Below are 115,343 nucleotides of genomic sequence, written 5' to 3'. Positions count from 1 at the left end.
ATGACCGTTACAGGTATGTAGCCAGTCCGCAAATCTCTAAATCGATCTCCTTTTTTGACAATCAGTGCGGATAAGTAAAGAATAATGGAGATTTTCGCGAGTTCCGTTGGCTGAAAGCCAACACTACCAAATCTGAGCCAACTTTTTGCGCCGTTAAGTGAGCCTGTAAAAAGAACGATGATGAGCAGTAATATAGTTATGAAAAATAAAGGCACAAAGAGCTTTTTATATTTTTCCATTTTAATATTCATAGCTACCAACATAATAAATAGTCCAAGTACAGCAAATGCAGACTGACGCTTTACAAAATATAAAGAGTCAAAATTATATTCTTTATTCAGCAGAGCTACGCTGGAGCTGGAGCTAAATACCATGATTACACCGAATCCAACCAGCAACAAAGTGAGGATCAGCAATTGGAAATCCGGTGTCCCTCTTCTTCGAGTCTCCGGCTTCGTATTTCTCATATCAGCTTCCCCCGGTATTCGCCGCAAGGAATATTCCTCGCAGACGTTTATCATTTTATCGTTTATCCATTTTATCATAGTATGTTTGATAGGCTTCTGCAACCATCTGGGGCAACAGATATCACAACAATTCCATATCTGCTACAATAGATAAAAATAAAGATTTGAGAGAAACGGCGCATATATGGTAAAGCTGCATGATTGATCGGGAATTTATCGACGTGTTAAAAAGGAGAGGTGGAGCATAATGACACAGCAGGGGATGGACCAGACTTGGTTCGATCAATTACAAAATAATATGGTGGAGTGGCGTAGACACTTACATAAGAATCCCGAAATTTCTTTTCAGGAAAGCAAAACAGCCGCTTTTGTAGCGGATAAGCTAGAGAGCTGGGGAGTAGAGGTTCGCCGACAGGTAGGAGGACACGGTGTTGTAGGCACGATTCGTGGTGCCAAACCTGGACCTGTGGTTATGTTGCGTGCTGATATGGACGCTCTTCCGATTCAGGATGAAAAGGAATGTGAATATCGCTCCAGCGTGGATGGGGCCATGCATGCTTGCGGACATGACGGACATACGTCTGTTTTGCTTGGGACAGCATACTATTACAGTCTGAACCGCGATGAGCTGGAAGGAGAAATCCGGTTTTTGTTCCAACCTGCGGAGGAATTGCTGCCTGGGGGTGCAGTCCATGTAATCAAGGATGGTGTACTGGAAGGTGTGGATGTTATTTATGGCATTCATTTATGGACACCCTTTCCGGTTGGGACCGCTGCGAGTTGTGCAGGACCGTTGATGGCGGCGGCCGACGATTTTTATATTGAAATTACAGGTAAGGGTGGGCATGGTGGTATGCCCCAGTCCACTAATGATAGTGTGGTGGCAGGTTCAGCTCTCGTGATGCAACTGCAAAGTATCGTAAGCCGTTCAGTCGACCCTTTACGGCCTGCTGTGTTGACGGTGGGAACCATCCAAGGGGGCTTTGCGCAAAATGTAATTGCGGAAACTTGTCGCTTGAGTGGAACAGTTCGTACGTTTGATGAGCAGACTCGGACAGTCATGAAGGCGCGGCTGCATCAGGTAACTGAGCTCACGGCAGCAACATATGGTACCACAGCACAGATTCGTTATATTATGGGATACCCGCCGGTTGTCAATGATGCCCAGGAAGCTTCTCGCTTTTTTAAAGAAGCAAAGTCTGTGTTCGGCGAAGGGAATGTCCAGGAAGCGTCAAAACTGATGCCTGCCGAGGATTTTGCGTATTATTTGGAACGTGTACCAGGTTGTTTTATGTTCGTGGGGGCAGGTAATCCCGCTAAAGGTGCAATTTATCCGCATCACCATCCAAAATTTGATTTTGATGAGGATGCCATGATCAACGCAGTTCGTCTGTTTATTGCCATGTCTACCGGGTATGCTGCTGATCGAAAAGAAGAGGCAGTTAACGGCTAATACAAGTAAAATTGGGAACGGCCCAATCTGGAGTATGAGCTGAATGAAATGGGGTACCCTACTCTTGAAAAGGAGGGATACCCATGAAAAAGGTTCAGGAAGTTATGACTAAAAAATGTGTAACAGTTACCCCGCAGGACAATATTTACGAAGTAGCGGTCAAAATGAAAGACAATGATACCGGCTTTATCCCGGTTGTGGAAAGCGAAGGCAGTGACAAGTTGATCGGTGTGGTAACAGACCGTGACCTTGTTATTCGCGGCTATGCGGCTAAAAACTCTGGTTCTGGTTCGGTGGATACAGTAATGACAACAGGTATTCGTACAGCTAGTGCAGACATGTCAGTGGACCAAGCAGCTGAATTGATGGCAGAGCAGCAAATTCGTCGCTTGCCTGTTACTGAAGGAGATCGCCTGATCGGGATTGTTTCGATCGGGGATTTGGCTGTTCGTAATATTTTTGCAGACAATGCTGGAGAGGCGCTTAGCCAAATTTCCGAGCAGGTTCACTAGAAAAGTAAAAGCGGTTTGGGATGGCCTTTATCCCGAGCTTTTGAACAGGAGTTCAACCCAAGTATGGGTTGAACTCCTTGCTATTCCGGTTGATCTGCGAATAAACGGATAAGCTATTTAGTATAGAACTTTGAGTGTCAGGAGGTAGTCATGAATCCAGATCATCCTTGTATTGTACAACGTGATTTTACTGTGTTGCTGGAAATGGGTCTGCCTAATTCCGAATGGGCTCGCTCACAGTTGCAGATTTATGCGGAGTTGGTAAAAAGCCCATCCGCTTTTCATACATATCGCATCACTCCGTTGTCGCTCTGGAACGCAGCCGCGCTCGGGTGGAGTGCTGAGGACATTCAAAATAGTTTGCATTCTATGTCCCGTTGGGATATTCCGCGTGATTTGTTGAAGGATATTGAACAGCTTGTTTCTAGGTATGGGACATTGACGCTGTCACGCGCGAGTGAAAAAGAAGAACAAAATTACGGCACACATACGATTGACACGTACCGTGATGAGCATAAGTCAAACCGAGGTACAAAGACGGGAAAAGCCACCAACACCTACACCATAGGTGATCACTTGATCTTGGCAGCAGAGAATCCAACCCTACTGGATGAGCTATTAAACAAGAAAGAGCTACAACAGCTTGGTTTGCTTCGCATCAATGAGACAAGCGCCTCCGTACCGTCCGAAAACCGCGGCTTGCTCAAACAGGAATTAACTCGCTTGGGATATCCCGTTGTAGATACGGCGGGTTATCTTGAGGGGAGTCTGCTTCGTTTTACTTTAGGAAAGGGGCAAACGGAGTTGCAGCTTCGTGATTATCAGGTGAAAGCTGCTGATGCATTTGAAGGCGCAGACGGCTTAGGGGGGAGTGGTGTACTGGTGCTCCCATGCGGAGCTGGAAAAACGGTGATCGGTATGGCAGTGATGAATCGATTTCAGTGCGAAGTGCTTATTTTAACTTCTAATACTATTTCCGTGCGGCAATGGATTGAAGAATTAAAGCAAAAGACGAATATTCCGGCCGATTCTATCGGGGAATACAGTGGTCAGAAAAAGGAGGTGCGACCGATTACGGTGGCAACCTACCAGATTTTGACACATCGTCGCACCAAAGACGGAGAGTTTGAACATATGAAGCTGCTGAGTGAGCGGAAGTGGGGACTCATCATTTACGATGAGGTCCATTTGCTGCCTGCGCCAGTATTTCGGGCGACAGCTGACATTCAGGCTACCCGCCGTTTGGGACTAACAGCTACGCTGGTTCGAGAGGACGGGTGTGAGCGGGATGTGTTCTCTTTAATTGGACCTAAACGGTACGATATGCCGTGGAAGGAACTGGAGCGACAGGGCTGGATCGCTCAGGTTGAGTGTGTAGAGCTGCGTTTGCCCATGACCACTGAACTTCTAGAGCGAAGTATGCGCGCTGAAGGCAGACAGCAATACCGAATTGCAGCGGAAAATCCGGCTAAGCTGGAGGCTGTACGCAGTCTGCTGCAGCAACACAAGGGAATACCAACACTAATTATTGGTCAATATTTAGACCAGTTACGTAAATTGGCTCAGGAACTGGACGTCCCACTGATCACTGGTTCCATGACTCAAAGCGAACGGGTACGTTGGTTCGATGCGTTTCGCAAGGGTAATATTCAAACCTTATTAGTGTCCAAGGTAGCAAACTTTGCAGTCGATTTGCCGGATGCAGCAGTAGCGATAGAGGTGTCGGGCAGTTTTGGCTCCCGTCAGGAAGAGGCGCAGCGACTTGGCCGCATTTTACGACCAAAGGCAGGCGAGAATAAAGCTTATTTTTATGCATTAGTGACGGAGAACAGTAAAGAGACGGATTTTGCAGCACGTCGTCAGCTGTTTCTGATTGAACAGGGCTATGAATATGCGATTCGCAGGTTTGATGGGATGATGGCTGGCAGAAGCCAGAAGGATGAGATAGAAGATGACGGAAAGAAAAAGGAGGCCTAATCAAGGATGGACATAACGAGTACGCAAGCCAACTGGAATGAGCTTTCAGCGGATGAGCTGCTGGTGCTTAGACGATGCTTTATCCGGTATGCGGCACAGCCTATGAAGGAAGAGGAGCCTATGCAGCTTACCCGAGGTACCTTGAGTGGAGTCGAAACAAGACTGGCACTGCATGGGCTTCGCACTCGGGGGTGGCTGGAGGCAGTCACCAAATCGTGGGGTGAACGGATTATATATATTCCGGTTGATCGGCTACCTGCTCTGTACGATATGTTGTTACAGCAAACTCCGATCAACAAGATACATACAGATCATCCATTAACGGTACATGAAGCAATGACAGGATTGGAGTCAGAGTTGCTGCATGTGTTGTCACATATAGCTATACAGGGAGTTCCTTTGACGGCCAAAGGAACCTTACATAAGCGGTCATTGCAAAAATTAAGTGAACTGACACCCTTTCACTCGGAGGATCTGGAGGGACTTGGGTTGCATTATGCGCATGCTGAGCTGTATCCCGTACAAACGGTGGTCATGATCGATTTACTACTCAGCTTGGGGCTATTAGTAAAAGAAACGGTATCTCTTCGCATTCAGGAAGCGGAACTGGCGACATGGATTCGGTTGTCTGCTGGACAAATGCGCAAGCATATTTTTGCCACCTTGATGGAAAGGTACGGCAAGGCTGAAGCGTCCATGCAGCATTTCCGCTATTTGCTGTGTGCCGTCTCGCAGCATGTAGGAACAGATAGATGGATATCTATTCAATGTTTGCTGCAATGGATGCACCAGGTAGGTTTAATCTCGCTGGATAGTTCAAGTGGAAAAGATTTTATGAACAGTACCCTTATAGACATTGTTCCTGTAATCACAAATCTCGAAGTGCTTGCGGATGAAAGAAGATCTGATGTTAATTTCAGTGAACCTTTTATGAGAGAGATCAAAGGTTGGTTGATGGCTCTAGCTGCTTTTGGAATGGGGGATTGGGGGCAGACCGCATCAGGCGAACTGTGTTATCGCTGGAATGTATCTGTGACAGATCTGCTCCATCTCCATGATGACGAGGAAACATGCCAAGAACAAGGTGCCTTTTATGTGCAGCCTGATTTCGAAATATTAGTTCCGCCAGATGTCGCATATGATGTGCGCTGGCGATTGGAGTGCTGCTGTGAACGAGTGACAGGAGACCGGATGGTAGTATATCGAATCACCAGAGAGAGTATTACAGAGGCAATCGATCTCGGCATGGAGGCCAAAGCAATTCCTGCTCTTTTGGACAAGTACAGCCGGACAGGTGTGCCTGAACATGTACGGCTGGCGGTAGAGCAGTGGGCAGGCGATGTCGGACGAACGGCCTTTGCCACGGTAACCCTTTTGCGATGCGGTACTCGGGACGATGCGGACATGGTTGCACGTCATCCTGCACTTGAAGGATTACTGGAGCGACTCGGTGATAAAGACTTTATTATTCCGGCACGCTCTACTAACAAAATACGAAAAGCGCTCGCTGCAATAGGATTAAGTCCGCGGCTTGAGCCGGAAAGTGTGGATGAACCAGCTCATCATTATCCACTGTTGACGGAGACGGAGAACCTAGATGCAGGTCGCTTCCTATTTTCGCAAGAGGGAAGAGCAGGTCTGGTTTATACCGGGCGCACGTTGCATTTTTATGAACAAGAGCACACGCTGCCTGATCCGTCTGACTATTTTCCAGAAAAATCTGCAGTACCGTCTTCATGGATAAAAGAATGGAGGAGTTACCATGCTTCCACTTCCAGGCAGTTGATTGAGCAAGCGATCCGTTGGCAGGCGGCGGTGGGACTGCGAATGGATGGGAAAGAGGTTAAATGGATACCCGAATCGGTGCTTTCCGGCGATCCCTGGAGTGTCACAGGCTGGTACGCCTCAGAATCGGCTGAGGAAACACCTTCTCGTGTGACTTTGCGGCCAAGTGATTGGTCTGATATGAGGCTGTTGGTTCCTTTTACATCGTAGTGTCAGGAAGTGCATGAAACTCCTTCTTCTCAAAAGAAGGATGTGGTATGATAAATGAGTCTACTTATATTGGGTAGAACTTTATATAAAGCGAGATGACATTCATGAGCGTAGCCGAGTTAAACACGGTCAATATGGCAGAAGTGCTTATTAACGCCTATGAATTGGGCGATATGGTCAACCGGTCCTTCGAGGTATCGGATTATTTATATTGGAAGCAGCGTGTGGAAGCGGACCCGTCTATTCAGGCGTGTGTACGCAAGCTGGATGCCAAAAAGGAGCTTTTCGCTGAAACAGAGCGTTTTGGGCATTTTCATCCAAACTACCATGAAGCGAAGGACGCAGTGCAGGCGGTTGAACTGGAACTGGAACAATTTGAGGCGGTTAGGGAGTTCAAGCGGGCAGAAAAGGCGCTGGATGATATGCTTCATGCCATGTCTGAAACGATTGCATATTCTGTGTCCGAGACCATTAAGGTGCCGAGCAACGATCCGAATGTGAAAAAGGGCGGATGCGGCAGCGGAGGGAAATGCTCCTGCGGATAGGCCATAGGAATGATACGGAGAGGAGATGAAGCGAATGTTTGCCGAGCGGACAGGGTACATCATTTGGGTAAGCGATATCAAGGCTGCCCGCAATCTGGAGAAATACGGAAATGTCCACTATATTTCAAAGCGTATGCAATATGTAGTTATATATATGAATGCGGATCGAGCAGAGGACACCGTTAAAAATATTCGCAGACTTTCCTATGTACGTAAGGTTGAGCGCTCTTTCCGAAACGAAATTAGGACGGAGTACAACGACGATAAGGAAAAGATGAAGGAATATGAAATATAAGCTTTAATTGTCTATACATCGTAATTTTCTCAAAAAAGGTCAGCCTACGGGCTGGCTTTTTTTGTGAAGTCAGGACTTTTGCATACCGATCTTAATGCTATTAGACCTAAAAAATCTTTTAAAAACACCCATATACTTCAATTTTGTAACTTGTAGTCCCGGGTCTGTTGAGGTAACATATGAATATATTGGTAGATATAAAGACCTATCTGGTGGGGAGAGTGATCCCGTGCGTGACAAGGCAATGCAGCGATGGAGTACATACGAACCGTTCTACGTGGAGATGGGCGATAAGAAAGTCGCCGATATCGTGATTACCAATCATGCGAAAACACGTTATTTAGATCGGGTAGAGCAGAAACAGTCCGAGACGAATCATATCGCCGCCTGGCTTTGGGAGTGCCTAAAGCAAAACAGGATGGAGTCCTATTATCATAATGAAGAGGATGTATATTTAATTGATGGTGATCTGGTCGTTGTCGCCGAATTTGGTGAATTGCCAGGTGAGATGGACATAGCAGGAAATCCGCTTCATAAGATGATTATCATTACCTTTTTGGGCCGGATGTCGGAGACGATCGAATTAAGGGACTTGAAGTCCTACTATTCGTGGCTGCGCCATTCGCGGCGCATGACACTGATGAAAAGTACTCGTAAGCAAAAATAAACGGTGATTTGGCGAGCGGTTCCATTAGAAAGCCTGCTCATTGACACCGTCGAACTTGAATAGAAGTATGCAGTTATCAGCTGCATGCTTTTTTGTTTTGCAAAGCATATAACTCCCCAATTCGGTAAGTTTACTCGGAAATTGTTCGCCAGACGTTTTTCTTATGTTAAGATAAAGAGATCAGAGGGGAGAGGGCTGTCTGTATGAACTTTCATCAGCTGCACATTTTTTATACCGTAGCGGAGCGCGGAAGCTTTTCGGCGGCGGCGCAAGCGCTGCATATGACGCAACCGGCGGTAACGATGCAAATTCAGTCTTTGGAAGATTATTTTGGCACGAAGCTACTGCACCGATCGACTAAAAAAATTGAACTTTCAGAGGCAGGAGCGACATTACTGCCTTTTGCGAAAAAAAGTATGGAACTGATCAGGGAAGCTGACGAGGCGATGTCTGCTTTTACTCACATGCTGGAGGGAAGATTGCATATAGGCGCCAGCCTAACGATTGGTGAGTATATTGTACCAAGAATGCTGGGACCGTTTGGTCAAGAGTACCCTCACATACGCATGGCCATGAATGTAATGAATACGACTCAAATTATGGATGATATACTAAAGCATCAATTGAATTTAGGGCTGATTGAGGCCCCAGTTCAACACCCGGATATTGTGGTGGAAACTGTGATGCAGGACGAACTGAAGCTGATAGTTCCTTCGGGACATGTGCTGGCTAAGGCTAAAAAAGTAGTGCTAGAAGATGTATTCAAGCATCCTTTTGTAGCCAGAGAAAAGGGTTCTGGTACACGACAAGTCATAGAAGACGGGCTGAAAAGTCGTGGTGCAGATGCTTCTCGACTGGATATCGTAATGGAGATGGGCAGCACTGGAGCAGTCAAATCAGCGGTAGAAGCAGGGCTGGGGATTACGATGCTGTCACCTTCTTCCGTCAAACATGAGGTTGCACTTGGATTGTTGAAAATTGTAAACCTATCAGATATTACCTTCAAACGAGAATTTTATGCAATTCATCTGAAATCAGCGTTGTTGCCGATTCCAGTAGTTACTTTTCTATCTTACTTGCGTCGTCATGACCAGGAAATGGACGTATTTGCGGAATCACAGGACAAGCTTGTGGAGATGAAAGAGGAGGAGAATTTGTGAAATGAAGGAACCGATGAATTCACAACGATATGATCTGCATACACATACTCAAGCATCTGATGGTATGCAATCACCTGCGGATAATGTACGCTGGGCAAAGGAAAAAGGTCTGGCTGGTGTGGCTATCACAGATCATGATACGGTGGCCGGTCTGGAGGAAGCATTGGAGGAGGGAAGACGCATAGGCATGACTGTGGTGCCGGGTGTGGAAATCAGCACACGTGCTGGCGGCAAAGATATTCATATATTAGGTTATTTTATGGATTACCGTAATAAAGTATTTTTGGAGCGGTTGGAAAAACTGAGACAGGCGCGGGATACTCGTAATGATTTGATTTTGAGCCGCTTGCGTAGCTTGGGCGTGGAAATCACGCTCGATGAGGTGTTGGCTACGATGGGCAGACCGCTGGGGCCGGATGAAAGCATTGGACGTCCACATATGGCCGATACGCTGGTGCAAAAGGGTTACGCGAAGGATATGCGGGATGCATTTGACCGTTACTTGGCAGAAGGTGCACCCGGATATGTGTCTGTACCTCGTGTAGAGCCTGCGGAGGCTATAAGCTGGATTCGTGAAGCAGGAGGGGTGCCTGTAGTGGCCCACCCCGGCTTGTATGGAAATGATGAACTGGTGCGTTCCATAATAGAGGCGGCGAAGCCTGCAGGGTTGGAGGTGCGACATTCGGATCATGATGCTGAGGCCGAGAGCCGATATACTGCCATGGCGGCGCATTACGGGCTTATCGCAACGGGCGGATCGGATTTTCACGGTGCACGTCAAGGTGTGATTTTCCACGGTGATCTGGGTAGCCGCAGTGTGGATGGTCAGGTTGTAGAGGAACTGAGAAAGGCTGCTGTTGCACAAAAGTAAATGAGAGAAAGCCCCTTGCCTACCGCATGGAACACAAGAAGTGTACGTGCATCGGGCAAAGGGCTTTTTTTGTGGATTTTATATGTTGGTGGGAGCTAGCCGTTTTTGATACGATTCGGCAGCTTTTTGACCAGTTCCTCATCAGGTGTGATATAGAGCGTACGCTGATGATCGTAGATGACAAAGCCGGGCTTCGCTCCGCTGGGCTTGCGTACATGCCGAATCAAGGTGGCGTCTACAGGTACGCTGCTGGACTGCTTGGCTTGACTAAAATAGGCAGCCAGTTGAGCTGCTTCCTCCAACGTCGCATCTCCGAATTTCTCGGCACGAATAACGACGTGTGACCCTGGAATATCTTTGGTATGCAGCCACGTGTCATTAGGTCCGGCCAGTCGATTGGTCACATATTCATTCTGTAAGTTGTTTTTGCCGACCAGCAGCTCGATCCCTTCAGATGATGTATATACATGCAAGGTTGGACGGTCATTTTTCTTCTTTTTCTTTCCTTTTTTAACTCGATCTCTGAGATAACCTTGCTGAACCAGCTCGTCACGAATCTCTTCAATATCGTTGATAGAGGCATGGGCTAGCTGCTGAAGAAGATTGTCCATATAGCGAATTTCTTCGTGCGTCTTCTCTAATTGTTCGTCAATAACAGCCAAACTGTTTTTATATTTGTTGTACTTTTTAAAATAACGCTGTGCGTTATCTGAAGGGTTGAGTAGCGGGTCCAATGGAATGGTGATCGCACGCTGTTCCTCGTCATAAAAGTTGGTGAGTGTTACTTCCTTGTCCCCCTTTTTTACCTCATGCAGTGAAGCGAACAGCAGTTCTCCGTAAATCCGAAATTGATCGGCATCTTCCGCTTCGGCCAAATCCTGATGAAGATGGTCGAGTTTTTTTACGTTTTTACTCCGCTCGTTTTGCAGAAACCGCAGCAGGTCGCTAACCTTTTGCTTAACCGTGTCCCGTTCTGCCTTTTCACCGAAAAAATCCTCCATACACTCGCTGATGGTCGTGTATTCCTTACGCTCTCCTTGGATCAACGTCAGTGGAATGGCTGAAAATATTACTTTATCTTGTGCGTTCAGTCCAGATACTGGCTGAAAACGATGATTCCGCACGTCATCCATCATGACACTGAATGTATTCCACAGTCGACGATCCTTGTCACCAGCTGCTTCTTCATTAGACGCTCGGATCAGTATCTCTTCAGCAATAAGCGGACTAAGTCCGGTAAACGTGTTCACGAGCCAGCGTTTGGGGGCTTCCTCGGCCTCAAGGGCTGCTTGATACGAGGAAATGAAGGCTGCTTCTTCGACTTCTAGCGGATTCAACTTATTTTGTTCAGGAGGCTCCGTGTATTGAAAGCCTGGCATAACGACCCGATAGCTGCTGATTGAGGGTGTAACATGATGAATGCCATCCAGCATCATGCCTGTTTCCGGGTCAAGCAAAATAATGTTGCTATGTCTACCCATCACTTCAATAATAATCCGCTTTAATGAAATATCCCCCAGCTCATCACGCTGACGTATATCCATATGAATAATGCGCTCCATGCCCACCTGTGTGATGTTCTCAATAATGCCTCCTTCACAATGTTTGCGAAGAAGCATACAAAACATGGGTGCTTCTGTCGGATTGAGAAAGCTCTGCTCTGTAAAATGTACACGCGGGAATGTCGGATTAGCCGACAGCAATAGCTTTACACTCCCGCCTTGTGCCCGCAGGTTCAGCACGATATCGCGCTCGTTTGGCTGATGTATTTTATTAATGCGCCCGCCCCGGATCGCTTGCAGTTCGTGTACGATAGCGCGGGTTACGATTCCGTCCAATGCCATAATGTATGTTCTCCTTTGAAGCAAATGTATTTTCGCCTTCCTTCTATGATACATAACTTTGGGACAAAACTTAAGCGGCTTTGTGATATTTCAAGTCCTGTCCGAATAGATTGAATCAAGAAAGTCTGTCCAGCATATCAGCAATTGCGGCAAAAAATATAATAACGGGCAGCCATCCTACACACAACCGACGGAAACGGACTATCTGACCGGGAGGGAATTGGGGAGAATGGAACAAGCACACTGGCACCAATTAAGCAATGAACAGCTTTCAACTAGTCTGGAAGTCGACCCGAAGCAGGGTCTTTCGGAGGAACAGATTGCGGAACGAAGAGAAAGGACGGGATGGAATGAGCTGAGCGAGGGCAAGCGTGTTTCGGCATTTTTGCTGCTGCTCAACCAGTTCAAGGATTTTATGATGCTTGTATTGATGGGAGCGACCCTGATATCTGGCCTGCTCGGCGAGTATTTGGACGCAATTACCATTATTGCTATCGTTGTATTAAATGGAATTCTCGGCTTTGTGCAGGAATTCAGAGCTGAACGTTCATTGCGGGCGTTAAGACAGCTTTCGGCTCCAACCGCCAAGGTGCTGCGAGGCGGCAAACGAATACAAGTTCAGGCCAGAGAGTTGGTCGTGGGTGATATCGTGCTGCTGGAAAGTGGTGATCGTATCCCCGCTGATGTAAGGTGGCTGAGTACAAACGGCTGTGATGTGGAGGAGTCTGCCCTGACAGGTGAATCGGTTCCAGTGAGTAAACATTCCCGTCCTATTCATGCCGCCGAAGTACCTCTTGGGGACCAAAAGAACATCGGTTTTATGGGCACCATGATGACCAGAGGCACGGCACAAGGCGTGGTTATTCGCACAGGCATGAGTACTGAAATGGGGAAGATCGCAGACTTGATCGAAAATACGGAGTCGCAGGAGACACCGTTGCAGCACAGACTGGAACAATTGGGCAAAATTTTAATCATCGTGGCGTTGGCGCTAACCGTGCTCGTGGTCGTAGCGGGCATTTTGCATGGTCAGCCAGCCATGAACATGTTTTTGGCCGGCGTGAGCTTGGCTGTGGCGGCTATACCGGAAGGGTTGCCCGCGATTGTAACCATTGCACTCGCTTTGGGTGTACAGCGTATGATCAAACGCAAGGCCATTGTGCGCAAGCTGCCTTCCGTAGAGACGCTCGGCTGCGCGTCTGTCATTTGCTCCGACAAAACGGGCACACTGACCCAAAATAAAATGACAGTCACTAAGCTATGGCTGGATGGTCGATTCTGGGGAGTTACGGGGGAAGGATATGACCCGCATGGTCATATCATGGACAGGGATCTTCCTGCCGACCTTAAAAACGGACAATCCTTGCGTAGATTGCTGCAAGCCAGTGTACTTTGTAACAATGCGGAAATTGTTCAAGCCGACATGGATGAGCTGCGTTCGAAAAAGAAAACTAAAGAGCCGACACCTGCCGCTGTGTGGGAGCTGAAAGGTGATCCGACAGAAGGAGCGCTGGTCACATTAGCTGCCAAGGGCGGAGTCACGCGACAAGGGCTGTATGAACTGTACACACGGGAGCGAGAATTTCCGTTTGACTCGGATCGGAAACGGATGTCAGTACTCGTACGGCACCGGGGGGGACATATCGTATTTGCCAAAGGAGCGCCAGACGTCCTGCTGGGTCAGTGCTCTTACATTTTATGGGAGGGGAATGTCGTTCCGTTAACAGGTACGCTACGCCAAAAGGTATTGGCAGCCAACGAAGGTATGGCATCAGAGGCACTGCGTGTACTTGGTGTTGCTTACCGTGATGTTCGCTCGCATGAGCGTGTCTCTACGGTTGAGGAAGCTGAAACACAACTGATTTTTATCGGCCTGACCGGCATGATTGATCCGCCACGCCGCGAGGTTCGCGAGGCCATTGGCAAGTGCCGGCGTGCTGGCATTCGCACCGTGATGATTACGGGCGACCATGGTACAACTGCGGAGGCCATTGCACAGCAGCTGGGCATTCTCCAACGCGGCTCACATGTGTTGACGGGACAGCAACTGTCTCTCATGGATGATACGGCGTTGGATAATGCCGTTGATTCCGTCTCCGTGTATGCGCGGGTGTCACCGGAACATAAGCTGAGAATCGTCAAGTCGCTGCAAAGACGCGGACATGTCGTAGCTATGACCGGAGATGGCGTCAATGACGCACCTGCGATCAAGGCGTCGGATATCGGTATTGCAATGGGCATTACAGGCACAGACGTGACCAAAGAGGCGGCCGCGCTTGTGCTGAGTGACGATAATTTCTCAACGATTGTAGCGGCCATTGAGGAAGGACGAAATATTTACGAGAATATTCGTAAATTCATTCGTTATCTACTCGCCTCCAATGTTGGTGAAATTTTGACGATGTTCTTTGCCATGATGGCGGGGCTGCCGCTGCCTTTGCTACCCATTCAGATTTTGTGGGTAAATCTGGTGACTGACGGTTTGCCGGCCATGGCTCTGGGGGTGGATCAGCCGGAAAAGGATCTTATGGAGCATAAGCCTCGCGGCGCAAAGGAAAATATTTTTGCCCGTCGACTGGGCTGGAAAATCATTAGCCGGGGTCTGTTGATTGGCTTATGTACGCTTGCGGCCTTCTGGTTGACATTACGGATTGCTCCGGATGATGCAGGGCAATTGCTCAAAGCACAGTCTGTTGCTTTTGCTACGTTAGTGCTGGCCCAGTTAATTCATGTATTTGACTGCCGCAGTTCCCGTTCTGTTTTCCATCGTAATCCGTTTCAAAATAGTTATCTCGTGCTCGCCGTGCTGTCCTCCATTGTACTGATGCTGGTTGTAATGTATGTGCCGGTGCTGCAGCCTGTTTTCAAAACGGTACCACTTGGTTTGCGTGAATGGGCACTATCTATTGTCGCAGCTGGAATTCCAACATTCCTGATGGGAGCGGGAAGTGTATGGGGTGGTCGACGTAACCGGCGCCGCGGCGGAAATACACACTTTTCAGCGGGACGGACGAAGTTTTCAGCCTAGCATTCGAGTCACGTATCACATTGCTTTCCCCCTCTTGCCCTGTATGATATTATGGGATCAAAGCTTCGAAGTGGAGCATGAGATCAGCAGCAACAGCGGGGGGAAGCTATGGAATTCACTAAAATGAACGGTCTGGGTAATGATTTTATCGTTTGGTACGGGCATCAGGAATTGCCGTCTGACGCCGCGGAATTAGCTGTTCGGCTATGTGATCGACATTTTGGTATTGGCGCCGATGGGTTGGTATATATATTGCCATCTAACAAGGCAGATTTTCGCATGCGCATCATTAACTCGGACGGCTCGGAGGCCGAGCAATGCGGTAACGCTATTCGTTGTGCTGCCAAATACGTGTATGACAATAAGCACATCAACCGTGAACAGATTACAATCGAGACACTGGGGGCAGGTGTGCAGCAGGTTGAATTGACTGTAGAAAACGGAACTGTACGTATGGTGAAGGTAGATATGGGAGAGCCGATTCTGGAAGGATTGAAAATTCCAACTACACTGGATCTGACTAGCGTCATTAATGAGCCCATTGAAGCTGGAGGAAGTGGCTTTCGCTTTACGGCTGTATCTATGGGAAATCCGCACTGTGTCATTTATGTTGAGGATGCGCCTAGCTTTGAACTGGAGGCCTGGGGACCAAAGCTGGAGTGTCATCCGTTATTCCCTAAAAAAACTAATGTTGAGTTCGCCACAGTACGAAGCCGGAACCATATAGATATGAGGGTATGGGAAAGGGGAGCTGGACCTACGCTAGCTTGTGGAACCGGAGCCTGTGCTACGCTTGTTGCTTCTGTACTGAATGGATACAGTGACCGCCGCGCTATCGTAAGCCTGAAGGGCGGCGATCTGGATATCGAATGGAGCGTGGATGATAATCACATTTATATGACAGGTCCGGCTGAGGTTGTGTTCGAAGGTCGTATATAGAAGTGAGGGGGAAGGAGACCTTAGTGGGTCTTCTTTTTTTGAGCTTTTATGGTGCTGTTGACTAGGAATATGGTGAACAAAGCGAGATTCTGTCTTTTTTTGATGTCTGAACAATGTATAATATAGAAAATGAGAAAACGAGAAGGAGGCCGTTCATAGTGCGGAAATTTCATTGGATTTCAGCGATTGCAGTCCTCATACTTGTAGCCACCGCGCTTCCGGTTCAAGCGGCGACTTTTCCTGCGACCACGGAAACGACGGACAAGCAGGTGGGCTCGTTAACTCCGACAGTCGTAAGCCGTTTAGAAAAAGCAGTACAAGAACTTATCGGTTCCAAAACTGCATTTCAATTTGACGATGTGACGGATATGGGAAAAACCTGGATTGTCGAGGGTGAATTGGAGGACGGGACAGCTACGCTGCAGACAGAATATAATAAAGAGAAAAACAGAGTAGATTCTACAACTATACGCTATAAAATAGGTAGTTTGGGGAAGGCGATGAACGCTCCACTTAAGGAAAAAGTGCTAAACAGCGCCAAAGCGTTTGACAGCAAGCGTCCCTTACAATTCGAAGCATTCTGGCGGGTCAAATCTCCTTATCAATCCAATAAGCCATCAAATTACTGGGTATTCTGGGGAACTGGAGAAAAAGCTTCCTCATTGTATGTCGATGTGGATCAGGGCAATAGTATTACCATTAATGCGGACTATGCGCTGAAGCAGGTGGACCCTGTGATACTGAATCGTGCAATGAATACATTTAAGCGGGTGAGTGGACAGCGAATTACAGTGCAGCATGCCTCACGGTATAAGGATGAGAAGAATGGGCGTTCTTATTGGTCGTTTGAGGATGCAAGCGAGGCCAGTGAGGTTAAGATTGGTGCAGTAACAGGTAAAGTGCTATCCGTATCCACATCTGGAATGGACTGGAATGATGACGCGGACTTCAAAAAGTCTTTTGCAAACCCCAAATATACCGCCGCAGAAGCTTTAAAGCTGGTCAAGCCCAAGGCTCAGTTGTTGTTTAATATCAATTTGGATGGCTACAAAGTAAAAGTCCAAGGAAATCAATATACGTTTTTCAGACAGCAAAAGGGGACGGATTCTATTGTGGCTAAAATGAATAAAAAAGGGACCTTCTACGAGCTCTCTCTCCATTCATCTGATGGGAAAATGCTATGAAAATGTAGTGAAAATAGAAAATGACAAATCAAGTTGCTTCACACCTGATCTATATTGTCGGGACGTGAGGCGGCTTTTTTTGTTTTTGGCTTATGTTTGTAGTCTCTTTATGTTACATTAGTATGAAAATAAAGAGCGGGGTGGAGCAGAGGACATGAAACCGGATTTGCGTACTGTGCTGAATCGTGAAATTATTGTCGGAGACGGCGCTATGGGGACTTTTTTATACCAGCTAGGATTTCCAGTAAATACATCTTACGAAGAACTGAACATTACTTCACCTGATGTCATATCAGACGTGCATGGTCAGTATTTAAATGCAGGCTCACGATTGCTAGAGACGAATACGTTCTCTGCAAATGATTATAAGTTGGCCCGCTTTGGACTGGAATCCAAGGTAGAAGAGATTAATCGTGCCGGTGTGAGAATTGCCAAGGCTGCGGCCGGACCTGAACATTATGTAGTAGGTGCGGTTGGTTCCATCTGTGGAGGCAAACGTCTTAATATATCCAAGCTGGAGCTGTCAAGAAACTACGAGCAGCAGATTGATGCCCTTCTGTCCGAAGGGGTTGACGGCATTTTATGCGAAACGTTTTACTCATTAGACGAAATGCGCATTGCGCTTCACAGTGTACGTAAATACAGTGATATTCCGGTAATTTGTCAATTTGCCGTCGATCAGGTTGGTCGTACTCAAGATGGTTTTTTAGTGGCAGAAGCTTTTTCAACTCTACGTAATGAAGGAGCTGACATTCTCGGGTTTAACTGTCACTCCGGTCCGCAGGGAATTATGAGTGTAATGGAGCAACTAGATGGTCCCTTGTCTGTACCGTTGTCTGTATATCCGAATGCGGGATTAGCAGATTATGTGGATGGTCACTATGTATATGGCGCATCACCTGAATATTTCGGAGAATGCGCCACATCCTTTGCAGATCTCGGCACGAGGCTGATTGGTGGCTGCTGCGGAACTACACCGGACCATATTGCTGCTATTTCCAAAGCTTTAAATAATGTGCAACCGCCCCCGTTGGCTTCAATAGAAGTTTTGTCGACAGAGTCCATTCATGTGGTGGAGCAGACAGCAAATGAAGGGGGACGGGGAAATGGCAGACATGCCAGCGAACCCAACATTGTGGATCTGGTGAAGGAACGACATACGGTCATTGTAGAGCTGGATCCTCCGCGAGATCTGGACATTACCCGGTTTATGCAAGGTGCGCATGCCTTGAAGAAAGCTGGGGCCGATGCGCTTACACTTGCTGACAATTCGCTGGCAGTCACTCGTATGAGCAACATGGCGCTTGGGCATCTGGTTAGTATTGAAACAGGCTTGCGTCCATTAATTCATATCGCATGTCGTGACCGTAATTTGATTGGTACTCAATCCCACATGATGGGCTTTGACGCATTGGGTATTGATCATGTACTGGCGGTTACTGGAGATCCAGCGCGGTTCGGTGATTTACCAGGTGCCAGTTCGGTGTATGACATGACATCTTTTGAAATCATACGCATGATCAAGCAACTAAATGATGGTGTCGCATTTTCCGGTAAGCCGCTGAAGCAGAAAGCTAATTTTGTGGTGGGGGCTGCTTTTAATCCGAATGTTAAGCACTTGGGTAAAGCTGTACAGCGGCTGGAGAAGAAAATTGCTTCCGGGGCTGATTATATTATGACTCAGCCTGTTTACGATCCCGAGCTGATTACAGCCATCGCACAAGAGACGCGGCATTTGGAGGTACCGATTTTTATCGGTATTATGCCGCTGGCTAGTGGCCGCAATGCAGAATACCTGCATAATGAAGTGCCCGGTATTCAGTTATCCGATGAGGTGCGTGCACGTATGTCGGGGCTGGAGGGCCCGGAAGGACGAGCAATGGGCGTGTCCATTGCCAAGGAGTTGCTTGATACGGCCATGGAACATTTTAATGGAATCTATTTGATGACTCCTTTTATGTTCTATGAAATGACGGCTGAGCTGACTTCATATGTGTGGCAAAAATCAGGCCGAGCACTGGCCCCCTTGTTTCGACTATAATAATCAATTACAATAGTATAATGGATGTGATGCCGATGTCATTGAGTATGACCGGATACGGTCAGGCTATCCTTCATTATGAGGGGTATAAAGTGCGCTTGGAATTGAAATCGGTCAATCACCGCTACTGCGAAGTGATGATGAGAATTCCACGCGAATGGACTCGTTATGAAGATGGCTTGAGAAGAACGGTTCAACAGCAGATTAAACGCGGTCGTATCGATGTATTCATCCACAGGGAACGTGATGAAGAACAGATACCCGCCGCACGGTTGAATGACACTGTGGTGCAGGCTTACCTGCGTGCAGCGGAGCAGCTGGCGGATCGTTATGGCGTGAAAGGAACGCTAGGTATAAGTGATATCCTCGCTTTGCCGGATGTTCTGGGTGAGCCTGGAGAGGCTCGCAATGGAGACGAAGAGGACTGGGAAGAGCAGCTACAGCGAGCTTTGAACGAGGCTTTGCAAGGCTTGCTGGAGATGAGAAGGCGAGAAGGCGGGCATTTGGCGCAGGATGTGAAATCCCGTATTTTACGTCTGGAATCCCTTCATCAGGAAATGACGGTGTTGGCTCCTCATGTTGTGAGCGACTACCGTAACAGGCTGAAGCATAGGCTTAAAGAGCTTCAGGACGGTTCATTTACGCTTGATGAACATAAGTTCGGAATGGAGATTGCGTTATTCGCAGATCGCAGCAATATTGATGAGGAGCTTACCCGGCTTCAAAGTCATTTTGGACAGTGCAAAAGGTTGCTGCTGTCGGACGAGCCGGCCGGTCGCAAATTAGATTTTTTAATCCAGGAAATGAACAGGGAAGTCAACACGATCGGCTCCAAGGCTAATCATCTCACATTGGTTAATTTGGTCGTCGAGATGAAAGCAGAGCTTGAAAAAATTCGTGAGCAGGCTGCAAATATTGAGTAGCTACCTGGTAGCGGCACGGCTGCAATAGTCAATGTATAGGGGGAAAGACCTGAATATGGCAATCAAATTGATCAATATTGGCTTCGGCAATATCGTGTCGGCCAACCGAATAATCTCCATCGTCAGTCCGGAGTCTGCTCCGATCAAGCGGATTATACAGGAAGCTAGGGACCGTCATATGTTAATTGATGCTACCTATGGCCGCCGGACACGGGCTGTTATTATTACAGACAGTGATCATGTAATCCTGTCTGCGGTGCAGCCGGAGACGGTCGCTCATCGCCTATCCACTAAAGATGATGACAATGACGAATAAAAATGGAGTGTACTATGGCTAAGGGATTATTATTTGTAATATCCGGACCTTCGGGTGTCGGTAAAGGGACGGTAGGCAATGCATTGCGTGAAAAGCTACCTGAGATAACGTATTCCGTATCTGCTACGACTCGAACACCTCGTTCGGGCGAACAGGATGGAGTGACCTATTTTTTCAAAACACGTGAAGAATTTTTAGGCATGATTGAACGAGATGAATTGCTGGAGTATGCAGAGTATGTAGGTAACTACTATGGCACTCCACGTGATTTTGTAGACCAGACGCTTGCCCAGGGCAAAGATATCTTTTTGGAAATAGAAGTTCAGGGCGCGCTTAAGGTTAAAGAAAAATTCCCTGAAGGTATTTTCATATTCCTGCTTCCGCCTTCACTGGATGAATTAAAGGATAGAATTCGTGGACGTGGCACAGAAACTCAAGCTACCATTGATCATCGTATGTCGGTAGCTGTGGACGAAATGAATCTGTTGCGGCACTATGATTATGCGGTTGTCAATGATGAGATTGATTTCGCTTGTAAACGAATAGAATCCATTATTATCGCCGAACATTGTAAGGTTCGACCTTAAGCGAGGGCTTTACATATGTCAGGCGTATTTAAAGAGAAATAATACTGTATAAGCTGAGCTTGAAGGTGTACACTGGAGTTCAGCTTATACAGCTTAAAACTACATGAAGAGGTGTCTATTCGTGCTGTATCCTTCCATTGATGAAATGATGAAAAAGGTAGATAGTAAATATTCGCTGGTTGTAGCGGCATCACGCCGTGCTAGACAGTTGCGTGAGGGCGAAAAGACGAGTTTGAAAAGTCCTAAATCTCACAAACAGGTTGGAGTAGCTCTGGAAGAGATCTATGCAGATCATCTTTTACTTGAAAGCGGCGAAGAAGAATAAGAATTATAGACAATCATTATAGCCAGGCGCAATGCCAATTCCTTTGACAACCGCAAGGTTGTTATTTTTTTCGGTCAGGGGGAGTTAACGATGTTGAAGGGGAAAGTTATTATTCTTGGTATAACAGGCGGGATTGCTGCCTATAAAGGGGCGGCGCTGTGCAGTAAGTTGACGCAAAAGGGAGCCGATGTTCATGTGATTATGACGGCTTCTGCCAAGGAGTTTATTACCGAACTTACGCTGCAATCACTCTCTCGCAATCCGGTATACAGTGATACATTTGATGAAAGAGAGCCGTCCATCGTATCTCATATTCATCTGGCGGATGCGGCTGATTTGGTGCTGGTTGCTCCGGCAACGGCGAATATCATCGGAAAAATGGCACATGGTCTTGCTGATGATATGCTATCCACAACATTGCTGGCTACGACAGCACCTATTATGGTGGCCCCTGCGATGAACGTACATATGTACACTCATCCGGCCGTCATGCAAAATATGGAGACGCTCGTATCACGTGGCGTGAAGATGATTGAACCTGGAGAAGGATTACTGGCTTGCGGATACGTTGGCAAAGGACGTTTGGAAGAGCCGGAAACTATTGTGGAGACGATCGAACGCTTTTTTGATCAGCAAGCTCAGGAACCTGAAGCTACAATCAAGTCTGAACCACGGTGGTTTGGAAGCGAATCTACGGAGAACTCTGTATCTGAGCCACTTGTAAATAAGAACGAATTGGCGCTTTCAGGAAAAAAAGTCATTGTTACAGCTGGGGGCACGATTGAGCGAATTGATCCTGTCCGTTATATTACGAATGATTCATCCGGTAAAATGGGCTTTGCCATTGCGAAAGTGGCTCAGGAGATGGGTGCAGAGGTGCATTTGATTGCTGCCAATACCAGCGCGGAGCCACCTTCAGATATTTCGCTTGAACGAGTGCAGTCAGCTGAAGACATGTACCAGGCTGTGTTAAAGCAATGGGAAACGAGTGATATGGTCGTTATGGCTGCTGCCGTTGCAGATTATCGACCACGTGAGGTGGCACAGACCAAGATCAAGAAAAAAGATAGTGTTCTCACACTGGAGTTAGTGAAGAATGTCGATATTCTCGAATCACTCGGACGCAGCAAGAAGGGGCAATTTTTAATTGGCTTTGCAGCAGAAACGGGAAATTTAGAGACGTATGCAATAGATAAATTAGAACGTAAAAACTGTGATTTGCTTGCGGCTAACGATGTAACTGTAGAGGGTGCTGGTTTTGGTGTGGATACGAATGCTGTTCAAATATATGACCGAAGCGGGATGTTAGAGCAGATCCCTGTACAGTCAAAGGAAGAAGTTGCGCGTAAATTGCTTACTCTGGCCGCGGAACGCATGGGTGGGGTGCTGCATTAATGGAAACGGGCAATTTAGTTGCCAAGGTTATTGTCGATGTACCTGCCAAAGATACAGATCGTACCTTCGATTATCTAATACCGGATTCCATGAGGCCTTGGATTGAGCCAGGTAGTCGGGTAGCTGTGCCGTTTGGAAAACGGACGGTGCAGGCTTTTGTTATCTCGGTAGTTCCAGCTGAGGAACCGCCAAAATACAGGATGAGGGCGATTCAGGAGCTGCTGGATTTAGTACCGCCCTTATCTCCAGATCTGGTCGAACTGGGCAAATGGATGAGTGAACGTTATGCTTGCAACCAAATTATGGCACTGCAAGTGATGATTCCTACCGCGCTCAAGGGCAAGGCGGAACGTTATATCTCAATTGCCGAACAGCATAAGTGGACGAACCCACAGCGGACTACGTTGTCTAATCAGGAGGATGAGATCGAATGGACTCTTCTGACCGACGATGGCATGAGTGACCCGGTGGAGCGCCAGATTGTCAGCTTTATTCAGAATAAGGAGCAAGTCCCGCTGCAGCAACTCAGTAGACGTTTTCCCGCGGAGGCAGAGGTTATTAAATCGCTGTTACGCCGCGGAGTGCTTCAGGAAAGCCAGATTATTAAAGACAAGCTTAGCAAAAAGACGATGAAAGCTGTTGATCTGGCTATCAGCATAGATGAGGCATCCATGGCGTTGGAGCAATTTTCTGCCAAGGCACAGCGTCAGCGGGAGGTACTTGCTTTTTTACTGGAACGTAGCGAGTTTCTACCTCTGCCGCTGAAGGAAGTAATGGCCTCGCTAGGTGTTTCGGTTGCCACGGTTAAGGCACTGGAAGATAAGGGCTATGTATTACAGGAAGACGTTGAAGTCTTCCGCGATCCCTATCGGGGCAGACACTTCAAGCCTACAGATCCTCTCCCGCTTACGGCAGAACAGCAGTCTGTGTATGAACGGGTTGTTCGTCAGCTGGACATGCGTGAGCAAGGAGCTTATTTGCTGCATGGAGTCACAGGGAGCGGCAAGACGGAAATCTATCTTCAAACCATTCAGCGCTGTATCGAGCAGAATCGCCAGGCTATTGTGCTTGTACCTGAAATTTCGTTAACCCCACAAATGGTTGAACGTTTCAAAGGCCGTTTTGGCGACCAGGTGGCCGTGATGCACAGTAGGTTGTCGGGGGGAGAACGGTACGATGAGTGGCGAAAAATACGCGAAGGTCGTGTGAAAGTCGCCATCGGCGCTCGTTCGGCGGTATTTGCTCCTTTTCGTGAGCTGGGGCTCATTATTATGGATGAGGAGCACGAAACGTCCTATAAACAGGAAGAGACCCCGAAATACCATGCGCGTGATGTAGCTATTCGCAGAGCACACCAGCACGGAGCTGTCGTTATTCTCGGTTCAGCTACACCATCATTGGAAAGCTATTATGCCGCTCGGTCCCAAAGCAATGACGAGTTTGCACCGTTGCTGCTTGAAATGCCAACCCGCGCATTGGGGAACACGTTACCCGAAGTCCATATCATGGACATGCGTGAGGAACTGCGGGCTGGCAACCGCTCCATGTTCAGCCGCGCACTGCATAATGGAATCGCAGAGCGATTAGAGCGTAAGGAGCAGACGGTATTACTATTGAATCGACGTGGTCACTCCACGTTCGTCATGTGCCGGAGTTGTGGCTATGTAGCGGGGTGTCCGGATTGCGATATTTCGCTTACCTATCATCAGCGGTCGAACAATTTACGCTGTCATTATTGCGGTTATTCCGAGCATGTCCCTCAGACTTGTCCGGAATGCGGAAGTGAGCATATTCGCTACTTCGGTACAGGCACTCAGCGAGTGGAAGAAGAGTTGGCTAAGCTATTCCCTGGTATACGAGTTGTCCGAATGGATGTCGATACAACGACTGAAAAAAATGCTCATGAAAAGTTGCTCAAGCAGTTTCGTGATAAAAAAGCAGATGTTCTGCTGGGTACTCAAATGGTAGCCAAGGGGCTAGACTTTCCCGATGTCACGCTGGTAGGTGTCATTACTGCGGATTCTGCTCTTAATTTACCGGACTTTCGGGCTGCGGAAAAGACATTCCAGCTTTTAACACAAGTAGCTGGGCGTGCTGGAAGGCATCAATTGCCGGGGGAAGTATTCGTACAATCCTACACTCCAGAGCATTATTCGGTGGTCCACGCCAGCCGTCATGATTATGCTTCTTTTGTGAGGGAAGAGTTGAAACACCGCCGCAATTTGCATTATCCGCCATATTGCCGACTTATTTTGGTAACCTTCTCTCATGAACAGCTTCCTGTACTGGTTCGATTGGCTGAAAATTACTCAGCGACACTACAAGGACGAGCCAGACAACGAGGCTGGTTCGGGAATATGGACCGGCTTACATCGGATGTGCTGGACATTTTGGGGCCTGTAGCTTCGCCCATTTCGAGGATCAAGAATAGATACCGATTTCAATGTATGATAAAATGGCGTGGAAATATCGACGCCATTGGTTTGGCTCAGCAAGTAGCTGATGAAATGGCTGAATCTGCACAGGCACAAAAGTTGCTGATTAGTCTGGATGTTGATCCGCAAATGCTTATGTAGAGTATAAATACTAAAGTTATTAGTACCGCTGATGCGGACAAATCGTCCGTACATAGGATAATGTAGCAATCGCGTTTGTGATGAATACAGTTAAGCCTAAATGAAGGAAAAGAGGAAGGTGTTCTGTTGTCATGTCAATTAGAATTATAGTGCTGGAACCGGATGACGTATTGCATAAAGTTGCAAAGGAAGTTACTAAAATTACGCCTAATGTGCAAAAGCTGCTGGACGATATGGCAGATACGATGTATGAAGCGGAAGGAGTAGGTCTTGCTGCTCCGCAGGTAGGTATTCTGAAACGGCTCATCGTCGTAGATGCTGGAGATGAGCATGGCTTGATTAAAATGATCAATCCGGAAATTGTGGCCGAAGAAGGAGAGCAATTGGGGCCTGAAGGCTGTCTGAGTATTCCGGGGTTGAACGGGGATGTACGCCGTGCCGAGAAGGTTACAGTCAAAGGACTGGATCGCGAGGGCAAGGCTATTACCGTTACAGCGACAGGGTTGCTTTCTCGTGCTTTTCAGCATGAAATCGACCATTTGAATGGAGTATTGTTCACGGATATTGCAGAAAAAGTATATGAGGTTGCTCTGGAACAACCAGGACCGAACCGTCAAACAGGGGAGTGAGGTTCGATGAGTCAAGATATTCGTATTATCTTTATGGGAACACCCGAATTTGCAGTGCCGTCGCTGAACATGTTGCTGGACAACGGATATAACGTGGTCGGTGTAATTACTCAGCCAGATAAGCCCCAGGGACGGAAAAAAATATTGACGCCTACACCAGTCAAGGAAGCAGCTGAGAAGCGCGGATTGCCTGTGCTGCAACCAACCCGCCTGCGGCAGCCGGAAGCGGTGGCTCAGGTGGCGGAGTTGCGTCCCGACCTAATCGTAACCGCGGCTTATGGGCAGATTTTGCCTAAGTCTGTGTTAGACCTGCCTCGTTTCGGCTGTCTAAATGTGCATGGTTCGCTACTTCCCCGTTATCGGGGAGGGGCACCGATCCAGCGCGCAATTATTAACGGTGAAACGGTGACGGGCGTGACGCTAATGTATATGGCCGAAGGGCTGGATACCGGCGACATGATATCACGGGTTGAGGTTGCTATAGAGCCGGAGGATACGTCGGGCACCATTTTTGAGAAGCTGAGCGTAGCCGGAGCTAGACTTTTGCAGGACGAACTGCCCAAGTTGCTGGCAGGGCAATCAGACCGGACGCCGCAAAATGAGGACGAGGCGACCTATGCCCCGAACCTGACCCGTGATGATGAGCGCATTACGTGGAGTGATAATGCGCAGCAAATATACAACCGGATTCGCGGCCTGGTTCCTTTCTCTGGCGCGTTTACACTCTGGGAGAACAATGTTTTTAAAATATGGGCTGCGGAGCAGCCTTCCATAAATAATGAAGCAAGTGGCTCAAATGCTCCAGCACCCGGGACGGTTCTTCAATTGACCGCTCGTGGTATTGAAGTGCAGACAGGTGAAGGTACCCTCTGGCTGACTCAGGTTCAACCAGCAGGTAAGAAGGTTATGGAAGCTGGAACCTTTGCACGCGGCGGACAGATGAAGCCTGGCATGGTGCTCGGGTGAGCGGGGGACACTCCCGTCAGGGAGATCAACGCAAGGGTGTAGGGTCCAGACCCGGCAAGACTCGCAAACAGACGGCACGGGAAGTTGCACTTGATGTGTTGATCGGTGTGGAGCAAGAGGGCGCGTATAGCAATCTTGAGCTCAATCGCCGGCTTCAGCAGGCAGGCTTATCTGCAAGTGACGCAGGTTTGACGACAGAACTTGTATACGGTACAGTCGCACGCCGAAACACACTGGATTATTTTCTGAATAAATTTGTCCAAAAAGGAACGGCCAAGCTTCAGCCATGGGTACGTTCATTGCTGCGGATGAGCGTATATCAGTTGGTATATCTGGATCGAGTTCCAGATCATGCAGTTGTTAGCGAAGCAGTGACCATTGCCAAGCGGCGCGGACATCAGGGGATATCCGGTATGGTCAATGGCGTGCTTCGCAGCATGCTGCGTGAGCCGGACAAGCTACGTATTCCTGACGGATTGTCAGCAGAGGAACGGATTTCGTTGGAACATTCCCATCCGCAGTGGCTAGTTAAGCGCTGGATCAAGCAATACGGTGCAGAGACAGCTGAGGCTATATGCAGGGCTAATAACGAGCCCCCTGCGGTCAGCGTACGAGTGAATACGACGATGATCAGTCGTGACCAGCTGCTGGACGAGATGGTTGGAAAAGGGGTTGATGCCGTTCCTTCGTCCGTTAGCCCCTATGGGATTGTTGTTCGTAGCGGCGGAAATATGGCGCTTACCTCTTGGTATACGGATGGATTATTATCTATACAGGATGAAAGCTCCATGCTTGTTGCCGAAGCGGTCGCTCCTGAGCCCGGCATGACAGTGCTGGATTGCTGCGCGGCTCCAGGCGGCAAAACATCTCATATGGCTGAACTGATGAAGGATCGCGGCCGGATCGTTGCGAACGATCTGCATGCCCACAAGCATCAATTAATCCGTGAGCAAGCGAATCGGCTTGGTCTGGATGCCGTAGAGACGGTTACCGGCGATGCTTTGGATCTAAAAAAACGATATGCTCCGGCTTCTTTTGATCGTATTTTGCTGGATGCGCCGTGCTCCGGCTTTGGAGTGATTCGCCGTAAACCCGATCTGCGTTGGAGCAAAACTGCAGAGGATGTGCGCGACATTACTCAACTGCAGCATGAGTTGCTGGATAGCGTGGCCGGACTGTTGAAGCCGGGTGGTATTCTGGTATACAGCACTTGTACGATTGAGCCTGACGAAAATGAAGGGCAATTGGCTCGGTTTTTAAGCGAACATCCAGAGTATGAGTTGGCAAAGGATCATTCTTTTCCAGACATGAATCACGAGAAGGACAATATGCAGAAAGGCTCGGTACAGCTGTTACCGCAGGATTTCCATAGTGACGGATTTTATATCGCACGTCTACGCCGGGTAAAGTAGCTCGAAAGAGAATTTAAGGTAGCTGCCCACCAGTATTTCCACAATCCGCCGGATACCTCCGGCGGTTTTTTGCATGAAGACGAAAAATTTTTACCCCCTCGGGGATTTGTGCTAAAATAGGAAGAATGAAAAATACGATCTGCGATCAAACAGAACTTAACAAAGAAGGAACGGGTGCAAATATTGATGAAACCTTTTATATATGATTTAACACTGGAAGAGCTTCAGGACTGGGCCAAAAATAATGGCGAGCCTGCCTTTCGGGGAGGACAAATTTTTGACTGGCTGTATGTAAAGCGGGTCAATAACTTTAGTGAGATGACGAATTTGTCCAAGGCGCTGCGAGAGAAGCTGGAGGAGCAATTCAGTTTTGTGACATTGCACGAAATTACAAAGCTGGAATCGAAAGATGGTACTGTTAAATTTCTGTTTGGTTTACACGATGACCATGCGATTGAGACGGTTATCATGAGACACAATTACGGAAACAGTATTTGTGTAACGACTCAAGTGGGCTGCCGGATTGGCTGCACTTTTTGTGCCTCGACGCTGGGAGGTCTCAAACGAAATCTGACGGCTGGCGAAATTACGGCACAGGTGGTGCAGGCTCAGAAAATTTTGGATAAAACGAATGAACGAGTGAGCAGCATTGTGATTATGGGCTCAGGCGAACCTTTTGAGAATTATGACGCGACGATGAAATTTTTGCGGACAATGATTCATGAGAAGGGCCTGAATATTGGTCAACGTCATATTACGGTGTCAACCAGTGGCATTGTACCGAATATTTATAAATTTGCTGACGAGGATACACAGATTAATCTGGCCATATCCATTCATGCGCCTAATGATGCGCTCCGTTCGAAGCTGATGCCCGTCAATCGGCGTTATCCTTTTAAGGATGTTATGGATTCTCTTCGTTATTATCTTGCTAAGACAGGACGGAGAATTTCGTTTGAATATGCCTTGATCGGTGGGGTAAACGACCAGGCGGAACATGCTGAAGAGCTTGCGGATGTGTTGAAGGACATGCTGTGTCACGTCAATTTAATTCCAGTCAACCATGTGCCTGAGCGTAAATATGTACGCACATCGCGCAGCGATATTTTTAATTTTCAACGTATTCTTGCCGAAAAAGGCGTCAATGTGACGATCCGGCGTGAACAGGGTCACGATATTGCCGCTGCCTGCGGTCAGTTGCGTGCAAAGCATATGGAGTTGGGGTGAAACCATTTGATCAAAACAGTTCATGTCAGCCATGTCGGACGCGTGCGTTCGGTAAATGAGGATTCTGCCTGGATCAGGCACTTGGAGCAAGGTTATATTCTGGGAATTGTTGCCGATGGTATGGGGGGGCATTTGGCTGGTGATACGGCCAGCCGCCTTGCGGTAGAGACACTTGCCGCTGATTTGGCGACGCTGGAGAGCGGATTATCCGCACATTCTTTGACGGCGGCGCTCAGCGACGCTATTTTGCATGCCAATGAAGTCATCTTCCAAACGGCTGCGCGCGATGACCAATATCATAATATGGGGACGACAGTTGTTGCTGTTTTGCTCAACAATGCATCTGGAATTATCGGGCATATTGGTGACAGTCGCGCTTATGTTATATCCAAAGGAACGGTGCGTCAGCTTACAGAAGACCATACATTAGTTAATGAGTTGTTCAAGAACGGACAGATCAGTAAGGAAGAGCGGGAAAACCATCCCCGTCGCAATGTGCTGACACGGGCATTGGGCACTGATTCCGAGGTGAAGGTGGACATTGACACCGTTACGCTGGACAAAGGCGACGTGCTATTACTATGCAGCGACGGATTAAGCAATTTGGTAACAGAGGAACAGATCAGTAAGGTAGTAGGTGCCGCGGAAAATCCTTTGGAGGAACGTGCGGATCGTCTGCTGCATCTGGCGTTGCTTGCTGGTGGAGACGATAACATTACTGTGGCTTTGTTTGAGTTGCCCGACAACACGGTTTCATTGAATGAAAAGGGGTGTGAAGCATGATCGGGCACCTGCTTGGGGGAAGATACGAAATTATTGAGCGCATCGGCGGCGGTGGTATGGCGCTGGTGTATAAGGCTCAAGACATTTTGCTGAATCGCAACGTTGCGGTTAAGGTGTTGCGTCAGCAATTTGTTCATGATGAGGAATTTATTCGCCGGTTTCGGCGCGAGGCACAGTCAGCAGCTTCGCTTTCTCATTCGAACGTGGTCAGTATTTATGATGTCGGCCAAGAAGATGAAATCCATTATATTGTAATGGAGTGCGTCGAAGGCAAAAATTTGAATGAGATTATTAAAGAACGTGCACCATTGCAAGTGGATGAAGCGGTGCGGATTGCTTCCCAGATTTGTGATGCGCTGGAACATGCTCACCAAAACCAGATTATTCACCGGGACATTAAGCCACATAATATCTTAATTGGACGTAATGGACGGGTTAAGGTTACCGACTTTGGGATTGCTCGAGCTGTTACGTCAACGACCATTACCCAGACAGGTTCTGTTGTGGGTTCTGTTCATTATTTTTCACCTGAGCATGCAAAGGGTGTCGTTACTGGCGAAAAATCGGACTTATATTCTTTAGGTATTGTCTTATATCAAATGCTGACAGCACAGCTGCCTTTTCTGGGAGAAAGCCCAATTAGTGTTGCACTTAAGCATTTACAAGAGGAATTTGAGGAACCACGTAAAATTAACCCGTTGATTCCGCAAAGTGTGGAAAATGTTATTTTAAAATCAATGCGCAAAAATCCGGAGGAACGTTACCAATCGGCAGACGAAATGCTAAGAGATTTGGAAACCTGTCTGCTACCCGGACGGCGTAATGAATCCAAGCTGGAGTTTGCACATTTGGATGATGAGGATCAAACGCGAGTGATCCCGGCAATTAAGCCTCAACAATTAGGTGTGTCTTCCAGTGGTGACGATGTGCCTGTCCAAACACGGGAGCCTGAACAGCTTTCGGGCAAGCAATCGTCCAAGAAAAGTAGAAAAAAAGCGATCTTCTGGGTAACACTAGTGTTAGTGCTGCTTTTGTGCATGGGCGGCGTGGTGTATTATGTGCAAAGTGCACTTGTCGTGCCTGAGGTGAAAGTACCAAGTGTACTGACACAAACAGAAGACCAAGCGAAGCTCATTCTAAGTAAAGCAGGCCTCGTCATTGACGAGCCAATCCAGCATGAATATAAAGAGGGGATTGCACCGGGAGTTGTTTTTTACCAAAGCTACCCTGAAGGTTCCCAAGTCAAGGAAGGCACAGAGATTAGTCTGAAGGTGGGGATTGCCAAGCCGCTCACTCCGATGCCCGATGTCAAAGGACAAAGCTACGAGAATGCTGTCAAGCTACTGACTGCCCAACAAATTAAGGAAACGCAGATTCAGCAAAATGGGCAGTTCAGTGATCAACCCGAAGGGACTGTCCTTAGCCAGACACCCGCTGCCAATGAACCATTTGATAAGGATTCGGTTCAGGTAGTGCTCACAGTCAGCAAAGGCGCTGCCACTGTTAAAATGCCGAATCTGGTGGGGATGACGCAAAGCCAAGCTGAAAATGAGGTTAAAAAAACAGGGCTGAAGGTTGGTTCGATCAAAGAGGAATCTAGCTATGAGCAGGAAAAAGGAAAAGTAACCAAACAATGGCCGTCAGAGGCGGGCAGTGAATTGCCCCCAAATACGGAAATTACGTTTTACGTAAGTACTGGTTACCCGCCAGAAGCGATTACGTTACCGTTTAATGTACCTGTGGCACCGAAGGAAGAGGGCAAGAACAGTAAAATTCGTATCACTTATACAGATGCACGTGGAGAAAATCAGGAATGGGGAAGCCGTACGATTAATACGACACAGGTGTTTACCATCAACCTACTGATGGCTCCGAACAAAGATAGTGTCGTCTCCGTATATAGAGATGGTAAGTTTGTTGATACGTATCCTGTTTCTTATATTGATGCCAAAAATGGAACGGTGACAATGCCTCAAATCGCTCCACCCGCGGGAACAACACCGACCGATACATCTGGTGGTACTTCCTCGCAGAATGGAAATGGAAACGGCGAGGAAGGAAACAGCGGGGAATCTTCTAATGATAGTGGTAATGGTGGAGGCGACTCTAATAACCAGGAGGGCACAGAAGGCAATGGTGACCCTTCTGCCTTCGCCCCAGGAACCGATTCTGCTGGAGCTGCGCGCAGTGAGTTGGCGGTTAGCAAAAAAAACAAACCTGGTCACGGTCCCCACAAAAAGAAAGACAAAGTGATCGAGGCTGTGCAGCATCAGTAAACTTACGAGAGAAAGAAGCTTAACCTGTTCCACACAATGAAACTTGAACTTTATGAAGGAGGACATCTTACACATGCCTGAAGGTCTGATCGTCAAGGCGCTCAGCGGATATTATTATGTCTCCAGCCTGGATCAGGATGGGCGTCCGGTATCCGGCGAAGCTACGGTACAATGCAGAGCACGCGGCCTGTTCAAGAAAAAAGAGATTACACCTCTTGTCGGTGATCGGGTCGTTTATGAACTGACTGAAAACGGAGAAGGTATGGTCAAGGAGATTAGAAAGCGTACGACGGAGCTGATTCGCCCTCCAGTTGCTAATACCACGCTGGCCGTGCTGCTGTTTTCCCTGCGTGAGCCGGATTTAAACCTGCCCTTACTGGACAAATTTTTAGTCCATATTGAGCACGCCGGGCTGGATACAATTATCTGTCTGACCAAGCGCGATCTGTATGAAGGCGATCCTTCAGAAGATGATACGGTGCTGATGGTTCAGGAAATGTATCGGAAGATCGGTTATGAGGTGCTGGTAACTAGTGCCCGTACGGGAGAGGGGACGGCTGAGCTTAAGAAACTGTTGGCCGATCAAATCAGCGTGTTTTCCGGTCAGTCAGGTGTAGGAAAGTCCTCCATGCTTAATGCTTTGGAGCCCGGGTTAACGCTAGAGACGAGCGCCATAAGCAATAAGCTGGGACGAGGAAGACATACAACTCGCCATGTGGAACTGATTCCTTTAGACAACGGCGGGTTTGTAGCAGATACACCAGGGTTTAGCCAACTTGATTTTTTGGAGCTTGGCGTGGATGAGTTATCGCCTTGTTTTCGAGAATTCCAACAGTATGCGGAAGGCTGCAAATTCCGAAGTTGCACGCATATTCACGAACCTGGCTGTAAAGTAAGAGAGGCTCTGGAAGAAGGACATATTTCACAGGGGAGATATGACAGTTATCTGCAATTTTATCAGGAATTAAAAGAAAAAAAGCGGAGGTATTGAGCATATGTTAAAAATAGCACCGTCGATTTTATCTGCTGATTTTGCTAGTTTGGGCAGTGAAGTAGCGGAAGCTCAAGCAGCGGGAGCAGACTGGATTCATGTGGATGTTATGGATGGTCATTTTGTACCCAATATTACATTGGGTCCCCCTATCGTTCAGGCTATTCGGCCGCATACGAATCTCCCATTGGACGTTCACCTTATGATTGAGCACCCTGAACGTTATATTGGCGATTTCGTAAAAGCAGGAGCCGATATCATCACGGTTCATGCTGAGGCCTGTGTTCATTTGCATGGTGTCATTCACTTGATCAAACAGCAAGGAGCGTTGGCGGGAGTGGCTCTCAATCCGGGGACATCACCATACGCGATCAAGGAAGTGCTGCCCAATGTGGATATGATTCTAGTGATGACGGTTAATCCTGGTTTTGGTGGTCAGTCCTTCATTCCAGAAACGTTGAATAAAATCAGACAAATCCGTGCTTGGTTGAACGAATTAGGTCGTCCAGACGTACATATCGAGGTGGACGGAGGTATTGCAGAGGAGACCGCACCAGCCGTATTTGAAGCGGGTGCCAACGTATTGGTGGCAGGTAGTGCGGTATACGGCAAAGCAGACCGCGCAGCTGCTATTACTACTATTCGGAATAGTGTTGCTCATTTGTCCCAGTGAAGCTAACTGAAGCACTATGGATGACCTTAGCGAGTATGGTGACGGGGCTGACCCTCAGTTGTTTCTCGCTAGTAAAGACGCCTTGGAACGCTATTCTTTCACTTTTGGCAGTTCTTATTGTCATGTTTTATTTTCGTAAAAATGAACGGCGTGGTTTGCGTATCGGTTTTGTAGTGTGCAGTGTACTTTATTATATTCTGTTTATTTTCATACTCTCAACATATCTCTATGTACGCGGACTTGTCTGATGGTATAGCCTGGGATGGTTGTGCATAAATATGGTTACATGAGCGGGATTCTCATGTAGCCTTTTTTTGTGGGGCAACAACCCTTGATAGGTTGCATAAACTACAGAGAACGGATGCAGGAGGATGATGGGGAGGGTGAGGCATGAAGTTTTACACAATCAAGCTGCCAAAATTTCTGGGTGGATTCGTCAAAGCCATTTTGAATACATTCCAGAAGAACTGAAATCAGTGTAATGTTAACACAGAATGTAGGATGAAGGTCAAAGGTACACAGAAGGCATGCTTCCCGGGCATAACAGAACGAGTAGCTCGGCAGTAAACGACAGGAACGCGCGGGAAGGTGCCTGATAATTTGTCCTCCTGAATCAGTGGGATAGTATTTGAGCAACCAAAAAAGCACCCGTTTAAAACGAGGTGCCTTTTGTTTATAACGATATTTTTTACGACTACACGCGAGTCACTTTACCGGCTTTCAATGCACGAGTGCTGACATAAACGCGTTTCGGTTTACCGTTAACGAGAATGCGAACTTTTTGTACGTTGACGCCCCAAGTACGGCGATTACGGTTGTTAGCGTGAGATACGTGGTTACCGCTGCCAGGCTTTTTGCCTGTTACAGAACATTTACGAGACATGATTCCACCTCCTATTCTGAAAATAACCAAACTCCATATGGAATGGGTCGCTCTTCAGGCCGACTGGGTCAGCCGGACTTTATAAGTCACTAACCTGAACAAAACAATACTTAAATATAATATCATAGTCAAAAAAGCTCCGTCAACTGATTCAAAAACTTTATTTATTTCTCTTTCGCATTATAGTACAATATGGGATAGCTATTGCTGCGGTTATTTTGTTTTTTAATGAAATGTGAATTTTTATTCCAGTCATGCCGGGCAGTTCAGAGGCGGGACCATAATCATCATTCCAGCCAATGATTTTTTGTTGGGCAGTTGACTGGTTTTTCATATTATATGAGCTGTGGAAAGAAACCAGGGGATGGTGCGGAAGCTTGCTGAGAGGGTGACATTCGTATTCGTCGTCTGGCTTTAGTATAATTCAATTGAACCTTGAACAAGGTGTTGTGAAAATGGATTGCAAAACAATTGTATTAAGCTAGGAAGGGGAATTCTCTTGAGTAATCGTTCTTTGAATGGAACAGACTTTACCGCGATGGTTTTAGCCGGGGCGGAACAATTACAGCAGCATGCGGAACATGTCAATTCACTAAATGTATTCCCGGTGCCAGACGGTGATACGGGAACGAATATGAATCTGACGATGCGCGCGGGCGTAACGGAATTGAAGAGGGGAGACTCTTCCTCTATCGGTGTCATGTCCGGCATATTATCCAAAGGCTTGCTGATGGGGGCCCGCGGCAATTCAGGGGTTATCCTGTCTCAGTTGTTCCGTGGCTTCAGCCGTTACGCTGCCCCATACGAGGAATTGAATACCCTTCAGTTCGCATCGGCATTGCAGAGCGGGGTGGATGCGGCCTACAAGGCGGTGGTTAAGCCGGTGGAGGGTACAATTCTTACCGTGGCGAAGGAAGCGGCCAGACATGCTATGTTTTTTTCGCGCCGGACGAACGACATCACAGAACTGATGGAAGAAGTGCTTGCCAAAGCAAAGGAAACGCTTGCCATGACACAGGACATGCTCCCTGTACTGAAGCAAGTAGGAGTTGTAGACTCGGGTGGGCAAGGACTTGTGTATATTTATGAAGGGTTTATGCAGCATCTGGGAAGCGGATTGGTAACCGCTCCAACTTCTAAAGGCAATAATGTACGTCCTACTTTTACTCCTTATGTGTCGGAGAGACCTACTGATGCGCGGGTTGCTCCTTCTCCAGATGCTCCTATTTCTGCGCAGGCGAAGCTCGAAACGGATAATATTGAGTTTTTGTATGATATGGAGTTTTTTATTAATCGACAATTGGGCGAAGCGCAAGGTACGAATTTTGATGAGGAAGCTTTCCGGAAAGCGTTGTCAGTAGATGGTGATTCGATTATCGTTATTTCGGACGATGATGTCATCAAGGTGCATGTGCATTCTAAGGCTCCGGGTGAAGTATTGAATCTTGCGCTGCGTTACGGAGAAATTACACAGATTCGAATTTTGAATATGCGTGAGCAGCATCGTGATTTGTTGTCTGCGGGCATGGATGGTGCTCCTGAGCCTGAGTGGTTTGCTGAAATACCAGCAGAGCCTGCACGTGAGGAGGAGCCATCTGAGCCTCCAGCTCATGAACTGGCCCCCTTTGGCTTTATAGCTGTGGCTCCTGGTGAAGGGATTGCTGATATTTTCAGAAGCTTGGGTGTTGATGTTGTCCTTTCTGGTGGTCAGACCATGAATCCAAGCACAGAGGACTTCGTTAATGCGGCCCGCTCGATTGCGGCTCAACATATTTTTATTCTGCCGAATAATTCCAATATAATCTTAGCGGCTGAACAAGCGCGTGAATTGCTAGAGGTGGAACGTTTGGTATCGGTGATTCCGAGCAAAACAATCCCACAAGGCATTGCAGCTGCATTTGCCTTCCAAGAGGAAGAAGCCTTTGAGGTAAATCAAGATAATATGCGGGATGCGGTCACTCGTGTGAAGTCTGGACAAGTGACCTATGCGGTACGGGATACGACACTTGACGATCTGCATATTACGGCGGGCCACTATATCGGTATTCAGGATTCTAAAATTGTGGCGACCGAGGAGCAATTAATGGCAACTGCTCGTCTTTTGCTGGCAAAAATGCTGGTGAATGGCGATGAAATTATTACGATTCTTACAGGATCGGACGCAAAACAAGAAGAGACAGACCAGCTTGTTGTGTGGCTTGAAGAAAATTATTCGGATGTTGAAGTGGAAGTCCATGAAGGTGGTCAGCCGATTTATCCTTATCTGTTCTCCGTGGAAACCTGATGAGGTGTAGTGCAGCCATAGTAGCCCACTACAAAAGGAGGACTGACCGATGAGCAGTACTATCATTTTGACGGATAGCACAGCTGATATTCCACAGGAATTAGTAGACCGTCTCGGTATAATTGTCGTGCCGCTGACGGTGATGTTCGGCAGCACAGCTTACCTGGACGGCCTTGAGATGTCAGCTGCGCAGTTTTACAGTGAGTTGGTACGGGCTGATGAGCTGCCTACGACGTCACAGCCATCACCCGCTCGCTTTTTGGAGACGTATAGAACGTTGTTGGAGCAATATCCCGAGAGCCAGATTGTCTCTATCCATTTATCCTCTGGTGTGAGCGGAACCTACCAATCCGCTCTGCTGGGCAAGTCCATGCTGGAGAAACATGAAGATAGAGTGACCGTTGTGGATTCCAAATCGGCCTCCTATGGCTACGGTATGCTCGTAGTTTATGCCGCAGAGCTGGCGGCTGCCGGGCAATCTCCAGCTGATATTGTTCAGGCTGTGAAACGTCTCGGGGAACGCCGTTGTTTGTATTTCCTGGTGGATACACTGCAATACTTGCAAAAAGGCGGACGAATTGGCAAGGCAGCGGCTATGGTTGGTACGCTGCTTAACATTAAGCCGATTCTTTCGATTGACAAAGAAGGCATTATTTATTCGGCTGATAAGGCGAGAGGGAATAAAAAAGCGACAGCGCGAATTATTGAACTGCTGGAGCGGGATTTAAAAGGCCATAAAATTAATATTGCTGTGGGCCATACAGCAGATCGCTCGACGGCAGAAGCGTTCGTCGCTCAGCTGGCAGAGCATTTTGAGCTGGGAGATAAAATATATACTGAACTTGGTGCCGTAATCGGAACTCATGTGGGACCAGGAACGATTGGTATTTTTGCATGGCCGGCTGGAGATGAGAGATAATATGCTGCAATTGGATCAAATACCTTTAAAACAAATACACGGCGTGAGTGCTCTCAAAGAAGGAGAGCTTCACGCTTTTGGCATTTCTAATGTACAAGACATGCTGGAATATTATCCGTTTCGGTATGAAGATTACCGACTGCGCTCGCTAAGCGAAGTGAAGGACGGAGATAAGGTTACAGTACAAGCAAAAATCATGGGCATTCCGGTGCTTCAACGTTATGGGCGCAAATCAAGGTTGACTTGTAAATTGATGGCTGAGGACTGGATGTTTACTGCAACATGGTTTAATCGGCATTTTCTGAAGGATCAGCTAACATCAGGTCGTGAAATTGTGGTGACGGGTAAATGGGATCTTAAGCGAATGCAGATGACCGTTGCAGACTCTGAGTTCCCTGATAAAGGAGTGGCCCGTTCGGGGACACTTCAACCAGTGTACTCTATAGGGGGCAAGATTACGCAGAGCTGGATGCGAAAAACAATGAATCAGACGCTTCAGCAGTTTGGCCAAATGATTCCCGAGATATTGCCGGATCAGCTGGTGCGAAAGTATAGTATGATGCCGCGTAAGCAGGCGATTGCAGGCATACACCAACCTCAGGACAATCGAGAGGGACAAGAGGCACGGCGACGGATGGTGTATGAGGAACTATTTTTATTCCAGCTGAAAATGCAGGCATTCCGGGCGTTAAATCGCGGTCGAGCTGACGGGGTGGTGCATACGGTGGATAACGCCACGATTCGTGAATTCGTGAGGGCTTTGCCCTTTGAATTAACGGATGCACAGAAGAAGGTTGAGCTTGAAATACTCCATGATCTACGCTCACCTTATTGCATGAACCGTCTACTCCAAGGGGATGTGGGATCGGGGAAAACAGTGGTTGCCGCCATCGGTTTATTTGCAACAGTACGTTCCGGTTTTCAGGGAGCACTGATGGTGCCAACCGAAATTTTGGCCGAGCAGCATATGCGGTCGCTTCACAAGCTGTTTGAACCCTTTGGAATTAGTGTTGGGTTACTGACAGGAAGTACAACGGGGAAGAAGCGTAAGGAGTTGCTTGCCGCTCTTCAGATGGGGCTGCTGGACATTGTGGTGGGCACGCATGCCCTTATTCAGGAGGATGTGTATTTCCGCCAGCTTGGACTAGTTGTAACGGATGAGCAGCATAGATTCGGTGTCAATCAGCGTAGTGTATTGCGCCGTAAGGGCTACAATCCGGATGTACTGACCATGACAGCCACACCGATCCCGCGTACGTTGGCGATTACTGCTTTTGGTGATATGGATGTTTCTACGATATCAGAGCGTCCCAAAGGACGTATTCCGATTTCTACGTATTGGGTGAAGCACGAACTGATGGATCGAGTGCTCGGTTTTATTTCCCGAGAGGTAGATCTGGGACGGCAGGCTTATCTGATTTGTCCGTTGATTGAAGAGTCGGAGAAGCTGGATGTACAGAATGCCATCGATCTGCATATTCAAATGCAGCAGGCCTTTCCACATTATCGTGTTGGGCTACTGCATGGGCGAATGACTCCTGCAGAAAAGGAAGAAGTTATGCGTTCTTTCTATGCAAACGAAGTTCAGTTACTCGTTTCAACCACGGTTGTAGAGGTGGGGGTAGATGTGCCCAATGCAACGCTAATGATTATTATGGATGCAGATCGCTTTGGGTTGTCCCAGTTACATCAGTTACGTGGACGTGTCGGACGGGGCGCACATGCCTCGTATTGTGTGCTGATCGCTGATCCTAAGTCGGAAGTAGGTCAGGAGCGGATGAAGGTTATGACCGATACAGACGACGGTTTTGAGGTTGCTAGACGCGATCTGGATTTGAGAGGGCCGGGGGACTTTTTTGGCACCAAGCAGAGCGGGTTGCCCGAGTTTCGGTTAGCAGATATGGTAGCGGATTTTGAGGTACTGGAAAAGGCACGTGAGGATGCAACGGACCTGATCAAGGACTCCTCTTTTTGGACATCTCCGCAATATGAAGCACTTCGCGGTTATTTGCAAAAAGAGCAGATTTTCCAGGGAGATCTGATCGACTGACCCACCATGAATGATGAGGGATTTTAAACGTTTTTAACAGATAGGCACAATGGACAGGCTGGCCGTCATATATTTGGGAATGACCGAATGATATGGGAGGTGTGGCGACATTGAGCTATCAGCAATATGGAATTAGTCCGCAACTGGTGGAACGGATTAAGCTGAAAATGAAAAATCGTGCGCTCAAGGAGCGGGTTAAGCAGCAGATCGAGGGTGTGACCAAGGCGGATCTGCAAAACAAAGCCAAGGTGCGTCATCTTGTGAAGTCCACTTCTGCTATTTTAAACGAGCGATTGACGGCTGCACAGGAGGAGCAACTGGTCGCCTTCGTATTGGCACAAAAAATTGATCCGTCCAATACGTTCCATCTGATCAAGCTGTGGGGAATGTTCCGTTGATTGCTGTTTGAAGGGGGGCTTTAAGGCGCTCTCCATGTATTGTGTGAAGCCCAGATAAAAAAGGATTGCCTGATGTTAGGCGATCCTTTTTTGTTTAGATTTGTATTTCATTCCCCGGGCAATAGCCTGTGGGCTTATCGTAGGATTTTATTTATCATAATTGGAATCTTGATAGATGTCATGGTCTGGCCGGCATGGTCTAGATACTCAATCATTTTGCCGCCCTCACTTTATCCGAAGGACTAGAATCCAGCTATTGTAAAGAGGGTTCAGTTTGTTCCCGTCTTGCCCGAACTTCCTGGACAATTTTACTGTTCATTGTTTCTGTCAGCTCATAATTCTTCATTGGACCTACGGCGAGGAATGTCAGAATCCCCGGTATAATTGTAAATAGTAGTGAGAGCCAAGTAAGGGTTGTATTTGTTTGGACTATATTAGGCTGATAACCCGCCAACGCCAGCGCATAACCACCCACGGCGCTGCCGATTGCAGCCGCCAATTTGGCCCGAAAAACGTTGGCAGAGAAAACCATCCCCTCTGATCTGTTTCCTGTTTTCCACTCTCCATAATCGACGCAATCTGCTAGCATTGTGGACATGACAACATAGTTCAGTCCAACGCCAAAAGAAATGATACAGCTGAGAATAAAGACAAGAATAATTGAGTTACCGCAGAAGTAGAGAGCTACCATGGATATGGAGGTGATTAGCACCCCTACTATGCTCGTGCTCTTTTTGCCGATCCACTTGGCAATGAACGGAACTGCGACGTTGCCTGCGATTTGAAAGCCCACAGTTAGCCCCATAAACAATGGAATGAATGCTTCAGCACCTAGGTTGTATTTAAAATAATACAGAGTAAATGCATTACGGATGTTGGCGGTCATTTCGATAATAAAAAACGAGATAATCAACAACCGCAATGGTCGGTTTTCCAAGAAGAATAGGCGGAGTACCCCTTTTAACGTTTGTTTTTCATGTCGAGGTACTACGTGTCTCTCTTTTACGCCAAACACCGTAAACATCATGCAGACGAAGAATAGGCCACAGAGTACAGCAACCGCTCCAGCCCACCCGTTGAAGAAATAGACGAGGGGAAGCGCTACGACATTGACGGTCCACAAGCCGGCACTTGCAACCGTACGAGGAACAGTCACGACTTTGGTTCGTTCTGCAGCATCTTTGGTTATAGCGGCGGACAGTGACCAATACGGAATATCCAATATAGAATAGCTAATGCTCCAAGCAATATAGGTAACATAGGCATAAACCAGCTTTCCGGCGGAAGAAAGGTCCGGACTGAGGAAGAGCGCCAAGGTGGTCAGTGTTACCAAGAAAGCACCGATGAACATGTAAGGCCTAAATTTCCCCCAACGCGTATTCGTGTTGTCGACTGCAATGCCAATAAAAATGTCAACTACCGCATCAATCACACGTGCCACCATCAGCAAAGTCCCTACTGCAAGCGCATTCAATCCAAAGCTGTCCGTATAGAAAAACATGAGATAAACGGCGGTTAAATTGTAAATAACATTCATCCCATAACTACTCAGTGAGTAAGAGATTAGTGTTTTTAAACTGACTTTGTCGCTATTTTTTGCAGATGCAGAAGTAATCATGTTTTAACCCCTTTCAAAAATTGACGATCATAACAGGCTGTTATGATGTATTGTCATGAAAACTTGTAAGCGTTATCTTGTGATACAGAATAACAAAAGCTGTAGCAGGAGTACATGATTTTTCTAAAGCAAAAGATAGCAAAAACAAAGATTATTACAAATATTTATAGATTAAGGTTTCATTTTAGGCCTTATGATATGCTTCTTAATTTATGCTATATTTGGTTATGAAGGCACCGCCCCTTGGTTAACTATAAAATTCTGAAGCATGGAGGTTAGGGATGGGTGACAATATGATTCAATTTGTAGATACACGTACCAGTTCAAAACATAAAAATATTACAGATTTAATTCTGTATAATTGTGGCTCGGAGCCTTGTTCTCCCAACCAGGATTTCGGGCCTATCGCCAGGGATTTCAATCTTATTCACTTTGTATTAAAGGGTAGAGGCAAGCTGATTTTAGATAAGGAAACATACAACATAGAGAAGGGACAGGCTTTTTTAATCCCTGCCAATAAGCCTGCTTATTATCAAGCTGATGAGCACGAGCCATGGGAGTATAGCTGGGTAGGGTTTATGGGGATTAAATCTGAAATGTATTTGCAAAATATCTCTCTTGTTCAGGATAATCCGTATGTGGTAAGTATCGAAGACATCACTTTTTTTCATTCGACTATTCTTGAAATGCTTCGTATAGGGAATAACACACTTTCTTCATCATTGGCTATTCAGGGCTATTTGTGCCATATTCTCGCCAAGCTGGTGCATGAAACAGGTGAAACGATGCCTGTGAAAGAAGAGCTTCCCTATTCAGTTCAAGCTATCAACTACATGGAGAAAAACTATAACGGGGGCATTCAAATCAGTGAGGTGGCAGAGTATCTCGGGCTTCACCCTAATTACTTGACCTCTGTTTTTAAGCAGGAAATAGGCGAAACACCAAAGCAGTATTTAATGAACATTCGGCTTAAAAAGGCATGCGAGCTGTTACAGGATACCAGTTACTCTATTCAAGTAATCTCCAATTCTGTCGGTTACTCGGATCAACTGACCTTTTCGCGGGCATTTAAAAATATGATGGGCATATCTCCCAGCGCTTATCGTGAGAAAATTCTTTGATTTTGCTATATATATCTTATAAAAATACTGGTGCTTGAGGTAGGGGTGTTTTGATATCGTAAAGCTGTTGGTTTTTCCTGCATGGTATTTTAAAGGATTGTACGGAAGAACTCACTTTACGAGAGGGGAACTGCATGTGGATACATTCATTGCCTTTATTCCAGCCATAGGCTGGGGATTCATGCCGATTCTAGCACAAATGACAAAAGCCAATCCTCGCGAGCAACTAACGGGGACAGTCATCGGTGCTGTATTGTTCGCATTGTGCCTGTATTCGTACTCACCTGTTAGCTTGCAAATCACCCCATTTATTGTGAGCTTTGTCTCTGGTGTGTTTTGGTCTATAGGACAGCTGCTTCAATTTCAAGCTTTCCAGAAAGTAAGCGTTTCAACGGCTATTCCTGTTATTTGCGGGCTGCAACTCATGGGAACGACGCTTTTTGCAGCACTAATCTTGGGCGAATGGACAACCGGGTACCAAATTGGTATTGGATTAGTAGCGCTTATATTTATTTTGTCTGGAATCTTGCTGACGAGTTACCAGGGGAGATCAAGTGGTTTGTCCAAGCCTATGCCCCTTCACATTTTTGTCATGTTGGTCTGTTCGGCTATAGCCTTAACGCTGTATGTTATTATTAATCAAATCTTTCATGTCTCCGGTTTGTCGGTTATCTTGCCGCAATCACTTGGCATGCTGTGTTCAGCACTTTTAATGAACTGTAAGGGTGGGCAGAAGCTCCATTTGGTCCGGGTGCTGCGCAATTTGTCTACGGGTTTGTCGTGGAGCGTGGCGAATTTGGCGCTATTTATATCGAATGGGCTTATTGGGGTCGCGGCCAGTTTCCCGATCTCTCAGGCGAGTATCGCCATCTCCTGCGTTGGCAGTATTCTGATTTTCAGGGAAAAGAAAAGTCCCCGAGAATGGCTTCGTCTACTGGCCGGTATTACGATAATAATGGTCGGAGTGGGATTGGTTAGCCTGGTCAAGCTCTAAGAATATACAGAAGTAAGAGCTGCGCGTGCAGTATGGCTGCGAGTGTTTCAGGGTATATGATTGATACTGACCGGGCTTGGGTGATTTAAGCCGAAAGCTGGGAAATTGATTGTCTTACTTGTAATGACCTCCAATCTTCCTAGATCTTTCTAGAGCCTGGCCGACATGGGTGAGGGAGGAGGCTCTTACAATCGCCGTGTTGCCGTAACGCTCCTTAATGCTGTCAGTGACTTTTTCCAGGGAGCGTGCCCGTGTCTCGTCCTCAAAAAAGGACATCTGGTACGTTTCCGCATCCATCAGACTGCTTAGGCTAACGCCCAATCGCCTTACCGGCATGCGGTCCCAAAATTTATAGAAAATTTCCTTGACGGTTTTATAAATTTTATTCGTGTTGTTAGTTGGATCAGGCAGCTTCATCTGGCGCGAAAATCCGGTCGGTGACTCAAACGGGCTGCACATGCAACTGACGGTAACGACATCCCCCATATACCCTTTGCGCCGGCTATCCCGACATACTTCCTCAGTGAGCTCGAGCAGAACGGTTTCCACTTCCGAAGACTGGAGATAGTCTCGGGGAAGGGTCATCATATGGCCGATGGATTTGGGAGGTGTCTCAAATGTTTCCGGCTTCACGGGACTGTGATCAATCCCGTTTGCGGTTCGCCATATCACCTCTGCCTGAATGCTGGACTGTTTGCCGAAATGAGACCGGAATCTATCTTGAAGTCGGGGTAAGGGAGTCCGTGCGATATCCCCAATGGTGTGCAGTCCAAGCCTCTCCAAATGCCGTTCCATACGCGAACCGATACCGAACATAAGACGTACTGGTTGAGGCCACAGCAAGGTTGCAATGTCGGATGCAGGCAGCAAGAAAATGCCGCTGTCATTTTTTTTAGCCCATATATCTGTTGCTGTTTTAGCCAGCATTTTATTAGGACCAATACCGATTCGAATCCATACTCCTGTTTGTGCCAGCACTTTCTGCTGAATTTCACTTGCAATACTCACCGGATCTCCGAACAGGGAGAGACTTCCGCTCATATCCAGAAACTGTTCATCAATGCTGAAAACCTCAACCAAATCCGTATATTCATTATAAATTTCTGTTATTTTTAATGAGACATCGATATAATGCTGCATGCGCGGGCGTACAATGATAAGGTCAGGACATTTTTTCACAGCTTCTCCCAGACGTTCTGCAGTGGATATACCAAGTTTTTTGGCCAGCGGACATGCGGCTAAAATAATGCCTGAACGAAGTTCAGGGTCACCGGCCACAACGAGCGGTTTATGTTGGTATGTGGGATTATCCGCTTTTTCGACGCTGGTATAAAAGCTTTGGCAGTCCGCTAGAAATATGGTTCTACTTCCACGCTCCTTCAAAACGTTGACCTCCTCTTCTGATATGTAACAGACCATATTCCCAAAATATTCTTGAACGTATGCTCTTATAGTAGTATTATATACAGAACAAGTGTTCCTAATACAAATGTATTTTTTGGAACATTACAGTTTACGGGAAACCTAGCATGGCGTATCATATTATCTTGAGCAAAAACAAGTGGAAATGAATGAATATTGAGGGGAGAAAACCATTTTTATGAACCCAAAACGTCGACCATCATCTCAAAAACGCAGTAGGTGGCGCATTTTTGGCAGAGTTTTGCTGATAAATATCAAGTGGTTCTCGTTTGCGGGTGTACTTGGAGTGCTGTTTGCTGGAGGTCTTATATCCGGTTATGTGGCGGCACTGGTTCATGATGAACCTGTACGATCACGTCAGTTGATATATGAAAAGGTAAATGAGAATGCTCTGACCAGCTTTGTATTTTTTAATGACCAGGTAACTCCGGTTGGAAGAATGCGCATGGAGGAGGACCGACAGCTCGTTGACCTGAAGGATGTCCCTCAGTCTATTGTGGATGCCCTCATTTCAACGGAAGACAGCCAATTTTATGAGCACCATGGTGTAGATTTCAAAGGAACAGCTCGTGCTGTCAAACAGAAGCTTTTGAATGAAAACCGCCAAACAGGCGGAAGCACATTAACACAGCAGGTAGCCCGAAGAGTCTTCCTCAGTCTGGATAAAACGGACAGCCGAAAGGTGAAGGAAATGCTGCTGGCACTACGTATGGAACGTTTTATGAGCAAAGATAAAATATTAACGGCTTATTTAAACAAAATGCCTTTTGGTAATGGTTCTGCTGGTTACAATTTGTACGGGATCAAGTCTGCTTCGTTAGGGATTTTCAATGTAAGTGACTTACATAAGCTTCATATTGCACAAGCGGCTTATTTGGCAGGTCTTCCGCAGCTGCCATCTGTTTATTCCGCTTTTGATGGTAAAGGGAATTTTGATGAAGAGGGTTTCAACAAGGCGATGGAACGCCAACGCGTCGTATTGGGAAGAATGCTGGCAACAGGCAAACTTACGATGTCCGAATATAACGAGGCGCTTCAATTTGACGTGAAGGCGACTCTTGCACCACATCGCGAAAAAAGCTATAATACATTCCCTTATTTGATGCTGGAAACAGAGCGAGAGGCTGCTCAGTTGTTGGCACTTCAGCAAAATCCGAATCTCACAGCAGCCGAGATTTCTAAGCCTGAGCATGCAGAACTTCTTCAAAATACACGTGAAGAGTTGCAGCGTTCCGGCTATCGAATTTATACAACGATAAATAAAAAAATTTATAGCAACATGCGACAGATTGCAGCCAATCCACAAAACTTTTCTCCATACAGTAAAAAGAAGGGACTAGAACAGATTGCGGCAATCATGATTGATCATAAAACGGGGGCTATTCTCGGTATGATCGAGGGTCGGGATTTTAACACCGAGCAAATGAACTATGCAACTCAAATGACACGTCAGCCCGGTTCTGCCATGAAGCCTATTGCTGCTTATTTACCTGCTTTGGAAAAGGGCTACACGCAACCGGCCGGTCTTATTGATGATTCGCAAATCATATTGAAAGATGGACGTAAAGGCTATCATATTCCTAAAAATTATAACAGAAGGTATGAGGGGCTTATGACAGCCCGTGAAGCACTCAACCGATCAATCAACATCCCTGCACTAAGGCTGTTTTTATATGAGGTTAAAATTCCAAACGCTTGGAATTTTGTGCGTTCTCTTGGGATTACGACGATTCAACCACAGGATGAACATGCTCAAACAGGGGTCCTAGGTGGACTTAGTAAGGGAGTATCTGTCAAGGAGCTGACCGCAGCATATGGGACAATTCCCAATATGGGCGTGTATAATACGCCTCACTTGATCAGCAAAATTACAGATGCCAACGGTAAGATTGTATATGAATTTAAACCGCAGACCAAGCGTGTATATTCGCAGCAAACCGCATTTTTGATGACCGATATGCTCAGAACCGTTATATCGGATCCGAGAGGAACTGGCAAACGTCTGCAAAAAGCTTTTAAAAGCTACGGTACCATTGATATCGCGGGTAAAACGGGTACGACACAGAACTTTGGTGATGTGTGGTTTATGGGATACACACCTGACGTTACGCTAGGTGTCTGGGCTGGTTATCGCCAACAGGTTAATACATTATCTCAAGAAGGTCACTCCAGAGCACAGTCGGTGTGGGCGCTGATCATGAATGAGGCGGTCAGGGATCAGCCAGGGCTTTTTAAGAATAAGCATTTTATACAGCCGGAAGGCGTTGTGAAAGTTACGGTTTCTAGTCTAACAGGTAAGCTGCCAGGTCGTTATTCCCGCCAATCGGGTCACCTCGTGACTGACTGGTTTAACCAAAAGTACGTGCCGACCGAAGTCGGAAGAGAACAGCTTCCACGTTCTGCTAGACCAGTGGCTCCGTCCAAACCAGATATCAAAAAAGAAGATGTCCCTGAGATTAAAGTACCTGCAACAGATCAAGAGGAGGTTTCACCAGAGGAGACAAATCCTGCCGTTCCTGATACGGATGCAGAGATAGAACCGCCTGATGAGAATAACAATGTGCCGTCAACAGATACTTCACAACCTTCTGTTGAAAACGAGCCGGAGGCACCTTCTGAATCAGAAAACCAGAGTACTGCTCCAAAAGCTAAGCCAGACGAGGTTATCGGTTCGGAACCAACAACTGATCAATCCAACAACTAAGCAACACGGGCGATCTAGTTTAGAATACCGTTTTCAATCCGGATTTTGTACCGATCCATTTGCCAGTCTGACATCCTTAAGGTTGTCCTGATCCCAGCAACCTGTTGTAATGATGAGTAGAGCTAGCATTTTATGCGGCTTTGCTCTTTTTTCATATTTAGATCTCTCCTTTTTGAAAATACGAGCCAAATTATTTGCTATGTAACCAATGGACTTAAAGTCTATTTTTGTTAAAGCAAGCAGCCAAGGCGAAATTATAAGGGGGCATAATCTTGGGTCAGATCAATTCCCAGGTAGTCTCCGAGTTTACGCCTAACCTCACTGCGAGCAAAGGAGGAGAGCATGAAAAATCGCCTTTGGTAACCGCGGCATACATACAAAACCTCTACGCCTTCATGATTTCGGATTTCACTGTATATTTTCACTCCCTGTCTTCTCATTTGCGCCTTTGTTTCGGCTAATTGAACAGTTATGCGCTGTTGTACTCCAGTTAGGCTACGAATATACAAATCGGGCATTTTTAGAGGGGAGGTATTCATAATACGCATGTCTCGTTCCAACACATCCAGCACAAGAGTCAGAAGTACGCACAACTTGATTAGTCCTGCGTCTTCTTCAGAAGGCAAAGGAGCTTTATGCTTGTTATCAAGTACCTTTTTGTTTGTCATAAATATCTCCTTTACTTGGAGTAAAATTACAATGTATAATAAGTATACGGAACATATGTTCTATACATACCTCATCATAGAGATTTTTCTATTGCCAAAGCAATCATCAATTACTGGAAAAGGGGTAGGGAGAGCTACTTCCATATTTGCTTGTAAGAAGATTCTTGCGTATATCTCCAATGACAGCCAAACAGAGTTTATGTTAAGCTAATGGATAAAAAACTTACATAGAAGTGGATAGCGTTTTGACAGCGGTCGCTTTTCTACTATTTAAGTAAAAAGAGTGGAGAAAGAGGGTTTACATATTGTCACGTTCGTTATATGCAGCTTTATTATTATTGAGCCTTATTTGGGGCGGTTCCTTTATGTTTATTAAGGTGTTATTGCTACATCAAGTAGGACCGTGGACTATTGTATTTCTACGATCCAGCTTTGGTCTTATTTTTATCGTCTTATTAATGCTTCTTATGCGCAGGCCGTTTAAAATCAAAAGCATTCCGTGGAAATCGGTTATTCTGGTAGCATGTGTAAATATGGTCTTACCATGGACGTTGATTGGTTTTAGTGAAACCAAAATAGCTAGCAGCATGGCTTCTGTATTAAATGCCACTACGCCGATATGGACGATGTTGGTGGGCCTTGTCTTTTTCGGAGCTATATTTCACCGTCTGCAGTGGTTAGGAATGGGTCTCGCCTTTATAGGAATTGTTATTTTATTAGGTATTAATCCGGCATCTATTATTTCTGTTGATCCTGTAGGTTTTGGATGTATGCTGCTTGCGACTCTCTGCTACGGATTTGGAACACAGCTCTCCAAACGCTTTCTCTCCAATCTTTCCATGTATCAGGCAACCTTTGCGACACTGTTTGGTGCGGCAGCAGGGGGTGGGATTATGATGGCAATTATAGAGAGACCAGATTTGTCGATCGTTTCTGTGCCAAGCGTATTGGGCTCCCTAGTAGGACTAGGAGTTTTAGGATCAGGAGTAGCATATATTTTGTTCAACTATATGATTTTGCGAGGAAGTGCGGAATTCGCTTCTTCAGTAACGTATTTTGTACCGGTGAGTGCCATCGTATGGGGCTTTTTGCTTCTGAATGAGCATATCGGCTGGAACGTGTTGACCGGTCTGGTTCTTATACTCGGGGGCGTATTTATGGCCAATCAGCGCAGAACAGCCAAATTAAGGGGTAATAACCTAAGTGGAAGCAAAACACACTCAAACCATTAAGTGCGTATTCGCTAAAACTTTGGTATAATACGTTAACTCGCACATACAATAAAGCATGCTCACACATAAAATAAAGTATGGTGCAGCAAAAAAGCAAGCTGTTTAGCAAGTGACAAGGTGTGGTATAATAAATTATAGAAATGATATGCACCACAGAAATGTCGGAATTTTATTCCACAAAAGAAAGGATCAGGATACCATGTGTCCCCGAAGGATACTTCCCCAAAGGACGATTTGGAAACGATTTGATCTGTCTTATACTTAGCTTTTCCGCGGAGTAACGTCAAGTTGCGAAAGCCAACTCTGCGGAAGAGGGGATTGTACATGCGAAGGACCAAGTCCTCCAGGCACATCTTACCAGGTTGCTTCCGTAAGAGTGGGTTCATCCACATCAAACTTACGAGAAACCGAGGGAGCCTGTATGAGGAAAACTTACGAATCTATCGTGAACAATGGAGCACTGAGACAGATTGCTGTCATGTTGCTCGGAACATGCATTTTAGCTTTTACTTACTATCACATTAATGCCCAGAATCATTTGTCAGAGGGCGGTTTTGCAGGTCTAGCTCTGCTGGGTCATTATGCGTTTGGTATATCTCCAGCATGGAGTATGCTAATGCTTGATGTCCCCGTCATATTGCTGGCATGGGTACTGAAGGGCAAAAGATTTATGATGCTAGCATTAATCGGAGCCGTCGCCTTTTCACTGTTTTATGCAGGATTTGAGAAATACTCGACTCTGGTTATAGATCTGCATGGAAATCTGCTGATAGCAGCTCTACTCTGTGGAGTGCTCACAGGTTTAGGAGCCGGAATCGTATTGCGATTCGGCGGAGCTACCGGGGGCGACGATATTTTATCTCTGCTGATCAGCGAGTGGCGCGGATGGAAAATCGGCAACGTGTTTATCGTTAGTGACATTATCGTACTAGGATTATCGCTGTTGTATCTGCCTGTGAAGGAAACAATGTTTACAATACTGGCTGTGTGGCTTGCCGGAAAAATAATTACCTGGACGACTACGTTCCAATTGCACCGACCTGTGAAAACAGTACTGCCAGCGGCTATTCCCGCTAAAAAGGTAGTTGCCAAAACAGTGCCGGTCGTCCACAGCCTTCGTCGATAAGGAAAGGGTGTTACGTCAGGAGAGAAATCTTCTTACGTAACACCCTTTCGCTGTATTCAAGCTTTGTCAGAAAAGTTTTAAATTATTTTTTCTACTGCTTCTTATCTTGTCCTACTGGATGATTATCATTCCATTCTTCAGCTTGAGCAGTGGCAATCGCAATAGAGCGCCCTTCTTCATAGCCTTCGCGGAGTAGAGCATTAGCAATATCAACGGCTTTTTCTCGCACACGAGGTTCTAGATTTTTCATGGATGGCGGGTAATCATGTTTGTTCCAAGGCATAGTTGCACGCTCCTTTATAGCAGGTGATGTATTATGTATTACCCGTTATATGCTTAGACAAACAAAATTAGAATAATGAATATATTGTAAAATATATTTTAAGAAAAAGCGTATAATGGTGTGCAGAATACCGGAAAAAGGAGTGAAGCATTTGCTTGCCTGGGGTTTCGTTTTTTTACTAACCATCATCATTCATACGACTGATAGCCTGTCCTATGCCCTTCGACTTGGTGGTTTACGAGCACGTCGGATTGGATTGGCATTAACCGTTGCCGGAATGCTGCTGTTGGTTTCACGCACATCCAATATGGCACAGGGACCTTTACTTGGAGGGATGGTCGATCAGGCTAAAACGGCGGCACAATCGGGCGGAACGGATATGAGACTGGAACTGTATATGCACGGGGTACTGCTGGCGGCGACTGTTGGAACTATGCTTGCTATATTACTGTATCCAACCGTGGTACGTATGTCAGCCAGATGGATTGTGCATTTGGAGCATACTGGATCTATTCCGGCTTTAGTGCGTCATTTAGTGAAGCAAAATCGCTGGAAGTATGCAGGCTACTACATAAAGCGTCCTACCTGGTCCATGCTTACCTCGCTGATCAGTGGAGTAATCCCCAAGCGTCTAATTATTTTGAATATAGCCGTGACCGCAATTTATACAACGGGAGTGGTATCTGCCTTATATGCGTCATTCCTGTGGCCCGCTCAAGGGACGGCAATGTCAATGTCGTCAGGCTTAATCAATGGCGTCGCAACGGTATTGTTGACCCTGTTAATTGATCCAAGATTGGCGGTGCTGTCAGAAAAAACGCTACGAGGGGAGCTGCCTTTAGTCCGGATGAACAGCGTGTATGGTTGGATGATCATCTCGCGTTTGACAGGTACTTTAGTAGCTCAGCTATTGCTGGTACCGCTAGCTATTTGGCTGGGGTGGGTGATGAGTTAGATCAATAAGGATGTGCTGACATATTCAGAAAAAAGGCTGACCCGTCATCATCTAATAAAGATAATTACAGGTCAGCCCCAATGATTTTACAGCTGCTTACTTTTCAAATAATGATTTATATGCCCCATATCCTTCACGCTCCAAGTCTTCTTGAGGCACAAAGCGGAGCGCAGCAGAATTGATACAATAACGCAGACCGTCTGGACCTGGACCATCATCAAATACGTGCCCTAAATGGGAATCTGCTTCGCGACTTCGCACCTCGGTACGGATCATAAAATGACTGAGATCGGTCTTTTCTTTGATATTGTAACTGCGCAGCGGACGGGTAAAGCTAGGCCAGCCACAGCCTGCATCATATTTGTCAAGTGAACTAAACAAAGGTTCCCCTGATACGATATCGACGTAAATGCCTTCAGCTTCATGATCCCAAAACTCATTTTGAAAAGGGCGCTCAGTTGCGTTATTTTGTGTTACTTCGTATTGAATAGGCGTCAACCGATCTTTAAGATCGGATTTATCAATCTTGGCGGACCAATTTTTCTCAATAAAATCTTCACGTCCTGAGCCTTTGCGGTAGCGTTTGTAGTGAGCGGGATTCTTTTTATGGTAGTCCTGATGGTATTCTTCTGCTTCATAAAAAGTTGCCGCAGGCAGAATAGAGGTAGCAATGGGCTTGTCAAAGCGGCCGCTTTGAGCCAGAGCTTCTTTGGAAGCCTCTGCCTTGATGCGTTGCTCTTCATTATGATAGAAAATAGCCGTTTGGTAGGATGAACCTCTATCGTGAAATTGCCCACCTTCATCCGTTGGATCAATCTGTTGCCAAAATAGCTCCAACAGTTTTTCATACGGGAACACTTGAGGGTCAAATGTAATCTGTACAGCTTCCAGATGTCCCGTTGTTTCAGAGCATACCTCTTCATAGGTAGGATTTTCAGTATGTCCCCCTGTATATCCAGATCTAACCTTCAAAATACCGGGCATTTCCTCAAAAGGGGAGACCATGCACCAGAAGCAGCCCCCCGCAAAAGTTGCCTTTTCTACCGTGTTTGGATTGTTGGTGCTCATATTTTATCACTCCAATCTGAGAATGTTTAATTACTTGTAATTTAAATAGCTTACAATTAAATTATATACGAGTTTTTTGCAAAATCCAACGAAACATCATAAAGTACTCAGTTGCGTAGCTGTAGTGTGTCCCAAAAACTGCAACGAAACATTCTATAGAAACGGTACAAACGCATTGGTGCTATGTTTTGTTGGCGCGCCGGGCTCTTTTTCGGTAAAGTACAAATCCGCCCCCTACCAGTGCAGTATATAGCAGCAAAATAAGCAAACCTGTGATTGGATGCTCTGCAAAGGTGCCTCCTGCATAAGCATACACTGCAATTGCGGGTAGCTTGCCGATCGCTGTACCTAGCATAAAGCTCCAGAACGGAAACCCTGCTACTCCGGCATATACATTGACAGCTGCCTGAGGAATGACTGGAATCAGACGAGCCAGTAGCACGGCAGTAAAAGGCTCTCTCTGCATGACCTGATTAAAGCGCTTCAGTGCGGGAACACGCTCCAAATAGGCACGTCCTTTATCACGGAACAGGGTGCATACGGCGCTGTATACGACCAATGCAGCCAAAGTAGTGCCAAGCCAGCAGATCAGAGCACCTTGCCAGGCACCTGCAGCATAAGCAATGGACGCGATAATCAGCTTGTAAGGGATAAACGGAATTAATGCGAATAAAAATGCGAGCAGTAACAAAACCGGAAAGGAGGTTTGCTTGTCTGCCCAGGCGAGCCAATCATATCTGTAGATAAACGCGATGCAGAGCAGCGAAACATAAGCCGCGGGGAGTAACCATTTTTTCATTTACATACCTCTTTCAATATCCCTGTTCGGCTTAATACTTATACAAAAAATAGGATTCACATTCCCAAAAATGTATGCTATACTGCCACTAACAGAATAGTTCCCAAAGGGGAGTAGCTCAGCGAGTAAAGTCGTCATTACGGGATTTTTAATCCCCGGCTTTATTGGCAACGTAATGTTGTAAGCGAGACCTTTGCCAGGATTTTAGGAATCCGGGTAAATGGTCTTTTTTTGATGCTCAAATTGGGTCAAGCGCCGTTTCCGGATTCCGTGAAATGGCGCTTTTTTAGTATAAAGCGTGAACTACGTACAGTACAACAAATAAATAAAGAAGGTGGGAGAAACGTATGGATTTTTTGTCAATCGAGTTTTTAACCGCATTATTGTCTATCATTATCATTGATTTGGTGCTAGCAGGTGACAATGCGATCGTAATCGGCTTGGCGGCACGGAACGTTGATAAGGCTAATCAGAAGAAGGTCATTATCTGGGGAACGGTCGGAGCAGTCATCATTCGTGTAATTGCCACCGTGCTGGTCACATACTTACTGCAAATATATGGATTGCGTTTGATTGGGGGCCTTGCCCTGATCTATATCGCTTATAAGCTGTTGGTCGAAGAGAAAAAACATGAAATTTCAGCCACAAATCAGATGTGGGCAGCGATCCGTACCATTATTATTGCGGACACGATGATGGGGCTCGATAATGTGCTTGCTGTTGCGGGAGCAGCTCATGGGAATATGTTACTTGTTATTCTTGGTCTGGCAATCTCCGTTCCAATCATGGTATGGGGAAGCACGATTATTCTGAAACTGACAGAACGTTATCCTATAGTCATTACGATTGGCGCCGCAGTATTAGCATATACCGCTGCTAAAATGGTGGTGGCCGAGCCATTGATTGCACACTGGTTCGCAAATGGAGTCGTTAAATACGGTTTTGAAGCTTTGATTGTCGTTCTGGTTGTCGTCATCGGGATGCGTGTTAAAAAAGTAAAAGGTGAGAAAACAAAAAAGGAAGCACTGCACGCATAAGCTAACTTATTTTGAATTTTGAAGTAATCTGGCTGAAGCTGGATACTCAAGTCTTGGAGACTGTTCCTCAATCCATCTGGATTGGGAACAGTCTCTTTTCTTTGCTTGTCAGCGGACTTCCATGTAAACTAGACAACAGATGAATTGAGTGATCAGAGGTGGAACGATATGGACAAGCAAATCAAGACAAGAGTAGCTATAGCAGGATTGGGTGGAATCGCACGTAAAGTGTATCTGCCGTTACTGGCTGCGCACCAGAGCGTGGACATCGTAGGTGTGATGAACCGTTCACAGGAGCCGGTCAGCACTACTTTGGAACAGTACAGGCTACCAAGAGGAACAACGGATGTCAAGGAAATGCTGGCATGGGAGCCGGAAGCTGTGTTTATACATGCGGCCACCGAAGCTCATTTTGACCTAGTCATGGCGTGTATTGAAAAAGGGATAGCGGTGTACGTGGATAAACCATTGTCCTATGATGTTCGTCAGAATCTGGAAATGACTGCTTTCGCGGAAGCACAGGCTGTACTGCTGGCGGTAGGTTTTAATCGACGTTTTGCTCCGCACTATATGGCTGCAAAAGCTTGGCTAGACGAAGTGGGAGGGATCAGTCAATGTGCGGCGATAAAACATCGAACTGGATATGATCGTAGACCAGCGGCACAGACGGTTTATGATGATTTAATTCATATGCTTGATTTGCTATTGTGGCTCGGTGGCGATGATTATGAGCTACTTCATAGTAGTCTGAATACAACGATTGACGGGTATATGGACGCTGCGTTCGGAACTGTGCGCCTGGGGAATGCTACGGGTACATACAGTATGAGCAGACAGGCAGGGGCTGATATAGAGAAGCTGGAGCTTCACGGAGCAGGACGGTCTGTTGAAGTAACGAATATGGAACAGGCTGTGTTCATGCAAAAAAATAATTTATCACGAATGCAAACATTTGGAAGCTGGGATACAATATTGGAAAGACGGGGATTCACCGGGGTGGTGAATCATTTTCTGGAGCATATTCATCGTCCGGAGGAGTGTGCTATACAAGCTGGAAAGGTTTTGGAAAGCCATATGCTGGCGGAAGAACTGATCAGTCATTTGCGTGATTAATATCGAATCATGACGATCCAGACATCAAGAATTAGGCTGAAGGAGAAATGAATCAATGGAAGAAGACAACCGCGGTAAACAGCTAGAAGAGGCCATTATTGAAAATTATAAGCAAGAAGAAGATATGATGATCCTTGTGTTTGCTCAATGGTGCATCAATAACGGCTTGGAGCCAGAGGAACTATATCGTAAAGCGTATCCACAGCAGGATAGCAACGAGCGTCTGCTACGAATACGCAAGCTAACTGTATCGCGCGAAGAAGCTGGTGATATTCCCTTGGATACGGTATTAGGAGTGCTGTCCATGTTCGGAAATGAGGATTTGGCGATGATCGTATCCGAGGCGGCCGCCGAGCTACCGTCGGAACGGAAATAAGTCCAGCTAAAATGAAGTGGCATCTGGCAAAAACATTCATGACATCGTGGAAATAAGCTGTTTTTTTAACTGATTATATTGTTGATCAGGAGGGTACGCTGACGATGGAAGATATACCTGTGCCAAGTACTTGCAAAGGTTGTGAAAGAGATATCGCTTTGTCGGAAGAGCAAATTACCAGAATTCTAAACAATATGAGACCCAAAATGGAATGTGTAAACGATGAAGTGTACGAAGCCAGACTGTTGGCCTGTGCACAATGCGATGAGTTAATGTCTGGTCACACCTGTGGCATTAGCGGAAGTATTGTCCGTATACGTGCCTTGGCAGCAACTCAAAATTGTCCCAGTTACCACGGTTCACGTTGGCAAGGACCAGCTTGAAAAAATGCAATGCCCAGATTCAGTTAAACCTGAGATTACAGGCTAAAGTAGTCATACCCTGGTCTGCCTTAATGGCAGGCCTTTTTGGTTTGCTTGGACTTTGTTGCTAGCAATTGACAAATTGTAGACAATAAAATATATTAAACACGTAAAATGTTTTTGTTTAATTGTTAATATTTATGTTAACTAAGTGATTGTTAGATGTGACAATGTGTAACATTAGGGTCCGTAAAAAAATGGTAGTGTAAACGTGATTTATACTGTCATGAAAGCGCAAACATATGCATGAATGCTCCAACAATCTTAATGTTTTAGGAGGGTTTGTTTTGAAGGGTTCTATTATTGTAAATACCGATTGTGAACAAGGCGTTATTAATAAAAATATTTATGGGCAATTTGCCGAGCATCTTGGACGATGCATTTATGAAGGCTTATGGGTGGGACAGGACTCTCCAATCCCTAACACGGACGGAATTCGAAATGATGTGGTGGAAGCGCTAAAGCAGCTGAACATTCCTGTGCTGCGCTGGCCTGGGGGCTGTTTTGCTGATGAATATCATTGGAAAGATGGTATTGGACCGAAAGCAAACCGTAAGAGAATGGTAAATACGCACTGGGGCGGTGTGGTTGAAAATAACCATTTTGGTACACATGAGTTTTTCCAGTTGTGTGAGCTATTGAATGCAGAGCCGTATATTTGTGGAAATGTAGGCAGTGGTACAGTGCAGGAAATGTCGGAGTGGGTAGAGTACATGACATTTGACGGGGAGTCTCCTATGGCTGCATGGCGTCAGGAAAACGGCCGTGAGAAACCATGGAAGCTCAAATATTTTGGAGTCGGTAATGAAAACTGGGGTTGTGGCGGTAACATGCGCCCGGAATATTATGCCGACCTGTACCGTCGCTATCAGACATATGTCCGTAACTATGGAGAGAATCGTATTTATCGAATAGCAGGCGGGGCGAATGTGGATGATTATCGTTGGACCGAAGTGCTGATGCGCGAAGCAGGGCACCTTATGGACGGTTTAAGTCTGCACAACTACACAATCCCGGGGAGCTGGGAAGGGAAACGGCACGCAGTTGGTTTTGATGAAGCTGAATGGTTTGAGACGATGAAAAAATCATTGCACATGGATGAATTGATTACTCGCCACTCTGCTATTATGGACCAATATGATCCTGACAAACGTGTTGGGTTGATCGTCGATGAGTGGGGAACTTGGTTTCTGACCGAGCCGGGTACTAATCCTGGCTTCCTGTATCAGCAAAATACGATGCGGGATGCGCTGGTAGCCGGATTACACCTGCACATATTCCATAATCATCATGATCGTGTGCAAATGACGAATATTGCTCAAATGGTCAATGTTTTGCAAGCGATGGTTCTGACAGAAGGACCAGCTATGCTATTAACGCCGACATACCATGTATTTGAAATGTTCAAAGTGCATCAGGATGCACAAGCACTGGATATTCATGCGAAGGTAGGCAATTATGAATACGACGGGGATTCCATCCCTCAAGTAAGTGTGTCCGCTTCTAAGGCGCAAGATGGATCTATTCATATAAGTTTATGTAACGTCCATCCACGCGAATCGGCAGATGTGTGCCTTGAGCTAAGAGGACTCGAAGAGGGTAAGAAAATTAATGGTACTGTCTTAGGCAGTGACGAGATGCAGGCGCATAATACATTTGACCAGCCAGAGCGTGTGAAAAAGGAAGCTTTTACATCTTATCAGCTGCAAGGTCAGCATTTGGATGTTACACTGCCACCGATGTCGGTTGTGATGCTGACAATCACTCCTTAAAAAATTAGATTGAAGCAGCACTCGTTAAATCATTTGTTAGAAAAAGAGAGCGTTCGCCTGAACGCTCTCTTTTTCTACAATTGTTCGCGGTGAATCAGTCTAAATTCCTTAGGCGACATACCGAATCGGGAACGAAATACACGGTGGAAGTATGTGTAGTTTGCAAATCCTGACGATTCTGCGGCTTGTTCCAATGACATGGGACTGAAAATGATACGCTCCCTTGCCATGTTGAGCCTGATGTCCAGTGTGTACTGCATAATGCTCGTATCGAACGTTTCCTTAAACAGGTGTACCGCTCGGGATACGCTGATTCCGACGTGTGAAGATACATCCTCCAGCTTAAAATTAGAGGATGCATTTTCTTCAATATAATTTTTTATCTGATAAGCAAGATAATTATGATGAGTAGCAATGGGCTGCTCCGATAATATACGGTCAAACTCCAAGCATAAAATGCGTATGTAATAGCTTGATATTTCCGGGTAAGGATTAGAAATACGTCGCTGCTCCAGCACTAGCTGACGAAATAAGCCAAGCAGGGCTTCTGTGAGCTGGACCTTAATTCGGTTGGGCCGTTTGTGATGATTCCACCACTCATCTACCCAGGGACCACCGAAAAAAATATGATAATCCCCACTTTCTACAACCTGCTCTCCCATGGGGTTCAGCTCACTGTGAATATCCAGTTCATAAGGCTCGGTAGGATTGAATAGCAGCAGGTCACCTGCCTCAATCCGTGTCATTTTCCCGTCAATGCGTGCTTGGCAGCGTCCATCTGTTTGCAGTCGGAATAAATAATTTTTGATTCCATCAGGCTGGTTTGAATAAAAGGGCTTACGGTGGAAGGAATAGCCTGCGGTAAGAACCTGGCAAGGCTCAACAATAGACATGATGATGACTCCTTTGGCACTTGGCTGTTTCAAATATTGACCAGATTGTTCATGTTTTAATCATATTATTCATTTTAAACGAAAGCAAAATAGAATACCATGTGAACTGTAAAGCTTACATGTTAGATGAGAAAGCACACGTTAGAGGCCAAGGAGTGTGAAGACTGTAGAGCGAATCAATCCTCGAATATCGGCTGCGGTAACATTAGCTTGGTATATCTTAAAATTCTCCAACCAAATCGCTTATTGGAATGGTGGCCTTTGCTGATCTATGAGGTGAGAGGACCAAGAAGGGCCGATGAATGGAGTGTTGAAAACGTATACAAAGCAGATGGATTGCTGCACTAGCCTGAGAGGGAGCTTGCATTTTTCTGCCGGTGCCTGGCAGCCATGCACCGCAGATGTGTGATACCGAAGGCGGGCAAGTATGTGTAATGGAACAGATAGGACAGAAATTCATCCTAACGAAGAGGTGAAGGGGATTGACTAAAGTAGGATTGCAATTATACACAGTTAGGGAAGAGCTTGAGCAGGATTTTGAAGGTACATTACGCAAGGTGGCTGAGCTGGGCTATAAAGGGGTTGAATTCCATAGCTTCTTCGGACGCAGTGCCAAGGATGTCAGAGCGCTTTTGGATGAACTGGATCTGGAGGTTGTCGGAACCCATATACAATACACTCGCTTACTGGATCATTTGGATGAAGAAATTGCATATCATAAAGAATTGGGCAACAAGTACCTAATTATTCCTTATTTAACCGAAGAAGAGCGAAAGTGGGATGGCCTTTTTGTTAATCTGAACCATATTGGTAAAAAAGTAAAAGAACATGGATTGGTACTGGCTTATCATAATCATGATTTTGAACTAACGGAGAAAATCAATGATCGACCGGTATTCGATGCTTTATATGATGCGGTTTCTGATGATTTGTTACAGGTCGAAATGGATACTTGTTGGGTATACTATGGTGGCTATGATCCAGTGGAATACATCGGACGATATCGTGGACGCCTGCCTATCATTCACTTGAAGGATATGGCACGCGACGAGCAGCAAAAAGCAGTTACTGTAGAGTTAGGCAAAGGAGAAGTGCAGCTTCAGGCCATTACAGACGCCGCTATTGAAGCAGGTGTGGATTGGGTTGTAGTGGAACAGGATTTCAGCTCCAATCCTCCAATCGAAAGCATTGAAACCAGTATGAAGTGGCTCCAACAATACGCAGCTCAAGGAGGAAATATTCATGTCTAAAACACTCAAGATCGGGATTATCGGTTGTGGGGGCATTGCCAACGGCAAACATTTGCCGAGTCTCGCCAAGCAAAAGAGAGCGGAAATCATTGCTTTTTGTGACATTATACAGGAACGTGCTGAAGAGGCTGCTGCAAAGTATGGTACTGAAGGGTCGCAAGTTTATAGCGATTACCGTCAGTTGCTAGAAAATAAAGGTATTGAAGTCGTACATGTATGTACCCCTAACGATTCGCACTCGGAAATTACGGTAGCGGCGCTTGAGGCAGGTAAGCATGTACTATGTGAAAAGCCGATGGCTAAAACTGCTGAGCAAGCACGGGAAATGCTTGATGCAGCCAACCGTACAGGCAAAAAGTTATCCATTGCTTATCAAAACCGTTATCGTGATGACAGTCTGTATCTGAAGCAATTGGTTGAGCAAGGAGAGCTTGGTGAGATTTATCTCGGCAAAGCCATTGCTCTACGCCGCCGTGCGGTTCCGACCTGGGGAGTATTTTTGGATGAAGAGAAACAGGGCGGTGGTCCGCTGATTGATATCGGCACACATGCACTCGACTTGACACTCTGGCTGATGGATAATTACAAGCCTAAAAGCGTGCTAGGCTCAACCTTCCATAAACTGGGGGATCGAAAAAATGCAGCAAACGCTTTTGGACCGTGGAATCCTGAGGAATTTAAAGTAGAAGACTCGGCTTTTGGGTTCATCACTATGCACAATGGAGCTACGATTGTATTAGAATCCAGCTGGGCATTAAATGTTGTCGAGTTTGGTGAAGCCAAGACGTTGTTATGCGGTACCGAAGGTGGAGCAGATATGCAGGATGGATTACGCATTAATGGGGAAAAGAACAGCCGCTTGTTTGATACGAAAATAGATCTGGATGCAGGAGGAGTGGCCTTTTACTCCGGTGAAACGGAAAATGAAGCAGACCGCGAAGCCCGCCTTTGGATTGAATCTATTCTGGACGACAAAGAACTCCTTGTGAAGCCGGAGCAGGCACTGGTGGTTACTGAAATTTTGGAAGCTATCTACGAATCGGCCCGCACGGGGAAAGCAGTCTACTTTGGCTAAGCCTCGTAATGATCCCAAATAGACGATCACTATAATGAAAGCAGCTTATTTCACATATGATACAGGGAGGGAATTCTTTTGAAACTTGGAGTATTTATGGTGTTGTTCGGTGGACGTTCGCTGGAGGAGGCGCTGGATTATGTGGCTTCTCAGGGATTGGATGCTGTAGAAATCGGAACAGGCGGAAATCCTGGGGATAAGCACTGTAAGCCGGATGAGTTGCTGGAGAACGATACAGCGCTTAAAAATTTTAAAAAGGCAGTAGAATCCCGGGGACTGACGATTAGCGCGCTTAGCTGTCATGGTAATCCGCTTCATCCGCAAAAGCATTTGGCACAGGCTGATCATGATGCATTTTTGAAGACCGTCCGATTGGCAGAAAAGCTGGAAGTTCCTGTCGTGAACACTTTCTCAGGCTGTCCGGGGGATCACGAGGACGCGAAGTATCCGAACTGGCCCGTGGCTCCGTGGCCTAATGATTTTCAGGAAGTGTTAAAGTGGCAATGGGAGAATAAAATTATTCCTTACTGGACTGAAATGGGTAAATTTGCAGCAGATCATCATGTTAAAATAGGACTGGAGTTACACGGAGGCTTCTCCGTTCATACACCAGCAACCTTGCTTCGTTTGCGTGAAGCGGTGGGAGAGGTCATTGGTGCTAACCTAGATCCGAGCCATATGTGGTGGCAGGGGATTGATCCCGTACAGGCGGTTCAAATTTTAGGCCGAGAGGGTGCCATTCACCATTTCCATGCCAAGGATACGACGATTGATCCGATCAATGTTAATAAATACGGACTTACCGATATGCAGGAATATACAAATATGTTAGATCGAGCATGGCAGTTCCGCACCGTGGGCTATGGGCATGATGTAAAAACCTGGGCAGATATTATCAGTGCTCTGCGTCTGGTGGGATACGATTATGTAGTGAGTATTGAGCATGAAGATGGTTTGATGTCTGTGGAAGAAGGCTTTACTAAGGCTGTTCATAATCTTCGCCAGGTCCTGATTGAGGAACCGCTGAGCGAGATGTGGTGGGTCTAACCTAATAGGGGGAACTATGGATGATTAACGTCACCATTTGGAATGAATTTCTAAATGAGAAGTTAAATGATGAAGCCAAGCGGATTTATCCTAACGGTATACACCAGGCGTTGGCTGACGGCTTAGCAGATGAGGGTTTTACCATCCGAACAGCCACCCTGCGTGATGATGCCGAGCATGGTTTGGGAGAAGAAATCCTCAATTCCACAGATGTGCTGCTGTGGTGGGGACATAAAGCCCACGATCAGGTGAGCGATGAAGTTACAGCGCGTGTTGTCAAGCGTGTGCAGGAAGGAATGGGCCTCATCGTTCTGCACTCAGGTCATTTTTCCAAGCCATTTAAAGCTTTGATGGGAACCAGTTGTGATTTAAAATGGAGAGTTGCAGGCGAGCAGGAGATTATTTGGTCGGTAAATCCATCACATCCCATTGTGGAAGGAATAAACGCCAAAATTCTCTTAGAGCAAGAAGAGATGTATGGTGAGTTCTTTGATATTCCAACGCCGGATGAACTGGTCTTTATCAGTAACTTTGAAGGCGGCGAAGTATTTAGAACGGGATGTACCTTCTACCGAGGCAGCGGTAAAATATTTTATTTCAGACCTGGGCATGAAACCTATCCGACTTATTACCAGCCTGATATTTTGAAGGTCATTGCTAACAGTATTCGTTGGGCTTCTCCGACAAGTAACAAAAAACCAGAATATGGGAGAAGTGAACCAGTAAGACCTCTAGGTGGAGTGTTGGTATAGTTAATGATCACATATTTATGACTTTCTATAAATAGGGTTTACAGGCGGAATCTCTGGGGATTCCGCTTTTTTTGTATTTAACGATTTAGACATATACCTGTCGTATTGGTTTGTTGTATAATCAGTTTTGGTCACGGCAACTTTATCAGCGCAGGTATTAAATTTAAGAAAGTGTTTTCTTTCGGGATAAAGTATGCTAAAATGATATATACTAACAAAAGGAAAGCTTTATCAAACCGAAATGCAAAAGAAGGTGAAAAATTTGGAGAGTCAACCGCAATTTACAAAAATGTGTCCGCGTTTTGAAACCGCCTTTTCATGTCTGGGTAAGCGTTGGAATGGATTGATTATTCAATCCATGATGAGCGGTCCCAAGCGGTTTAAGGATATTTCCAATCTGATTCCCACAATGAGTGACAAAATGTTATCAGAGCGGATGAAGGATCTGGAAAATGAGGGAATCCTTACACGTCATGTATACCCGGAAACTCCTGTCCGCATTGAATATGAACTAACGACCAAAGGTCGTGCGCTTCAGCCAGTTATGGAACAGATTCAATTTTGGGCTGAGGAATGGATTAGATGATCACCAAACTCATTAAGTGTTTCTCATAGCAAAACAGCCTTTTCCTAGGAAAAAGGCTGTTTTTTTATTTTTTGTGATAGATGGGCACGGCTCAATAGCTTTTGGCATGCCCTGCAACTGAGAATACTCCGGCTGTTGTACGGCGGGGGACACGGGATTGAATATCCAGCGCAGCTGAGCGAAATGTACCTAGGCACGAGTGGCAAAGTCTTCCCGCATAAATAGGAGAACGGCAGGACTCACAAGGATAATCAAGCTGACTATATGTGGAGGGAAACTTGCCTGTTCTTACCCAATCTATGAGCAAATCCATTGGGGTGCCGGTCACATCACTGAGTTGGCGGGTATGAGTAGAAGGATGCTTCCATAGATAGTTAGAACAGCGGTCAAAGAATATATTTTCTTCCTGGATACAAGTAGTGCACAGGTTTCTAAGATTTTGACGGAAAACGGAACCGCATTTTGGGCAATTGGAAGTATGTATCTCCATAGAAACCAGTCCTTTGTATCGAAAGTGTTATAACATTTTTAAATTTATTAGTTACATATTACTATGACTTTGTACCTACTTCAATCTTTATTTAAAGAATTGCTGATCTTTAAGTATATGTTGAGATTTATATTGACATTACTCTATCTTTATTTTTAACTTACGGATTACCTATGCTTGCTAGCGAACAGACAGAATATACCCATTTTTAGAGCAGTTAGGAAAAGTGTTCGCCCTAAGACAATAGTTCTCTTTACAGCTCATTGGGAGACACGAGTGTTAACGATCAGTTCAATGGATGGTGAGTACGAAGCAATTTATGACTTTGGAGGCTTTCCGCCCGAACTGTACGAAGTGAAATATCCAGCACATGGTTCTGTTGAACTAGTTGACAAACTAAAAAAAGTTATAAGAGCAAAAAGGAATCGATATACAAACGGATCGGGGGAGGGGCTGAATTATGGCTCGTGGACATTGTTGTATCGTATGTATTCTAAAGCAGACATTCCGATAGTTCTGATTTCCGTAATTCCATACCTTCGACCTAAGCACAGTTTGCCTTGGTGAAGTGCAGTTTGGATTGGGGGAACAATATATTCTGGTCATTGGCAGTAGCGTGATTGTTCATAATCTGCGTTTTGTTAAATGTGGAGTGGCAATCCTGCAAATAAAGCTAAGGTTATCCGTAGAAGCTATGAACTGGGGAATTTAAGTTATCTATGCTTGCAGTTTTTAAGGAGTGTGGGACAGAAGAAGTTCTCCTAAAAGTGGGGGAGTGGAATTAATTTAGGGAGTGTTATAAGCTAATAAAGGCTTATAACACTCCCTTTTACTAAAAAAATAATTTTATTATATCCGGCAAATCTCACGTGGGCATAATTCACAGTGGCAGACGCCTTGCAGCATTTCCAAATCCTTAACAACGATCATGCCATTATCGTACTCTACTGCATTTTTCTTACGCAGATCACTGAGCATCCGATTTACGCTTTCCCGAGTAGCACCAATCATATTAGATAAGTCAGTATGAGTAATCTTTTTATGAATTAGGATATAGTCGCCGTGAGGCTCACCATAGGTATTGCATAGTCGGATGAGTGTTGAGCATAGAGCGCCAGGCTTACCGTACATCATCAAATCGCGGAACTTGGTCTGAGTAATGCGGTGATGAGAACCCATCCATTTCATAAAGTCAATCGCAAAATCACAATGCTGACAAATAAGCAGCTCCAAATCGGTATGATCGATTACGCCAATATCACTATCCTCCAGTACCTCAGCAGAAAAGGAATGCTTGGTACCGAAAAATGGATCGGCTTGGCCCACAAGATCGCCGCTTTGATACATATATAGAATAAGTTCCTTGCCTTCATCCGTTGTTTTGGTTACCTTTACGCGTCCGCGCTTAATATAAAACAGCTTATCCGCTGTATCTCCTTCCCAGAACAAATGCGAGCTTTCTGGCATAACTCGATCTTTCATCATCACTTGCAACCGGTTGAAGCTGGCCTCCGAGAAGCAACAGGTGTTGCCGCGGGCTTCCATTACATTTGTAGGGTTTCTCATCGTCCATTTCCCCTTTGTATCCTATGTTTTTTATCTGCAACTTGATCAATTCAAATTCATTATATACCTGTGCAATGAGTTTTTGGGGCAAGAAGAGGGGGTAAAAGTGGCAGAATTCCAAACTTTGTGATTTAATTCACGTCATAAAATAAAATTTTAAATAGATTGTGAAAAAAATCACAAAATATCTTAGAAAGCTGTGTTACGATCAGTGCGTGAACAAGAGATAGTACACGAGATAACAGGAGGATGAGGGAAATGGCTGTTAAAAACGAGGTTATCCAAAAAGAGCAAAGCGCAGAGCAGTATATTCAAACGCTGATTGACCGGGCGAACCGGGCACAGCAAGCTTTCATGAGTATGAATCAGGAACAGATTGACGAAATCGTACAAGCTATGGCACTCGCAGGGATGGATAAACATATGCATCTGGCGAAGCTGGCTGTTGAAGAAACAGGACGTGGTGTGTACGAGGACAAAATCACCAAAAACATGTTTGCAACAGAATATATCTATCACAGCATCAAAAATGAGAAGACTGTTGGTGTCATTGAAGATAATGATTTCGATAGCTTCCAAAAGATTGCAGAGCCAGTCGGCATCATTATGGGGATCACTCCAGTGACAAACCCGACTTCAACTACAATGTTCAAAGCGTTAATTGCCATTAAAACACGTAACCCAATCATTTTCGGCTTCCATCCATCTGCTCAATCGTGTAGTGCTGAAGCAGCCCGTATCCTGCTTGAAGCAGCTGTTAAACATGGTGCTCCAGCTGATTGCATCCAATGGATTGAAGCACCTTCGATGGATAAAACAAATGTACTGATGAACCACCCTGATGTAGCATTGATTTTGGCAACTGGTGGATCAGGCATGGTTAAGGCAGCATATAGTTGTGGTAAACCTGCATTAGGCGTAGGTCCTGGTAACGTACCTTGCTTTATTGAAAAAACAGCCGATATCAAGCAAGCTGTGAACGATCTTATCCTTTCCAAATCTTTTGATAACGGTATGATCTGTGCTTCGGAGCAAGCTGTAATTATCGAAGAGCCAATCTTCGAGCAAGTGAAAAAATTGATGATTGCTAATGGTTGCTACTTTGTAAATAAAGAAGAAGCAGCTAAGCTCACTCAAGGAGCTATGAATGTAGAAAAATGTGCAGTGAACCCGGCCATCGTCGGACAATCTGCTGTAAAAATTGCTGAAATGAGCGGCATTACAGTCCCAGCAGGAACAAAGATTTTGGTCGCTGAAATTGAAGGGGTAGGAACCAAATACCCATTGTCTGCGGAAAAATTGAGTCCAGTATTGGCTTGCTACAAAGTAAAAAATGCAGAGCAAGGTATCCAACGTGCTGCTGAAGTCGTAGAATTCGGCGGTATGGGTCACTCGTCAGCTATCCATTCGCAAGATGAGGACGTTATTGCTCGGTTCGCAAACCGTTTGCAAACAGGACGTATCATTGTAAATGCACCTTCCACACATGGTGCAATCGGTGATATTTACAACACCAACCTTCCTTCGTTGACACTTGGTTGCGGCTCGTACGGTCGTAACTCGACTTCGTCGAACGTATCGGCAGTTAACTTGATTAATGTGAAAAGGGTGGCGAAACGGACGGTGAATATGCAATGGTTCAAAGTACCTTCCAAAATCTATTTTGAGAAAAATTCGACACAATATCTTGCTAAAATGCCTGATATCACACGTGTAGCCATTATTACTGACCCTATGATGGTGAAACTCGGATATGTGGATCGCGTTATTCATTATTTGCATCAGCGTCAAACACCAGTAGCGATTGAAGTGTTCTCTGAAGTTGAACCAGATCCATCGACAGTTACCGTAGAACGCGGTACTGAAATGATGAGACGCTTCCAACCGGATTGCATCATCGCACTGGGTGGCGGTTCGCCAATGGATGCAGCTAAAGGCATGTGGCTGTTCTATGAATATCCAGATACTGATTTCAATAACTTGAAACAAAAATTCATGGATATCCGTAAACGGATTTACAAGTACCCACGTCTGGGACAAAAAGCACAATTTGTAGCTATCCCTACAACCTCGGGTACAGGTTCGGAAGTTACATCGTTTGCAGTAATTACAGACAAAAACCTGGGTAACACCAAATACCCACTGGCTGACTATGAGTTGACTCCTGATGTGGCAATTATTGACCCTGAATTTGTATATTCGCTGCCTAAAACAGCTGTAGCGGATACTGGTATGGACGTTCTGACACATGCGATCGAGGCTTACGTGTCTGTAATGGCTAATGATTACACAGACGGTCTGGCAATTAAAGCGATTCAGCTCGTATTCCAATACTTGGAGCAATCGGCTCTGATCGGCGACAAGTTGGCTCGCGAAAAAATGCACAATGCTTCTACACTTGCAGGTATGGCGTTTGCTAATGCATTCTTGGGTATTAACCACAGTCTTGCACATAAATGGGGCGGACAATACCATACGGCTCACGGTCGCACGAATGCTATCTTGCTGCCGCACGTTATTCGCTACAATGCGAAAAAACCGACAAAATTTGCTTCGTTCCCTAAATATTCGCACTTTGTTGCAGATGAGCGTTATGCAGAAATTGCACGCATACTTGGACTGCCTGCACGTACCACTGAAGAAGGGGTTAACAGCCTGATCGATGCGATTCGTAAGTTGAACAAAACACTCGGTATCGAGGAATCGTTCCAACAACTTGGTTTCGATCCGAAAGATTTTGAATCACGTGTAGATTATCTGGCTGACCGTGCTTTTGAGGATCAATGTACAACTGCGAATCCAAAGCTGCCGCTGGTTACTGAATTGGCTGATGTATACCGCAACGCCTTCTACGGACGCTTCGACCAATAATATAATAGGTAAGAAGAGGCTTGTAACAGAGCATTTTCCCGTACAAAACCGATGCAGGCTCTCTATATAGAGAGCCTGTTGGTTTGGGAAGGGAGGTGAACGGCTAGGCTATAGATATAAGCGTGAAGCTAGGGAAAATAAAGTGATAAAAATCACTCATAATGTGATTTTTATCACATACTACACTCTATCATTATTCTACAATAAGAGTGTAAGAAAGGTCCCGACACTGAGCGTAAGGCATCGGTGAAAAGGCCGGGCTCAAGAAATAGTTTTAACGTGAAAAAAATCACAAGTCCGGAAGACCAAACAATTTGGAGGGATTTACATGTCGGTGATTGAGAGAGAATTACAAGAGCAACAATCTGGCTGGAGAGGTTTTAAAAAAGGAAAATGGACTAGAGAAGTTAACGTCAACGATTTTATTGAAACCAATATCTCACCTTATGTTGGCAATGAAGAATTTTTGGTTGGCCCTACTGCCAACACAACTGCACTGTGGGAAATTGTATCTGACCTTACTAAAAAAGAGTTGGCAAACGGCGGTGTGCTTGATGTAGACGTAAATACGCCATCCACCATTATTTCACATAAACCAGGCTACTTGGACAAGGACAAAGAACAAATTGTCGGTGTACAAACAGATGCTCCATTCAAACGTTCCTTGCAACCGTTCGGTGGAATCCGGATGATGATCGATGCTTGCAAAGCCTATGGTTTTGAAGTGCCACAAAGCATTGTAGACATTTTCACTCATATTCGTAAAACGCACAACCAAGGTGTATTTGACGCTTATACAGATGAAATGAGAGCGGCTCGTAGAGCTGGTATCATTACTGGTCTGCCAGATGCATACGGCCGTGGTCGTATCATCGGTGACTATCGTCGCGTAGCTCTGTATGGTGCAGACTTCTTGATCCAAGATAAAAAACTTCAATTGAAGAGCCTTGAAGTTGATTCCATGGAAGAAGACGTAATTCGTCTGCGTGAGGAAATTTCCGAACAAATTCGTGCTTTGAATGAATTGAAACAAATGGCTGCTGACCATGGTTTCGATATCTCCAAACCAGCTAACAATGCAAAAGAAGCTTTCCAATGGGTATATTTCGGATATCTGGCAGCGATTAAAGAACAAAATGGTGCAGCAATGTCCTTGGGACGTGTATCTTCATTCCTTGATATTTATACACAACGTGATCTTGAGGAAGGTGCACTGAACGAAGAACAAGCTCAGGAACTGGTCGACCATTTTGTTATGAAACTGCGTATTGTTAAGTTCCTGCGTACACCTGATTACAACGAACTGTTCAGTGGTGACCCAACTTGGGTAACAGAATCCATCGGTGGTATGTCTGTCACTGGAGAAACTCGTGTTACCAAAAACAGCTTCCGCTTCTTACACACACTGTACAACTTAGGGCCTGCTCCAGAACCTAACTTGACTGTACTGTGGTCAGAAAAGTTGCCTGAAGGCTTTAAGAAATATTGTGCAAAAGTTTCTATTGAAACTAGCTCCATTCAATATGAAAATGACGATCTGATGCGTCCAATCTATGGCGATGATTATGGTATTGCTTGTTGTGTATCCGCTATGAGAATCGGTAAACAAATGCAATTCTTTGGGGCTCGTGCCAACTTGGCAAAAGCTCTGTTGTACGCCATTAATGGCGGTAAGGATGAAAAATCTGGCGTTCAAGTAGGACCTGAGTTCCCTGCTATTACAAGTGAAGTGCTGGATTACGAAGAAGTGTTGAGCCGTTTCAAACCTATGATGGAATGGCTGGCAAAACTGTACATGAACACTTTGAATGTTATTCACTATATGCATGATAAATATAGCTACGAACGCATTGAAATGGCGTTGCATGACCGTGATATTCTTCGTACCATGGCTTGTGGTATTGCGGGTCTATCAGTTGCGACTGACTCCTTGAGCGCCATTAAATATGCAAAAGTTAAACCAATCCGTAACGAAAAAGGAATTGCTGTCGATTTTGAAATCCAAGGCGAATATCCTTGCTACGGTAACAACGATGACCGCGTAGATACTATCGCTGTAGAATTGGTAGAAACTTTCATGAGCATGATTCGCAAGCATAAAGCTTATCGTAATGCGGTTCCTACTCAATCCGTACTGACCATTACTTCCAACGTGGTGTACGGTAAGAAAACAGGTACAACACCTGATGGACGTAAAGCAGGCGAACCGTTCGCACCAGGCGCAAACCCAATGCATGGTCGTGACAAAAAAGGCGCTTTGGCATCTCTGAGTTCTGTAGCCAAATTGCCATATGAACACAGCCTGGATGGTATCTCCAACACCTTCTCCATTGTGCCTAAAGCACTGGGTAAAGAGGAAGAAACACGCAAAACAAACCTTGTTTCAATGATGGATGGCTACTTTGGAAGCCACGCGCATCATCTGAATGTCAATGTGTTTGCTCGTGAACAACTATTGGATGCAATGGAACACCCAGAAAACTATCCACAACTTACGATTCGTGTTTCCGGCTATGCCGTTAACTTTATCAAGCTGACTCGTGAGCAACAATTGGATGTTATTAACCGTACTTTCCACGGTACAATGTAAACAAGTTTTACAATACCCAATATTACAATGACGCACGCATAGCGGATGCGGGAAGGATGATGCAACATGTTGAAAGGTCACATACACTCATTGGAAACCTTCGGGACCGTCGATGGTCCCGGCATCCGCTTCGTGCTCTTTATGCAAGGATGCTTGTTGAAATGTCAATATTGTCATAATCCAGACACTTGGGCCTTGAATGAAGGTAATCCGATGACGCTAGAAGAAGTATTGGCTGAGATTGAGCCGTATTTAGCCTATTACCGCTCTTCGGGAGGCGGATTAACCGTATCCGGTGGAGAACCGACACTGCAAGCTCATTTTGTAGCAGAGCTGTTCAGGGAAGTGAAGCGTCGCTGGAATTTGCACACGACATTGGACAGTAACGGCTTTAATGATGCGGCCCGCATCCATGATCTGCTGGATGTAACGGACTTGGTGTTACTGGATATTAAGCACATCGATAACGATAAGCATATTAAGCTTACAGGCAAATCCAACGACCGTATGTTAAGTACGGCCCGCTGGTTGTCTGAGCAAGGGCGCAAAATGTGGATTAGACACGTATTTGTACCAGGTATTCATGACGACGAGCAAGATCTACTCAATTTGGGACGGTTCATTGGAACGCTGAACGGAGTCGAGAAATTCGAAATTTTACCTTACCATCAAATGGGTGTTTATAAATGGGAAATGCTCGGTAAGGCATATCCGCTGGAGGGAGTTCCGTCTCCAACAGATAAAGAAGTTCAACGTGCTTACCGACTTATTGAGGAAGGCCGTCTAGAGACTGCAGGAACAAACGCTACCTAACGTCCATCAAAAAGCAAATGGGTCAGAACTACTTTCAGATTGTGAAGCCGCCGCCACATCAGATCAGATGGACGGCGGTTTTTTGTTGTTGAATTTTTGCAGTCACAGGGGAAAGTTCCCTTTTTTTCATGATCGTCAAAATTTCCTGAAACTTTTTAGCAGCTGTCGCGTCTAATAGTATGACTTTTCACGGGAATGATAATAATTTGGGGATAGAAGGAGACAGACAATGAATTTCAAGAAATGGACCATGCTCACCGCCCTGGCGGTAGCTCAGGTGGCCGCAGTAGCCCCTGTAGGAGCAGAAGCAGCATCAACAACTGTTCAATCCACCGATTCGGTTAACGCACAGCAGGCTCAGACCAATGTCGCTGATTCCGGCGGTCAGAATAGTACTGGAGATCAAGGTGGAACAAGCACAACCAATAATACGGTAACATCTGGTAACACAGGTGTATCCAATGATCCAATGACTGGTCTGCCTACAGATACCACTAACGGATCGAACGTAACTAATGATGTATACAGTGGAGACGGAACAATCACCAATCCTGGTGGAGCTCCTACATCCATGAATGCGAATCAACTGATTTTGTATTTGAACAGTGCTAAAATGGAACAAAACGGACAGGTATATACGGCAACTCAGCCGATGACCGTCAAGGACGGAGTTTCCTATGTAGCTATTCGTTCTCTTGTCAGCCGTGTCGGATTGCAGTTTAGTTATGACACAGCCACCAAAGAAACTGTAATCACCCAAGGAACAAATGTTCTGCGCTTCAAAACAGACAGCAAGGTTTATACGGTTAATGGTGAGGCTAGACAAATGAAGGGGCCGGCTTTCCAGCAAAAGAACGTATTTATGGTGCCGTTGACCTCAATTACACAGGCCTTAAATATTCCTTATACTGTGAATAATACGACTAAACAAGTTATCATGGATTTGAATCAGAAACCAAAAGCTTCTTTCACGGTTCAACAAAAGGATATCTATGCAGGTGAAACCCAAGTTACGTATTTGACCAAGGAATCTTCTCCCACAGGTCTTCCGATTGTGAACCAGCGTTGGGAAGGGAAGCAGGACGTATTTCAGGAGCCGGGTACATATGTAGTTACCTATTCCGTTCTTGACTCTGCTGGAAACTGGAGTGATCCTTACTCAGTAACAATTACAGTAAGACCACCAAATCAGCCGCCAGTGGCTCTGTTTACAACGGATAAAAAAGAGTACAAGATGGGTGAAAAAATCACTATTACCGACCTGAGTACTGATGATGAGAATGCTATTACTAAGCGCGAGTGGGTGAATAAGAAACTTGCTTTCTTCCAACCAGGAGATGTAACAATTACCCTGACCGTAACTGATAAGCACGGCGCAACAAATAGCATAAATCAAACAATTAAAATTACGAACGAATTACTATACAACGAGGATGACTTCAACAAAATTTTCACGCCATATGGCGATAAATACAGTGTAGATGGCAGCCAGGTGCCTACTATGGCCACTATTCCGGTGACAAGCACTTCTTCACCACGTCTTCTGATTCGTGCTAACAGCCCAGAGCGTGTGTTCCAGGATGGTATCGTGTATCAGGAAACCGGCTCAGGCAGCACGCGCATACTCGTCCACCATGTTAACGAAACAGGTCGAGATGTGAAGATGTACGTGATTGCGACGAACAACAATCTTGCTCCAACCAACATAAATGTCGAAAATTCCGGGTTTGCTGGTCCTTCTGAATTTGCAACAGCTGCGGGTAAAGTATCGATTCAACGGTATTTTCAATCTATGCTGGATGGAAGCAAACGTTCCAGCACGGTTCTGAACCCAGGCGAAAGTCGTGTTATTCTGGAGGATTTGAACGCGCAAAAAATCAAGCAAAAACAAGTTATTTCTTTGTTATCTGATTTGTATACGGATCAACCTATTCAATATACAGTAGTTGTGTTGGATGCAAATGTAGATCCATTGACTGCGTTGCCTACTCTGGCAAAACTGCCTAAGGACGGTATTCATAACCGTGGAACGTACGCGAATTCGGATATTTCGCTTAATTATACCGAAGAGGTTGGGAAGACAGCTCAACGTATCGTTCTTGGTGATAATAAAGTAGACCCAAATCTGATTGGTACTGACGGTCTGGACGGTTCTTCTGCTTCCAATGCAGGTAACTTTGGTGTCGTGTATAAAGTTAAATTGGACCACGTAGCACCATATTCACTAATTACATTTAACCCACGTGGAGGCGAATATGCTGGCTATGCGATGGTGAATAATCAAGTTGTGGGAATCCCAACCAATGGTTCTGTGCAAGCTCCGAATGAAATGAGTGTACTGTATCGCACAGGTCATATTGAAGAAAGTGTAGAAATGTATTTCACTGCAGCTGCTGGTAGTAATCTGCCGGTTTCCGTAGTAGTAATGCCTATGCCACCTATTAAAAATTAATTTGAAATAATCGGTGCTTTTTACCGGCTTAGACCATTTTGAGTCTCATCATTCACCGTTTTAAAAGTCGATGTCATTACAGAATATAGACGTTCTCCCGTTGCGAACTTAGTTGTAGCACTGGAGAACGTCTTTTTCTTATGAGTAGTGCGAATATCTCTTATAATATTGACTTTAATCGTGGTATAATGAATAGATGCAAGCCTAAGCCTGCATCAGAAAACCTGAAACTATAGACAGGGGAGGGTGAAACGCATGCTGACAAAGGATGAAATTATCGCAACGATGTCCGCTCAGGGGTTGCGTATTACGGATCAGCGCAAGACGTTGGCCACGTTATTTTCCGAGAATGAAGGGTATCTGTCCCCCAAAGACGTTTATGAATATATGGGTAAGAAATACAGCGGTCTTAGCTTTGATACAGTCTATCGTAATCTACGTGTAATGCAGGATTTGGGTGTGCTGGAGCAGGTATCTTTTGAGGATGGGATGAAGTTCAAGGTGAGCTGTAATGAACATCATCATCATCATCATATGATTTGCTTGAGCTGTCAGAAAACATTACCGATTTCTTTTTGTCCAATGCAAATGACAGATCCGACTGATCAATTCCAAATCGTCGAGCATAAGTTTGAAATTTTTGGTTATTGTAAAGATTGCCAACAGAAAAATGGGCATACTGAGAGCAATTCGGATGGGGGATTTAGACAGACGAGCAGTCACACTCACAGCCACGGGGGATACTAAAAATGAAAATTACCACACGCAGAGTGGTACAGGCCCCGATTCAGTTTTATCGTGCATACATTTCACCATTAAAGCCGGCTACCTGCAGGTTTTATCCAACGTGTTCGGCGTACGCGCTGGAGGCGGTAGAAGTGCATGGTGCCCTCAGAGGCTCATGGCTGGCTGCAAAGAGGATAGCTAAATGCCATCCATTTCATCCAGGTGGCGTAGATCTAGTCCCGCCTGCCCAAAAAGGGATTGATCAGTCTGACAAAGATCGGGTGTCTACCCATACCGATAAGAGTCTGACTTGACAGCACCACACCGATTTGGTTATATTTTGGTTAATATTGTTTTCCTGTGAAGGGATGAGTAGGGTAAATCGTCCAGTGCAGAGAGCCGGAGTGAGCTGAGAACCGGTCTGGAGTGAAGCCTGAATATGGTCCTGGAGGAACCTTTTTCGAGCGTTATTGCCACAGTTAAGCTGTGCTTAAGAGGCAAACGTAAGGAGAAGGCGTGATCCAGCGTTAATGGGCGGTCAGAAGTGACCGGTGAAGCTTGTATTCCGCGAGGGTACAGGGAATTTGGGTGGTAACGCGTGAGGTGACTCTCGTCCCATAGGGGCGGGGGTCTTTTTTGTGCCCAATTGTGTCGAATTCATGAATTGAAGTACCTATCGTGGCAGCAGACCTTTTGCTGCCATGAACAAAACAGGAGGAACATATATGTCTAGAGAGAATACATTTTACATTACAACACCAATCTATTATCCCAGTGACAAGCTCCATATTGGTCATGCCTACACAACTGTAGCGGGGGATGCAATGGCTCGCTACAAGCGGCTACGGGGCTATGAGGTTCGCTATTTGACAGGGACGGATGAGCATGGTCAGAAGATTGAGCAGAAAGCAAATGCAGCTGGCAAAACGCCGCAACGTTTCGTAGATGATATTGTGGCGGGTATCCAAGATCTGTGGCGGAAGCTCGACATCTCAAATGACGATTTTATCCGTACTACGGAGGAGCGTCATAAGGCTGTCGTACAAGAAATCTTTGATCGTTTGTTAAAACAAGGGGATATCTACAAGGGAGAATACGAAGGTTGGTACAGCATTCCTGATGAGACTTACTACACAGAAACTCAGCTCGTTGATGTAGTGAAGGATGCTGAAGGCCATGTGATTGGAGGTAAGAGTCCGGATAGTGGACACCCTGTTGAACTGGTCAAGGAAGAGAGTTACTTTTTCCGCATGAGCAAGTATGCGGATCGGTTGCTGCAATTTTATGAAGAGAACCCGCAGTTTATCCAACCGGAATCCCGGAAAAAAGAAATGATTAACAACTTCATCAAGCCAGGGCTAGAGGATCTGGCTGTTTCCCGTACCACTTTTGAATGGGGGGTTAAGGTCAAAGGGGATCCGAAGCATGTCGTATACGTGTGGATTGACGCACTTTCCAATTATATCACAGCTTTGGGCTATGGCTCTTCCAATACCGAGCTGTACGATAAATTCTGGCCAGCAAATGTGCATATTGTAGGTAAAGAGATTGTACGCTTCCACACGATATATTGGCCAATCATGCTGATGGCGCTGGATCTTCCGTTGCCTAAAAAAGTATTTGCACATGGCTGGTTACTCATGAAAGATGGTAAAATGTCGAAATCTAAAGGCAATGTGGTAGATCCGGTAACGTTGATTGACCGCTATGGTTTGGATCAACTTCGGTACTACTTGCTACGCGAGGTTCCTTTTGGAGCGGACGGAACATTTACACCTGAAAGTTTTGTAGATCGTGTTAATTCGGATTTAGCCAATGATCTAGGTAACTTGTTGAATCGAACCGTAGCGATGGTAGACAAATATTTTGATGGCAAAGTTCCCGCTTATGAAGCCAATGTAACTTCATTCGACGCAGCTTTGGTAGACATGGCTACATCGACTTATAGCAAAGTAGAAGAAGCTATGGAGAACATGGAATTTTCCGTAGCTTTAACAGCGATTAGCCAATTTATTAGCCGCAGCAACAAGTATATTGACGAGACACAGCCATGGAATCTGGCTAAGGATGAGGCAAAACGTCGCGAATTGGCTTCTGTTATGGTGCATTTGGTGGAAAGCTTGCGCATTGCTTCCATTTTGCTTCAGCCTTTCTTGACGCGTGCACCTCACCAAATTTGGGAACAACTTGGTATTCGTCAAGGGGAGCTGACTACATGGGATAGCGGAAAGCAGTTTGGATGTATCCCGGAAGGAACGCAGCTGGTTAAAGGGAATCCAATCTTCCCGCGTCTGGATTCGGAGCAAGAGGTTGCTTTTATCGTAGAAGCAATGACGGGAGGTAAGAAACCGGAGGAAGCTGCGACAGTAGCTCAACCGCAGAATGCCTCTGAGACGAGCCAAGAAGCACCTGAGGCGAAGGAAGAGATAGGCATTGAGGATTTTGCCAAGGTAGAACTCCGCGTTGCTCAGGTTGTCGCCTGTGAGCCTGTGAAAAAGGCCGACAAACTGTTGAAGCTCCAGCTTGATCTTGGTTATGAGCAACGGCAGGTGGTATCAGGAATCGCGAAGTTTTATACACCTGAAGATATGATTGGGCGCAAGGTGATCTGTGTGACAAATCTTAAGCCAGTAAAACTTCGCGGTGAGCTGTCGCAGGGTATGATTTTGGCAGCATCACATGGGGATCAGCTTACATTAGCTACTGTACCGGATGGTATGCTGAATGGCGCTATTGTAAAGTAAGAGAATATGCATTAAAAATGTAATGAGCGTATGCTTGGGTGTCATCCCCAGGCGTACGCTTTTTGGCTTGCATCATATTTTTCTCTGCCTATACGTATGTTTTAGTAGGTAGGGCTTGTATCTGCGTGTTCACTAAGACAGGTGGGAGGAAATGATGATGTCAGATGTCAACGCCGGGTTGGCCATCGTTGCTGGGCTGGTTTCTTTTTTTTCGCCGTGCTGCTTACCACTATATCCATCATATTTATCGTATATAACAGGGATGTCGGCGCGGGAACTGGCTGAAGGGCGGCACAAGGCGGAGGTCCGCTATCGGACGATGGGACATACACTTGCTTTTGTATTAGGCTTTTCGGTTGTTTTCTACTCATTAGGGGCAAGTGTCGGGCTGCTTGGAGAATGGTTTGCCAATTATGGGGATACGCTAAGAGTCGTAGCGGGGCTGCTTATTATACTCATGGGTCTGATATCTCTTGGTTTCGTGCGTCCGTTATTTCTAATGAGAGAGCATAAACTGCGCTGGACATGGAAACCTGCCGGATACGCCGGTTCCTTTGTAATCGGAATTGGGTTCGCGGCAGGCTGGTCGCCCTGTATCGGTCCTATGCTAACAGCTATTATCGCTTTGGCGGCAGTAGAGCATCACATTTGGTTCAAGTTAATTACTGGCTACGCGCTTGGTTTTGCGATTCCGTTTTTTGTCTTGGCTTTGCTGGCAGGCTCAGTTAGGTTTTCATCCCGTTATACTTCTATCCTTATCCAAATAGGTGGTCTGCTGCTTGTAACCACTGGCATTTTGCTGGTAACGGATCATATGACAGATGTAACGCTTTATTTACAACGGATTACCCCCGATTGGATGCTGGTTATGTGAAATATTCAATACGACTTAAAGGGAAATGTTCAAAAATGCGTTCTGTAATAAACTCCCGCAGTGCATTTTGCTGTTCATCAGGATAAACATATTTATTTTGGCCCCAGCGGCCCCATTTTTTCTTACGTTTCTCTATATCCATCTCCAGTTTGGTTTTTGGGTAACGTTTCTCGATAACAGCTTTGGATGTTTTGGTGAAGCGATGCTGAATTAGTTCGAATGTCAGATCCTTCGTAGCATGCTGGGGCAAGGTTTCTCCCAATTTACGCAGTAATTCTCCGTAACCTTCTTCCCAGCCGTCATACCAAATGATAGGTGCAATGATGAACCCCAGCGGATAACCGGCCCGTGCAATTTTGCCTGCTGCTTCGATACGTTCCTCAAAGCGTGAAGTTGCTGGTTCAAACTGTTTGATAACATAATCAGAATTAATACTAAAGCGAATGCGGGTATGACCGTTATGTTTAATATCCAACAATGGATCGACATGATGATACTTAGTCACAAAACGCAGTCGGCCAAATTCCTCATCTGCCATGAAACGAATCAAGTCTGCAAGCGATCCGGTGATATGCTCCAAACCAACCGGATCGGAGGTACAAGCTGCTTCAAACCGAGTAATTTCAGGCTTACGCTCCTCAATATAGGTTTTAGCTGCTGATATGACATCGTCAGTGTTGACATATATGCGAATATACGGCTTTGCCCCCAAGGTTGTCTGTAAATAACAATAGTGACAGTGCCCCATGCAACCGGTCGAAATAGGAATGGCATATTCGGCAGAGGGTTTGGACTGGTCAAAAGTTAATGTTTTACGGATACCGACAACTAGTGTCTTTTTTGCCATTCTGTACTTTTCAACTTCAGTTTCACCTGGTAAATTGGTAATTCGATTGTGAGAGGTAGTCATCCGATACGGAATATCCTTGGCTTTAACCCAATCCATAATACGCTGGCCTTTGGGATAATTCAGTGCGTCTGGCTCAAAAAACACCAGATCAGGCATAAATGGCTTGGTTCCTCTGGTTTGGACAGGAGTACGCTCAAGCGTAGACATGGCTAACGCTCCTTTCGAAATAAATCCTCTGTGCTCTGGTGTCCAACGCTAACGCATCTTCGTAGAAATTAACGATACAGGGGCGACAACATTAGTGTGTCCGGCTTAAATTGAACAAATCGTGGCAATAGATGTGAGTGGAGGGACGAGACTTGCCAATGGGCGATGATAACATGTATCATTACATAGTAGGTTTAGTGCAGGAAATGAAGGCGGTAAGCGCCCGTTCAATAACAGAAAAGAGGGAAACAAGTGCCAACGCCAAGCATGGAAGATTATTTGGAGCGCATTTACCAACTGATCGATGAGAAGGGATATGCTCGTGTCTCGGATATCGCAGAGGGTTTGGAGGTGCACCCTTCGTCCGTCACCAAGATGATTCAGAAGTTGGATAAGGACGATTATCTTGTATATGAGAAATATCGGGGACTGATTTTGACACCGAAAGGGAAAAAGGTCGGAAAACGGTTGGTTGACCGCCACCAGTTGCTAGAGCAATTTCTGGATATGATTGGGGTTGACAAGGACCTGATATATAAAGATGTGGAGGGTATTGAACACCATTTGAGCTGGGATTCCATTACCCGTATCGAGACATTGGTGGAATATTTCCGCCGAGATGAAGATCGCTTGCGCCAGCTTCATGACATACACAAGGAATTGAGTGGGGATTCCTAAAAGCATCTGTCCTTATGGACGATGCTTTTTTTATTTGTCCTGACCGCAACAAAACCCGGTTATTAGCGTCTATCCATTATATAGCAGGACAAGATAGGGGTTAAAATTAACAGGGTTAGTGGAGGATTATAAGGATATGAATCGGAAGAAAATAGGGCTCTTGGCTGCGGGCCTGCTCTTAGCAGTACAGACTGCCATTGTGCCTGGAGTTCAAGCAAAATCAACTGGCGAAATTGAGATAATATTGGACGGACAAACCCTGCAAAGTGATGCTTCACCGTATATTGTGCAGGGAGCGAATGTTACGATGGTTCCTTTGCGAGTAATTAGTGAAGGATTAGGCGCTCAGGTCAACTGGTCGGCGTCGTCCGGTATGGTAACGATTACAGCACAGAACAAAAATATATCTATGGAAAATGGTGCACAAAGCGCTACTGTGAATGGGAAGTCGGTTCGATTAGATGCATCTGCACGCATGTCAAGTGGCAGAGTCATGGTACCACTGCGTTTTGTTGGCGAAGAGTTGGGCTTAAAAGTAGACTGGCAAGCCTCGGAACGGGTCATTACGCTAAGCAGTGGTAAAGAAGGTACCTCTACTAGTGGGAACACTTCTTCTGTGGGAAGCAGTAGCTCAACATCTAACTCGTCAGCATCTGGCAACCAGGGGAGTGTAAGTACAGATCAGGGAGCCAAAGCCAATGATGAACAGGACGTTGTCAACACACCGTCAACCTCTACTAAGGAGGACAGTTCAGGTTCCTCACAGGGGAATATGGCTCAGGTAAAGGCTACAACCTCTATGCGTGGAGCATGGATTTCCACTATAAATGGAGATTGGCCTTCTTCTGCTGCTCGAAGCAGCTCGGAGAAGCAAAAGCAGGAATTTACAAAAATGCTTGATGATTTGCAAGGCATGGGAATTAATGCAGTATTCGTTCAGGTTCGTGCCAGTGGTGATGCGCTCTATCCGTCTGACCTTGTGCCGTGGAGCAAGTATTTGACCAATACCCAAGGCAAGAATCCAGGCTATGATCCCTTGAAATTTATGATTAGTGAATCACATAAGCGGGGGATGGAATTCCATGCCTGGTTTAATCCTTTCCGTGCTAATTCTACAGGAACAACTAGCGGTCTAGCAGCTAACCATGTGGCTAATCAACACCCGGATTGGATTGTTAAGAATGGTAGCCAGTTGTACATTAACCCAGGAATCCCGGCTGCACGTCAGCATGTCATTGATGCGATTATGGAAGTCGTAAACGGATATGATATTGACGGTGTCCATTTGGACGATTATTTTTATCCTTACAGCGGGACTTTTGATGATGATGCGACCTTTAAAACATATAATGCCAACAAAATCTCTAACAAGGGTGACTGGCGAAGAGATAATGTGAATAGTTTTGTTCGCGATTTGGGCAAAAGCATTCATGCCAGCAAGCCAAAAGTTCAATTCGGGATTAGTCCTTTTGGGGTATGGCGCAACAAGTCTCAGGACTTGACGGGTTCAGATACCAAGGCAGGCGTTACAGCTTATGATACGACATTTGCGGATGTAAGAACCTGGATTAACAAAGGATGGATTGATTATGTAGCTCCACAAATTTACTGGAGTATCGGTTTCCCGGCAGCTGGATATGACAAGCTCGTCGCATGGTGGTCTAATGAGGTCAAAAATTCAGATGTTAAGCTATATATCGGTCATTCACCTTATAAAATCGGCACCCCTGAAAAAGGATGGCAATCAGCTCAAGAGCTAATTAAGCAGCTTGAACTGAACGAGAATTATAAGCAGGTAAAAGGGGATATTTATTTTAGTGCACAGCATTTGCGTAAAAATCCATACGGACTCATACAACTTCTTCAAAATTATTATCAATTATGATATAAATTGGATCAATTAGGTTCTATATGGACCTCCGTTCTCATACATAAGCAGTAGAACTGCTTACTCCCAAGAGAACGGAGGTTTTTTGATCTATGCTGATCAATGCTGTGTTCCAGGGTGGAGGGGTTAAGGGAATTTCGCTGGCGGGTGCAGTTAAGGCTGCGGAGAAGCATGATATTGTATTCAATCGTTTGGCAGGTACATCATCAGGTGCTATTGTAGCCGCTTTATTGGCTGCGGGATATACGGCGGATGAAATGAAAGCCGTAATTGAGAAAACCCCCTTGGTCAAGTTGTTGCGGCGTTCTCCAGTATTCAACATTAAGTGGGTTGGGCCGGCAGCACGTATCTTTCTTAAAAAAGGGCTCTACTCAGGGGAGGCACTGGAGCATTGGGTGCGTGAGTTGTTACGAGCTAAGGGAGTGCGTACGTTCGCGGATTTACCTCCTGGCAAGCTGCGCATTATTGCATCAGATATCACGAATGGACGCATTTTAGTGCTCCCTGAGGACATCAAACGTTTTGGTATTAATCCTTCTTCACTGGAGGTAGCCAAGGCCATTCGGATGAGCACCAGCATCCCTTATTTTTTTGATCCTGTTATGTTAAGACTTGATTCTGCACTTGCCAAGGGAAAAACCTTTTCCCAGCAATTTGTATTTGTTGTTGATGGGGCCTTGCTTAGCAATTTGCCTTTGTGGCTTTTTGATGAGCCTGTAAATGAACGTGAGGCCATAACCATTCCAACGGTAGGTTTTCAAATGGTGGGCAAAACAGGGGCGGAGACGAAGGTTTCTTATATACGGGGCCCACTGACTATGCTACAGGCTATTTTTGATACAATGCTATCGGCACATGATGAAAGGTATATTGAGCAGGAGAATCGATATCGGACCATTAAAATTCCAACTTTGGGTATCCGAACAGCACAATTCAGCATTTCACCCGAACAAAGTGATTTGTTATACACTTCCGGTATGCAGGCAGGAGAAGCTTTTTTCCACAAATGGAGCATCACTTCTTACCAGCAGCAGTATAGTAAGTATCAATTGATGAAAGATACCATGTATGCCATGAAGTAGATACCATTTACTGGAGGTTAGAGTTGAGTTTAAAGAAAGAAAAAAGGAGCCTATTCCCGGTCATTTCAAAACACGGGTGATGGCTCCTTTGTGCTACATTTTAAAGGAAATGATTATTAATGGTACTTTGGCTGTTCCTCTTCATTTTTACCCTTGGACCCTTCAATCACATGAAAAGGATATGTTTTGCGTTTGTTTGTAGTCTGCTGCTTACGTGCACTGGCTGTTTTGGTCATCGTGCGCACAGAAGGTTTAATTTTCGGAGTTCGGTTGCGTTGTCCTGGCTGGTATTTGTACAGCAGAAATATAACTGCAAACACAAAGACCGGGATTAGTAAACTCATAAGAAAGCCCCAGCTACCTTTCCATAGCATATCTACAATGCCATATGCGCCAAAAGCAAGGGTAAGCCAGAAAATAACGGCGTGTCTGTACATCATTCACTCATCCTTTCACAGGATCAAGGACCGGATTGTTGAGGGTCTCCTTTACAGGCACATTTTCCAACTCAGCATCCAATTCAAGCATACGCTTAAACGAGGCAATCGATACCTCCACTTGATCATCAGTCGGTTCTTTGGTGGTAAGCAATTGTAGCCACAGGCCGGGGTAACCCAGATAACGAAGCACTGGAATTTCCCGAAGTGCATTAGTCAACTTGAGGAATTCAAAAGAAAGCCCTAATACGATCGGCAGCAGTAAAAGACGTTGCCCCATGCGCTCCCACAGAGTATCGTAGGTAAACAGGGAGTAGACGAGTACCCCGATAATCACGGTGAGCATAATAAAGCTGCTGCCGCAGCGGTAATGCAGTCGGCTATATTTTTGTACGTTGGCTGGAGTTAGTTCTTCTCCTGCTTCATAAGCAGTAATTACTTTATGCTCCGCACCATGATACTGAAATAATCGCTTGATTAACGGAGTTTGGGAAATACCCCATAAATAAGCCAGCAGCAAAATCAGCTTGATCGCTCCTTCAGCGAGGTTATGCAGAATCTGATTGTGAAACAAACCGCCAAATAGAAAATTCTCCACAACAACCGGAACAAGAGTTAATACAATTTTGCCAAAGAGGAAGGACAATATACCGACCGCAGCTACGCCGATCATCATGCTTAGGCTCCAACGGGATTCCTCTTTTTTCTTTTGTTCAGCTCGTTCTTCTGGATCTACTTCATCATCAGCATATGCATCAGCTGAATAGTTCAAATGCTTGGTACCCTTGGCACTGGAGTCGATGATGCTGACAATCCCCCGCAATAACGGAATTCTGCGGAATTTGGACACCCAGGATTGCTCCTTGCGTGGTACTTCCAAATATGTGATTTCGCCAGATTTGCGGCGAACTGCCGTGACATTGACACGCTTGCCGCCGAACATGACACCTTCAATGACTGCCTGACCGCCGTAGCTCACAGGCTTGGATGCTTGTGACAACCGTCTCACCTCTCTTAATACATGCTTTTTTGTATATTGTATCGAATTTGGAAGGGAATATCTAGTTAGACGAAAATGGGATGTGAGAAGATGAAATCCTTGGAGTGGGGGGATTATACCTCAAGTTTAAAAAAGCATTTATGAAGGCGATCTGGTCACCCTCATAAATGCTTATAAACGGACGGGATTATCAGCCGAACTTATTGCGTAATTGCTCCGACAACCTGATCAACCAGCCCCTTCGAGGATACAGGGCCGCCAAACGTCCATGTTGTACTATCCAACGGATAGGTACGTTTTTCTTTGACGAAATTCAGACCGTTCCAGACAGAATTATTTTTCATAGATGAGCCGAAAACATTATCGTCTGGTTGCACAATATAGATAAAATTACTGTCCTGAACGGCTGACAGAGCTTCAATGCCTACCGTTGAAAAGCCATACGATTCAACCTTGCTCGGTTTCCAATCGTTAACCAAACCGATTTTTGCCAATGTTCCCACGACGACTGAATTATCTGAAAACATACGCAGACTGGCTGCATTTTGCGAAGTGAAAGCCTGTGTCAGTATATAGTGAAAATTCGACTTGTCTGCAGCGGCGAGTTTTTGTTTGGCTTCGGCATAATGCTGATCAAGCTCGGCGAGCACCTGCTTGGCTTTGTCCTCTTTTCCAAGAGCGACTGCGATACTGTTAAAAATAGCTACCATCTTATCGTAGTCGTAGCCGTTACCATCGTTTAAATTATATTCGATTGTCGGTGCGATGGCCTTAAGTTGCTCATAGATCGCTTCATTCCCATCAAAGTTGGATATGATTAGATCCGGTTTTAATGCCGCAATCGCCTCCAAATTAGGCTCGTTGCGTGTACCGACATCGACCACACTACTATCCAGAGCAGCCTCTGGAGTTACATACACCTTATAGTTGGCGTTATCTGCATTACCAACCGGCTGAACGCCCAATGCAATCAAATCCTCCGTAAATGTCCATTCCAGCGCTACGACGCGCTGCGCGGGTCTGTCAAGCGTGATCTCACCACGATTATGCTTTACTGTCACAGGACCGGTCGCGGCTTCAGTCGATTTGCTGCCCGCCGTAGCGCCCTGACCTTTATCAGCTGAGTTGTCAGGTGCACCGCAACCTGTCAGTGTGAGTGTAAAAGCCAGTAACAATAAGAATCCAATGAATCCCTTTTTCATAGACTGCGTTCTCCTGTAAATATGTATTATAAAATGATAATGATTATCATTTTCATAATTATATTATGAGACAGGCGCATTTTTGTCAATGAAAAGATTATAAAATTCACTCTTCAACTTCATTGTTAAACTAATCCACATCGGAGCATACTACCTAATCAAAACGAATAGACATCAATCCGGTGGAAGTACATGCTTTCCTCAATAATAAGGAGTTCGCAGCAGGAGAGAAGTTTATGCATTTTGAAAGGAGATCAAAGCTATATGAGCGGAACTTACTCTATACCCAAAGTAGGTCATGATCAGGAACAGTCTCATGAATCTAGGGATCAACGTGATGAGCGTAGTCATAGTGACTACAGCGGCAGAGGCAGACGACAGTCGGGCAAAATACATACACCGCTCGTTCCCTTTGCACTTGAGCTGGGCTTTTTTGCAGGTTTGCTCTGGGGATTGATTCGCTGGCTGTTTTATTCGCTGCACTTTACAGTAGTAGCGCCTGGATTTCTGGCAGAGCCGTTTTTCAAGCATTCGTTTATGAACACCATGGCAGGGCATCTGGTAGGACTGCTGTTTTTTATTGCATTGTCCGTGGTAGCGTCATTGGTGTACACTCTGATTTTACGCAGGTTTAATGGCCCTATACCCGGCATTATATACGGTCTGATTTGGTGGGTTATTTTATTTGTATTAACAGGCCCTAAATTAGGGATGATGAACCCTCCGAATCGGTTAACATGGAATTCCATCTACACAGAAATTTGTGTGTTTTTACTGTGGGGGCTATTTATCGGATATACCGTTGCTGTCGAGTATACAGATGAAAGAATGCGCGAGCCTGAGAAAGCTGGGGACTGAAAGTAACAAAAACTTCTCAAGCGCCCATCCCCTGTGTTAAAATAGCATTTGGTTATTTGACAGAGGGGAGCGGAATGAAGATGAAGAATGACCGGGTGCTAAAGTTGCGGCAGGCGCTGGGCGAGCATAATCTGCGAGCTATGCTGATTACTAGCCCTGTCAATCGTCGATATTTGACAGGCTTCACAGGTTCGGCGGGTTATGTGCTGATTACAGAATCCCATAGCTATTTGCTGACCGACTTTCGCTATATGACGCAAGCGACCGAGCAAGCCCAAGGCTTCACGGTAGTACAGCACGCTGCGCAGGTCATGGAAACAGTAAAAGAATTGCTGTCTTCCCATCAGATTGGCGAAACAGGCTTTGAGCAGGATGATGTAACTGTTGCGACACATAAAGCTTACAGCGAAGATTTGTCACCAATTACGCTGGTTCCAGTATCGGGCATTGTGGAAAAGCTGCGGGTGTACAAGGATGCGGAAGAGCTTGAAGTGATGCAACGGGCAGCAGATTTGGCAGATGCTACATTTGCACACATTTTACCTTACATCAAACCAGGAGTCAGCGAGCGTGAGCTGGATCTGGAAATGGAATTCTTCATGCGCAAGCAAGGAGCTACTTCTTCTTCATTTGACACGATTGTGGCATCCGGAGTTCGTTCGGCATTGCCTCATGGAGTAGCCAGTGCTAAGTTAGTACAAGCAGGTGAGCTGATTACGTTTGACTTTGGTGCGTTGCTGGATGGCTACTGCTCCGATTTGACACGTACTGTAGCTACAGAAGGGGATTTGGCGCCTCAGTTGCGCGAGATCTATGATATTGTACTTAAGGCGCAGCTTCACGCACTCGAACATATTAAGCCGGGAATGACAGGCCGTGAAGCGGATGCGTTGACCCGGGATATTATTGCGAGCTATGGCTATGGAGACAATTTCGGACACAGTACAGGTCATGGTCTGGGTCTTGAAGTGCATGAATCTACACGTCTGTCGAAGGCAAGTGATGATATTCTGGAGCCGGGCATGGTTGTAACGGTCGAACCAGGTATCTATGTGCCTGGATTGGGCGGTGTACGGATCGAGGATGATATCGTTATTACAGATAGCGGCATCAAAGTATTAACGCATTCGGGCAAAGAATTTACAGTCGTTTAATAACGATAACAGTCCTGTAGGAGGGGTATTTTAGTGATTAACGTTAATGATTTTAAAACAGGTTTGACCGTCGAGGTAGACGGAGATATTTTTACAGTTCTGGATTTTCAACACGTAAAACCGGGTAAAGGCGCGGCATTCGTTCGCTCCAAGTTGAAAAACCTGCGTAACGGTAATACAGTTGAACGTACATTCCGTGCGGGTGAAACCATCGGCCGGGCGCAAATCGAAAACCGTGGTGTATCTTATCTGTATGCTAGTGCAGATGATCATACATTCATGGACAACGAAACATACGATCAATTTACATTGTCCAGCGACCAACTGAAATGGGAGCTTAACTTCCTTAAAGAAAACATGAATGTAAATATCATAAGCTACAACGGAGAAATCCTGGGTATCAACCTGCCTACCAGCGTGGAACTGAAAGTAATTGAAACAGAACCAGGTATTAAAGGTAACACAGCTACAGGTGCGACCAAAAATGCCAAACTGGAAACAGGCCTGAATGTTCAAGTTCCTCTGTTTATTAACCAGGACGACGTATTGTTAATTGATACTCGTGACGGTAAATACATGTCCCGCGCATAATTTTTACAGCTTTTGGTTCCTCTGTCCTTGTAAAGGGCAGGGGATATTTTTATATGTACGAATATTAAAAAACATTGGCTCCACACAGCACTTTCGTATTATACTGTACTAAAGTTATGCCGCAGGATGTCACGTGCAATTCTCGTTTGGTGCCATCTCAAGGTTACATACTGTTGAGTCTGAGGGAGTGAGTATCGTTGTCTTTGTATGTCATGAAATTCGGAGGCAGTTCCGTCGGTGACACGGAGCGCATGAAACGCGTGGCAAAACGCGTTGTTGAGAAACAGAGTGAAGGGCATCAATGTGTAGTGGTCGTTTCCGCAATGGGAGACACGACAGACGAATTGATTGACCAGGCCAAGTTATTAAATGAGCAGTTACCTGCACGTGAGCTGGATATGCTGATGACGACAGGCGAGCAAATTTCAATTGCATTATTGTCCATGGCTATTCAGCAGCTCGGTCATGAAGCGGTATCGTTTACGGGATGGCAGGCTGGCTTCCGTACTGAATCTGACTTTGGTCGGGCACGGATTACGGATATTCAACCTCAGCGTGTGCTGGATGCACTGAGCAGCAACAAAATTGTGGTTGTAGCTGGTTTCCAGGGGATGTCTGCAGATGGAGATATTACGACGCTGGGACGTGGTGGTTCAGATACGACGGCTGTTGCGCTGGCGGCAGCAATTCAAGCGGATGCCTGTGAAATTTACACGGATGTGGACGGCATATATTCAACAGATCCACGGATCGTAAAGGTGGCCCGTAAGCTCAAAGAAATTTCTTATGATGAGATGCTGGAATTAGCCAATTTGGGTGCGGCCGTTTTACACCCTCGTGCGGTAGAGTATGCCAAACATAACCGGGTACCGTTGATTGTGCGGTCCAGTTTTAACCATAACGAAGGAACGGTCGTAAAGGAGGATGCAGTAATGGAGCAAGGCGTTGTAGTCAGTGGAATTGCGTATGATAAAAATGTAGCAAGAATCAGTATTTTGGGCGTTGCAGATATCCCTGGTGTACTGGCAAAAGTTTTCGGAACACTGGCAGCAGCCAAAATTGATGTAGACATTATTGTGCAGAGCGGAGTTGAAGCTGGTAAAGCAGATTTCTCCTTTACAGTAGCTCTGACAGATCGTGAAGCTGCACTTAAGACGCTGGAAGGTATTCGTGGAGAGCTTCCATACCGTGAAGTAACGTCCGAGGAAAACCTGGTAAAGGTATCCATCGTAGGTGCGGGAATGGTTAGCCACCCGGGTGTTGCAGCGCAAATGTTTGCAGTGCTGGCTGAGCAAGGTGTTAGCATTAAAATGGTAAGTACTTCTGAAATCAAGGTATCATGTGTTATTGAAGCTGGAAAGCTTCATGAGGTTATTCAAGCATTGCATACAGCTTATAATCTGGATACCGAGGAGCAAGCGTTTGTGGGCGGGCCTAAAGACCGCCGTTAATAACATCAAGTGATTTAGAAAATTATTATAACGGGGAAAGGTCAATATATTATACCCTATTTATAGATTGATAAATCATAGAATACATCAGTAGGTTAGGAGGTTGTGCCACCAGTGAGAGTCAGACTGTGGAACAACCTCTTTTGATTCAATCTAGCTTTTTTTATTTAAGGGCATTCCTTAGCCGCCAAGGCTTTGAGGGAGCCCTTTTTTTATTATGCAAAGCAGGGGAAGCTGCTGGAGCAAGCGGGAGAAAGCTCTATTGGACGTGGATCGAAGTGAGCAAATGTTCGACTGGTTTTCAATATATTTTCGGCATAAAAAGCGAGAGTCAGCCATAGACTTGTCTTAAAGAAAAAGGACAACTGTGAGGAGGCGGCACTGGTATGGAATGGCTGGAGTTATTTCCGGAACCGTTGCACGGTTTACTCGGAAGGCTTCCAGAAACGGTATTCAAGCAACTGGAAGAAATCCGGGTCCGGGAAGGAAGGCCGCTGGAGGTTAATGCGAATGGGGATCACCACTTTGTAACGACTGCTGGTCGGCTGACCTTGAACCCTGCGGAAGCCTATAAGCCTAATCGCGAGGCTGCCCACCGACTGCTGGATTTTATCAGTAATCATTCCTTATACACCATGGAAGAGGAGCTTCGCAAAGGATTTATTACGATCCCTGGTGGTCATCGTGTTGGCTTGGCAGGGAGAACCGTGCTCAACCGGGGACGAGTAGAGCATTTGAGGGATATAAGCAGCTTTAATGTACGAATTGCCCGGGCCATTCCTGGCATAGCTGATCGAATATTACCTTATGTAGTGGATCAAAAATCCGGGACAATACGGCATACGCTCATCTTGTCACCGCCTCAGCATGGCAAGACGACGTTGCTAAGGGACTTGGCTCGGCAACTGAGTTATGGAGGGATGCAAGGCAACGGAGGGCGACGAAGTGGACTTAAGGTGGGCATTATAGATGAACGCTCTGAGATTGCTGGCAGTCATAAGGGCATCCCCGGTTTTGATGTCGGGCCTCGCACCGATGTATTGGACGGATGCCCGAAAGCAGAGGGCATGATGATGATGATTCGTTCGATGTCACCAGATGTCCTGATTGTGGATGAAATCGGGCGACCAGAAGATGCAGAAGCGGTGCGTGAAGCGCTTCATGCAGGCATTGCAGTCATTGCTTCCGCACATGGTCGCGATGTGGCTGAAATGGCAAGCCGGCCTGCCTTTGCCGGATTAACTATTGGACAGGAGCTGTTCCAGCTCTACGTCATGCTGGAGCGGACGAGCCGGGGGGTCTCTTTTCGGCTGGCAGATGCCAAGCAGCGCAGGCTGACACTGCCTGGTGAAGGACAGAGCGGAGGCATCTCCTATGCTTAAGCTGCTGGGAGCTGTCTTGGTTATACTAGCCACCACGCTGGCGGGCTGGCAGCGTGCAAGACAATTTGCCATGAGACCGCGGCAAATCAGAGAGTTAATTCTCGCGCTGCAAAGGCTGACCACTGAGGTTTCTTACGGGGTGTCTCCGTTACCAGATGCTTTCGCCAAGACAGGGGAGCCCTTACGAGAGCCTCTACGCACCCTGTTTCAGCAAACCTCACGCTGGATGCACCCCTCTTTTGGGCTGACCGCCAGAGAAAGCTTGCATAAAGCGATTGAAGTCTCGTGGAGCCGTTCCTCTATGAAGCAGGCCGAGAAGGAAGCGATGCGTCAGCTTGCTTACAGCCTTGGAACCAGCGACCGTGAAGACCAGATCAAGCACATTGCGCTGACCATCCAGCAGTTATCCCATGAAGAAGCGCAGGCGCAGGCAGATCAGGTGAGATACGAGCGTATGAGCAGAAGCCTGGGACTGCTGATCGGAGCATTGATCGTCATTTTGATCTATTAGCGGGGTGCTCGAATGAATTTAGAAGTGAACGCGATTTTCCAGATTGCAGGAATTGGCATTATTATCGCTATGATTCATACCGTACTCAAGCAAATGGGCAAAGAAGACATGGCCCACTGGGTGACGGTCATCGGTTTCGTTGTCGTGCTGTTCATGGTAGTGCGAATGCTGGATAACCTTCTGCAAGAGATCAAATCTATTTTTCTTTTTCATTAGGTGAAGATATGGAAATCATTCAAGTGGTGGGCTTCGCCCTCGTTGCCACCGTCCTCATTTTAGTCATCAAGGAACAGAAGCCGATGTTTGCCTTTTTGATTGCAACAGCTGCGGGGATCGTCATTTTTTTGCTGCTGATTGGCAAGATTGGATCTGTGGTTGCTGTGCTGGAGCGACTGGCTAGGTCTTCAGGTATGGACATGATTTATTTTAAAACCGTATTAAAAATAATCGGTATCGCCTATATTGCCGAATTTGGAGCACAGATCGTACGGGATGCGGGGCAAGACGGCATTGCTTCCAAAATAGAGCTTACTGGCAAGGTACTCATCATGGTACTCGCAATCCCGATTATTAGCATCATTATTGATACCATTCTGAAGCTGATGCCCGCCTAAGGGGGTGATGCCATGAAAAGGCTGGGGGGCATGCCAAATCTCAAAGTGATTGTGATTTTGCTGTTATGTCTCTGGTGCGCCTCGGCAGCCGCCCTCTTCGCAGATACACCTACAAACGAATGGATCAGGCAACAGGCGGAGCAAATGCCCAAAGATGATGTAGAACATTATTGGGATGGACTTATGAAGCAATACGGCGGATTTTTCCCTGACCAAAAGACCCCTTCTTTCATGGACATGCTGCTTCCGGGTGGTGAGGGATTCAGTATTAAAGGTGTGTTGATGGCCATTGCTGATTTCTTCATCCATGAAATCCGGGTGAATGCCAAGCTGCTCGTTACCATTGTCATGCTCAGCATTATGAGTATGGTGCTGGAAACGCTGCAAAGCGCTTTTGAAAGCAAGCAGGTCAGCAAAGTTGCCTACGCTATCGTGTACATGGTCATTATCATTCTGGCGATTAATAGCTTTAGTGTAGCGATTGGTTATGCCAAAGAAGCAATTGACAGCATGATTCACTTCATGATGGCGATGTTGCCCTTGCTTTTTACCATGTTGGCTTCGATGGGGAATGTCGTCACCGTTTCAGTGACTCACCCGCTGATTGTATTTATGATCAACACGGTTGGAACAGTCATTCATACGCTTGTTTTCCCGCTGCTGTTCTTCTCGGCTGTGCTGTACTTGGTCAATTCGCTAACAGGCAAATACAAGCTGACCCAGTTAGCTGATCTGCTGCGGAACGGTGGAGTTGCTGTGCTAGGAGTGCTTCTGACCATTTTTCTAGGAGTCATTTCAGTACAGGGATTAACATCGTCGGTTACTGACGGATTAACGATCCGCACAGCCAAATATATTACAGGTAGCTTTGTTCCGGTGGTAGGTAAGGCGCTGGCAGACGCGACAGATACAGTCATTTCGGCATCACTGCTCGTTAAAAATGCCATCGGCCTTGTGGGAGTCATTATTATTTTGTTCCTGTGCGCTTTTCCTGCCCTTAAGATTCTGACATTAGCCCTCATTTATAAAGTGACCGCAGCGATTATGCAGCCTTTGGGAGACACGCCTATTGTGGAATGTCTGGATGCCATCGGCAAGAGTATGATTTATGTTTTTGCAGCACTGGCGGCCGTGGGATTAATGTCCTTCCTTGCGATTACAGTCATGCTCGCAGCAGGCAACATGACGGTCATGATGAGGTGATATATGCACAAATCCAACGAGAGGGAGGGAGTGACGTGACCTGGCTAGGAGGCTGGCTTAAGGAACTGGTGCTAATCGTACTGCTGGCTTCCTTTGTCGATATGATCTTACCGAGCCGATCGATGGAAAGGTATGTGAAACTCGTACTCAGCCTGCTTGTGTTACTGACACTGCTCTCTCCGATCGTGCGCTTGCTGAGCAGCAGTCCCTCAGAGGTTCTGGGGCGAGCCTTGGATCTGCAGCGCCAGGCAGAGATAGGTACCAGGGAACCAACATTGGAGGAAATATTGGCTAAAGGCAACAAGCTGAAGCAGCAGCAGGAACAAAACTCTATGCAATGGGCTGGCAAAGAGGTAGCTAAGGAAATGAAAGGTCAGTTGGAGCAGTACACAGGGTTAGCCATTCAATCGGTTCAGGTGTCCCTTGGTCAAATTCAGCAGAAAGAAACAGGGTTAGAATCTGGAACGGGAGTTCGGTCAGTCGTGGTCAAATTAGCAGAGCAGAAGACAAAAAAAGAAAAAAATGCAGACGACCTAACGGGAACTGAAATCAAGCCGGTTATGGTGGAGCCTGTAGCTAAAAACACAGTGAATATTCGTGTGGAGCCGACGCAGTCCCAAACCTCAAATCATAATGAAGGAACGCGAGAAGATGATCGTAGTCCTGACGACACCACAGAGGGCGGCAAACCTGCGGATATGAATACTTTTGGCTTAATAACAGGAATTTTACGCGAGAAATGGGGGATCGACAGTAAATATGTTCAGGTGATTGGTCCGCAGGATGGAACACATAAATGGTAACAGGAGGTGATCCGAAATGGGGAAATGGTCGAAAAAGCTGGAGCAATGGCTGGGTGGAGGGGGGGACGGAGCGAAAAGATTCAATTCATTTCGTTGGCTGCTTATTCTTGGTCTTATTGGTGTAGCGATCATGCTCTTTAATTCATTTGTTAATGTGAAAAAAGTCGACCCAGAAAATGTAGGACGAGAACCGCCTGGCGTAATGAAAAATGAGCCTTCGTTAGAAACGGCGGGAGGTGAAGATAGTTCCTTTGCCGGAATCGAGAAGGCATTTGAGGACAATATGAAACAGATGCTGGAGCAAATTGTTGGCGTGGGAACCGTCGATGTTATGGTTACGGTAGATTCTACCGAAGAAGTGATCGTTCAACGGAATGTGAAGGACATGCAGGAGGAAAATAACGAGACGGATGCTAATGGTGGACAAAGGCACACGACCCAATATACGCGCGATGGCGAGATTGTTACCTATGAATCATCGGGCGGTCAGCACACCCCGATTGTTACCAAAAAAGTAAAACCACAGGTCCGGGGAGTGCTTGTTGTAGCTATGGGGGCAGAAAATCCTACCGTGAAGCAGCTTATTGTGGACGCTGTGCAGAAGGGACTGAATGTACCTTCATACAAAATTTCAGTCGTTCCGCGTAAGCAAGGATAATATTGGAATTGGGGAACAAAGAAGTTAATATTGCAAACCACATATGAATATGGAGGACGTAACATGAATAATAAAAGACAAACTGTTTGGCTGGTGTCCATGCTGAGTTTAATGGTGGTACTGTCTGCATATTATTTGTTTACGGAGGATTCAAGTCCGACCAATCCGCCAGTGGCAGACAGCGAGCAGGTAAGCAAGGTTAAACAGGATGCTGCCCAGGAAGCAACGTCAAAGGCAGAAGAACAAATGAACGGACTGAAAGTAAATGAAGTGGTAACCAATGGAGAAGTAACTGACGGAACAGCAGGGACTTCCACAAAGGACACGGCTTCTACAACTGATCCAGCAACAGAATCATCAAAAGGCGGTAAAGACACAGCCGCCCCTCCAGCTGCTGAATCGACTGCATCCGGTCAAAACACAACTGAAGCTAAGACAGACACAACAGCCAAAAGTGATGATAAAGCAGCCTCTGGTACCAAAACTGACAAACAGGTACTTGACCAAGTGGCAAGCGAACAAGCAGCCCAACCAACAGCGGCAGCTGTGATTGATAACTATTTGCTGGAGCGGGATGTGGAAAACCAAAAGAAAAATGACCAGCTGACTACCGCAATGAATGATAGTACACCTCAGAAAGCCGCAGAGGCGCAAAAGGAATTGCATGTACTTGAAGATAAACAGGCTAAAATTACCGGTATCGAGGAAGAGCTACAGCAGCAATTTGCCAATGCGGTTGTCCGCGAGGAAGATGCTGATAAATACAAAGTAGTAGTTTTAAGTGAAAAATTGGATGCGAAGCAAGCAGTAACGATTGTCGATAAAGTCATGAAGGAATTGAACGTTACGCAGGACAAGATCAGTGTCCAGTATGTTACACAATAAGACAAAAAACGTGAAAAAGCCCGGATTTCTGCATAATCCCGGGCTCTTTCTATTTTTAATGATTGTGATATAATACATAAAGCTGTTTCAAAAATGTTATCAGCAACCGGCAAAATGCTGAAGGAGTGATTAATAGAGATGTTTAAATTAAGCGAGATTAAGGAATTGATCAAGCTGGTGGATGAAACGTCTGTGCATGAGCTTGAAATTGAAAATGAAGGAACTCGCCTGATGATCCGTAAACCGGGCAAAAGCGAGATCGTTACGGTACAGGCTCCTGTAACAGCACCTGCTTATACAGTGGCGCCACAAGCTGCAATTCCGAATCCACAAGTACAGTCCGATGTTGGACATGCAACTGCTGGGGAGCCGAAGGAATATGCAAGCAATCTACATAAAATCGTATCTCCGATGGTAGGCACTTTCTATAGTTCTTCATCCCCGGATACGGCTCCGTATGTGAGTATCGGCAGTAAAGTAGGCGAAAAAACAACGGTATGTATCATTGAAGCGATGAAGTTGATGAACGAGTTGGAAGCTGAAGTGAAGGGCGAAATTGTGGAAATTTTGGCCGAAAACGGACAGTTGGTGGAGTATGGCCAGCCATTGTTCCTTGTGAAACCGGAGTAAGAAGCTTGGTTGTCCCTTTTTTGAGGGTTCGACAAGACTGCTCCCAGGGAGGATAAAGTCATGACATTTCAAAAAGTATTGATCGCGAACCGTGGAGAAATTGCAGTTCGTATCATTCGCGCTTGCCGCGAAATGAATATCTCGACAGTTGCCGTTTATTCGGAAGCTGACAAGGATTCGCTACATGTGCGTCTCGCAGATGAGGCTTACTGTATCGGACCAACGTTGTCTAAGGACAGCTACCTTAATTTTACGAACCTGATGAGTGTTGCTACATTAACTGAATGTGATGCCATTCATCCGGGTTACGGATTTTTAGCGGAAAATGCAGACTTCGCAGAAATTTGCGAATCGTGCAATATAACCTTCATTGGACCTTCTCCTGAAGCAATTAACAAAATGGGAGATAAGGCTGTCGCTAAGCAGACCATGAAGGATGCCGGAGTCCCGGTAATTCCAGGTTCAGACGGACTGGTTGAGGATGTGCAGGATGCGATCAGCATCGCACGTGATATCGGGTATCCGGTCATTATCAAGGCCACAGCAGGTGGTGGTGGTAAAGGGATTCGTATCGCTGAAGACGAGGATAACCTTATCCAGCAAATTACTACCGCTCAGCAGGAAGCACAAAAGGCTTTTGGTAATGCGGGTGTGTACCTGGAAAAATATTTGACTGGTATGAAGCACGTGGAAATACAGATCATAGCGGACAAGCATGGTAATGTTGCCTATTTGGGCGAACGGGACTGCTCTGTACAGCGTCGTCGTCAGAAGTTGTTGGAGGAAGCACCATGTCCAGTACTATCGCAGGATGTCCGTGAAGAAATGGGACAGGCAGCTGTTCGTGCAGCTTTGGCTGTACAATACTCTGGTGCAGGCACGCTCGAATTTTTGCTTGGCCCAGACAATAAGTTCTACTTCATGGAAATGAACACACGGATTCAGGTAGAACATCCAGTAACAGAAATGATTACTGGTGTCGATCTGATCAAAGAAATGATTTCAGTAGCTGAAGGACATCCGCTTTCCTTTACGCAGGAAGAAGTCACTATCAATGGCTGGGCGATAGAATGTCGCATTAACGCTGAGGACCCAGATCGTAATTTTATGCCTGCACCGGGTAAGATCGGATTTTATCTGCCTCCAGGCGGTCCTGGGGTACGTGTAGACAGTGCTGCTTATCCAGGTTATAGCATTCCGCCTTACTATGATTCTATGATCGCCAAGCTGATTGTGTGGGCGCCTACACGGCAGGAGGCAATTGCTAAAATGAAGCGAGCTTTGACGGAGTTTGCGATTGAGGGCATCCCCACAACGATTTCTTTTCACCAGCGCTTGCTAGAGCATCCGACCTTTATTGAAGGCGATTTTGATATTAAATTTTTGGAGGATAACGAAGTTTAAGCGGTATATTTCCTCAGTTTGTCATAATGAACGCCAAATGATATAGTATGGATAATAAGTGAGCATGTCTGCTTTGATATCCAAAGCTGGATGAAACTTATTTTGACCGAAAGGTGTTGAAGGTATGAGCACAGTGCCAACCGAATTCGAACGTACAGAAATTGGGGAGATTCAAATAGCCCCGGAAGTTATTGAAGTCATTGCCGGACTGGCTACCGTCGAGGTGCCGGGCGTAGCGGGAATGAGTGGCGGATTTGCTGGCGGATTTGCCGAATTGCTAGGCCGCAAAAATTTATCCAAGGGTGTAAAGGTTGAAGTCGGACAGCGTGAAGCTGCTGTAGACGTCTCCGTTATTATTGAGTATGGTAACCGTCTGCCTGAGGTGGCTGCTGCTATTCAGCATAATGTTAAGCGTTCCATTGAAAATATGACAGGTCTTAACGTGGTTGAAGTGAACGTGCAAATTCATGATGTTCAATTCAAAAATGCTGAAAAAGTGGAAGAGCCGGAAGTTCTGGGCGCCGGACGGGTTAAATAGAGCGATGCTTTTGTACAAACCCCCGATCCTTATGGGTCGAGGGTTTACTCTAATTTAAGGAGGCTGTGCGTTTCGTGGCCAAAGTGATGGACAGACTTCTGCTGTTCTTGTACAGCTTAAGTATCGGAATTATCTCCATTCTCGCCATCCTCCTCCTAAGCGGGGCCATTCCGTATGTTTTAAGTATTGAGGATGAGCGAGTGGTATGGTTTACCAGCTTGATTATCGCAGGAGTTCTGTTGTTATTGAGTCTTCGTTTTTTTTATATCTCTATTCGACGGAACCAAACCGTACAGCATTCTATTGATCAACGAACCGAATATGGTGATATTCAGATTTCGGTGGATACCATCGAAAACCTGTGCCTCAAAGCGGCTTCCCGATTTCGCGGGATGCAGGATCTGAAAGCACGTGTTCGTGTGTTGGAATCGGGACTTGATATTACGATTCGGGCGATTGTTGACGGGGAAAGCTCCATTCCGGTGTTAACCTCCGAGGTACAAAAGGGGGTACACGACCATGTGGAAGAAATTACAGGAATTCCAGTGTCCAATGTGTCGGTGTACATCGCTAATGTTTCTCAGTCACCAAGCTTTAAGAGTCGTGTGGAATAGAGGTGATTTTCCCTGATGCCCTGGAAAGAAATATGGGGAAGTTACAAGGGCCGGATCATGGGGATCACGGCTGGTATTTTTTTCGGTTTTATTTATTTGTGGGCAGGCTTTTGGAATATGTTGTTCTTTGCATTGATGGTGTTCATCGGATATACGCTAGGAAGACGGAGCGATTCAGCGCTTGGTTCATTCTTTCCTTGGAAAGAATGGGGTGAATGGTTGTCGCAACGTTGGCGTCCTTTTAAATGAACCCTGTGATACGTGTTCTCCAAAATAGAGCTGTAGCTTATTTGCGCCCAACGGTTTTGGAGGATGCGTTCACAGGTTTTTTTGTGGAAATTGGTTACAATGAAAAATAGATATAGGCAAGCGTAGGAGGCAGGGCATGAAAAGACGTCTGGCGAGGGAATTAGCGGTACAGAGCATGTACCATATGGAAATGAATGAAGTAGATGCAGCGGCAGCTGTAGATATGCTGCTTCAGGAGGCGGCTGAGGAAAACGAGGCCGAGGTCGTGATTAAAAACGCGGCAGTGTTAAGAGCGTATGTTTTGGAGCATGTGCGTGGCACATGGGAGCACAAGGAAGCTATTGACGGGCTGTTGGCGGATTACCTGAAAGGCTGGCAGATTAGCCGACTTTCCCGTGTGGATCGTCAAATTTTGAGACTTGCGGTATATGAAATGATTTTCCGCGAGGATGTTCCAGCCAAGGTAGCAGTCAATGAAGCCATTGAATTATCGAAGCATTTTGGCACCGAGGAATCGGGTAAGTTTGTTAATGGTGTGCTGGGGCGAGTTATACAAGAGTTGGAGCAATTGAAAGCACGTTTTTAATTAGAGACTACGGAATCAGGTTGGGGAGTGGATAAACATGTCAGCACCGATCATTGATGGTAAACAAATCTCTCAGGATATTCGGACAAGCATTCAGCAAGAGGTCATTCGTTTGAAAGAACACCGCTTTCAACCGGGACTGGCTGTTGTACTGGTAGGCGAGGACCCTGCTTCTCAGGTGTATGTTAAAAATAAGGAAAAGGCGTGTCATGACCTCGGCTACTACTCTGAGGTTCATCGACTGGCGGCAGATACTTCGCAAGAAGCACTACTGAAACTGGTGGATAAGCTGAATCATCAAAGTAATATCCATGGAATTTTGGTACAACTGCCGTTGCCAAAGCATATTCATGAAAAAGCTGTCATTGACGCGATTGCAGTAGAGAAAGATGTTGACGGATTTCATCCCGTAAATGTAGGGAATCTGGTGATTGGTGATGATAGCCTGTTGCCTTGTACTCCCGCTGGAGTCATCGAGTTAATCAAACGCGCTGGAGTAGAAATAGCTGGTAAACATGCAGTTGTTATTGGTCGCAGTAATATCGTGGGCAAGCCAGTGTCTTTATTGCTGCAGCGTGAAAATGCTACGGTTACGATGTGTCACTCTCGGACAGCAAATATGGCCGAGCTCAGTAAGCAAGCGGATATTTTGGTCGTTGCCATTGGTAAAGCCAACTTTATTGATGCTTCGTTCGTTAAGCCAGGTGCAGTGGTTATCGATGTGGGAATGAATCGTCTGGAGAACGGGAAGCTGGCGGGTGACGTTGATTTTGAGAGCGTAAAGCAAGTGTCCGGTCCGATTACGCCTGTTCCCGGCGGTGTAGGTCCCATGACGATTACAATGCTGATGCAAAATACGCTCGTAGCGGCCAAGCGCTCGCACGGTTTGGCATAAAGGCAGTTGCCTGTGGCTGAACAACGTATTTACTCTATAAAGGACCTGAATCGTTATATCCGGATGAAGCTGGAATCCGATCAGGTACTGTCTGATGTATGGATACGCGGGGAAATTTCAAACTTTACGCATCATTCGAGTGGCCACATGTACTTTACGCTCAAGGATGAGGGGAGCCGCATACGTTCGATTATGTTTGCAACCCATAACAGACGGCTCCCTTTCGTACCGAAGGAAGGTACGCGTGTTATCGCCCGGGGAAACGTATCCGTGTACGAACGGGATGGACAATATCAATTTTATGCGACTCAAATGCAGCCTGACGGTATAGGTAGCCTTTATCTGGCTTATGAACAGCTCAAACAAAAGCTTGATGCAGAAGGGCTGTTTGATACCGCTCGCAAACGGGATCTGCCAGCTCACCCGGCAACCATTGGCGTAATTACGTCACCGACCGGAGCGGCTGTCCGTGATATTATCACCACACTTCAACGGCGATACCCGCAGGCTGGAATCGTGTTGTATCCAGTTCTTGTGCAAGGAAAAGGTGCCGCCCCCTCGATCGTAAAGGCCATTGAAGCCATGAATCGGATGCAAGAGGTTCAGGTGATGATCGTTGGACGGGGCGGTGGCTCCTTGGAAGAATTGTGGGCGTTTAATGAGGAAGCGGTTGCGCGTGCCATTTACGCATCGGTCATTCCTGTCATTTCGGCAGTTGGACACGAAACGGATTTTACCATTGCTGATTTTGTGGCCGACTTGCGTGCAGCGACGCCAACCGCAGCGGCTGAGCTGGCCGTCCCTCATCAGGGAGAGCTTCGGGATCAGCTGCTCCAGCGGGAGCAACGGTTACGGAATGCCCTCCGGCAGCGGCTGGAAGCCAGCCGTGAACGCTTGCTGCGGCTTCAGCGTTCGCCAGTGCTGCTGCATCCGCGCCGCTATATGCTCCAGCATGCAGAGCGGATGGACATGCTGCATCAGCGTCTGATCCGTGCAGCAACTAACCGTTCACGCTTAAACGCAGAGAAAAACGCCCGTATGCGTCAGGTACTAGAGCGGTTTAATCCGCGTGAACAAATTCGTTCAGCACGCAAACAGACAGATATGGCGCAACGGCAGCTGGAGTCTGCGATGCGTGCGATCACAAAAACGGGACGACAGCAGCTGCACACTGGAATTCGTCAATTGGATGCGCTGAGTCCGCTCAAAGTCATGGCCCGAGGCTACAGCTTGGTGTACGATGAGCAGGAGAAACGGCTAATCAAGTCGCTCAAAGATGTACAACCGGGAGATTCCATCAAGATAAAAGTGAGTGACGGGCAGTTAGACTGCCAAGTATGGGGAATGAAGGAGGACGCGAAGCACGGTGGCGAATGAATCGGAATTGAATTTTGAAGCGGCCATGGCCGCTCTTGAAGAAATTGTCGGACAACTAGAGCATGGAGACGTTCCTCTGGAACAAGCCATTGATTTGTTCCAGCGGGGGATGAAGCTGTCTCAGCTTTGCAGTCAGAAGCTGGAGCAAGTCGAACGTAAAATTGAAATGATTGTGGAAGAGGATGGGGATTTGCGCAAGAAGCCTTTTGGCGGTGGATTGGACGAAAACGGCGGTGAAGTACTTGAATAGACCGTCGTTCAAGGAATATCTGACTGTGACGGCGGATGCAGTTTCGTCTGCATTGACCGAGCAGTTTCCGGGGCATTGGAATATTCCCGCTATTCTTCGGGAATCTATGGATTACTCACTCACCGCAGGCGGGAAACGGCTGCGGCCTCTGCTTGTGATCGCCGCTGCGGAAGCATTTGGTGGAAGTAGGGAAGCGGCGATGCCAGTAGCATGTGCGGTAGAGATGGTACATACGTATTCCCTCATTCACGACGACTTGCCGGCGATGGATGATGATGATTATCGGCGAGGAAAGCTGACGAATCATAAGGTATACGGCGAGGCGGTTGCTGTTCTTGCGGGCGATGCTTTGCTGACCCATGCGTTTTACAGCATCGTGCAGGCGGGACGTCGTCACGGTGTTTCTTCCGATGCACTATTGTCCATAGTTGAGGATTTATCCGAAATGAGCGGTGCCAGAGGCATGGTAGGTGGACAGGTTGCAGATATGTCAGGCGAGCAGGGAATAACAGGGATCGAGGAACTGGAATATATCCACCTTCATAAAACGGCTGATTTGATCATTTTCTCACTTTTGGCAGGTGGTCGGATTGGTGGGGCGGACAAGAGCCAGTTAGAGGCCCTTCGCCGCTTTGGACAAGATTTGGGACTGGCCTTTCAGATTCAGGACGATATATTGGATCTCGTAGGCGATGAAAGCAAAATGGGGAAAAAAACGCAGAGTGATGTTGAACAGGAGAAGGTTACCTATCCGTATTTCATCGGTATGGACGCATCTCTGCGACAAGTGGAAGAGCTCACAGCCTCTGCCAAAAAAGTGATTGCAGAAAGTGGTATTCCCGATTCTTCGCGATTACTGGAGATAGCGGATTACCTGATGAAGCGTGATCATTAGGAGTGTTGGAATTGCTTTAACTTGTCTGCGTTTAAGCACAATCCAAAAGTGTGATATAATATTTGTTAACTTTACACACAAACTTGAAGGAAAGCGGGGAGATATACGTGCTGCTTCCACACATAAAGCAACCAGGCGATCTGAAATCACTGTCGGTTGAGGAGTTGGCTTCTCTAGCCGAGGAAATCAGGAGCTTTTTGATTGAGAAGCTGTCCGTGACTGGGGGGCATCTGGCATCGAATCTGGGAGTGGTTGAGCTCACGATCGCCCTGCATTATTGCTATAACAGTCCAAAGGACAAGATGATTTATGACGTTGGGCACCAGGCCTACGTGCACAAAATATTGACAGGGCGAATGGATCGTTTTGATACACTTCGTCAGCGTGATGGACTTTGTGGTTTTGTAAAAAGAAGCGAGAGCGAGCATGATGTTTGGGAGGCTGGACATAGCAGTACTTCTCTTTCGGCTGCAATGGGGATGGCCTTGGCACGAGACTTGAAGGGCGAGGACAATAAAGTTATTGCAATGATCGGGGACGGAGCATTGACTGGAGGCATGGCCTTCGAAGCCTTAAACCATATTGGTCATGAACGTAAAAATTTAATGGTCATTTTGAATGATAATGAAATGTCCATCGCCCCGAATGTAGGGGCCATGCATAATTATTTGAGCAAAATCCGCTCTGACCGTCACTATTTGCGGGCAAAGGATGAGCTGGAAGTTTTGCTGAAAAAAATACCCGCTATAGGCGGTAAACTTGCCAAATCGGCTGGCCGTGTCAAGGACAGTCTTAAATATATGATGGTGCCAGGTGTGTTATTTGAGGAGCTGGGATTTACGTACCTTGGTCCGGTTGATGGACATGATTTGTCCAAGCTAATTGAAACTTTTCAGCAGGCTGACAACGTTACTGGTCCGGTATTAGTGCATGTCGTAACCACCAAAGGTAAAGGTTATAAGCCTGCAGAGGCTGATTCGTACAAGTGGCATGGCATCAGTCCATACAAAATTGAATCAGGTCAGGTACTCAAATCTGTAGGCAATCCGATGTATACGGAAATTTTCGGTAGAACGCTGATTGAACTGGCTGAGCAGGATGAGCGCATCATTGCGGTTACCCCTGCAATGCCTGGTGGATCAGGACTGGTACCATTTAGTAAAGAGTTTCCTTTACGTATGATTGACGTCGGTATTGCTGAGCAGCATGCTGCAACCATGTGTGCAGCGTTGGCTATGGAAGGGATGAAGCCGGTATTTGCGGTGTATTCCACCTTTATGCAGCGTGCATATGACCAAATTGTGCACGATATTTGTCGTCATAATGCGAATGTGATGTTCGCGATTGATCGTGCTGGTTTTGTTGGTGCAGACGGTGAGACTCACCATGGCGTGTTTGATGTAGCATTCTTGCGTCATATCCCGAATCTTGTGCTTATGATGCCAAAGGATGAGAACGAGCTGCGCCATATGATGAAAACAGCACTCGACTACGAAGACGGTCCAATTGCTTATCGTTATCCACGTGTTAATGTGGTTGGTGTGCCGTTGGATAAAGAATTGCGTACTCTTCCCATCGGCAGCTGGGAGCTTCTGCGTAAAGGCGAGGGCTACGCTGTAATCGCTTCAGGGCCGATGCTCCAAGTGGCGACAGAGGCTGCGGAAACGATGAAACGTGAAGGGATGCAAGTGGGTATCGTGAATGCCCGTTTCCTCAAGCCTTTGGACGAGGAGATGTTGCGTGAGCTGGCCCGTCAGCATACGAAGCTGATTGTATTGGAAGAAGCTTCTGAAGCGGGAAGTTTGGGCAGCGCTGTACTGGAATTTTACGCCAAAGAAGAAATACAAGATGCACAGGTGCGCTTAATGGGAATTCCTGATCTGTTTGTAGAGCACGGCTCCATCAAAGAGCAGCGCGCTGAAGTGGGGCTAACCGTTGAAGCTGTGTGTCTAAAGTTGCGTAAATGGTCCGCTGAGCCAGCATATGGCATGGGACAATCTGTATAGCGTAACTTAAAGTAAATAACATGATATTATAAAAAGTATGACAAGAGCAGCCTGGCTGCCAAAAGGGAGATTAACATGTCTGTTCCGAAGGAACGCATTGATGTATTGCTTGTAGAACAAGGTTTTTTTGAAAGTCGCGAAAAAGCAAAAGCCGCGATTATGGCAGGCCTAGTGTTGGCGGACAGTGAACGGATCGAAAAAGCGGGGATGAAGGTACCACGTTCCAGTGAGCTTAAAGTTAAAGGTTCCGTGCATCCGTATGTAAGCCGTGGAGGCTTGAAGCTCGAAAAGGCCATCCGTCAATTTGAGCTGGACATGAAGGGCAGGACGATGCTGGACATCGGTTCATCAACCGGAGGCTTTACGGATTGTGCGCTTCAGCATGGAGCTGAGTATGTGTATGCTATTGATGTGGGATATAACCAGCTGGATTGGTCACTTCGTAATGATGAACGTGTATGCGTGATGGAAAAAACGAATTTCAGATATATGACACCTGCGGATTTGAGCGGTCCTGTACCTAACTTCGCAAGTATTGATGTTTCTTTTATTTCGTTACGGATTATTCTGCCGCCGTTACTTGCATTGCTGCAACAACCTGCTGATATTGTAGCTCTAATCAAGCCTCAATTCGAAGCTGGTCGCGAAAAGGTTGGGAAATCTGGCGTGGTTCGAGAGCCTGCTACACATAAAGAAGTGCTGCAGACCATCTTGATGTTTGCACATGAGCTTGGCCTGACATTGCAAGGCTTGGCCTTTTCCCCTATTACAGGTGGCGAAGGAAATATTGAGTTTTTAGCACATTGGCGTTTGGATGGCCTTCCGTCTGCTGAATCACAGCCGGAGAAGGTGGATTTCAGTCCACTAATTGAACGAACTGTTCAGGAAGCAGGTCAGACTTTTAATAACGGCCCATCGCGTAAGTGACATTCAGGGGTTCTCCATGAGTTCTGTGAACTTAAGAGAACCTCTTTTTGGTGTGAGGGATTGATTGTAGAACTCACGTTCGCCTATAATGAGATGTACAGATGAAAAGGAATTTCGCTTCATGTCCTAGAATATGTCCATGAGGTGATCGGTTCATGGAGACGCGATACGATACGGTTATCATTACTGTGATCGGGGTGATCTTAGGGATATGGGCTTTATATAGCCTGCGTGCCTGGTTAAAGGAGCCGGGACCGCTTGTGCTCAAAACGATACCGATTAACGAGGATTTGAACGAAGGACCTGCTGTGGACCAGCTAGAGGAAGCAGGTTATGAAGTGGTGGGCGGGAAAATGAAAATACCGCTTGCTTTTAATGTGAATGGACATACCGTGTATAGTCGTTTGTTTATAGACTACGTAGCTGTACGTAACGGTTCGACATATATGGTCAAAACGTCGCGCCGCAAGCAACCCATGGAATGGAGCGGTCCTGATTTGAGGGACAGGCTTATGCCTTATTTGCTGCTCTATCCGGGCTGTGCGGGAGTATTGTACGTTGATACGGACGAGAAAAGTATTCGCCTTATTACATTAGTGGAAGACCTCGAAGAAGAGGAATATGAAGATTAATCCATAGGAGGATTATATGAAGGGCCAACGACATATTAAAATCAGGGAAATTATTTCACAACATGAGATTGAAACGCAGGATGAGCTAGTTGAAGCATTGCGTATGGCTGGTTTCCAGGTTACACAAGCAACTGTATCCCGGGACATCAAAGAACTGCTGCTCATAAAGGTTCCAATGGACGACGGCAGATATAAATATTCGATGCCTTCAGACCAGCGCTACAATCCAGCACAGAAGCTGAAACGTACATTGGTTGACAACTTTTTGCATATTGACTACACAACCAATCTGATTGTGATGAAGTGTCTGCCAGGAACAGCTAACTCAATTGCTGCTTTATTAGATAATATTGAATGGTCTGAGATCATGGGTACGATTAGCGGGGATGACACCATTTTGATTATTTGCCGATCGGAAGAAAACAGCGAAACTATCGTGAATCGTCTTATGGGCTACATTTCCTAATTATAATGGCTACGCATATTAGGCGTTTTAATTTGTACATCATAGAGGTGAAAGAACGATGCTGGTCACTTTGTCTATACGGAATTTGGCAGTTGTAGAGGCTGTCGATGTTCATTTTTATAAAGGGTTTCATGTATTAAGCGGGGAAACTGGTGCTGGTAAATCCATTATTATCGACGCACTTGGACTGATTGCAGGCGGCAGGGGCTCTGCAGACCTCGTGCGTTACGGTTGTGATAAAGCAGAGATGGAAGCCTTGTTTGAACTTCCGGTCAAACATCCTGTTTGGAGTACATTGGAGCAACAAGGGATTAAGGCTAATCCAGAAGAACATTTGCTGATTCGCCGCGAACTTACAATTCAGGGGAAAAGCTCATCTCGAATTAACGGTCAGATGGTTAACTTAACGATGCTGCGTGAAGTAGGTGAGCAACTCGTTAATATCCATGGGCAGCATGAGCATCAAAGTTTGCTGCGTGCAGATCGTCATCTGGCGCTGCTGGATACGTTCGGTGATTCGGTCATCGGTCCAGTCAAGGCGCTTTACAGAGAACGCTACAATGCTTTTGTGAAGGCGGAAAAAGAAGTAAGAGAATTGCAAAGCTCCAGTCAAAAGGCATATCAGCTATTGGACATGTATCGCTTCCAATTGGAGGAAATTGCCGCGGCGGAGTTGAAATTGGGTGAAGATGAATTATTGGCAGAGGAACGGGTCAAGCTATCCCATAGTGAGAAAATGATGGATGGGATATCAGGAGCATACGAGCTGTTAAGTGGCAGAGGTGGGCTGGATACGGTCAATAATGTGTTGTCCAGATTAAATGATGTTCAGAGCTATGATAGTAAACACCTTCAGCCTATTGCGGAGCAGATTCAGTCTGCTTTTTACCAGTTGGAGGATGCAGCATTTCAATTACGTTCTTATCGCGAGGATATTGAATTTAATCCAGGCAAGCTCCATGAGGTGGAGCAGCGTTTGAATCAGATTACCGGATTACAGCGAAAATATGGTGATAGTATAGAGCAGATTTTGGAATACTATAGCCGTATTGAGCAGGAAACCGATCTGTTGGAAAATAAAGATGAGCGGCTGGAGCAGCTTATCGCAAAGCGGGATGAGTTGCTTTCGAGTTTGCTGGAGATTGCTGAAGAGCTTACAGAAGCCCGTGAAATTTGTGCTGAAGAGCTTGCAGAGCAGGTAGAGCAGGAATTAAAAGATCTTCAAATGGAAAGAACGTCACTCAAGGTGCGAATTGATCCAATTGAAGATCCACGAGGATATGAATATAAAGGTTTAAAGGTACGACCTACCAAGCAAGGGATAGATAATGCGGAATTTCTGATTTCGCCCAATCCAGGTGAGCCACTTCGCCCACTTGGTAAAATCGCTTCCGGTGGTGAGTTATCACGTATTATGTTGGCGATGAAAAGTATTTTTGCACGTCATGATCAAATTCCGGTACTCATTTTTGACGAGGTGGATACCGGGGTAAGTGGTCGTGCAGCTCAGTCCATTGCCGAGAAGCTGTATCGTTTGTCTTCTGTTTGTCAGGTGTTTTCCATTACTCATTTGCCGCAGGTGGCATGTATGGCAGATCATCAGTACCTTATTGAGAAAAACGTTCATGACGGACGGACCATGACTCAAATTGAGGGACTAACAGAGGAAGGTCGTGTCAAGGAATTGGCACGGATGCTGGGCGGCGTAGAAATTACCGAAAAAACATTGCATCACGCACAGGAAATGCTGAATTTGGCGGAAGGAAAGAAAGCCTGAAAAGAGCGGCAGGCGTAATGATTAACAGTTATAAAAGCCTGGGGGCAAGGTTACCTTATAGGTACGCAATTGGCGACCACCTTTACTCGTCAAGCGAAAGAAGCAAAGGGAGCGTGACAGCCATTGAATTTTTACTCCAGGATCAAATTGCTCGGTCTTTTGCTTGTTTTTATTATGTGTTCTCTTGGTAACGCTCGGCATGTGCAAGCAGCGCTGCCTCTACAAGCTTCTTTGGATTTGTTTGGCTCTAAAAGCATGGCGACAACCCAAGAAAGCGTAATTCCCGACTTAAAAGTATACCCGGGGGGGCAGACGATCGGGGTCAAAGTAAAATCTTCAGGAGTGCTTGTTGTTGGTCACCATATCATTCAGGAAAGTAAGGATCGTAAGGTTTCGCCTGGTGAAACAGCTGGTATACGCCTAGGTGACCGAATAACGCACATGAATGGCAAACCCCTTAACAGTCTCGCCAAGGTAGCGGAAGCCGTAGACGAGGCAGGTAAAACCAAAAAGCCGCTTGACATTACCCTTTGTCGAGGCGAACAGACGATTTCCACTAAGTTAACCCCAGCATATGATCAAGATGATAAAGCGTGGCGGCTTGGGTTGTATATTAGGGACTCGGCTGCGGGTGTAGGTACATTGACGTTTTATGCACCGGACCAAGGAGTTTACGGAGCCTTGGGCCATGTAATTACCGATATGAATACTCAAACCCCCATTGTCGTGGGCAGCGGAGAAATTGTGCAATCCAATGTGACGTCAATTGCGAAGAGCCAGAGTGGGGAACCCGGAGAAAAGCGTGCTCATTTTCTCAAAGATCATCGGATCCTAGGAAATATTGAACGAAATACGAACTTTGGAATATTTGGGAAAATGTCAGATGAACCGCAAAATGGCTTGTATTCGACGCCTATTCCTGTTGGACTTGCGAATGAAGTGAAGGAAGGACCAGCAGAAATTTTGACTGTGCTGGAAGGTCAACAAATTCAGCGTTTTCAGGCAGAAATTGTACACATTTCTCAGCAGGATAAACCGGCAACCAAAGGGCTCGTCATTCGAGTTGTAGATCCAAAGTTATTAGATAAGACTGGCGGAATCGTACAAGGGATGAGCGGGAGTCCGATTATCCAAAATGGTAAGCTAATCGGAGCGGTAACACATGTATTTGTTAATGATCCTAAATCAGGTTACGGATGTTTTATCGAATGGATGTTGCGTGATGCAGGAATCATGAATAATAAACTGAGCTTGAAGTCATCCTCTAATCTTAAGGCGAGCTAGCGGCCTTAAGATTTTTTTGTCGAAAAATAGGGGAATAACTCAGAAGCACACGATAAAAATTCAATTATAATAGAATTCATAAAAAAAATAAATAAAAATAATTTTCGACAGAAGGAATTCATAATTCGATGTCGAAATCATATACTCCGACAAGAAATATTTATGAAGTGCAAACAGATGTCCCAATGGAATAACACTCAATAAGGAGGAAGTACATTGCAAAAAATTGAGGTATTGTTGGCTGATGACAACCGGGAATTTACGAATTTGCTTGCTGAATATATTTCCGATCAGGAGGATATGGAAGTTACAGGAATCGCCTTCAACGGCGAAGAAGTGCTCCAACGCATCGCAGAATCCCGCAACATACCTGATGTACTTATTTTAGATATTATTATGCCTCATCTGGATGGTCTCGGTGTATTGGAGCGTTTGAGAGAAATGAACCTGACTCCACAACCGAAAATCATTATGCTGACTGCATTCGGTCAAGAAAATATTACACAGAGGGCCGTTCAGCTCGGGGCATCTTATTATATTTTGAAGCCGTTTGACATGGAAGTGCTCGCTAACCGTATACGCCAATTGGTAGGACCGCAATTAGTCAGCAACAGCCCGGTGACCGTTTCATCCATGCGCTCTAATGTTGTACCTATGGGTAAAACGAAAAACCTGGATGCGAGTATCACAGCCATCATCCATGAGATTGGTGTACCCGCCCACATCAAGGGATATCAATATCTACGTGAAGCCATTACGATGGTCTACAATAACATTGAAATTTTAGGAGCCATCACCAAAACTCTGTATCCAGCAATTGCCGAAAAATTCAAAACGACGGCTTCTCGTGTAGAACGCGCCATTCGTCATGCTATCGAGGTAGCATGGACCCGTGGAAATATCGATAGCATTTCCCACCTGTTTGGCTACACTATTAATATCAGCAAGTCCAAACCAACCAACAGCGAATTTATAGCGATGGTCGCAGACAAGCTGCGGATTGAGAATAAGGTGTCCTGAAAGGACTAAAAGCAGGCGTGGTAAGGCTTGAGCCTGAAGGTGAAACCAACTAATTCTTCATTTTGCTGTGAAGGTTTGGCAGTGAAAACAAATAATATATTTACGAGTATATGTATAAATCCATCAATTGATTGGTCAAGTAATTTGGCAAATCAATTGATGGATTTTTTATATTTTCGGAGATTACATTCCAAATTGAGAATTTAATGCTGTATTGTACAAGTCGTAATCTTGCAAAAAGACATTAGCCAGCTACGAGCAAACACTAAAATTATTTGCAGTGTATCTGGAACGAGAACATCAGAAGAAATATCAACATTCTGAACGCCTAGCCGTCTGTCAATATCGCATATTTAAAATTCAGATTAGAGATGATCAGGAAAGAAATTTCCACTCCAATTTGAGCCATTTGTCAAACGTCTTGACACTTAGCTGGATATAGAGAGGTACTTCCTGCATATGCTGATCTCATTACAAGAACGAAAGATGAGATTCTTCCGGGTCTATGGAACATTATGATCGCAGCCAATCGCTATAACATGAACGTAGATAATATTCTGAATAGATTTGAGTGTGAAATTTCAAACATACATGATCACACAGGAATACAAACCAATGATCAGCAAAATATTAATAATCAGCTTGTTGGCGTATTGAGTGAATTGGCTGAATATTGTTTGTCCAGAGGCCAGTACGAAAAGGGAGTTCGGTTCTTATTAGATGGTATGAGGAAATCCATTATAATTAATGATGAACGCTCAATCCTTAGTTACAGGATAATTGTCGAACGTTATCAAAAATTTGTCCTAGCTGAAGCCAAGACGGAGTACCATAATTTAGAAAGCTATGCACGAAGACTTTTTTATTAGTATTAGTCATAAGTATACAAACAACGAGTAGTCAAGATGGGAAACAAGGCAGATCATAAAACCATAAAAAATTTGTGTGAAGGTTAGATGGAATTATCCGTCTAGTCTTTTTTGTATTGCTGAAAACTTGCTAAGTCATTGCTGAGTTGGAGAGGTGATAATTTATGAGATAGAACATGGAGGAGATAGGGGAAATCAGCATTCACGAAAGTATACAAAGTCAAATAATTTGACTTTGGTAAAAACGCAGAAGGATATTGCTAATGAATCACTACCTTTTCAAAAGAACCACACACATGGATTAACAATCCTACTTTACAATAAAATGGACTAGAAGTATAATGTTTCATGGTTATCAAGGTGAATTTAAGTAGAAAGGGAGTTTATTTAATCATAAAGAAAAAAATTATGGGCCTTGCATTGAGTTCGTGTCTTTTATTAGCGAGTGTTCCCGCATATGCTGCCGACAGTGCGGCAGAACTTAACCAAGCAGTTGATCCAAACTTGGTAATCTCAACCAAGGAAGAATTGCATATCCCTAATAATGTAACTCTTAAATCAATTACTCCATTAGACAATGCTTCTATAACATACGATCACAATTCAGGAATTGATTGGGATGGAAACAACAGACAGGTTTGGGGAAACACTCAGGCCCAGCAAGGGAAGACAAAGCTAGACAGTTATACGAGAGCACGTTTTGAACAATTGACTGGATCAGTGTATGGAGATTCTGGACGAGTATGGAGCACCAACCAAGGAAGATCCTATGCGCGGTCTGCTTGGGAAAACTATAACGCACTCAGATCCGGTGTAGCCAAAACATACTACGGTATCTAATTTTTCAACGAAATATTTCTGATATGAACTTCTGTTTTTAGTAACTTTATTATTAAAAAATTCACCAAACAATTCACCTTGTTACCTATCTTGGAGGATATATTATGAACAATATTCGTATAACTCGTGTCAAAATTTTAGATGTGCTTTTGTTTATCGCTATCACCCTGTTCAGTTTCGCTTGCTTATTTACATTGTTTTATAATGAAAACGTAAATCTCGTAAAGAAACTAAGTAATAACTTTTATGATGATAATGCTTTGTCTTTCAAAACATCAAAAACTGAACTTGACTTTTCTTCTTTATATGAGGCATTACCAAATGATACTGTATTATTCGGAAGGTTTTTCAGGCAAGGAGAGGATATTCGAGGTGTTATTTATAAGGGGGACTATGTTCCACCTAAATTAATAAGTGGAAGGTTTTTTTCTGAATCTGATTTCATATCTAATTCGCATGTTGCAGTTATTGGTAGAGATGTCCCCATAAATAAAACCATAAATGAAAAAAAATATGTCGAATATAATCATATGGATTATGAGGTCATAGGGATTATTGGGTACAATATACCTACTAGAATAGATCGAACAATTTTGCTGA

Annotated in this window: 107 protein-coding genes and 1 pseudogene (2 of these 108 cut by a window edge); 93 read left to right on the top strand and 15 right to left on the bottom strand. The window is 45.8% G+C overall.

The genetic code is table 11. The features are described from left to right. On the bottom strand, positions 1 to 467 hold the start of the coding sequence (ftsW, locus tag ACQQ6X_RS05750) for a putative lipid II flippase FtsW (protein WP_305164557.1). It extends 796 nt beyond the left edge of the window; only the first 467 of its 1,263 coding nucleotides appear in the window; it begins with the start codon at positions 465 to 467; its stop codon lies off the left edge, out of view. A 247-nt stretch (positions 468 to 714) separates the two neighbouring features. Here ftsW and ACQQ6X_RS05745 point away from each other — a divergent pair, with 247 nt between their 5' ends. The 9 genes from ACQQ6X_RS05745 (at position 715) to ACQQ6X_RS05705 (ending at position 9,942) form a co-directional block, all read left to right on the top strand. Then, positions 715 to 1,920 carry a M20 family metallopeptidase gene (locus tag ACQQ6X_RS05745; protein ID WP_305164556.1) on the top strand — a complete coding sequence of 402 codons (1,206 nt, stop codon included), beginning with the start codon at positions 715 to 717 and terminating at the stop codon, positions 1,918 to 1,920. Positions 1,921 to 2,003: 83 nt separating this feature from the next. Then, on the top strand, positions 2,004 to 2,432 hold the full coding sequence (locus ACQQ6X_RS05740) for a CBS domain-containing protein (protein WP_142612190.1): 429 nt from the start codon (positions 2,004 to 2,006) through the stop codon (positions 2,430 to 2,432). 150 nt (positions 2,433 to 2,582) lie between these two features. Beyond that, entirely contained in the window at positions 2,583 to 4,409 is a 1,827-nt protein-coding gene (locus tag ACQQ6X_RS05735) for a DNA repair helicase XPB (RefSeq protein WP_305164555.1), read from the top strand. 6 nt (positions 4,410 to 4,415) lie between these two features. Next, entirely contained in the window at positions 4,416 to 6,404 is a 1,989-nt protein-coding gene (locus tag ACQQ6X_RS05730) for a helicase-associated domain-containing protein (protein ID WP_305164554.1), read from the top strand. Between the two features lie 104 nt (positions 6,405 to 6,508). Further along, on the top strand, positions 6,509 to 6,949 hold the full coding sequence (locus ACQQ6X_RS05725) for a YlbF family regulator (protein WP_305164553.1): 441 nt from the start codon (positions 6,509 to 6,511) through the stop codon (positions 6,947 to 6,949). 34 nt (positions 6,950 to 6,983) lie between these two features. Beyond that, positions 6,984 to 7,244 (top strand): YlbG family protein, encoded by a 261-nt coding sequence (locus tag ACQQ6X_RS05720; RefSeq protein WP_058710383.1) that lies wholly within the window; start codon positions 6,984 to 6,986, stop codon positions 7,242 to 7,244. A gap of 229 nt (positions 7,245 to 7,473) precedes the next feature. Beyond that, the gene (locus ACQQ6X_RS05715; RefSeq protein WP_013371860.1) at positions 7,474 to 7,911 is read left to right on the top strand and encodes a hypothetical protein; all 438 of its coding nucleotides are present in this window, start codon (positions 7,474 to 7,476) and stop codon (positions 7,909 to 7,911) included. A 203-nt stretch (positions 7,912 to 8,114) separates the two neighbouring features. Next, a complete protein-coding gene (locus tag ACQQ6X_RS05710) occupies positions 8,115 to 9,071 on the top strand; it encodes a selenium metabolism-associated LysR family transcriptional regulator (protein WP_305164552.1) in 957 nt (318 codons plus the stop codon). Between the two features lies 1 nt (position 9,072). Further along, complete coding sequence (locus tag ACQQ6X_RS05705) at positions 9,073 to 9,942, top strand: PHP domain-containing protein (protein WP_305164551.1); 870 nt, start codon at positions 9,073 to 9,075, stop codon at positions 9,940 to 9,942. A gap of 95 nt (positions 9,943 to 10,037) precedes the next feature. Here the strand turns inward: ACQQ6X_RS05705 and ACQQ6X_RS05700 are convergent, their stop codons facing one another. Continuing rightward, positions 10,038 to 11,786 carry an Rqc2 family fibronectin-binding protein gene (locus tag ACQQ6X_RS05700; RefSeq protein ID WP_305164550.1) on the bottom strand — a complete coding sequence of 583 codons (1,749 nt, stop codon included), beginning with the start codon at positions 11,784 to 11,786 and terminating at the stop codon, positions 10,038 to 10,040. Positions 11,787 to 12,015: 229 nt separating this feature from the next. Between ACQQ6X_RS05700 and ACQQ6X_RS05695 the strand changes: the two genes are divergently transcribed. The 19 genes from ACQQ6X_RS05695 (at position 12,016) to spoVM (ending at position 34,528) form a co-directional block, all read left to right on the top strand. Then, positions 12,016 to 14,814, top strand: a complete 2,799-nt coding sequence (locus ACQQ6X_RS05695) for a calcium-translocating P-type ATPase, SERCA-type (RefSeq protein WP_305164549.1) — start codon at positions 12,016 to 12,018, stop codon at positions 14,812 to 14,814. A gap of 108 nt (positions 14,815 to 14,922) precedes the next feature. Then, positions 14,923 to 15,753 (top strand): diaminopimelate epimerase, encoded by an 831-nt coding sequence (gene dapF / locus ACQQ6X_RS05690; protein ID WP_305164548.1) that lies wholly within the window; start codon positions 14,923 to 14,925, stop codon positions 15,751 to 15,753. A 158-nt stretch (positions 15,754 to 15,911) separates the two neighbouring features. After that, entirely contained in the window at positions 15,912 to 16,937 is a 1,026-nt protein-coding gene (locus ACQQ6X_RS05685; RefSeq protein ID WP_305164547.1) for a hypothetical protein, read from the top strand. Between the two features lie 154 nt (positions 16,938 to 17,091). Then, positions 17,092 to 18,978 (top strand): bifunctional homocysteine S-methyltransferase/methylenetetrahydrofolate reductase, encoded by a 1,887-nt coding sequence (locus tag ACQQ6X_RS05680; RefSeq protein ID WP_305164546.1) that lies wholly within the window; start codon positions 17,092 to 17,094, stop codon positions 18,976 to 18,978. Between the two features lie 35 nt (positions 18,979 to 19,013). Then, on the top strand, positions 19,014 to 19,901 hold the full coding sequence (locus ACQQ6X_RS05675) for a YicC/YloC family endoribonuclease (protein WP_305164545.1): 888 nt from the start codon (positions 19,014 to 19,016) through the stop codon (positions 19,899 to 19,901). A gap of 55 nt (positions 19,902 to 19,956) precedes the next feature. Beyond that, positions 19,957 to 20,217: an extracellular matrix/biofilm regulator RemA gene (gene remA / locus ACQQ6X_RS05670; protein ID WP_005548256.1), complete on the top strand. Its 261-nt coding sequence runs from the start codon at positions 19,957 to 19,959 to the stop codon at positions 20,215 to 20,217. Positions 20,218 to 20,231: 14 nt separating this feature from the next. Continuing rightward, complete coding sequence (gene gmk / locus ACQQ6X_RS05665) at positions 20,232 to 20,804, top strand: guanylate kinase (protein WP_013371851.1); 573 nt, start codon at positions 20,232 to 20,234, stop codon at positions 20,802 to 20,804. A gap of 121 nt (positions 20,805 to 20,925) precedes the next feature. Further along, the gene (rpoZ, locus tag ACQQ6X_RS05660; RefSeq protein ID WP_013371850.1) at positions 20,926 to 21,129 is read left to right on the top strand and encodes a DNA-directed RNA polymerase subunit omega; all 204 of its coding nucleotides are present in this window, start codon (positions 20,926 to 20,928) and stop codon (positions 21,127 to 21,129) included. Positions 21,130 to 21,219: 90 nt separating this feature from the next. Beyond that, on the top strand, positions 21,220 to 22,524 hold the full coding sequence (gene coaBC, locus ACQQ6X_RS05655; protein WP_305164544.1) for a bifunctional phosphopantothenoylcysteine decarboxylase/phosphopantothenate--cysteine ligase CoaBC: 1,305 nt from the start codon (positions 21,220 to 21,222) through the stop codon (positions 22,522 to 22,524). After that, positions 22,524 to 25,100, top strand: a complete 2,577-nt coding sequence (gene priA, locus ACQQ6X_RS05650; protein ID WP_305164543.1) for a primosomal protein N' — start codon at positions 22,524 to 22,526, stop codon at positions 25,098 to 25,100. Before coaBC ends, priA begins: the two co-directional genes overlap by 1 nt. Positions 25,101 to 25,231: 131 nt before the next feature. After that, positions 25,232 to 25,729, top strand: coding sequence for a peptide deformylase (def, locus tag ACQQ6X_RS05645; protein WP_063213624.1), 498 nt, complete (start codon positions 25,232 to 25,234; stop codon positions 25,727 to 25,729). 6 nt (positions 25,730 to 25,735) lie between these two features. After that, positions 25,736 to 26,695, top strand: a complete 960-nt coding sequence (fmt, locus tag ACQQ6X_RS05640) for a methionyl-tRNA formyltransferase (RefSeq protein WP_305164542.1) — start codon at positions 25,736 to 25,738, stop codon at positions 26,693 to 26,695. Then, the gene (gene rsmB, locus ACQQ6X_RS05635) at positions 26,692 to 28,107 is read left to right on the top strand and encodes a 16S rRNA (cytosine(967)-C(5))-methyltransferase RsmB (RefSeq protein ID WP_305164541.1); all 1,416 of its coding nucleotides are present in this window, start codon (positions 26,692 to 26,694) and stop codon (positions 28,105 to 28,107) included. The genes fmt and rsmB overlap by 4 nt, the downstream gene beginning before the upstream one ends. Positions 28,108 to 28,293: 186 nt before the next feature. Beyond that, on the top strand, positions 28,294 to 29,334 hold the full coding sequence (gene rlmN, locus ACQQ6X_RS05630) for a 23S rRNA (adenine(2503)-C(2))-methyltransferase RlmN (RefSeq protein ID WP_149033556.1): 1,041 nt from the start codon (positions 28,294 to 28,296) through the stop codon (positions 29,332 to 29,334). A gap of 6 nt (positions 29,335 to 29,340) precedes the next feature. Further along, a complete protein-coding gene (locus ACQQ6X_RS05625; protein ID WP_305164540.1) occupies positions 29,341 to 30,117 on the top strand; it encodes a Stp1/IreP family PP2C-type Ser/Thr phosphatase in 777 nt (258 codons plus the stop codon). Further along, positions 30,114 to 32,393, top strand: a complete 2,280-nt coding sequence (gene pknB, locus ACQQ6X_RS05620; RefSeq protein ID WP_305164539.1) for a Stk1 family PASTA domain-containing Ser/Thr kinase — start codon at positions 30,114 to 30,116, stop codon at positions 32,391 to 32,393. The genes ACQQ6X_RS05625 and pknB overlap by 4 nt, the downstream gene beginning before the upstream one ends. A 73-nt stretch (positions 32,394 to 32,466) precedes the next feature. Continuing rightward, positions 32,467 to 33,384: a ribosome small subunit-dependent GTPase A gene (gene rsgA / locus ACQQ6X_RS05615; RefSeq protein WP_305164538.1), complete on the top strand. Its 918-nt coding sequence runs from the start codon at positions 32,467 to 32,469 to the stop codon at positions 33,382 to 33,384. A 4-nt stretch (positions 33,385 to 33,388) separates the two neighbouring features. Further along, positions 33,389 to 34,057: a ribulose-phosphate 3-epimerase gene (gene rpe / locus ACQQ6X_RS05610; RefSeq protein ID WP_305164537.1), complete on the top strand. Its 669-nt coding sequence runs from the start codon at positions 33,389 to 33,391 to the stop codon at positions 34,055 to 34,057. Positions 34,058 to 34,447: 390 nt separating this feature from the next. After that, complete coding sequence (gene spoVM, locus ACQQ6X_RS05605; protein ID WP_010345573.1) at positions 34,448 to 34,528, top strand: stage V sporulation protein SpoVM; 81 nt, start codon at positions 34,448 to 34,450, stop codon at positions 34,526 to 34,528. A gap of 223 nt (positions 34,529 to 34,751) precedes the next feature. On the opposite strand, the gene rpmB is transcribed toward spoVM, so the two are convergent. Then, positions 34,752 to 34,940: a 50S ribosomal protein L28 gene (gene rpmB, locus ACQQ6X_RS05600; protein ID WP_013310881.1), complete on the bottom strand. Its 189-nt coding sequence runs from the start codon at positions 34,938 to 34,940 to the stop codon at positions 34,752 to 34,754. 499 nt (positions 34,941 to 35,439) lie between these two features. Between rpmB and ACQQ6X_RS05595 the strand changes: the two genes are divergently transcribed. The 4 genes from ACQQ6X_RS05595 to ACQQ6X_RS05580 all read left to right on the top strand — a co-directional run bounded on the left by ACQQ6X_RS05595 (position 35,440) and on the right by ACQQ6X_RS05580 (position 40,591). Further along, positions 35,440 to 37,224 carry a DAK2 domain-containing protein gene (locus ACQQ6X_RS05595; RefSeq protein WP_305164536.1) on the top strand — a complete coding sequence of 595 codons (1,785 nt, stop codon included), beginning with the start codon at positions 35,440 to 35,442 and terminating at the stop codon, positions 37,222 to 37,224. Positions 37,225 to 37,273: 49 nt separating this feature from the next. Continuing rightward, a complete protein-coding gene (locus tag ACQQ6X_RS05590) occupies positions 37,274 to 38,143 on the top strand; it encodes a DegV family protein (protein WP_305164535.1) in 870 nt (289 codons plus the stop codon). Between the two features lies 1 nt (position 38,144). After that, positions 38,145 to 40,193, top strand: a complete 2,049-nt coding sequence (gene recG, locus ACQQ6X_RS05585) for an ATP-dependent DNA helicase RecG (RefSeq protein WP_305164534.1) — start codon at positions 38,145 to 38,147, stop codon at positions 40,191 to 40,193. Positions 40,194 to 40,303: 110 nt separating this feature from the next. After that, entirely contained in the window at positions 40,304 to 40,591 is a 288-nt protein-coding gene (locus ACQQ6X_RS05580; RefSeq protein WP_063213614.1) for a stage VI sporulation protein F, read from the top strand. 253 nt (positions 40,592 to 40,844) lie between these two features. Here the strand turns inward: ACQQ6X_RS05580 and ACQQ6X_RS05575 are convergent, their stop codons facing one another. Then, a complete protein-coding gene (locus tag ACQQ6X_RS05575; protein WP_305164533.1) occupies positions 40,845 to 42,209 on the bottom strand; it encodes an MFS transporter in 1,365 nt (454 codons plus the stop codon). Between the two features lie 281 nt (positions 42,210 to 42,490). Here ACQQ6X_RS05575 and ACQQ6X_RS05570 point away from each other — a divergent pair, with 281 nt between their 5' ends. Next, on the top strand, positions 42,491 to 43,330 hold the full coding sequence (locus tag ACQQ6X_RS05570) for an AraC family transcriptional regulator (RefSeq protein ID WP_305164532.1): 840 nt from the start codon (positions 42,491 to 42,493) through the stop codon (positions 43,328 to 43,330). Positions 43,331 to 43,466: 136 nt separating this feature from the next. After that, positions 43,467 to 44,324: a GRP family sugar transporter gene (locus tag ACQQ6X_RS05565; RefSeq protein WP_305164531.1), complete on the top strand. Its 858-nt coding sequence runs from the start codon at positions 43,467 to 43,469 to the stop codon at positions 44,322 to 44,324. A 114-nt stretch (positions 44,325 to 44,438) separates the two neighbouring features. On the opposite strand, the gene ACQQ6X_RS05560 is transcribed toward ACQQ6X_RS05565, so the two are convergent. Continuing rightward, positions 44,439 to 45,743 carry a DNA polymerase IV gene (locus ACQQ6X_RS05560; RefSeq protein ID WP_305164530.1) on the bottom strand — a complete coding sequence of 435 codons (1,305 nt, stop codon included), beginning with the start codon at positions 45,741 to 45,743 and terminating at the stop codon, positions 44,439 to 44,441. Between the two features lie 181 nt (positions 45,744 to 45,924). On the opposite strand from ACQQ6X_RS05560, the gene ACQQ6X_RS05555 reads away from it, so the two are divergent. Continuing rightward, entirely contained in the window at positions 45,925 to 48,450 is a 2,526-nt protein-coding gene (locus tag ACQQ6X_RS05555; protein ID WP_305164529.1) for a transglycosylase domain-containing protein, read from the top strand. Between the two features lie 254 nt (positions 48,451 to 48,704). Here ACQQ6X_RS05555 and ACQQ6X_RS05550 read toward each other — a convergent pair whose 3' ends face one another. Continuing rightward, complete coding sequence (locus ACQQ6X_RS05550; protein ID WP_305164528.1) at positions 48,705 to 49,118, bottom strand: hypothetical protein; 414 nt, start codon at positions 49,116 to 49,118, stop codon at positions 48,705 to 48,707. 305 nt (positions 49,119 to 49,423) lie between these two features. Between ACQQ6X_RS05550 and ACQQ6X_RS05545 the strand changes: the two genes are divergently transcribed. Both ACQQ6X_RS05545 and ACQQ6X_RS05540 read left to right on the top strand, forming a co-directional pair. Continuing rightward, positions 49,424 to 50,350: a DMT family transporter gene (locus ACQQ6X_RS05545; protein WP_305164527.1), complete on the top strand. Its 927-nt coding sequence runs from the start codon at positions 49,424 to 49,426 to the stop codon at positions 50,348 to 50,350. 421 nt (positions 50,351 to 50,771) lie between these two features. Further along, positions 50,772 to 51,476, top strand: a complete 705-nt coding sequence (locus ACQQ6X_RS05540; RefSeq protein WP_305164526.1) for a YitT family protein — start codon at positions 50,772 to 50,774, stop codon at positions 51,474 to 51,476. 91 nt (positions 51,477 to 51,567) lie between these two features. On the opposite strand, the gene ACQQ6X_RS05535 is transcribed toward ACQQ6X_RS05540, so the two are convergent. After that, a complete protein-coding gene (locus ACQQ6X_RS05535; protein WP_149033541.1) occupies positions 51,568 to 51,759 on the bottom strand; it encodes a hypothetical protein in 192 nt (63 codons plus the stop codon). 151 nt (positions 51,760 to 51,910) lie between these two features. Here ACQQ6X_RS05535 and ACQQ6X_RS05530 point away from each other — a divergent pair, with 151 nt between their 5' ends. Continuing rightward, positions 51,911 to 52,714, top strand: coding sequence for a lipid II flippase Amj family protein (locus ACQQ6X_RS05530; RefSeq protein WP_305164525.1), 804 nt, complete (start codon positions 51,911 to 51,913; stop codon positions 52,712 to 52,714). A gap of 96 nt (positions 52,715 to 52,810) precedes the next feature. Here the strand turns inward: ACQQ6X_RS05530 and msrA are convergent, their stop codons facing one another. Together msrA and ACQQ6X_RS05520 are read right to left on the bottom strand one after the other, a co-directional pair. Continuing rightward, entirely contained in the window at positions 52,811 to 53,782 is a 972-nt protein-coding gene (msrA, locus tag ACQQ6X_RS05525; RefSeq protein ID WP_305164524.1) for a peptide-methionine (S)-S-oxide reductase MsrA, read from the bottom strand. A 181-nt stretch (positions 53,783 to 53,963) separates the two neighbouring features. Further along, positions 53,964 to 54,581: a TVP38/TMEM64 family protein gene (locus tag ACQQ6X_RS05520; protein WP_305164523.1), complete on the bottom strand. Its 618-nt coding sequence runs from the start codon at positions 54,579 to 54,581 to the stop codon at positions 53,964 to 53,966. Between the two features lie 347 nt (positions 54,582 to 54,928). Between ACQQ6X_RS05520 and ACQQ6X_RS05515 the strand changes: the two genes are divergently transcribed. The 5 genes from ACQQ6X_RS05515 (at position 54,929) to ACQQ6X_RS05495 (ending at position 59,301) form a co-directional block, all read left to right on the top strand. Next, positions 54,929 to 55,618 (top strand): TerC family protein, encoded by a 690-nt coding sequence (locus tag ACQQ6X_RS05515; protein WP_149033538.1) that lies wholly within the window; start codon positions 54,929 to 54,931, stop codon positions 55,616 to 55,618. Positions 55,619 to 55,786: 168 nt separating this feature from the next. After that, positions 55,787 to 56,731, top strand: coding sequence for a Gfo/Idh/MocA family protein (locus ACQQ6X_RS05510; RefSeq protein ID WP_305164522.1), 945 nt, complete (start codon positions 55,787 to 55,789; stop codon positions 56,729 to 56,731). Positions 56,732 to 56,786: 55 nt separating this feature from the next. Next, complete coding sequence (locus ACQQ6X_RS05505) at positions 56,787 to 57,107, top strand: hypothetical protein (protein ID WP_063213600.1); 321 nt, start codon at positions 56,787 to 56,789, stop codon at positions 57,105 to 57,107. A gap of 104 nt (positions 57,108 to 57,211) precedes the next feature. After that, entirely contained in the window at positions 57,212 to 57,490 is a 279-nt protein-coding gene (locus tag ACQQ6X_RS05500; RefSeq protein ID WP_305164521.1) for a hypothetical protein, read from the top strand. A 326-nt stretch (positions 57,491 to 57,816) separates the two neighbouring features. After that, positions 57,817 to 59,301, top strand: coding sequence for an alpha-N-arabinofuranosidase (locus tag ACQQ6X_RS05495; protein WP_305164520.1), 1,485 nt, complete (start codon positions 57,817 to 57,819; stop codon positions 59,299 to 59,301). A gap of 74 nt (positions 59,302 to 59,375) precedes the next feature. Here the strand turns inward: ACQQ6X_RS05495 and ACQQ6X_RS05490 are convergent, their stop codons facing one another. Beyond that, entirely contained in the window at positions 59,376 to 60,194 is an 819-nt protein-coding gene (locus ACQQ6X_RS05490) for an AraC family transcriptional regulator (protein ID WP_063213597.1), read from the bottom strand. Positions 60,195 to 60,320: 126 nt separating this feature from the next. Here ACQQ6X_RS05490 and ACQQ6X_RS05485 point away from each other — a divergent pair, with 126 nt between their 5' ends. From ACQQ6X_RS05485 to ACQQ6X_RS05455, 7 genes and pseudogenes are all read left to right on the top strand, one after another. After that, complete coding sequence (locus ACQQ6X_RS05485; RefSeq protein WP_326400307.1) at positions 60,321 to 60,542, top strand: hypothetical protein; 222 nt, start codon at positions 60,321 to 60,323, stop codon at positions 60,540 to 60,542. Positions 60,543 to 60,676: 134 nt separating this feature from the next. After that, a complete protein-coding gene (locus ACQQ6X_RS05480) occupies positions 60,677 to 61,444 on the top strand; it encodes a sugar phosphate isomerase/epimerase family protein (RefSeq protein ID WP_305164519.1) in 768 nt (255 codons plus the stop codon). After that, entirely contained in the window at positions 61,437 to 62,519 is a 1,083-nt protein-coding gene (locus ACQQ6X_RS05475; protein WP_305164518.1) for a Gfo/Idh/MocA family protein, read from the top strand. Before ACQQ6X_RS05480 ends, ACQQ6X_RS05475 begins: the two co-directional genes overlap by 8 nt. A gap of 78 nt (positions 62,520 to 62,597) precedes the next feature. Next, a complete protein-coding gene (locus ACQQ6X_RS05470; RefSeq protein ID WP_305164517.1) occupies positions 62,598 to 63,566 on the top strand; it encodes a sugar phosphate isomerase/epimerase family protein in 969 nt (322 codons plus the stop codon). 20 nt (positions 63,567 to 63,586) lie between these two features. Continuing rightward, complete coding sequence (locus tag ACQQ6X_RS05465) at positions 63,587 to 64,318, top strand: ThuA domain-containing protein (protein WP_305164516.1); 732 nt, start codon at positions 63,587 to 63,589, stop codon at positions 64,316 to 64,318. A gap of 241 nt (positions 64,319 to 64,559) precedes the next feature. Then, positions 64,560 to 64,904, top strand: coding sequence for a winged helix-turn-helix transcriptional regulator (locus ACQQ6X_RS05460; protein WP_013371810.1), 345 nt, complete (start codon positions 64,560 to 64,562; stop codon positions 64,902 to 64,904). A 627-nt stretch (positions 64,905 to 65,531) separates the two neighbouring features. After that, positions 65,532 to 66,028 (top strand): annotated as a pseudogene (locus ACQQ6X_RS05455) (dioxygenase family protein); the annotation flags it as partial. Between the two features lie 215 nt (positions 66,029 to 66,243). Here ACQQ6X_RS05455 and ACQQ6X_RS05450 read toward each other — a convergent pair. Continuing rightward, entirely contained in the window at positions 66,244 to 66,960 is a 717-nt protein-coding gene (locus tag ACQQ6X_RS05450) for a Crp/Fnr family transcriptional regulator (protein WP_014599995.1), read from the bottom strand. A gap of 258 nt (positions 66,961 to 67,218) precedes the next feature. Between ACQQ6X_RS05450 and adhE the strand changes: the two genes are divergently transcribed. From adhE to ACQQ6X_RS05410, 8 genes are all read left to right on the top strand, one after another. Continuing rightward, positions 67,219 to 69,831 (top strand): bifunctional acetaldehyde-CoA/alcohol dehydrogenase, encoded by a 2,613-nt coding sequence (adhE, locus tag ACQQ6X_RS05445; protein ID WP_305164514.1) that lies wholly within the window; start codon positions 67,219 to 67,221, stop codon positions 69,829 to 69,831. 328 nt (positions 69,832 to 70,159) lie between these two features. Next, the gene (gene pflB / locus ACQQ6X_RS05440; protein ID WP_305164513.1) at positions 70,160 to 72,421 is read left to right on the top strand and encodes a formate C-acetyltransferase; all 2,262 of its coding nucleotides are present in this window, start codon (positions 70,160 to 70,162) and stop codon (positions 72,419 to 72,421) included. A gap of 66 nt (positions 72,422 to 72,487) precedes the next feature. Further along, positions 72,488 to 73,234 carry a pyruvate formate-lyase-activating protein gene (gene pflA, locus ACQQ6X_RS05435; protein ID WP_305164512.1) on the top strand — a complete coding sequence of 249 codons (747 nt, stop codon included), beginning with the start codon at positions 72,488 to 72,490 and terminating at the stop codon, positions 73,232 to 73,234. A 229-nt stretch (positions 73,235 to 73,463) separates the two neighbouring features. Then, on the top strand, positions 73,464 to 75,686 hold the full coding sequence (locus ACQQ6X_RS05430) for a copper amine oxidase N-terminal domain-containing protein (RefSeq protein WP_305164511.1): 2,223 nt from the start codon (positions 73,464 to 73,466) through the stop codon (positions 75,684 to 75,686). A gap of 255 nt (positions 75,687 to 75,941) precedes the next feature. Continuing rightward, entirely contained in the window at positions 75,942 to 76,433 is a 492-nt protein-coding gene (locus tag ACQQ6X_RS05425; RefSeq protein ID WP_305164510.1) for a Fur family transcriptional regulator, read from the top strand. Between the two features lie 2 nt (positions 76,434 to 76,435). Beyond that, the gene (gene yidD, locus ACQQ6X_RS05420; protein WP_305164509.1) at positions 76,436 to 76,726 is read left to right on the top strand and encodes a membrane protein insertion efficiency factor YidD; all 291 of its coding nucleotides are present in this window, start codon (positions 76,436 to 76,438) and stop codon (positions 76,724 to 76,726) included. Positions 76,727 to 77,137: 411 nt separating this feature from the next. Further along, a complete protein-coding gene (gene metG, locus ACQQ6X_RS05415) occupies positions 77,138 to 79,156 on the top strand; it encodes a methionine--tRNA ligase (protein ID WP_305164508.1) in 2,019 nt (672 codons plus the stop codon). A gap of 157 nt (positions 79,157 to 79,313) precedes the next feature. Beyond that, entirely contained in the window at positions 79,314 to 80,030 is a 717-nt protein-coding gene (locus tag ACQQ6X_RS05410) for a cytochrome c biogenesis CcdA family protein (RefSeq protein WP_305165059.1), read from the top strand. Here ACQQ6X_RS05410 and splB read toward each other — a convergent pair. Beyond that, positions 80,023 to 81,087, bottom strand: a complete 1,065-nt coding sequence (splB, locus tag ACQQ6X_RS05405; RefSeq protein WP_305164507.1) for a spore photoproduct lyase — start codon at positions 81,085 to 81,087, stop codon at positions 80,023 to 80,025. The genes ACQQ6X_RS05410 and splB overlap by 8 nt on opposite strands. Positions 81,088 to 81,339: 252 nt before the next feature. On the opposite strand from splB, the gene mntR reads away from it, so the two are divergent. The 3 genes from mntR (at position 81,340) to ACQQ6X_RS05390 (ending at position 84,735) form a co-directional block, all read left to right on the top strand. Next, positions 81,340 to 81,765: a transcriptional regulator MntR gene (mntR, locus tag ACQQ6X_RS05400; RefSeq protein ID WP_007430946.1), complete on the top strand. Its 426-nt coding sequence runs from the start codon at positions 81,340 to 81,342 to the stop codon at positions 81,763 to 81,765. Between the two features lie 136 nt (positions 81,766 to 81,901). Beyond that, positions 81,902 to 83,650 (top strand): family 10 glycosylhydrolase, encoded by a 1,749-nt coding sequence (locus ACQQ6X_RS05395; protein ID WP_305164506.1) that lies wholly within the window; start codon positions 81,902 to 81,904, stop codon positions 83,648 to 83,650. 95 nt (positions 83,651 to 83,745) lie between these two features. Beyond that, entirely contained in the window at positions 83,746 to 84,735 is a 990-nt protein-coding gene (locus ACQQ6X_RS05390) for a patatin-like phospholipase family protein (RefSeq protein WP_305164505.1), read from the top strand. Between the two features lie 116 nt (positions 84,736 to 84,851). Here ACQQ6X_RS05390 and ACQQ6X_RS05385 read toward each other — a convergent pair whose 3' ends face one another. The 3 genes from ACQQ6X_RS05385 to ACQQ6X_RS05375 form a co-directional block, all read right to left on the bottom strand. Continuing rightward, entirely contained in the window at positions 84,852 to 85,172 is a 321-nt protein-coding gene (locus ACQQ6X_RS05385; protein WP_305165058.1) for a hypothetical protein, read from the bottom strand. Between the two features lie 7 nt (positions 85,173 to 85,179). Beyond that, complete coding sequence (locus ACQQ6X_RS05380) at positions 85,180 to 86,172, bottom strand: DUF1385 domain-containing protein (RefSeq protein ID WP_305164504.1); 993 nt, start codon at positions 86,170 to 86,172, stop codon at positions 85,180 to 85,182. 200 nt (positions 86,173 to 86,372) lie between these two features. Further along, on the bottom strand, positions 86,373 to 87,374 hold the full coding sequence (locus ACQQ6X_RS05375) for an ABC transporter substrate-binding protein (protein ID WP_305164503.1): 1,002 nt from the start codon (positions 87,372 to 87,374) through the stop codon (positions 86,373 to 86,375). A gap of 264 nt (positions 87,375 to 87,638) precedes the next feature. On the opposite strand from ACQQ6X_RS05375, the gene ACQQ6X_RS05370 reads away from it, so the two are divergent. The 32 genes from ACQQ6X_RS05370 to ACQQ6X_RS05215 all read left to right on the top strand — a co-directional run. Further along, positions 87,639 to 88,232, top strand: a complete 594-nt coding sequence (locus ACQQ6X_RS05370; protein WP_305164502.1) for a YqhR family membrane protein — start codon at positions 87,639 to 87,641, stop codon at positions 88,230 to 88,232. 80 nt (positions 88,233 to 88,312) lie between these two features. Beyond that, positions 88,313 to 89,386, top strand: a complete 1,074-nt coding sequence (locus ACQQ6X_RS05365; RefSeq protein WP_305165057.1) for a M24 family metallopeptidase — start codon at positions 88,313 to 88,315, stop codon at positions 89,384 to 89,386. Positions 89,387 to 89,419: 33 nt separating this feature from the next. Then, a complete protein-coding gene (gene efp / locus ACQQ6X_RS05360; RefSeq protein WP_013371789.1) occupies positions 89,420 to 89,977 on the top strand; it encodes an elongation factor P in 558 nt (185 codons plus the stop codon). Positions 89,978 to 90,174: 197 nt separating this feature from the next. Further along, a complete protein-coding gene (locus tag ACQQ6X_RS05355; RefSeq protein ID WP_013371788.1) occupies positions 90,175 to 91,428 on the top strand; it encodes an aspartate kinase in 1,254 nt (417 codons plus the stop codon). Between the two features lie 386 nt (positions 91,429 to 91,814). After that, positions 91,815 to 92,810, top strand: coding sequence for a stage III sporulation protein AA (gene spoIIIAA / locus ACQQ6X_RS05350; protein WP_305164501.1), 996 nt, complete (start codon positions 91,815 to 91,817; stop codon positions 92,808 to 92,810). Next, on the top strand, positions 92,803 to 93,321 hold the full coding sequence (gene spoIIIAB, locus ACQQ6X_RS05345) for a stage III sporulation protein SpoIIIAB (protein ID WP_063213575.1): 519 nt from the start codon (positions 92,803 to 92,805) through the stop codon (positions 93,319 to 93,321). Before spoIIIAA ends, spoIIIAB begins: the two co-directional genes overlap by 8 nt. A gap of 12 nt (positions 93,322 to 93,333) precedes the next feature. Beyond that, positions 93,334 to 93,537, top strand: a complete 204-nt coding sequence (gene spoIIIAC / locus ACQQ6X_RS05340; protein WP_047911045.1) for a stage III sporulation protein AC — start codon at positions 93,334 to 93,336, stop codon at positions 93,535 to 93,537. Between the two features lie 8 nt (positions 93,538 to 93,545). Next, positions 93,546 to 93,935: a stage III sporulation protein AD gene (gene spoIIIAD, locus ACQQ6X_RS05335; protein ID WP_013371785.1), complete on the top strand. Its 390-nt coding sequence runs from the start codon at positions 93,546 to 93,548 to the stop codon at positions 93,933 to 93,935. Between the two features lie 12 nt (positions 93,936 to 93,947). Next, entirely contained in the window at positions 93,948 to 95,138 is a 1,191-nt protein-coding gene (spoIIIAE, locus tag ACQQ6X_RS05330) for a stage III sporulation protein AE (protein ID WP_305164500.1), read from the top strand. Positions 95,139 to 95,173: 35 nt separating this feature from the next. Continuing rightward, positions 95,174 to 95,941, top strand: a complete 768-nt coding sequence (locus ACQQ6X_RS05325) for a stage III sporulation protein AF (protein ID WP_305164499.1) — start codon at positions 95,174 to 95,176, stop codon at positions 95,939 to 95,941. A gap of 16 nt (positions 95,942 to 95,957) precedes the next feature. Beyond that, positions 95,958 to 96,599: a stage III sporulation protein AG gene (spoIIIAG, locus tag ACQQ6X_RS05320; RefSeq protein ID WP_063213572.1), complete on the top strand. Its 642-nt coding sequence runs from the start codon at positions 95,958 to 95,960 to the stop codon at positions 96,597 to 96,599. Between the two features lie 63 nt (positions 96,600 to 96,662). Further along, positions 96,663 to 97,484 (top strand): SpoIIIAH-like family protein, encoded by an 822-nt coding sequence (locus tag ACQQ6X_RS05315; RefSeq protein WP_305164498.1) that lies wholly within the window; start codon positions 96,663 to 96,665, stop codon positions 97,482 to 97,484. Between the two features lie 138 nt (positions 97,485 to 97,622). Further along, on the top strand, positions 97,623 to 98,114 hold the full coding sequence (accB, locus tag ACQQ6X_RS05310) for an acetyl-CoA carboxylase biotin carboxyl carrier protein (RefSeq protein ID WP_149033513.1): 492 nt from the start codon (positions 97,623 to 97,625) through the stop codon (positions 98,112 to 98,114). Between the two features lie 60 nt (positions 98,115 to 98,174). Next, on the top strand, positions 98,175 to 99,518 hold the full coding sequence (gene accC / locus ACQQ6X_RS05305) for an acetyl-CoA carboxylase biotin carboxylase subunit (protein ID WP_149033512.1): 1,344 nt from the start codon (positions 98,175 to 98,177) through the stop codon (positions 99,516 to 99,518). 124 nt (positions 99,519 to 99,642) lie between these two features. Continuing rightward, positions 99,643 to 100,056 carry an Asp23/Gls24 family envelope stress response protein gene (locus ACQQ6X_RS05300; protein ID WP_013310820.1) on the top strand — a complete coding sequence of 138 codons (414 nt, stop codon included), beginning with the start codon at positions 99,643 to 99,645 and terminating at the stop codon, positions 100,054 to 100,056. 74 nt (positions 100,057 to 100,130) lie between these two features. After that, the gene (gene amaP / locus ACQQ6X_RS05295) at positions 100,131 to 100,670 is read left to right on the top strand and encodes an alkaline shock response membrane anchor protein AmaP (protein ID WP_040103448.1); all 540 of its coding nucleotides are present in this window, start codon (positions 100,131 to 100,133) and stop codon (positions 100,668 to 100,670) included. 15 nt (positions 100,671 to 100,685) lie between these two features. Further along, a complete protein-coding gene (locus ACQQ6X_RS05290) occupies positions 100,686 to 100,919 on the top strand; it encodes a DUF2273 domain-containing protein (protein WP_063213567.1) in 234 nt (77 codons plus the stop codon). A gap of 136 nt (positions 100,920 to 101,055) precedes the next feature. Beyond that, positions 101,056 to 101,505, top strand: a complete 450-nt coding sequence (nusB, locus tag ACQQ6X_RS05285) for a transcription antitermination factor NusB (RefSeq protein WP_149033511.1) — start codon at positions 101,056 to 101,058, stop codon at positions 101,503 to 101,505. A gap of 37 nt (positions 101,506 to 101,542) precedes the next feature. Further along, complete coding sequence (gene folD / locus ACQQ6X_RS05280; protein WP_149033510.1) at positions 101,543 to 102,400, top strand: bifunctional methylenetetrahydrofolate dehydrogenase/methenyltetrahydrofolate cyclohydrolase FolD; 858 nt, start codon at positions 101,543 to 101,545, stop codon at positions 102,398 to 102,400. A gap of 12 nt (positions 102,401 to 102,412) precedes the next feature. Beyond that, positions 102,413 to 103,777 (top strand): exodeoxyribonuclease VII large subunit, encoded by a 1,365-nt coding sequence (gene xseA, locus ACQQ6X_RS05275; RefSeq protein ID WP_305164497.1) that lies wholly within the window; start codon positions 102,413 to 102,415, stop codon positions 103,775 to 103,777. Further along, positions 103,767 to 104,027 carry an exodeoxyribonuclease VII small subunit gene (gene xseB, locus ACQQ6X_RS05270; RefSeq protein WP_063213564.1) on the top strand — a complete coding sequence of 87 codons (261 nt, stop codon included), beginning with the start codon at positions 103,767 to 103,769 and terminating at the stop codon, positions 104,025 to 104,027. Before xseA ends, xseB begins: the two co-directional genes overlap by 11 nt. A gap of 25 nt (positions 104,028 to 104,052) precedes the next feature. After that, on the top strand, positions 104,053 to 104,922 hold the full coding sequence (locus ACQQ6X_RS05265) for a polyprenyl synthetase family protein (RefSeq protein ID WP_430493597.1): 870 nt from the start codon (positions 104,053 to 104,055) through the stop codon (positions 104,920 to 104,922). Between the two features lie 107 nt (positions 104,923 to 105,029). Beyond that, on the top strand, positions 105,030 to 106,928 hold the full coding sequence (gene dxs, locus ACQQ6X_RS05260) for a 1-deoxy-D-xylulose-5-phosphate synthase (RefSeq protein WP_305164496.1): 1,899 nt from the start codon (positions 105,030 to 105,032) through the stop codon (positions 106,926 to 106,928). A 75-nt stretch (positions 106,929 to 107,003) separates the two neighbouring features. Then, positions 107,004 to 107,855, top strand: a complete 852-nt coding sequence (locus ACQQ6X_RS05255; RefSeq protein WP_142612138.1) for a TlyA family RNA methyltransferase — start codon at positions 107,004 to 107,006, stop codon at positions 107,853 to 107,855. A 155-nt stretch (positions 107,856 to 108,010) separates the two neighbouring features. Next, a complete protein-coding gene (locus ACQQ6X_RS05250; protein ID WP_149033505.1) occupies positions 108,011 to 108,487 on the top strand; it encodes a hypothetical protein in 477 nt (158 codons plus the stop codon). A gap of 16 nt (positions 108,488 to 108,503) precedes the next feature. Further along, positions 108,504 to 108,953 (top strand): transcriptional regulator AhrC/ArgR, encoded by a 450-nt coding sequence (gene ahrC / locus ACQQ6X_RS05245; protein WP_305164495.1) that lies wholly within the window; start codon positions 108,504 to 108,506, stop codon positions 108,951 to 108,953. Between the two features lie 58 nt (positions 108,954 to 109,011). Next, positions 109,012 to 110,730 carry a DNA repair protein RecN gene (recN, locus tag ACQQ6X_RS05240; RefSeq protein WP_149033503.1) on the top strand — a complete coding sequence of 573 codons (1,719 nt, stop codon included), beginning with the start codon at positions 109,012 to 109,014 and terminating at the stop codon, positions 110,728 to 110,730. Positions 110,731 to 110,853: 123 nt separating this feature from the next. Beyond that, a complete protein-coding gene (gene spoIVB / locus ACQQ6X_RS05235) occupies positions 110,854 to 112,014 on the top strand; it encodes a SpoIVB peptidase (RefSeq protein ID WP_305164494.1) in 1,161 nt (386 codons plus the stop codon). 216 nt (positions 112,015 to 112,230) lie between these two features. Then, the gene (spo0A, locus tag ACQQ6X_RS05230; protein WP_013371763.1) at positions 112,231 to 113,034 is read left to right on the top strand and encodes a sporulation transcription factor Spo0A; all 804 of its coding nucleotides are present in this window, start codon (positions 112,231 to 112,233) and stop codon (positions 113,032 to 113,034) included. A gap of 515 nt (positions 113,035 to 113,549) precedes the next feature. After that, on the top strand, positions 113,550 to 113,903 hold the full coding sequence (locus tag ACQQ6X_RS05225) for a hypothetical protein (protein WP_430493535.1): 354 nt from the start codon (positions 113,550 to 113,552) through the stop codon (positions 113,901 to 113,903). Positions 113,904 to 114,251: 348 nt separating this feature from the next. After that, on the top strand, positions 114,252 to 114,743 hold the full coding sequence (locus ACQQ6X_RS05220; protein WP_305164493.1) for a hypothetical protein: 492 nt from the start codon (positions 114,252 to 114,254) through the stop codon (positions 114,741 to 114,743). 104 nt (positions 114,744 to 114,847) lie between these two features. Continuing rightward, a protein-coding gene (locus ACQQ6X_RS05215) for an FtsX-like permease family protein (RefSeq protein ID WP_305164492.1) crosses the window boundary here: on the top strand, positions 114,848 to 115,343 show its 5' portion. 497 nt of this gene lie beyond the right edge of the window; the window shows 496 of its 993 coding nt (coding positions 1-496); its start codon is at positions 114,848 to 114,850; its stop codon lies beyond the right edge, outside the window.

The sequence above is a fragment of the Paenibacillus ottowii genome, from assembly GCF_050516475.1.
Lineage (GTDB): Bacteria > Bacillota > Bacilli > Paenibacillales > Paenibacillaceae > Paenibacillus > Paenibacillus ottowii.
The sequence above is the reverse complement of the archived record's forward strand: the minus strand, read 5'-3'. Positions and strand labels throughout refer to the sequence as shown.

What these genes read in the sequence shown, in the direction of transcription:
- ACQQ6X_RS05745 (WP_305164556.1), top strand. Translation starts at nt 715, where the DNA reads ATGACACAGCAGGGGATGGACCAGACTTGGTTCGATCAATTACAAAAT.
- ACQQ6X_RS05740 (WP_142612190.1), top strand. Translation starts at nt 2,004, where the DNA reads ATGAAAAAGGTTCAGGAAGTTATGACTAAAAAATGTGTAACAGTTACC.
- ACQQ6X_RS05735 (WP_305164555.1), top strand. Translation starts at nt 2,583, where the DNA reads ATGAATCCAGATCATCCTTGTATTGTACAACGTGATTTTACTGTGTTG.
- ACQQ6X_RS05730 (WP_305164554.1), top strand. Translation starts at nt 4,416, where the DNA reads ATGGACATAACGAGTACGCAAGCCAACTGGAATGAGCTTTCAGCGGAT.
- ACQQ6X_RS05725 (WP_305164553.1), top strand. Translation starts at nt 6,509, where the DNA reads ATGAGCGTAGCCGAGTTAAACACGGTCAATATGGCAGAAGTGCTTATT.
- ACQQ6X_RS05720 (WP_058710383.1), top strand. Translation starts at nt 6,984, where the DNA reads ATGTTTGCCGAGCGGACAGGGTACATCATTTGGGTAAGCGATATCAAG.
- ACQQ6X_RS05710 (WP_305164552.1), top strand. Translation starts at nt 8,115, where the DNA reads ATGAACTTTCATCAGCTGCACATTTTTTATACCGTAGCGGAGCGCGGA.
- ACQQ6X_RS05705 (WP_305164551.1), top strand. Translation starts at nt 9,073, where the DNA reads ATGAAGGAACCGATGAATTCACAACGATATGATCTGCATACACATACT.
- ACQQ6X_RS05700 (WP_305164550.1), bottom strand. Translation starts at nt 11,786, where the DNA reads ATGGCATTGGACGGAATCGTAACCCGCGCTATCGTACACGAACTGCAA.
- ACQQ6X_RS05695 (WP_305164549.1), top strand. Translation starts at nt 12,016, where the DNA reads ATGGAACAAGCACACTGGCACCAATTAAGCAATGAACAGCTTTCAACT.
- dapF (WP_305164548.1), top strand. Translation starts at nt 14,923, where the DNA reads ATGGAATTCACTAAAATGAACGGTCTGGGTAATGATTTTATCGTTTGG.
- ACQQ6X_RS05680 (WP_305164546.1), top strand. Translation starts at nt 17,092, where the DNA reads ATGAAACCGGATTTGCGTACTGTGCTGAATCGTGAAATTATTGTCGGA.
- ACQQ6X_RS05675 (WP_305164545.1), top strand. Translation starts at nt 19,014, where the DNA reads ATGTCATTGAGTATGACCGGATACGGTCAGGCTATCCTTCATTATGAG.
- remA (WP_005548256.1), top strand. Translation starts at nt 19,957, where the DNA reads ATGGCAATCAAATTGATCAATATTGGCTTCGGCAATATCGTGTCGGCC.
- gmk (WP_013371851.1), top strand. Translation starts at nt 20,232, where the DNA reads ATGGCTAAGGGATTATTATTTGTAATATCCGGACCTTCGGGTGTCGGT.
- coaBC (WP_305164544.1), top strand. Translation starts at nt 21,220, where the DNA reads ATGTTGAAGGGGAAAGTTATTATTCTTGGTATAACAGGCGGGATTGCT.
- priA (WP_305164543.1), top strand. Translation starts at nt 22,524, where the DNA reads ATGGAAACGGGCAATTTAGTTGCCAAGGTTATTGTCGATGTACCTGCC.
- def (WP_063213624.1), top strand. Translation starts at nt 25,232, where the DNA reads ATGTCAATTAGAATTATAGTGCTGGAACCGGATGACGTATTGCATAAA.
- fmt (WP_305164542.1), top strand. Translation starts at nt 25,736, where the DNA reads ATGAGTCAAGATATTCGTATTATCTTTATGGGAACACCCGAATTTGCA.
- rlmN (WP_149033556.1), top strand. Translation starts at nt 28,294, where the DNA reads ATGAAACCTTTTATATATGATTTAACACTGGAAGAGCTTCAGGACTGG.
- pknB (WP_305164539.1), top strand. Translation starts at nt 30,114, where the DNA reads ATGATCGGGCACCTGCTTGGGGGAAGATACGAAATTATTGAGCGCATC.
- rsgA (WP_305164538.1), top strand. Translation starts at nt 32,467, where the DNA reads ATGCCTGAAGGTCTGATCGTCAAGGCGCTCAGCGGATATTATTATGTC.
- rpe (WP_305164537.1), top strand. Translation starts at nt 33,389, where the DNA reads ATGTTAAAAATAGCACCGTCGATTTTATCTGCTGATTTTGCTAGTTTG.
- spoVM (WP_010345573.1), top strand. Translation starts at nt 34,448, where the DNA reads ATGAAGTTTTACACAATCAAGCTGCCAAAATTTCTGGGTGGATTCGTC.
- rpmB (WP_013310881.1), bottom strand. Translation starts at nt 34,940, where the DNA reads ATGTCTCGTAAATGTTCTGTAACAGGCAAAAAGCCTGGCAGCGGTAAC.
- ACQQ6X_RS05590 (WP_305164535.1), top strand. Translation starts at nt 37,274, where the DNA reads ATGAGCAGTACTATCATTTTGACGGATAGCACAGCTGATATTCCACAG.
- recG (WP_305164534.1), top strand. Translation starts at nt 38,145, where the DNA reads ATGCTGCAATTGGATCAAATACCTTTAAAACAAATACACGGCGTGAGT.
- ACQQ6X_RS05575 (WP_305164533.1), bottom strand. Translation starts at nt 42,209, where the DNA reads ATGATTACTTCTGCATCTGCAAAAAATAGCGACAAAGTCAGTTTAAAA.
- ACQQ6X_RS05570 (WP_305164532.1), top strand. Translation starts at nt 42,491, where the DNA reads ATGGGTGACAATATGATTCAATTTGTAGATACACGTACCAGTTCAAAA.
- ACQQ6X_RS05560 (WP_305164530.1), bottom strand. Translation starts at nt 45,743, where the DNA reads ATGGTCTGTTACATATCAGAAGAGGAGGTCAACGTTTTGAAGGAGCGT.
- ACQQ6X_RS05555 (WP_305164529.1), top strand. Translation starts at nt 45,925, where the DNA reads ATGAACCCAAAACGTCGACCATCATCTCAAAAACGCAGTAGGTGGCGC.
- ACQQ6X_RS05550 (WP_305164528.1), bottom strand. Translation starts at nt 49,118, where the DNA reads ATGACAAACAAAAAGGTACTTGATAACAAGCATAAAGCTCCTTTGCCT.
- ACQQ6X_RS05540 (WP_305164526.1), top strand. Translation starts at nt 50,772, where the DNA reads ATGAGGAAAACTTACGAATCTATCGTGAACAATGGAGCACTGAGACAG.
- ACQQ6X_RS05535 (WP_149033541.1), bottom strand. Translation starts at nt 51,759, where the DNA reads ATGCCTTGGAACAAACATGATTACCCGCCATCCATGAAAAATCTAGAA.
- msrA (WP_305164524.1), bottom strand. Translation starts at nt 53,782, where the DNA reads ATGAGCACCAACAATCCAAACACGGTAGAAAAGGCAACTTTTGCGGGG.
- ACQQ6X_RS05520 (WP_305164523.1), bottom strand. Translation starts at nt 54,581, where the DNA reads ATGAAAAAATGGTTACTCCCCGCGGCTTATGTTTCGCTGCTCTGCATC.
- ACQQ6X_RS05515 (WP_149033538.1), top strand. Translation starts at nt 54,929, where the DNA reads ATGGATTTTTTGTCAATCGAGTTTTTAACCGCATTATTGTCTATCATT.
- ACQQ6X_RS05510 (WP_305164522.1), top strand. Translation starts at nt 55,787, where the DNA reads ATGGACAAGCAAATCAAGACAAGAGTAGCTATAGCAGGATTGGGTGGA.
- ACQQ6X_RS05505 (WP_063213600.1), top strand. Translation starts at nt 56,787, where the DNA reads ATGGAAGAAGACAACCGCGGTAAACAGCTAGAAGAGGCCATTATTGAA.
- ACQQ6X_RS05500 (WP_305164521.1), top strand. Translation starts at nt 57,212, where the DNA reads ATGGAAGATATACCTGTGCCAAGTACTTGCAAAGGTTGTGAAAGAGAT.
- ACQQ6X_RS05490 (WP_063213597.1), bottom strand. Translation starts at nt 60,194, where the DNA reads ATGTCTATTGTTGAGCCTTGCCAGGTTCTTACCGCAGGCTATTCCTTC.
- ACQQ6X_RS05485 (WP_326400307.1), top strand. Translation starts at nt 60,321, where the DNA reads ATGAGAAAGCACACGTTAGAGGCCAAGGAGTGTGAAGACTGTAGAGCG.
- ACQQ6X_RS05475 (WP_305164518.1), top strand. Translation starts at nt 61,437, where the DNA reads ATGTCTAAAACACTCAAGATCGGGATTATCGGTTGTGGGGGCATTGCC.
- ACQQ6X_RS05465 (WP_305164516.1), top strand. Translation starts at nt 63,587, where the DNA reads ATGATTAACGTCACCATTTGGAATGAATTTCTAAATGAGAAGTTAAAT.
- ACQQ6X_RS05460 (WP_013371810.1), top strand. Translation starts at nt 64,560, where the DNA reads ATGCAAAAGAAGGTGAAAAATTTGGAGAGTCAACCGCAATTTACAAAA.
- ACQQ6X_RS05450 (WP_014599995.1), bottom strand. Translation starts at nt 66,960, where the DNA reads ATGAGAAACCCTACAAATGTAATGGAAGCCCGCGGCAACACCTGTTGC.
- adhE (WP_305164514.1), top strand. Translation starts at nt 67,219, where the DNA reads ATGGCTGTTAAAAACGAGGTTATCCAAAAAGAGCAAAGCGCAGAGCAG.
- pflB (WP_305164513.1), top strand. Translation starts at nt 70,160, where the DNA reads ATGTCGGTGATTGAGAGAGAATTACAAGAGCAACAATCTGGCTGGAGA.
- pflA (WP_305164512.1), top strand. Translation starts at nt 72,488, where the DNA reads ATGTTGAAAGGTCACATACACTCATTGGAAACCTTCGGGACCGTCGAT.
- ACQQ6X_RS05430 (WP_305164511.1), top strand. Translation starts at nt 73,464, where the DNA reads ATGAATTTCAAGAAATGGACCATGCTCACCGCCCTGGCGGTAGCTCAG.
- ACQQ6X_RS05425 (WP_305164510.1), top strand. Translation starts at nt 75,942, where the DNA reads ATGCTGACAAAGGATGAAATTATCGCAACGATGTCCGCTCAGGGGTTG.
- yidD (WP_305164509.1), top strand. Translation starts at nt 76,436, where the DNA reads ATGAAAATTACCACACGCAGAGTGGTACAGGCCCCGATTCAGTTTTAT.
- metG (WP_305164508.1), top strand. Translation starts at nt 77,138, where the DNA reads ATGTCTAGAGAGAATACATTTTACATTACAACACCAATCTATTATCCC.
- ACQQ6X_RS05410 (WP_305165059.1), top strand. Translation starts at nt 79,314, where the DNA reads ATGTCAGATGTCAACGCCGGGTTGGCCATCGTTGCTGGGCTGGTTTCT.
- splB (WP_305164507.1), bottom strand. Translation starts at nt 81,087, where the DNA reads ATGTCTACGCTTGAGCGTACTCCTGTCCAAACCAGAGGAACCAAGCCA.
- ACQQ6X_RS05395 (WP_305164506.1), top strand. Translation starts at nt 81,902, where the DNA reads ATGAATCGGAAGAAAATAGGGCTCTTGGCTGCGGGCCTGCTCTTAGCA.
- ACQQ6X_RS05390 (WP_305164505.1), top strand. Translation starts at nt 83,746, where the DNA reads ATGCTGATCAATGCTGTGTTCCAGGGTGGAGGGGTTAAGGGAATTTCG.
- ACQQ6X_RS05385 (WP_305165058.1), bottom strand. Translation starts at nt 85,172, where the DNA reads ATGTACAGACACGCCGTTATTTTCTGGCTTACCCTTGCTTTTGGCGCA.
- ACQQ6X_RS05375 (WP_305164503.1), bottom strand. Translation starts at nt 87,374, where the DNA reads ATGAAAAAGGGATTCATTGGATTCTTATTGTTACTGGCTTTTACACTC.
- ACQQ6X_RS05370 (WP_305164502.1), top strand. Translation starts at nt 87,639, where the DNA reads ATGAGCGGAACTTACTCTATACCCAAAGTAGGTCATGATCAGGAACAG.
- ACQQ6X_RS05365 (WP_305165057.1), top strand. Translation starts at nt 88,313, where the DNA reads ATGAAGAATGACCGGGTGCTAAAGTTGCGGCAGGCGCTGGGCGAGCAT.
- spoIIIAA (WP_305164501.1), top strand. Translation starts at nt 91,815, where the DNA reads ATGGAATGGCTGGAGTTATTTCCGGAACCGTTGCACGGTTTACTCGGA.
- spoIIIAB (WP_063213575.1), top strand. Translation starts at nt 92,803, where the DNA reads ATGCTTAAGCTGCTGGGAGCTGTCTTGGTTATACTAGCCACCACGCTG.
- spoIIIAC (WP_047911045.1), top strand. Translation starts at nt 93,334, where the DNA reads ATGAATTTAGAAGTGAACGCGATTTTCCAGATTGCAGGAATTGGCATT.
- spoIIIAD (WP_013371785.1), top strand. Translation starts at nt 93,546, where the DNA reads ATGGAAATCATTCAAGTGGTGGGCTTCGCCCTCGTTGCCACCGTCCTC.
- spoIIIAE (WP_305164500.1), top strand. Translation starts at nt 93,948, where the DNA reads ATGAAAAGGCTGGGGGGCATGCCAAATCTCAAAGTGATTGTGATTTTG.
- spoIIIAG (WP_063213572.1), top strand. Translation starts at nt 95,958, where the DNA reads ATGGGGAAATGGTCGAAAAAGCTGGAGCAATGGCTGGGTGGAGGGGGG.
- ACQQ6X_RS05315 (WP_305164498.1), top strand. Translation starts at nt 96,663, where the DNA reads ATGAATAATAAAAGACAAACTGTTTGGCTGGTGTCCATGCTGAGTTTA.
- accB (WP_149033513.1), top strand. Translation starts at nt 97,623, where the DNA reads ATGTTTAAATTAAGCGAGATTAAGGAATTGATCAAGCTGGTGGATGAA.
- accC (WP_149033512.1), top strand. Translation starts at nt 98,175, where the DNA reads ATGACATTTCAAAAAGTATTGATCGCGAACCGTGGAGAAATTGCAGTT.
- ACQQ6X_RS05300 (WP_013310820.1), top strand. Translation starts at nt 99,643, where the DNA reads ATGAGCACAGTGCCAACCGAATTCGAACGTACAGAAATTGGGGAGATT.
- ACQQ6X_RS05290 (WP_063213567.1), top strand. Translation starts at nt 100,686, where the DNA reads ATGCCCTGGAAAGAAATATGGGGAAGTTACAAGGGCCGGATCATGGGG.
- nusB (WP_149033511.1), top strand. Translation starts at nt 101,056, where the DNA reads ATGAAAAGACGTCTGGCGAGGGAATTAGCGGTACAGAGCATGTACCAT.
- folD (WP_149033510.1), top strand. Translation starts at nt 101,543, where the DNA reads ATGTCAGCACCGATCATTGATGGTAAACAAATCTCTCAGGATATTCGG.
- ACQQ6X_RS05255 (WP_142612138.1), top strand. Translation starts at nt 107,004, where the DNA reads ATGTCTGTTCCGAAGGAACGCATTGATGTATTGCTTGTAGAACAAGGT.
- ACQQ6X_RS05250 (WP_149033505.1), top strand. Translation starts at nt 108,011, where the DNA reads ATGGAGACGCGATACGATACGGTTATCATTACTGTGATCGGGGTGATC.
- ahrC (WP_305164495.1), top strand. Translation starts at nt 108,504, where the DNA reads ATGAAGGGCCAACGACATATTAAAATCAGGGAAATTATTTCACAACAT.
- recN (WP_149033503.1), top strand. Translation starts at nt 109,012, where the DNA reads ATGCTGGTCACTTTGTCTATACGGAATTTGGCAGTTGTAGAGGCTGTC.
- ACQQ6X_RS05225 (WP_430493535.1), top strand. Translation starts at nt 113,550, where the DNA reads ATGATCGCAGCCAATCGCTATAACATGAACGTAGATAATATTCTGAAT.
- ACQQ6X_RS05220 (WP_305164493.1), top strand. Translation starts at nt 114,252, where the DNA reads ATGGTTATCAAGGTGAATTTAAGTAGAAAGGGAGTTTATTTAATCATA.